The sequence below is a fragment of the Rothia kristinae NBRC 15354 genome, assembly GCF_001570865.1.
Classification (GTDB): Bacteria; Actinomycetota; Actinomycetes; order Actinomycetales; family Micrococcaceae; genus Rothia; species Rothia kristinae.
The window spans coordinates 1-115343 of the sequence record NZ_BCSM01000006.1 but is presented as its reverse complement, the minus strand read 5'-3'; the positions used below and the strand labels follow the sequence as shown (position 1 = coordinate 115343).

Below are 115343 nucleotides of genomic sequence, written 5' to 3'. Positions count from 1 at the left end.
GGGTGGATCGGCGTGTTCGTCACCGGCTCGGTGGTCAACAGCAACACCCTCTTCGCGGGCCTGCAGGCCGTGACCGCCGGGCAGATCGGGGTCAACCAGACCCTGCTGGTGGCCTCCAGCACCGCCGGCGGGCTGATGGCGAAGGTTGTCTCCCCGCAGTCCATCGCCATCGCCACCGCAGCGGTGGACCGCTCCGGGCAGGAGTCCCGCCTGATGCGCCTGGCCCTGCCCTACAGCCTCGGCCTGCTCGCCTACGCCTGCCTGTGGGTGCTGGCCCTGTCCCTGGTGCTCTAGTCCCCGGTGCTCCGGCCCGACGCCGTCGCCGGCCCATCCCTGTCGCCCCGTCGGCCCCGCGTCACACACGCGGGGCCGACGGGGCGGATCACTAGCCTGGGAACCATGCAGACCAGCACCACGACCACCGCCCGACTGCGCCGGGACCCCGTGACCGTCACCGTGACCGGGGCCGCCGGGCAGATCGGCTACGCCATCCTCTTCCGCATCGCCGCCGGTGAGATGCTCGGTCCGGATCAGCCGGTGCGCCTGAAGCTGCTGGAGATCCCCGCGGCCCTGCCCGCCGCCGAAGGCACCGCCATGGAGCTTGCGGACTGCGCCTTCGGCCTGCTGGACTCCGTGGAGATCACCGACGATCCCGAGGTCGCCTTCGACGGGGCGAACCTCGCCCTGCTCATCGGCTCCGCCCCGCGCCGACCCGGCATGGACCGCGGGGACCTGCTCTCCTTCAACGCCGCGATCTTCGCCGAGCAGGGTCGGGCCATCAACGCCGCCGCGGCCGAGGACGTGCGGGTGGCCGTCGTCGGCAACCCGGCCAACACCAACGCCCTGATCGCCGCCAGCCACGCCCCGGACGTGCCCCTGGGGCGCTTCACCGCCCTGTCCCGCCTGGACCACCTGCGGGCCGAGGCCCAGCTGGCCGAGGCCGCCGGGGCGCCCGTGCGGGACGTCTCCCGGGTGATCATCTGGGGCAACCACTCCGGAACCCAGGTCCCGGACCTGGACCACGCCCGCATCGGCGGACGCGGTGCCCGCGAGGTGCTCACCGAGCGGGGCCTGGGACAGGAGTGGATCACCGAGACCTTCATGCCCACCGTGGCCATGCGCGGACACGCGATCATCGCCGCGCGCGGCGGCTCGTCGGTGGCCTCCGCGGCCCACGCGACGCTGCGCCACGTGCGCGACTGGGTGCACGGCACCCCGGAGGGCACCTGGACCTCCATGTGCGTGCCCAGCGACGGCTCCTACGGCGTCGAGCCCGGGGTCATCTCCTCCGCCCCCGTCATCTGCTCCGCCGGCGGCTGGCGGGTCGTGCCGGACCTGGAGATGTCCGAGGACATCACCACCCGGCTGGAGGCCTCGGTGCGGGAGCTGCGCGCCGAGCGCCAGGCGGTGCAGGACCTCGGTCTGCTGGGTCCCCGCACCTGCTGAACCCGACGTCGGGCGGTCGCGTCGATCCGCGCCCGGACCCCGTCTGTCGGACGGGGGCGGGGCGTGCGGCCGGAATCACCCCTGATCGCTGCGCCACACCCCGCAGCCCTCGGCGGCCCGGCTGCCGCAGGATCCCGCGGTGCGCCCCCGGTCACCCAGGCTGGATCCCAGGAGGCGGTGCTACGGTCTGGCCCATCGGCGCGCCCGCGCCCGCAACCGCCTCCCGACGGGCGGCGCGATGCCACGGGAGCGCCGCGCATCATCCTCATCACGATCCCTCGAGGAGCAGCGTGGACATCGTCGACATCGCACGGTGGCAGTTCGGCATCACCACCGTGTACCACTTCATGATGGTCCCCCTGACCATCGGCCTCGGCACCGTCGTGGCCACCCTCAACATCGCCTGGGTGCGCACCCGCAGACCCGAGTACCTGAGGATGACCAAGTTCTGGGGCAAGCTCTTCCTCATCAACTTCATCATGGGTGTGGCCACCGGGCTGGTCCAGGAGTTCCAGTTCGGGATGGCCTGGTCCGAGTACTCCCGCTTCGTCGGCGACGTCTTCGGCGCGCCGCTGGCCATGGAGTCCCTGCTGGCCTTCTTCGTCGAATCCACGTTCCTGGGCCTGTGGATCTTCGGCTGGGATCGGCTGAAGCCCTGGGTGCACGCCGCGTGCCTGTGCTGCGCGGTGGTCGCCTCCCTGCTGTCCGCGTACTTCATCATCGTCGCCAACTCCTGGATGCAGCACCCGGTGGGCTACGAGATCGTCGACGGGCGCCCGGTGCTCGACGACATCGCCGCGGTGCTGACCAACAACACCGCGATCGTCGCGATCATCCACACCCTGTTCGGCTCGATCGCGGTGGCCGGATCCTTCCTGCTGGGCATCGCCTGGTACAAGCTGTGGCAGCGCCGCCGGGCCGGCATCGACACCGTGGATGCGCAGGGCCGGGTGGTCGTGGGCGAGGAGCCCACCGGCGCCCGGGACCGCACCGACTACCGGGTCTGGTGGCGCTCCCTGCGCATCGGCTGCCTGATCGGCATCGTCGGCTTCCTCGGCACCGCCTTCTCCGGGCACGTGCAGGCCCAGCTGATGATCCACCAGCAGCCGCTGAAGATGGCCTCCGCCGAGGCCGCCTGCCACGACGGCACCGCGTTCTCCGTGTTCACCTTCTCCAACCCCGGGGCGCGGGACTGCAACAACGTGCACACCGTCATCGAGATCCCCGGGCTGCTGTCCTTCCTCGCCCACAACAACTTCCACACCGACGTCGCCGGGATCAACACCCTGGTGCCCCAGTACGAGAAGGAGTACGGCACCAACCTCGCCCAGGACGCCAAGTACGGGGACCGGGCCGGGCAGGAGATCAACTACGTCCCGCTGATGATCGTCACCTACTGGGGCTTCCGGATCATGATCACCTTCGGCGGCCTGGCCGCGCTGGCCTGCGCCCTGGCCTGGTGGCTGACCCGCAAGGGCACCGTGCCGGAATCCCGGTGGCTGATGCGCCTGGCCGTGTTCGGGATCCTCGCGCCCTTCGGCGCCAACGTCACCGGGTGGGTGTTCACGGAGATGGGCCGCCAGCCCTTCGTCGTCGCCCCCAACCCGGATCTGCCGGCCAGCCAGCGCATCCACATGTTCACCGAGGCCGCCGTCTCCCCGACGATCACCCCCGGCGAGCTGCTGACCTCCCTGATCTGCCTGTGCCTGGTCTACCTGGTGCTGATGATCGTGGAGGTCTGGCTGCTGGCCAAGTACGTGCGCACCGGCGTCGTGGCGGCCATGCCGGAGCTGGTGCGGGACCCCGAGCACGATGACGACGACGCGGACGCGCCTGCCGGCCGACGCTCCGACGACGTCCTGGCCTTCGCCTACTAGGAGCACCCGATGATCGAGACCCTCGCGAACGAACCCGCGCTGAACACCGCCTGGTTCCTGGTGATCGGCCTGTTCTGGACCGGCTACCTGGTGCTGGACGGCTTCGACCTCGGCGTCGGGATGCTCATGGGCCGCATCTTCGCCCGGGACGAGAAGGAGCGGCGGCTGCTGCTGAACACCATCGGACCGGTCTGGGACGGCAACGAGGTCTGGCTGGTCACCGCCGGTGCCGCGACCTTCGCCGCCTTCCCGTTCTGGTACGGCGCCCTGTTCTCCGCCCTGTACCTGCCGCTGACCCTGCTGCTGCTGGCGCTGATCCTGCGGGCCGTGTCCATCGAATACCGGGGCAAGGGCTCCTCCGCCCGGTGGGCGCGCACCTGGAACGGGATCCTGGCGGTCTCCTCCGGGGCGATCGCCTTCCTCATCGGCGCGGCCCTGGCCCTGACCACCACCGGCCTGCCGCTGGATGCGAACGGGGACCGGATCGGCGGGGCCTTCGCGTGGCTGACCTGGCCCGCGGTGCTCGGCGGCCTCGGCTTCCTCGGCTTCGCCCTGGTCCACGGGCTGGCGTTCCTGGCCCTGAAGACCTCCGGGCCGGTGCAGGAGCGGGCCCAGCGGGCCCTGGTGCGCCTGCTGCCGGTGGGCCTGCTGCCCCTGGCCGGGTGGGTCCTGCTGGTGCAGGTGCGCGACGGCGTCGGCCCGACTTGGGCGCTGACCGGACTGGCCGTGCTCGGGGCCGTGCTGTCCTGGGCCTTCGCCCGCGCCGGGCGCGACGGGGCGAGCTTCGCCGGCAGCGCCGTGTTCCTCATCGCCGGGGCGGCGGCCGTCTTCCTGGCCGTGTTCCCCGTGGTGCTGCCCACGACCCTGGCCGGAGGAGCGGATCTGACCGTGACCAGCGCCGCCTCCTCCCAGTACACCCTGAAGATCATGACCATCGTGGGCTGCTTCGGCCTGCCCGTGCTGTTCCTGTACCAGGGCTGGTCCTACTGGGTGTTCCGCAAGCGCCTGCGCACCGAGCACATCCCGGACGCCCACGACGTGCGGGAGCTGGCCGAGCACCCGACCCGCACCGCCTGAGCCGCTGATGAGCCCGGCCCGCCCCGGCGTCGACCCCGGCGCCGATCCCCACCTCGCCACCGAGGCCGCCCCCGGTGCGCCCTCCGAGACCGAGTCCCGGGGTGGGTCGTCCGCGCGGCCCCCGCTGGGGCCGAACGCTCGCAGGGCCCTGCCCGCACTGGGGCTCCTGCAGGCGATGCGCGCGGTCGGCACGGTGCTGTTCAGCCTGGGCCTGGCCGTGCTGCTGACCGGACTGGCCCAGGCGGGGCTGGCCGGCCTGTCGGATCCCGGCGCCGCCGGGCCCCTGCCCGAGTACATCGGCACACAGGTCCTGCGCGATGACGCCCTGCTGCCCGGGCTCGGCGGGTCCTGGACGCCCGGCGGATTCCCCGCGCAGCGTCTGAGCGCGGCCCTGGCGATCGCGGTCGGCGGCCTGGCGCTGCGGGCGGCGGGTGACTGGCTGCTGGGTGTTGCCGCCCGGCGCGCGGCCCGCGGCGCCCAGACCGAGCTGCGCGAGCGGCTGCTGCGCCGCGAGCTGCTCGGCGGGCACCTCGGCGCGGGCGGGGCGGCCGTGCTGATCACCCGGGGACTGGACGCCCTGGACGACTACTACACCCGGTCCGTGACCGCCCTGGTGGCCACCGGCGTCGTCCCCGTGATCCTGCTGGGCGTGGTGGCGCTGGTCGATCCGATCAGCGCGCTCGTGCTGGTGCTGACCCTGCCGCTGGTGCCGGTGTTCATGGTGCTGATCGGCAAGACCACCCAGCGGGACACCCGCACCGCCCAGGCCGGGCTGCTGCGGCTGTCCTCGCACCTGGCGGAGCTGGCCCGGGGCCTGCCCGTGCTGGTGGGGCTGAACCGGGATCGGGCGCAGCGGCGCGCTCTGGCCGAGCTGGGGGAGCGTTACCGGCGCACCACCATGACCACCCTGCGCTCGGCCTTCCTCTCCTCCCTGGCCCTGGAGCTGATCACCACGCTGTCCGTGGCGGTGGTGGCCGTGACCATCGGGGTGCGCCTGGTCAACGGGAGCCTGGGGCTGGACACCGGGCTGCTGGTGCTGCTGCTGGCCCCCGAATGCTTCCAGCCCCTGCGCGACGTCGGCACCGCCTACCACCAGTCCCAGGACGGGGTCGCGGCCCTGCGTCGGGCCGAGGAGATCCTCCGGGAGGACCCTGCGGCGACCGGGCAGGAGGAGCCGGGGGACGCGGCCGATGCTGCGCCGGGGGACGCGCCGGGCGCAGCGGCGGGTCGCCCGGTCCTGGCCGTCGAGGGGCTGAGCGTGACCTACCCCGGGCGCACCGAGCCCGCCGTGCACGACGTCGAGATGACCGCCCGGTCCGGGGAGATCACCGCGCTGGTGGGTCCCTCCGGGGCGGGCAAGACCACCCTGCTGCGCGCGGCCGCCGGGCTGCTGCCCGCGGGGTCCGCGGTGACCGGATCGGTGCGGGTGTGCGGCCCGGTGGCGTGGGCCGGGCAGGATCCCCGCTTCCTGGCCGAGACCGCCGCGGCGGAGACGGCCCTGTACGCCGAGCCGTCTCGGGCCGGGCAGTGGCTCGCGGCCGGCGAGGGCATCGGATCCCTGCCGGGGGAGAAGGACCGGGACCGGGGAGCCCTGGCGGTGCCCGGGGTGCGGGCGGCCCTGGAGCGGCTGGGCCTGCTGGGCCTGGCCCGGGTGGCCCCGGCGGCGCTGAGTGCGGGCCAGCAGCGGCGGCTGGCCCTGGCCCGCGCCCTGGCGCCCCTCCTGGCTCGCCGCGCGGACCCCGCCTCTGGCGCCCACGGGGTGAGTATCGATGGGCCAGGAGCCGACGGAACGGGAACCGAGGGGCCGGTGATCGACGCGCCCGGTGCTTCCGGGCCGGACGCCCACGGGCTGGTGCTGGTGGACGAGCCCACGGCCCACCTGGACCCGGCGGCCGCCGCGCGGGTGCTGGACAGCCTGCGGGCCCTGGCCGCCGCGGGGGCCGCCGTCGTGGTGGTCACCCACAGCCCGCGGGTGCGCGCCGTGGCCGATCGGGTCCTGCGCGTGGACGCCCGGGGCGCGCTCGGCCCGGACCCGGCCCCGGAACCCGCACCCGACGCGGCGGACCCGGCCAGGCAGGGGAGGACCGACGAGGAGCGAGCCCCGCGGGAGGCCGGGGCGCCGGACGCCGTCGCGGGGCCTGCCACCGCGGGTCCCACCGCCGCGGCCGACGGCTCCCGGCCCCGGGTGCGCGAGGTGCTGGGGATCCTGCGCCGGGTCACCGGCCTGCGCGCCCGCGCCCTGCTCGGGGCCCTGACCCTGAACACCCTGGCCGTCCTGGCCGGGGCCGCCCTGACCGCGCTGTCCGGGTGGCTGATCGTGCGCGCGGCCCAGCAGCCGGGGCTGATGTACCTGCTCGTGGCCATCACCGGGGTGCGCTTCTTCGGCCTGGCCCGGGCCGGGTTCCGCTACGCCGAGCGGCTGCGCACCCACGATCTCGCCCTGCGCGCGGCCGATGCGCTGCGGCTGCGCACCTGGAGCGCGACCGGCGCCACCGCCCTGGGCCTGCGCTCCCTGCTGCGCGGCCGGGAGTTCCTGCGTCGGCTGATCGCCGACGTCGAGGACCTGCGCGATGCCCTGCCCCGGGTGCTGCTGCCCGCCGCGACCGCCGTGCCCGTCCTGGCGGTGGCCGTCATCGCCACCCCGGTGTGTCTCCCGTCGGCCGCGTGGCTGATGGCCGGAGCCTGCGTCCTGGGGCTGATCGTGATCCCCGGCCTGGCCCTGCGGGCCGACGCCGCGGGGGAGGGGACCCAGCGGGAGGTGCGGGCCCGCGCCCTGGGCCTGGCCGCCGGGGTCCTGGAGAACCGGGAGGATCTGCGCGGCAACGGCGTGGTCGAGCCCGTACTCGCGGTGTTCCGGTCCGCCGACGCCGCCGCGCACGCGGCGGCCCGCCGGGCGGCCTGGGCGACGGGCCTCGGTTCCGGCGGGCAGGTGCTGGTGTGGTGGGGCACCGCCCTGGGCACGGCGGCCCTGGCCTGGCCGGCCGTCTCCTCCGGTGCGGTCTCCGCACCGGTGGCGGCGATCCCCGTGCTGCTGGCCACCGCCCTGGTGGAGCCGATGACGGCGGCCACCGAGGCGATCCGCGCGTGGCCCGCCTTCGCCCGACTGACCCGGCGGGTCGGCTCCCAGGCGCAGGAGGGCACCCCGTCGGAGGTCGGAGATCGGACGGAAGACGCCGTCCGGGCCGGTGCGCAGGACCGCGCCCCCGCCGCACCCCAGGGGAGGGACCGTGCCGAGCGGGATGACGTCGAGCCGGCGGGCCTGGTGCTGCGGGAGGTCGCCGCGCGCTGGCCCGGGATGGACCGGCCGGCGGTGCGCGGGCTCACCGGAACCGCGGCCCGGGGACGCTGGTGGGGCATCACCGGGCCCTCCGGCTCCGGGAAGTCCACCGCGCTGGCGGTGCTGCTGGGCTTCCTGCCCCGCGAGTCCGGCAGCATCCGGGCGCTGGACCCCGCGGTCTCCGCCCCCGCCGATCCCGCCTCCTCCGCGGCGGGGCCCGAGCTCGGTCCGTCCCGGCTGCGCGGGCTGGCCGCCTGGTGCCCGCAGGACGCCTACGTCTTCGACTCGACCGTGCGCGGGAACCTGTCCCTGGCCCGGGACCGGGAGCACGCGCCCACCGACGATCAGCTGTTCGCCGCCCTGGAGCGGGCCGGTCTCGCGCAGGACGTCGCGGCCCTGCTGCAGGGCCTGGACACCCGGGTGGGCCCGGCCGGCGGCCTGCTGTCCGGGGGTCAGCGCCAGCGCCTGGCCGTGGCCCGTGCGCTGCTGACCGAGGCGCCCCTGCTGTACCTGGATGAGCCCACCGCCCACCTGGACGAACCCACCGCGCGCGCCATGATGGCCCGGCTGGCCGCGGGTCTGAGCCCCGGCCCGGGGGAGAACGACGCGACGGCGCCCGGCGTCATCGTCATCTCCCACCGCCCGGCGGACCTGGCACACTGCCGCAGCGTCCTGCGCCTGGCTCCGGGCACGGCCGACGCCCGGGAGCCGCACCCGGTGCCCGGCGAGGCGTCCTGAGGCCGCTGCGCTGGCCGCCCGCCGCCCGCGGGCCCGGCCTACGACGTCGGGCTCTGCCGCTGCCCGGCGTCGAGGCCGTCCAGGGAGGGGCCGACGGCGACGATGCCGCGCTCCAGCGGCACCCCGGACCCGTCCCTGGCACCGTGCTCGGTGGGCAGGGACCGGGCCACCCCGGACTTGGACACGGCCCGCACCGGGCCGGGCCCGGCGAAGGCCAGCGCCAGTCGGGACTCCCCGCGCAGGAAGCGATGCGCCCGCACCCCGCCGGTGGCCCGGCCTTTGGCGGGGAACTCCTCGAAGGCCGTGACCTTCGCGGAGCCGGCGCCGGTGCCGGGCAGGGAGTCGTCCTGGGCGGCGATGGTGACGACCTCGGCCCGCTGACCGGGGCGCACCACCCCGAAGGCCAGCACGGCGTCGTCCTCGGCCAGCTTGATCCCGGCCACCCCGGAGCCGGTGCGGCCCTGCGGGCGCACCTTGGAGGCGTCGAAGGTCAGCAGCTTCGCCGCCCGGGTGATGAACACCAGGTGGTCGTCATCGGCGGCCGCGGCGCACCCGAGGACCTCGTCGCGGCCCTTCAGGGTGATGACCTCCCAGTCGTCCCGGTTCAGCGGGTAGTCGGGATTCACCCGCTTGACCACCCCGTCCCGGGTGCCCAGGGCGATGACCTCGGAGGTCGGCACCAGGCCCACCACCCGCTCCCCGCGGGCCAGGGTCAGGAACTCCGCCACCGGCACCCCGGTGCCCAGGTTCGGCGCCTGCCCGCTCAGCTGCAGCACCGGCAGGTCCATCACGTTCACCCGCAGCATCCGGCCGGCACTGGTCACCGCCCCGACCTCCCCGCGTGCGGTCGCGGGGATGCAGGAGACCAGCGCGTCGTGCTTGATCCGCTGGCCCGGATCCGCCAGCCGCTCCCGGCCGCCGGGGGCCCCGGGGGTGCGTCCGAGCAGACCCGAGGCGGACAGCGCGACCCAGCACGGGTCGTCCGCGGTCTCCAGGGCCAGGCCCAGGCCCTTCCCGGTCTTCTTCGCCCCGGCCGGGGTCGCCGCCTTCGCCAGCTGCGCCAGATCGTCCGTCTCGGTGAGCACCGTGCGCCGGTCCGTGCCGTACTTCTCGGCCACCTCGCCCAGCTCCGCGGAGACCACCGAGCGCAGCGTCGCATCCGAACCGAGGATCTCCTCCAGCTCGGCGATGCGCGCGCGCAGCTCCTCCTGCTCCCGCTCCAGCTCGATCCGGGAGAACTTGGTCAGCTGCCGCAGCCGCAGCTCCAGGATGTGCTCGGCCTGCACCTGGGTCAGATCGAAGACCTGCATGAGCCGCGTGCGGGCCTCGGCGGTCTCCTCGGCGGCGCGGATGATCTGGATGACCTCGTCGATGTCCACGATGGCCAGCAGCAGGCCCTCCACCAGGTGCAGCCGGTCCTTCGAGCGGCCCAGCCGGTGCTCGGTGCGCCGGCGCACGACGTCGATCCGGTGGTCCACGTACACCCGCAGCAGCTCCAGCAGGCCCAGGGTCTGCGGCTGCCCGTCCACCAGCGCGACGTTGTTGATGCCGAAGGAGTCCTCCAGCGGGGTGTGCTTGTACAGGCTCAGCAGCACCGCGTGCGGGTTGAACCCGTTCTTCAGCTCCACGACCAGGCGGGTGCCGTGCTTGCGGTCCGTGAGGTCCACGACGTCGGAGATCCCGGACAGCTTCTTGGCCTGCACCCCGTCCTTGATCTTCTCGATGATCTTCTCCGGGCCCACCATGTACGGCAGCTCGGTGATCACCAGGCCCTGCTTGCGGGCGGTGACCTGCTCGATGCTGACCTTCGCGCGGGTCTTGAAGGAGCCGCGCCCGGAGGCGTAGGCGTCGCGGATCCCGGACAGCCCGACGATCGTTCCTCCGGTGGGCAGGTCCGGGCCCGGGATGAAGGCCATGACGTCCTCGAGGGTGGCCTGCGGGTGGGTGATCAGGTGCTGGGCTCCGGTGATCACCTCGCGCAGGTTGTGCGGGGCCATGTTGGTGGCCATGCCCACCGCGATCCCGGAGGAGCCGTTGACCAGCAGGTTCGGGAAGGCCGAGGGCAGCACCCCGGGCTGGGTGAACTGGTTGTCGTAGTTGGGCACGAAGTCCACGACGTCCTCGTCCAGGTCCCCGGTCATCGCCAGGGCCGCGGGGGCCATCCGCGCCTCCGTGTAGCGGGCCGCGGCCGGGCCGTCGTCCACCGAGCCGAAGTTCCCGTGCCCGTCCACCAGCGGCAGGCGCATCGCGAAGGGCTGGGCCAGGCGCACCATCGCGTCGTAGATCGCCGCGTCCCCGTGCGGGTGCAGCTTGCCCATGACCTCGCCGACCACGCGGGCGGACTTCACGTGCCCCTTGTCCGGGCGCAGGCCCATCTGGGTCATCATGTACAGGATCCGCCGCTGCACGGGCTTGAGCCCGTCCCGGGCATCGGGCAGGGCGCGGGAGTAGATCACCGAGTAGGAGTACTCCAGGAAGCTGGTCTCCATCTCCGCGGAGACGTCCACGTCGACGATGTTCTCCACGACGTCGACCGGGAACTCCTCCTGCATGCTCGAGCTCTTGCGGCGAGGGGCCATCGGTGATCCTTTGCGCTTCGGGGGTGGGCGGGGACGGTGCCGCACCAGTCTAGGTCACGCCCCACCCGGGCGGACCCGGGGCGACGCCGCGTCGTCACGCCCACCCGGAAGTGTGATGTGCCGGACTAGGATGGGGTCATGGCCGAGTCCGAGCAGCCCCCGTACCCCGCCCACTGGGAGGCCGACGTCGTCCTGCGCGACGGAGCCACCGCCCACCTGCGCCCCGTCCTGCCCACCGATCGGGACGCCCTGGAGCGGATGTACGCCGGGCAGTCCGAGCAGACCATCTACCTGCGCTTCTTCACCTACAAGTCGGCGCTGACCGCCAAGGAGCTGACCCGCTTCACCACCGTGGACCACACGGACCGGGTGGCCTTCGTGCTGATGCTCGGGGAGGAGATGATCGGCATCGGCCGCTTCGACCGCACCGGGGATCCCGCCGAGGCCGAGGTCGCCTTCTTCATCTCCGACGCCCACCACGGGCGCGGCATCGGCTCGATCCTGCTGGAGCACCTGGCCGCGGCCGGCCGGGAGCGGGGCATCCGCAGGTTCACCGCCGAGGTGCTGCCGGAGAACCGGAAGATGCTCAGCGTCTTCTCCGAGGCCGGCTACGAGCTGTCCCGCGGCTTCGACGACGGCGTGGTCATGGTCCACTTCGACATCGACCCCACCGAGCGCTCCCGCGCCGTCATGGAATCCCGGGAGCACCGCGCCGAGGCGAAGTCGGTGGCCCGGCTGCTCACCCCCCGGTCCATCGCGGTGATCGGGGCCAGCCGGGACTGGACCAGCCCCGGCCACGAGGTCCTGGTGAACATCGTGGAGGGTGGGTACACCGGCTCCGTCTACGCCGTGAACCCCGAGGCTCTGGAGGTCGCCGGGATGATGGCCCACCCCAGCATCGCCGAGGTCCCGGAGACCGTGGACGTGGCGATCATCGCGGTGCCCATCGACCGGGTCGCGCAGGTGGTGCGCGAGTGCGGGCGGGCCGGGGTGCGCGGGGTCCTGGTGATCACCAGCGGATACGCCGACGACGGCGCCCGCGGCCGGGCCCGCCAGCGGGAGCTGGTGCGCATCGCCCGGGACCACGGGATGCGCGTGATCGGCCCGGCGTCGATGGGCATGGTCAACACCGACCCCGAGATCCGCCTGAACGCGACCTTCGGCGAGCACGCCCCCGGTGGGGGCGCGCTGGGGCTGTTCAGCCAGTCCGCGGCCATCGGCGTGATGATGTACACCTCGGCGTTCCGCCGCAGCATCGGCGTCTCCTCCGCCTTCTCCGCCGGCAACCGCGCGGACGTCTCCGGCAACGACCTGATGCAGTACTGGGAGGACGACCCGCGCACCCGGGCCGTGTGCCTGTACCTGGAGTCCATCGGCAACCCCCGCAAATTCTCCCGGATCGCCCGGCGCCTGGCCCGCACCAAACCCGTCATCGTCGCCAAATCCGAGGTCACCGGGCGCCAGCTGCCCCCGGGACACACCGGGCGCACCAGCTCCGCCCCGCCGGAGGCGCTCAACGCGATGATGCGCCAGGCCGGGGTGATCCGCGCGGACACCTCCGAGCACCTGATGGACATCGCCCAGATCCTCGTCTCCCAGCCTCTGCCGCGCGGGCGCGGGGTCGCGGTGGTCTCCAACGCCTTCGCGCTGAGCCGGGTCATCGAGGACGCCTGCACGGCCCACGGGGTGGAGGTCCGCCGCCGCGAGGACGCCCTGGACACCTCCGGGCTGGAGACCGACCCGCGCGAGATCATCCGCGAGGCCCTGCTCGCGGCCCTGCGCGCCCCCGACGTCGACGCCGCCATCGTCACGCTGCTGCCCACGCCCCTGGCCGATCCCGACGAGATCGCCGCGGTGCTGATGGACTGCGCGGCCCAGACCGGCACCCCCGTGCTCGCCGCGTTCGTCGGGGTGCTGGACTCCTCGGCCTCGCGCCGCGGCATCTTCCCGTGCCCCCGCACCCTCGAGGAGTCCGCCGCGGGGCAGGAGGAGCCTCGGGAGCTGCCGGGGCTGCCCTGCTTCGAATCCCCGGGGGCCGCGGTCGGCGCGCTCGCGGCGATCATGGACTACGTCGACTGGCGGGAGAAGGAGGAGGCCTTCCTGGCCGAGGTGGACGGCACCGACGCCAAGGCGGTGCGGCGGCTGCTGCGCGAGGAGGCCCCGAGGATCCCGGGGGAGGGGCTGCTGGAGCTGGATCAGCAGCGCACCCGGCAGCTGCTCGGGGCCTACGGCATCGAGGTGCTGGAATCGGTGCCCTTCACCACCGAGGAGGAGGCGGTGCGGGCCGCCGAGCGCCTGGGCTACCCGGTGGTGCTGAAGACCACCGACGCGACCCTGCGCCACCGCCTGGACCTGGGCGGGGTGCGCCTGGGCATCGAGGACGAGGCCGCGCTGCGCCGGGACATCGCCCTGATGCGCCGGACCCTGCGCCCCTACGGGGAGGTCGGCCTGGAGGTCCAGGCGATGGGAACGCCCGGGCAGAACTGCGTCATCCGCGCCACCGAGGATCCCCTGCTCGGGCCCGTCGTCTCCTTCGGGATGGCCGGGGACGCGGTGAACCTGCTGGAGGACTGGGCCCACCGCGTCCCGCCCCTGACCCAGCGGGACGTGCGGCTGATGGTGCGGGCGCCGCGGGCCAGCCGCAAGCTGTTCGGCTACGAGGGGCTGCCGGTGGTCGCGGTGTCCCTGCTGGAGGAGCTGCTGGCCCGGGTGGCGCAGCTGAAGGACGCCCACCCGCAGATCGCGCGCCTGGAGCTGAATCCCGTCATGCTCTCCGCCGACGACCTCACGGTGCTGGGCGCCCGGGTGGATCTGGGCAACCCCCAGCGGCGCACGGACTCCGCCCGGCGCACCATGACCCGGTGATCCACAGGGCCTCCCGGGGCGGGCCGGGCGGGACGTAGAATGTCCGGACGGCGGGGTGCCGCGCACGGCGCGCGCCCCGCGCAGAGGATCAGCGGCACCAGGAAAGCGAGTCGATGGCAGAGTCGGGATATCAGGGACGGAAGCTGGAAGAGGACATCATCAACGCGGGCTTCTACCCGCAGCTGGTCATGGACGTGGTCACGGATGCCCTGGACGGGGCCGTGCCCACCTCGCACCTGGTGCAGGTGGAGACCCACTTCGATCAGACGGAGGTCCACCGGCACGTGACCGTCCTGGCCCTGGCCGGCGAGGTCGTGCAGGTGACCCACGTGGATGACCAGGCGCTGGACGAGGACGGCCAGGACGTGGTCGCCCACGTGTCCACGGAGACCGTCCCGATCCGCAACCTCACTTCCGTGACGCTGTCCTTCGCCTACCGCCAGCCCCAGGAGTACACCCCCCGCACCCCCGCCTCGGAGGTCACGCTGATGATGTCCTGGACCGGATCCCAGCGCATCGACGTGCAGCCGGCCGACTGCGCGGATCCCGCCTGCGAGGCCGACCACGGCTACACCGGGGTGGCCCCCCGGGAGGACGTCGTGCTGCGGATCTCCGCGGAGGCGGACGGCCCACAGGCGGTGGAGGACGCCAAGGAGTTCGCCCGGGCCCTGCGCCGGGCCAACACCGCCCTGTCCGGGACCTCCCACCTGTGAGCCCGAGCCCGCTGCGGGACCTGCTCGGGCGCGAGATGCCGCCCGCCCCGGCCTACGGCACCGGCGCCGTCGCCGACGCGCTGGCCTCCGCGGCCGCCCTGCACCGCCCCGTGCAGGCGCTTCCCGAGGATCACCGGCCCGCCGGGATCGGGGACCGGCTCGGCCTGTCCGCCGCGCTGGAACGGGCCGGGCGGCCCCCGGGCTCCTACCGCAACGTGTGCCTGGTCCTGGTGGACGGGCTCGGCGCCGAGCAGCTGGAGCGGCACCTGGGCTACGCCCCGACCCTGCGCCGGGCGGCCCGCCTGGCGGATCTGGACGCGGCCTTCCCCTCCACCACCGCGGCGTCCCTGGCCACTCTGGGCACCGGGCAGCCCCCGGGACGGACCGGGATGGTCGGCTACGACGTCGTGGACCCGTCCCGGCGCGTCGTGGTCAACCAGCTCTCCGGATGGGATCCGCAGGTGCTGCCCGAGGACTGGCAGCCGCTGCCGACGATCTTCCAGCAGCTGGAGGGCCTGACCGACGTCGTGACCGTCTCCCAGCGCGCCTACGCCGGGTCGGCCCTGACCCGGGCGGCCCTGCGCGGCGGGGACTTCGTAGCCGCCGGCTCCACCGTGGCCCGCGTGGCGAAGGCCGCCCAGCGGCTGCAGAGCCCGGAGCCCACCCTCATGTACCTGTACTGGCCGGAGCTGGATCAGGCCGGGCACCGGTACGGCGTGGATTCCCCCGCCTGGCGCGAGGCCCTGGAGGAGCTGGACTCCGGGCTGCGGCGGCTGCGCTCGCGGGCGGGGGAGGAGACCCTCATCCTGCTCACCGCGGATCACGGGATGGTCGACGTCGCCGCCGAGCACCGCATCTCCTACGACGAGCACCCGGAGCTGGTCGCCGGGGTGGAGCTGACCGCCGGCGAGCCGCGCCTGGTCCAGCTGCACCTGGCCGACCCCGAGGACGAGACCGCGCGGGGGCGCCTGATCGCGGCGTGGGGGCAGCGCTTCGGGGACCGGGCCTGGATCCTGGACCGGGAGGACCTGGTGCGCGCGGGCTGCTTCGGCGACCTGCGCGAGGGGGTCCGCGGACGCATCGGGGATCTGCTGATCGCCGCCTCCGGGGAGCTGGCCCTGTACGACCTGCGCCGGGTCTCCCCGCTGGCCAAGGGCATGGTGGGTCAGCACGGCTCCTGGACCGACGCCGAGCGGAAGGTTCCGCTGCTGGCCCTGTGAGCCGCAGCGGGGCGGGCCGGTGCCCGCTCCGAGGGTCGCCCAGAGCGGGCGCAGGGGATCGTCGGAGGATCGCCGGGGCGATGCCCCGCCTCAGGCGCGCACGGCGCGCTGCAGGTCGGCGAACATGCGGGCGTTGAGGTCGAAGCCGGCGACGGCTTCCTCGACCAGCGCGGCACGCTGGTCCTCGCTGAGCTGCGCCCGGTCCAGCAGGGTGCGGTAGCCGTCCTTGAACACCTTGGGCTTGGGCAGGTCCGGGAAGCGGTACATGCTCAGCGCCTCGGCGGGAAGTCCGTAGTGCCGGGCCATCAGCGCCGACACCGCCTGCCCGCCGGAGAGGTCCCCGAGGTAGCGCAGATAGTGGTGGGCCAGGAACCGCTCCGGGCTGGTGCGGGTGGTCCGGATGCGCGCGACGTACTCGGCGGTGCTGGGCAGGGCCGCGAAGAGAGGATCTCCGTCGACGTCGAGCGGGCGGCCCACCAAGTCGGCGAGCACCGCCAGATCCGCCTCGATCGCGGACAGCCGATCCAGCCCGGGAAGGACGAACGGGTCCGTCAGCGGCTGGGGGTCCTCGCGGAAGGAGCGGGCGACCTCCTCGAGTGCCGCGTAGATGTGGCGGTACTGCGCCAGCAGCCGGAGGTAGGCGCTCGCATCCAGGGTGCCGCCCATGAGGTCGGTCATGAAGGTCGAGTGCTCGGCGGAGGAGCGCCGCTCGGCGGTCCAGCGGCGCAGGCGCGCGGAGAAGGTCTCCTCCTGCGCGGCGTCGGTGCGGGAGCGGTGGGCGGTGGTGACGGACATCGGGGCCTCCGGGCACTCGGTCGGGTGAACAGGGTTGGTGACAGGGTGTCGTCAACATGTCTTGATGACAGTCTGTCACCGAAACATGACTCGATCAGAGGGTGCCCTTGAATTCTGCTGAGCCACACCTTAGTTTAGGCTGTGCCGGCCCTCGTCCGTTGCACAGCCGCGCCTGCACAGGAACCGGACCCTCCCCGTCACTCGACCCGAAGGCATCATGAACAACTCCAGCACCTCCCGCCGCGTCGGCACCGTCGCCGCCGCGGCCGTCATCGGACTGGCGGGCCTCGCGAGCCTGCCCGCCGTCGCCGATGCGAGCCCGGTCCCCGCCCAGGCCCAGGTCCAGCCCGCCGCCCAGACCCAGCAGGACACCCTGACCCAGGCCACCATGGACTAAGGCGTCAAGGAGTCCTTCCGTCGCTACATCAAGGGCCCCATCGCCCGCGGGGAGATCGCCGTCTCCGGCGGGCTGACTCAGAACGCCGACGGCACCTACCACTGGAGCGAGGGCACCGGAACCTGGAACGGCACCTCCGGGGAGGTCGCCCTGCCGGGCACCGTCACCTTCACCGGGCACAAGGGCATCCTCGAGACCACCCTGAGCAACCTGCGACTGCGCATCGACGGGACCAAGGGCACGCTGATCGCCGACGCCCAGGCGCGGCCGTTCATCGACACCACCACCAAGGGCGAGCTGGAGGACTACCGGAACCTGGAGCTGGCCGACGTCGATCTCAAGGGCCTCACCGGCGCCGACGGCCAGCTCCGCCTCAAGGACGCGAAGGTCACACTCAAGGACTCCGGGCGCGCCGTGTTCGGGCAGACCTTCTACGACGCGGGCCAGGAGCTGGATTCCCTGAGCTTCACCGCCGACTACGCCGCCGCTCAGGAGCCTTCGGCCCAGCCCAGCGAGCAGCCGCAGCCCACCCGCACGTCCACGCCCGCGCCGAGCTCGAGCCCGAAGCCCAGCACCGCGGCCCCGCGGTCCACCGCCGAGTCGTCCGAGACTCCCGCCGCCCAGCCCACACGGGATTCCGGCCAGGGCACCGCCCAGGAGGGGAAGAAGACCGAGACCACCAAGCGCACGGTGGACTCCGGGTCCATGTCCTGGGGCGTCAAGGAGTCGTTCCGCAAGCACATCAAGAGCCCCATCGCCCGTGCCTCCTGGACCGTGTCCGGAGTTCAGGATCGCAACGGGATCTTCACGTACGACAACGCCAGCGGCTACTACGATCCGGCCACCCGCACCGGCCAGATCGACTACCCCGGCACGCTGCACTTCACCGGGCACAAGGGGCTGCTGGACCTGACCATCGCCAACGCCCGCCTGCAGATCCGCGACGGCCAGGGCACCCTCGTCGCGGACGTCGACTCCCGCGAGCTCAACGACGACTACAAGACTCCCGGGAAGATGATCTCCTACAAGAGCGTCGCCCTGGCGCAGGTGGATCTCAGCGGGGCCACCCTGACCGGCGACGTCATCTCCGCGCAGGACGCGCGCACCACCCCCACCAGCAAGGGCGCGGATGCCTTCGCGGGCTTCTACGAGGCCGGCCAGGAACTGGACCCCCTGAGCTTCACCGCGCGCCTGGGCGCCGCCGTGCAGAACCCGGATGAGGCCACCCTGGACGAGGCCGACACCTCCGCCGGTTCCGGCAAGACCGCCTCCGCCTCCACGGACGATGCCGCACAGACCGGGAGCTCCAACGGCAGCGGGACCGGGTCCGGCTCCGGGGCCCAGAGCGGGACGAGCGCCGGTGGTGCCGGGGCCGTCTCCACGGATCCCGGGCAGGCCGAGCTGCAGTGCGTGCCGGTGACCGTCACGGAGACGGCGACGCCGGCGGCCGCCTCCGGCGCGTCCTCGGCCCAGGGCACCGTCTCCGCGGCCACCATGGACTGGGGACTGAAGACCTCCTTCCGCAACTACATCTCCGGTGGCATCGCCAAGGGCAAGTGGGACCTGACCGACGTCAGCTACGCGAACGGGAAGTACTCCTGGTCCGGAGGCACCGGGACCTTCAAGGACGGCTCCGGCTCCCTGAAGTTCCCCGGCACCCTGCACTTCACCGGGCACAAGGGCATCCTGGACACCAAGCTCTCCGACTTCCACCTGGAGATCGACGGCAGCCACGGCAAGCTCTACGCGACCATCTCCTCCAATGACATGGAGGGCAAGAACAAGGACTACGGCGACGTCGTGTTCGCCAACGTGGACCTGTCCGGGATCCAGGCCGACGGAGGCTCCGTGTCCGTCAGCGACGCGAAGACCACCCTCACCCAGACCGGTGCCGATGCTTTCGCCAACTTCTACGAGGCCGGCCAGGAGCTGGATCCGCTGAGCTTCTCCGCGTCCCTCACCGGGGATGCCGCCGCGCCGGCCGCGGACGCCTCCCCCCCAGGTGACCACCCGTGTGGAGTACCAGGGCCCCGGTTGCGAGAACCTGGCTGAGACCGGCGCCCAGCGTCCGCAGCAGCAGCTGGCCGCGGTCGGCCTGGCGGTGCTGGCCGTCGGCGCGGCCGCCCTGGTCATCGCCCGGCGTCGCGTGAACGGGCGGCAGCGCTGATGCGCCCCGCACCGAGCACCCGCCCGGGGGCCGCCGACCCCCGGGCCCTGCGGGGACCGGCCAGGGTCATCACGGCCCTGCTGCTCAGCCTGCTCCTGCTGCTCACCGCCTGCGGTGACCAGGGCGGCGCGGCGGGCTCCTCCGCCAGCGGCGGGGGCGGGGCCGACTCCGAGCAGTACGCCGCGTCTCTCGAGAAGGCCGCCACCGCGCTGAAGCAGAACGCCGTGGATGACCCGAAGTCCATCACCGGCCCCACCGAGGCGGCCTCGGTTCCGGACGTGGAGCCCATCTCCGATCCCAGCCAGCCGAAGCTGCCCGTGACCGTCAAGGACCATCAGGGCACCGAGGTCACCGTCACGGACACCTCACGGATCCTCGCCCTGGACCTGTACGGCACCCTCGCCCAGACCGTCGAGGCCCTGGGCCAGGGAGACAAGCTGGCCGGACGGGTCACCTCATCCACCGAGGAGTCCCTGAAGGATCTGCCGCTGGTGACGGAGAACGGTCACGATCTGAATGCCGAGGCCATCATGAAGACGGCCCCGACGGTCGTGCTGATGGACACCACCAACGGGCCCACCGAGATCACCGAGCAGCTGCGCTCGGCGGGGATCACCGTGGTGCACTTCTCCCCGGACCGGCGCATGGACCTGATCGACGGGCAGATCCAGAAGGTCGCCGACGCCCTGGGGGTTCCGGAGGACGGCAAGCGCCTGGGGGAGCGGATGCAGAAGGATCTGGACCACGCGATCCAGACGATCCGCGACGTCGCCCCCGGTGAGGACGGGAAGAAGCTGTCCATGGCCTTCCTGTACGTGCGCGGCAACGCCGGGGTGTTCTTCATCCTGGGCAAGGGCAGCGGGGCGGATGACCTGATCACCTCCCTGTCCGGGATCGACGCCGCCACCGAGAAGGGAGTGGAGGACATCGTGCCCGCCACCTCCGAGGCTCTGGTCAAGCTCAACCCGGATCTGATCCTGGCGATGAGCAAGGGCATCGAATCCACCGGGGGCATCGACGGGTTCCTGGCTCGTCCGGGCGTCGGGGAGACCACGGCCGGGAAGAACCGGCGCGTCGTGTCCATGGCCGACGGACAGATCCTGTCCTTCGGGCCGAACACCCCGGCGGTGCTGCTCTCCCTGGCCCAGGCCGTCTACGCCCCGGACGCGGTGTCCGGGGACGGGGCCTCCTCCTGATGCCGCAGAGGGGCCGCGCCGGGCGCATCGGGGGGACCCGCGTCGCGCTCGGCGTCGTCCTGGCGGTGCTCTGCCTGCTCTCCGCGGGTCTCGGCCAGTACGAGATCCCGGCCAGGGACGTCCTGAGTTCGGTGACCCGGCGCCTCGGGTGGTCCCCGGTCCAGCCCTCCCTGCAGCTGGCGGATGCGACCCTGTGGAACATCCGCTTCCCCCGCATCGTCCTGGGCGTGCTGGTCGGGGCGGCCCTGGGCTGCGCCGGGGCTGTCATGCAGGCGGTGTTCGGCAACCCGCTGGCCGAACCCGGTGTCATCGGCATCTCCGCGGGGGCCGCCGTGGGGGCGTGCCTGGCCATCGTGCTGGGCCTGAGCATCCTCGGGATCTTCACCGTGCCGCTGCTGGCCTTCGTCGGGGCCATGGTCACCACGGTCGTGGTCTACGTCCTGTCCCGCAGCGATGGCCGGGCCGGGGTGATCACCATGATCCTCACGGGCATCGCGGTGACCGCCGTGGCCAATGCCGCGATCGCCTTCCTCGTGTTCGTCGCCAGCCCCACGGATCGGGACCAGATCGTGTTCTGGCAGATGGGCTCCCTCAACGGCTCCACCTGGAAGGCCGTCCTCTCCGCCGGGCCCATCATCCTCCTGGGCCTGCTCACCAGCCTGGTCATCGCGGGGAGGCTGAACCTGCTGGCCCTGGGGGAGCGGGCCGCCCGGCATACCGGCGTCGACGTCGAGCGCCTGCGCATCGCCGCCATCACCAGTGCGGCCCTGCTCACGGGGGCGGCCGTGGCCTACGCCGGGATCATCGCCTTCGTCGGGCTGATCGTCCCGCACGTCCTGCGCCTGGTGCTGGGTCCCTCCAACCGCGCGCTGCTGCCGGCCTCGATGCTCGGCGGCGCCTTGCTCATCGCCGCCTCGGATCTGGCGGCGCGCACGCTGGTGCCCTTCGCGGACCTGCCCATCGGGATCTTCACGGCCCTGGTCGGCGGCCCGACCTTCTTCGTGCTGCTGCGGCGCACCCTGCGCAAGGGGGTGAGCCTGTGAGCCTGCTGCGAGCCGAGGGCATCGGCCACGGCTTCGGGGAACGGGCCGTGCTCGAGGACGTCACCGTGGAGGTCGAGGCCGGGGAGGTGCTGGCCCTGATCGGACCCAACGGCGCCGGCAAGTCCACCCTGCTGTCCGTGCTCGCCGGGGACCTCACCCCGGGCCGCGGCACGGTGCGGGTGGGCGAGAGGGCCCCGAGCGGCTGGAGCCCCATGGAGCTGGCCCGACGGCGCAGCGTCCTGCTGCAGAACTCCCAGGTCGCGTTCTCCTACCCCGTGGAGGAGATCGTGGCCATGGGGCGGACCCCGTGGAAGGGGACTCCGCTCGCCGAGGAGGACGACCGGGCCTGCGCCGAGGCGCTGGAGACGACCCGCACCCGGCGGCTGCGCCATCGGGACGTGACCACGCTGTCCGGCGGGGAGAACGGCCGAGTCCAGCTGGCGCGCGTGCTCGCTCAGCGCACCCCGCCGATCCTCCTGGATGAGCCCACCGCGGCCCTGGACATCCTGCACCAGGAGGAGACGCTGCGCACCTGCCGGGAGCTGGCCGCAGCCGGAGCCGGCGTCGTCGTGGTCCTGCATGACCTGGACGTCGCCGCGGCCTATGCGGACCGGATCATCCTGCTGGAGCGGGGTCGGATCGTCGCGCAGGGGACACCGGAGCAGGTGTGCACGAGTCAGCGGCTCACCGAGGTCTACGGCTGGGACATCGAGGTGCTGCGCCACCCCGTCTCCGGGCGCCTGCTCGTGCTGCCCCGCCGCTGATCAGGCACCCCCGCTCCACCGTCCGCGGCAGACCTACCCGCCGGAGCCGCCCGCGGTGCCCGCCTCCTGCCCCGACTGCGCGTTCTCATCCTGCGCGCCCTGATCCTGTCCACCCTGCCCGCGGGTGTCCTGGGTGGGCTGCTGCCCGCCGGGGTTGGTCGGGGCCGGGGCCTGGGTGCTCGGGGCGGGCGCCTGGGTCGTGGGCTCGGGCGCCGGGGCGGATGTCGGCTCCTGCGTGGGCTCCTGGGTCGGCTCCGGTGTTGTAGGCTCCTCGGTCGGCTCCGGGCTCGGCGCGGCGCTGGTGGTCGGCGCCTGCGTGGGCTCCTGGGTCGGCTGCGGCGCCACCGAGATCTCCCCCTGCTGCGGAGGCTCGATGACCGTGGGCTGCGGGGCCGGGCTGGTCTCCTGCCGGGTCGGCTGCGCGCTGCTGGGGGAGGGTGAGCTCGAGGTGGTGCGCGGCGCCGAGGAGGTCGGGGCGGGGGCTGGCTGGTCCCCGCGCTGCTGGTAGAGGTAGGTCGCCCCGGCGCCGATGCCGAGACCGATCACGGCCAGACCGGCCAGGGCCGCGATCCGCCCGGCCCGCCCGCGCCGAGCCGGGGCCGGCCCCGCATCCTGATCCGGGGCTTCCGGCGCCGACTGCTCGGGAACCGAGGCGGTCTCCCGGGCGGCCGTGACGGGTGCGACCCCATCGAGCCCCGGCGTCGCCCCGGTCCTGGGGGAATCCGTCGCGGATGCCGCGGTCTGCTGCCGGCGTCGGCGCGCCCAGCGGCGCCGCTGAGCGGTGGCCTCCGGATCGTCGGGCAGCTGCGGGCCGAACAGCTCATCGTTCAGACTCACCATCGGCTCGGTGGGCTGACCCGTCGCGGTCTGTGCGGTCGCATCGTCCACGTACTCGTAGCCCGGTGCCAGCGCCTCGCGCTCCTCCTGCGCGGCGACCTGCTCGGTCGCCTCCGTCTGCGGAGCCGACTCCTCGGCGCCCGCGGCCTCCCGGGCGGCGGAGTCCTCGGATCCGCCGTGCGGGGCCGCGGGGTCCTGTGCGCTGTCGCGACGACGCCGTTTCTTGGCCATGAAGTCACTGTCCCATATCAGGTGCGGTGGTGGTCGATGCCGATCCCGTCCGGCGGGCGGCCCGGGAGCGTGCGGGGGTGTGGATCAGTGCCGACCGCCGAAGACGATGTCGTCCCAGCTGGGCACGGAGGGACGCCGGCCGGAGCCCCGCTGAGCCCCGGCGCCGGGGTGCCGGCCGTGGTCGGCGTCTTCGTCGGCCCGAGGATCGGTCTCCTCCGGGGCGGAGGCATCCTCGCCCATCCGCTCGGCGAGGCTCTGCACGCGGGCGTCGGAGGAGGGATCGGTTCCGGCCGCCCGGCCGCGACGCCGCTGCAGCTCCTCCAGCAGCTCGTCCTGGGCGTCCTGCGCGGGCTCCGGCACCGTGCGCAGCTCCGCACGCTCGGCCGGGTCGGTCTCGGCCGTCGCGGATTCCGACGGGGCGGGATCCTGCCCGGCCGGGGCGGACTCGTCCGCCTCCGGGGCCTCCGGATCCTGCGCCTGATCGTCCAGCTCCTGCGGGCCGGGGGAGGGCTGGCCCGCCGCCTCCTGCCCTCCGGTCTCGCGGCCCAGGAGGAACTCGGCGACGGCGTTGGCCGCGGTCACGGTCTGGTTGGCGGGGTTGTAGACGAAGCGAGCCGGGAACTCCGCGCCGTCGGGCAGCTGCCCCAGGGCCGCGGGGGAGTAGTCCACGGACACCGAGACGTTCCACTGCCCGTCCTCGCGCTGCCAGGAGTTCCACTGGGCGTCGCCCTCGGCGAAGCCCCAGTCCTCCCGCACGGCCACGATCTGCTCGTGCAGGCTCGGACGGGTCGAGACGGCGGTGCGCTCGGCGTGCAGCGGGGTCACCGCCACGGCCTTGGCCTCGGCGACGATGTGGGAGCGCTCGGCGAGGATCGGCCATTCGTAGCGGCGCACCCGCTCCGGCTTCCACCCGGACTCGGCCACGATCTCATCCACGCTGGCCCCCTGGCGGAACCGGGTCTGGATGTCCCGGGGCCCGAAGACCCCGTTGCCGGACAGCCCCCGGGCCGGATGGGCGCGACGGGCCTTGACCACGGCGTTGCGCAGGTCGGAGTCGAGGGGCGCGCTGAAGCGCTGCTCGCCATCCGGGGTCTCCAGGATGAGGTGCTGCCCGTCATCGTGCACCCCTACGAATCGCAACTGCTGCATCGGCTCTCCTTCGACATCGTGACCGTCCGCCGGTCCCGCCGCCCCGGCGCCGGGCTCGGCGATGACGGCTCCCGCGAGGGTATCACTGACCAGAGTACCCGTTCGCTCCGCGCGGATTCGGGCAGGTGCGGGGCCTGTTTCCGCCCCTGACGACGCCGTGCGCGCGCCACGGCTGGACACGGTGTGTCCGATGGTGTTCAATCGTCGCGTTACCGGCGCCGCACCGTCCCCTGCACCGCGAATCCGAGGGGCAGCATCGCGTGCCGAACGGACCGCACATCCGTCACGACCGGCTCTCATCGAGGAGAGCGGGTCCCCCGACATCGAAAGGGTGACTCACCCAATGGCCACCGATTACGACGCCCCCCGCAAGCAGGACGAAGAGACCAGCGCCGACTCCATCGAGGAGCTGAAGTCCCACCGCGGAGATCAGCAGTCCAACGTCGTCGACGAGGACGAGAACGCCGCCGCGGAGAGCTTCGAGCTGCCCGGGGCGGATCTGTCCCACGAGGAGCTCTCCGTCGTCGTGCTGCCCGCCCAGCAGGACGAGTTCACCTGCGCCTCCTGCTTCCTGGTCCGCCACCGCTCGCAGATCGCCCGCGAGGAGGACGGCCTGTACTACTGTGTGGAGTGCGAGGGCTGAGGCTCGCGCCTCCCCAGACCGGCGAGGGCCCGGCGGATCCGCCATGATCCGCCGGGCTCTCGCCCGTTCCGGCTGCGTCGGCGGCGCCGCCGGACCCGAAGGCCGCCGTTCGCGCGGGCAGTCTCAGCGGCGCCACCCGGGGTTGTCCTCCGGGGAGGCGGCCGGCTCGGTGTACTCCAGGGCGTGCTCGTCCTGCTCGTCCGGATCCCCGCCCAGGGCCCGCACCAGGTCCTCCGGGTGCCGGGCGTTGGCCAGCCAGTAGGGGGTGGGGTCCGCGGGATCCTCGATGCGGATGCGCACCACGGGGGAGACCCACGGGCGGAAGCACATGTAGGCCCGTCCGTCCGCGGCCGGCCCCGCCGCGATCCGAGCGGCGTCCCCGCGGAATGCCTCGGCCCGCCCGACGTAGCGCCGTTCGATGTGGGCCCGGCCCACCTGCAGGGAGTCCTGGGTGACCTCCAGGACCGGGGAGGTGGCCGTGAGGATCACCCCGAGCAGGCCCGCCAGGACGACGGCCACGGCGGTGCCGATCGGGATGCTGATGGGGGCCCCGATGAGGAACACGGCCAGGCCGAAGACCACCACCAGGATCCAGGTTCCCACCGAGGGAACCAGCTTCTCCCGGAACAGCACCTCCCCGGGAGCCGTCACGGCCGGGGAAGAGGCGGGGGCGTCATCGTGCGGGGTGGGCAGGGATGCTGACATGCCTCCAGGATCTCACGAACCCGACCCCCGCACGCCCCGCGGCCCGGGGGCCGGGCGGTGCGGCAGGGTCCCGCCCCGCCGGTTCCCCGTCCGGTGAACTACAGTGGCCTACGGGCCCCCGACGCCGTCCGCGTGCCGCGGCGCGAGCGGCAGACGGGAGGCTGGCGCCCCGGCCACACGCCGTCTTTTCGCATCCCGTCCACCGAGGAAGTGCTCCCGAGACCATGAGCCCGACCACCGAGATCCCGCTGCAGCTGCTGGACCCCGAGCTGGACCCGCCGAGCTACGCCCACCCCGGAGACGCCGGCGCGGACCTGCGCAGCCGGGTGGACCTCGTGATCGAACCGGGCCACCGGGCCGCCGTGCCCACCGGCGTCGCCCTGGCCCTGCCCCGCGGCCTGGTGGGGCTGGTGCACCCGCGCTCCGGACTGGCCCTGAAGCACGGCGTCACCGTGCTCAATGCCCCCGGCACGGTGGACTCGGGATACCGGGGAGAGATCGTGGTGACCCTGCTGAACACCGACCGCAGCGAGCCCTTCGCGATCCGCCGCGGGGACCGCATCGCGCAGCTGGTGGTGCAGCGCCACGAGACCGCCGCGTTCACGCTCGTGCCGACGCTGGCCGCCGAGGACGAACCCGCCGCCCGCGGCGCCGGCGGCTTCGGCTCCAGCGGGACCCGCTGACGACACCACCGACGCGACCCGGCACCGGGTCGGCACACGACCAAGACGACGAGGAGAGGCTGAGGCAGCATGCTGGGATTCGGCAGGAAGAAGAAGGACCAGGCCGAGCAGGAGCCGGCGGTCGACGAGCAGAAGGACGCCGCGCGGAAGGATGACGCACGGAAGGACCCCGCGGCGTCGCAGGCCGAGGTCAGCGACGCCGCGGGGGAGGCCCAGGCCCCTTCCGAGACCGAGGAGCGGACCTCCCAGCGGGCCCAGACCGGGCCCTTCGACCTCGCCGAGGTCGACGCGGCGGACCTGGAGGGGTTCATCGACCTGGGCGGGCTGCGCATCCGCCGCGAACCCGGGGTGAACCTGCGCCTGGACGTGGATCAGAAGTCCCAGCGGGTCGTGGCCGTGACGCTGGAGGAGGGTCAGGCCAGCGTGCAGGTCCAGGCCTTCGCCGCGCCGAAGTCCCGCGGGCTGTGGCCCCAGATCCGCACCGAGCTGGCCGAGTCCGTGCGCTCCCAGCAGGGCATGGTGGACATCACCGAAGGGCCCTTCGGGCGCCAGGTGCTGGCCAAGATCCCGGCCAGCCTGCCGGACGGGCAGCGGGGCCTGCGCGTGGCCCGCTTCGTCGGGGTGGACGGGCCGCGCTGGTTCCTGCGCGGGGTGTTCACCGGGGACGCGGCCGTGCAGGAGCAGGCCGCCGCCCGCATGGAGGAGCTGTTCCGCGGCATCGTCGTGGTGCGCGGGCGCGAGCCGATGGCCCCGCGGGACCTGCTGCCCCTGGAGGTCCCCGCCGAGGCCGTGCGTCGCACCGAGCCCCAGGAGGAGCCGGACCTGCAGGTCCCGCAGCGCGGTCCCGAGGTCACCCAGATTGGCTGAGGTGCCGACCCCTCCCCGGCCCGAGCGGCGCGGCGGCACCGCCGAGTACCTGCCGGTGCACGGGTCCATGTCCCACCAGCCGGGGATGAGGCCGCGGGTGCGGGTGCTCGTGGAGGGGCGGATCAGCGAGGTGCGCCTCCAGCCGATCGGGGCCCTGCCGCGCTACGAGGCCGAGGTGGAGATCCGCCAGTCCCTGCGCACCGTGGTCAGCGCCCAGACCAAGGCGGCCCGCGGCTCCTTCGCCGCGCCGACCTCCGCGATCGCGATGGACACCCCGGAGCTCTCCGACGCCCCCGGTCCGCTGGCCCCGGGGGCCCGGGTCCGCCTGATCTGGCACGGCCAGCGCAGCGTCCCCGGGCTCGACGCCGGGACGCGGCTGCGCTGCTCCGGGATGCTCGCCCGGGATGCGGTCGGCCCGGTCATCTACAATCCCCGCTACGAGATCGTCTCCCGGCACACCCCGTGACCGGCGTCGACCGACCCGCCCAGGAAAGGACCCCGGACCCGTGACCCAGGACCCCGGACAGCGTTCGCCCCAGCACCCCGAGTCCGACGGGGCCTCACCGGACTCCCTCGGGCGCACCCTGGCCGCCTCCTACGGCGCCTCCGGAACCTTCCGCCGGGACGAGCAGGGCCGCATCGACCTGCTGCACGCCGTCGGCGGGTGGCGGGGGATCGCGGAGTCCGTGCTGCCCAGCCTGGTCTTCCTCGTCGTCTACCTTTTCACCCAGCACCTGGGCCACGCCCTGTGGGTGGCCGTGGCCGCGGCCCTCGCGGCCGCCCTGCTGCGCCTGGCCCAGCGCGGCAGCCTCCTGCAGTCCCTGGCCGGGGCCGCGGGAGTGCTGGTGTGCGCCGGATTCGCTCGCTTCACCGGCCAGGCCGCGGACTACTTCGTGCCCGGCTTCTGGATCAACGGCCTCTATCTGCTCGGCGCCCTCGTCTCGATGGTCGCCCGCTGGCCCGTGATCGGGCTGTTCTACGGTTTCCTGCGCGGGGAGGGCACGGCCTGGCGCTCCCGGCCCGAGCGGCTGCGGGCCTACCAGTGGGCCACGGTGGTCTTCGCGGGGATGCTGGCCCTGCGCCTGGCGGTGCAGCTGCCCCTGTACGCGGCTGATCTGGTGGGGCCGCTCGGGGCCGCCCGGATCGTCATGGGCACCCCGTTCTACCTGCTCGTGCTGTGGCTGGGGTGGCTGATCTCCCGCCCGGCTACAGCTCCTGACCGTGGGCCGTCTGATCGCGGTCCGGAACCTGCCTGACCCCCTGATCCTCGGTCCTGGCCTCGCCCGCGGCGCGGTTGAAGGTCAGCTGCAGCTCCCGCTCCCCGTGGGCGGTGGTGATGAAGAACAGCTCGTCATCGCCCTCCAGGACGTCGTCGTCGCTGGGGGTGATCGGGATCCCGTCGCGCAGGATCGCCACCAGGGTGGTCTGCTCGGGCCACTCGATCGCGCCGACCTCCGTGCCGATGAACCCGTGCCCGTGGGGCACGGTGTACTCGATGAGGGTGGCCCCGCCGGCCTGCAGGTTCAGCAGCCGCACGACGCCGCCGACCTCCACGGCCTCCTCGACCAGCGCCGTCATCAGCCGCGGGGTGGACACGGCCACGTCCACTCCCCAGGCGTCGTCGAACAGCCACTCGTTCTTGGGGTTGTTGACCCGGGCGATGGTGCGCGGCACCCCGAACTCGGAGCGGGCCAGCAGGGAGACGACGAGGTTGGACTTGTCATCTCCGGTGGTCGCGACGATCACGTCCGCGGACTGCGGGGCGGCCGCGCGCAGCACGGACAGCTCGCAGGCGTCCCCGATCAGCCACGAGGCGCCCTGCAGGTTGGAGCGCCCGATGGCCTCGGGCTTCTCGTCCACGAGGGTCACCTCGTGGCCGTGGGTCAGCAGCTCCCGGGCGATCGAGGATCCCACGGATCCCGCGCCCACGATCAGCACCTGCACCGCTAGCTCCTTCCCTCCCCCCGCCGGCGCAACGCCCGGCGGGGCCGATCGTCCTCCCGGTACTCCTGCTCCTCCGGATCCTGCGGCGGATTCGCGAAGACCTTCGCGACCTCGTCCACCTCCTGGGTGCGCAGCATCGCGTGCACGACGTCGCCCTGCTGGTAGCTGGTGTCGGGGCCGGGCAGCTGGCCCTCGCCGAAGCGGGTGATGAACGCGATGCGCACCTCCGCTGCGGCCTCGATGCGCTCCAGCGGCAGGCCCGCCCAGGCCGGGTGCAGCTTCAGCTCGGCCAGCACCAGCCGCCCGGAGGCCTCCCGGTAGTCCCCGGTGACGTCCTGCTCGGGCAGGATCCGGCGCAGCACCTGGTCCGTGGACCAGCGCACCGCGGCGACCGTGGGGATGCCCAGGCGCTGGTAGAACTCCGCGCGATTCGGGTCGTTGATCCGGGCGACCACGTGCTGGACCTTGAAGGTCTCCCGGGCCACCCGGGAGGCCAGGATGTTGGAGTTGTCCCCGGAGGAGACGGCGGCGAAGGCGTAGGCCTGCTCGATGCCGGCCCGGCGCAGCGTGTCCCGGTCGAAGCCGATGCCGGTGATCTGGCGGCCCTGGAAGTCCGCGCGCAGGCGCCGGAAGGCCGCCTCGTCCCGGTCGATCACGGACACGGTGTGCCCGGCGGTCTCCAGGGAGTGGGCGAGCATCACGCCCACGCGCCCGGCACCCATGATGACGAAGTGCGGCACGGCGGGATCAGTCCTTCCGGGGCGGTACGGGGGCGGTGAGCGGTCGGGTCCGAGCTCCACAGTAGTGCATCCGTCCCCTCCCGGCGCACCCCGAGGCGGTGGGGTAGCGTGGGCCTGTGCGAACCCCGGGCTCCCGTCTGCGCGACGCGGTCCTCGGCGCTCCCCAGGAGACCGAGCGGCTGCGTCGGCTCTCCCTGCCTCGGCGCCAGGCCATGCCCGTGTTCGGCGCCGACGGCGTCTCCTCCCTGGCCTACTCCCCGGACGAGGTCGTCATGGTCCTGGCCCTGGCGGGCACGGCCGCGCTGAGCCTGGCCCCGTGGGTGGGGCTGCTCATCGCGGTGACCCTGCTGCTGGTGATCGGCACCTACCGGTACAACCTGCGTGAGGTCGCCCGCTCCGGCGGGGACTTCCAGGTGGTCTCGGATCGGCTGGGACCCCGAGCGGGCACCGCGGCGGGGGTCAGCCTGCTGTTCGACTTCGTGCTGACCGCGGCCGTCTCCGCCGCGGCGGCCTCCTCCTACCTGGTGACCCTGCTGCCCTCGCTGGCCGGGCACCGGGTGGGGATCTGCCTGGTCATCATCGCCGTGCTCACCGCGGTGCGCCTGCGCGGGATCGGCCTGATCGGGCGGCTGAACCCCGTGCCCGCCTACCTGTTCGTCCTGCTGGTGGCGGTGCTGGTGGCCGTCGGGCTGGCCCAGGACGCCGCGGGCACCCTCGGACCCGCCCCGAGCGCGGACTACGGCATCCAGCCGGGCCGCCAGGTGGAATCCGTGGTCACCGGCGCCGGGCTGGCACTGCTGGTGCTGCGGGCCTTCTCCTCGGGCGCGGTGGGCCTGACCGGCGTGGAATCGGTGTCCAACTCCGCCCGGTTCTTCCGCCGCCCCCGGGCACGCGGCGCCTCCCAGACCCTCCTGGCCATGGGGCTGGTCTCCGCGGTCTTCCTGGTCGCGGTGCTGCACCTGGTCCGGGCCACCGGCGCCGTCGTCGTCATGGACCCGCGCCAGCTGGTCATCGACGGGGCGACGGCCCCGGCGGACCTGCACCAGATGCCCCTGCTGGCCCAGGTCTCCCGGGCGGTCTTCGGCGACGGGCTGCTGGGGGCGCTGGTGCCCATCGCCACGGTCCTGGTGCTGCTGGTGGCCCCGGCGGCGGCCTACTCGGGCTTCCCGGTGCTGGCCTCCGCGATGGCACGGCGCGGCTACCTGCCCGTGCACCTGAACGCCCGGCTCAACCGCGCCGTCTACGCCAACGCCGTGCTGCTGCTCGGGGTCGCGGCCTGCCTCGTGGTCCTGGCCTTCGGCGCCCAGGTCAACGACCTCATCCAGCTGTACGTGCTGGGCGTGCTGTTCTCGATGTCCCTGACCCAGGCGGCCGTGATCCGCACCCGGCACCGCAGCATCCGCCTGGTCCTGGACCGGCTGCCCCGCAAGCGGCTGATCCGCGACCAGCTGGTCACCTGCGTGGGCTTCGCCGCGACCGTGCTCGGGCTGCTGATCGTGCTGGTGACCAAGCTCGTGCAGGGCGCCTGGGTCACGGTCCTGGTCGTGCTCGTGGGAACCTGGCTGTGTCTGCGGATCAAGAGCCATTACGAGCGAGTCGATGAGGAGCTGGCCGTGCGCGAGAACAACCCCCTGAAGGCCCTACCCTCCCGGGTGCACGCGATGGTCGTCATCCCGCGGCTGCGTCTGCCCGCGCTGCGGGCCCTGGCCTACGCCAGGGCCTCCCGGCCCTCCAGCATCGAGGCGCTGGTGCTGAACATCGACGAGACCCGCACCCACCGCATCCGAGCCCTGTGGGACCGCTACGAGGTGCCCGTGCCCCTGACGATCCTCGCCGCGCCCTTCCGGGACCCGGTGGCCCCCGTGGTGCGCCACGTGCGCCGCTTCCTGAAGCGCTCCCCGCGCGACGTCGTCGTGGTCTACATCCCGGACTACGTGGTGGAGCACTGGTGGCAGGTCCTGCTGCACCACCGGCTCTCCCGGCGGCTGGTGCGGGCCCTGCGCCGCGAGCCCGGGGTGATCACCGCGGTGGTGCCCTGGCGGCTGGGCCGCGAGGACGGGCAGGACGTGCCCGATCCGACGCAGACCCCGCGGGTCGTGGACGGGCAGGCCCCGGGCGAACCGGCGGCCTCGGAGACGACGCAGACGGCGGAAGGACAGCGATGAGGATCGGCGACGAGTTCGCGGTGCGCCTGACCGGCATGGCCCACGGCGGGGCGGCGCTGGGTCGGCACGAGAACCGCGTGGTGTTCGTGCGCCACGGGATCCCCGGCGAATCCGTGCTGGTGGAGGTCACCGGCCTGGGCCCGAAGGGCCGCTACGCCGAGGCCAGGCTGCTCGAGGTCCTGGAGGCCTCCCCGGACCGGCGCGAGCACCCGTGGCCCGCCGCCGATGCCCTGCGCACCCTGCACCCGGTCGGCGGCATGGAGTACGGGCACATCCGCCCCGAGCGCCAGCGCCTGCTGAAGGCCGACGTGCTGCGCGAGCAGCTGGTGCGCCTGGGCGGGATGGATCCCGCGGCCCCCCTGCTGGAGCAGCTGACGGTCGTCGATCCCGCGGCGCTAGCGGACCCGGCCGTGCTGGCCGCCGCGGGGAGCTCGGACCGGCAGGGGCACTCCGACCCGGAGCCCTACGGGGCTCACGGCGGCTGGCGCACCCGGGTGCACTTCGCCGTGGACGACGAGGGCCGCCCCGGGATGCACCCCTACCACGAGGAGCGGGTCATCCCGGTGGAGCGCTTCCCCCTGGCGGTGCGGGAGATCCAGGAGCTGGGCCTGGGCGCGGGGCGCTTCCCCGGGGTCTCCCGGATCGACGTCGCCGCCCCCTCGGCGGGTGCGGGCTCGGCTAGCCGGCCGCTGATCCTGTTCACGGCCGCCCCGGACACGCAGGATCTGGCGCCGCTGGGCCGGGAGCTGGATGTGGCCCTGGATGCCTGCCCGGCCGACGTCGAGGTCTCCGCGGTCCTGCAGCCGGCGCGCATCCCCGGACGCCGCGGCCCCCGGCCCCAGCCGATCGTGCTGCGCGGGGATGACCACGTGGTGGAGACCCTCCCCGTGCCGAGCCCGGACCGGCCCGATGCCCCCGCCCCGCTGCGCTTCCGCGTGGGTGCGGGCGGGTTCTGGCAGAACCACCGGCTGGCCCCGGCCGCCCTGACCGAGACCGTCCGGCAGCTGGCCGACGTCCGCCCGGCGGACACCGTGTGGGACCTGTACGGCGGGGCCGGGCTGTTCGCGGCGCTGGCCGCGGACCAGGTGGGTGCGGGCGGCACGGTGTGGTCCGTGGAGGGCTCCCCGGTCACCTCCGGGGACGCCCGGCACAATCTGGCAGGACAGGGTCCGGCCCGCACCGAGGGCTCGCGGGGGGCGAAGGTCATCGCCCAGCGCGCCGCGGTGGAGCGGGCCCTGACCGGCAGGCCCCGCACCGGGACCCCCGACGTCGTCGTGCTGGATCCTCCGCGGGACGGGGCCGGGCGCGCCGTGATGCGGCGGCTGGCCGCCTGCGGGGCGCGGCGCATCGTGTACGTGGCCTGCGACCCGGCGGCCCTGGGCCGGGACGCCGGCTTCCTGCGCGCGGACGGCTGGGAGCCCACGGCGGTGCGGGGACTGGATCTGTACCCCGAGACCCACCATCTGGAGGCCGTCGCCGTCTTCCAGCCGGGCCCGGACCGCTCCCGCTGAGCGCGAGCTGAACGGTGGGCCGCGTCAGGGGAGGGGCCGCGCCGTGCCCTGCCGCCGGACGCACCCCGACGGAGTGGCCTCGGCTACGTCCCGATGCTGGGGTGGCGGGGGTGAGCGGGTAGACTGCACGGCGAAGGCTTAGCGTCACTGTGTCTCCAAAGGTCTGCATCACACACCGGAAGAAGGCGAAGGCGCCCCACTCACGGGCACGCGACCGCTGGGATCCCACCGGACGAGGACGGCAGCTGGGCCTGGACCATGAAGCGGCGAGAGGAGTGCCACGCAATGAGCACCGTGGACAGCTTCGGTTCCAAGGACGTCCTGGACGTCGACGGCACCGAGTACGAGATCTACCGGCTGGACAAGGTCGAGGGTTCCCAGAACCTGCCCTACAGCCTCAAGGTTCTGCTGGAGAACCTGCTGCGCACCGAGGACGGTGCCAACATCACCGAGGACCACATCCGGGCGCTGGCCTCCTGGGACCCCACCGCGGAGCCCGACACCGAGATCCAGTTCACCCCCGCGCGGGTGATCATGCAGGACTTCACCGGCGTGCCCTGCATCGTGGACCTGGCGACCATGCGCGAGGCCGTCAAGGAGCTGGGCGGGGATCCGAACAAGATCAACCCGCTGGCCCCGGCCGAGCTGGTCATCGACCACTCCGTGCAGATCGACTCCTTCGGCAACAAGGACGCGATCGAGCGCAACATGGACATCGAGTACCAGCGCAACGGCGAGCGGTACAAGTTCCTGCGCTGGGGTCAGACGGCCTTCGAGGACTTCAAGGTCGTGCCCCCGGGCATGGGCATCGTGCACCAGGTCAACATCGAGTACCTGGCCCGCACCATCATGGCCCGTGAGGTCGACGGCGTCCTGCGCGCCTACCCGGACACCCTGGTCGGCACCGACTCCCACACCACCATGGTCAACGGCCTGGGCGTGCTGGGCTGGGGCGTGGGCGGCATCGAGGCGGAGGCCGCTATGCTCGGCCAGCCCGTGTCCATGCTGATCCCGAAGGTCGTGGGCTTCAAGCTCACCGGCAAGATCCCGGCCGGCTCCACCGCGACCGACGTCGTGCTGACCATCACCCAGATGCTGCGCGAGCAGGGCGTGGTCGGCAAGTTCGTGGAGTTCTACGGCGAGGGCGTCTCCGAGGTGCCCCTGGCCAACCGCGCGACCATCGGCAACATGAGCCCCGAGTTCGGCTCCACCGCCGCGATGTTCCCGATCGACGAGGTCACCCTGGACTACCTGCGCCTGACCGGGCGCTCGGAGGAGCAGGTGGCCCTGGTGGAGAAGTACACCAAGGAGCAGGGCCTGTGGCACGACCCCTCCCAGGAGGTCGCCTACTCGGAGTACCTGGAGCTGGACCTGTCCACCGTGGTCCCGTCCATCGCCGGCCCGAAGCGCCCGCAGGACCGCATCGAGCTGACCAAGGCCAAGGAGCAGTTCCGCTCGGACCTGACCAACTACGTGCACGAGGACGTCTCCGAGCAGGAGAAGGAGTCCTTCCCCGCCTCGGACGCCCCGAGCCACTCCGCGACCGAGGAGCAGGAGGAGCAGGAGCGCCCGCGCGCGACCGTCTCGGCCGCCGCCGGGGCGGAGGGTCGCGCCTCGGATCCCATCGAGGTCTCGATGCCGGATGGCCGCGAGTTCGAGATGGACCACGGCGCGGTGGCGATCGCCTCGATCACCTCCTGCACCAACACCTCCAACCCGTCCGTGATGATGGCCGCCGGTGTGCTGGCCCGCAACGCCGCGGCCAAGGGTCTGACCTCCAAGCCGTGGGTCAAGACCTCGATCGCCCCGGGCTCCAAGGTGGTCACGGACTACTACGAGAAGGCCGGGCTGCTGCCGGACCTGGAGAAGGTCGGGTTCTACGTGGTCGGCTACGGCTGCACCACCTGCATCGGCAACTCCGGGCCCCTGGAGGACGAGGTCTCCCAGGCGGTGAACGAGAAGGACCTCTCGGTCACCTCGGTGCTCTCCGGCAACCGGAACTTCGAGGGCCGGATCAACCCGGACGTGAAGATGAACTACCTGGCGTCCCCGCCGCTGGTCATCGCCTACGCCCTGGCCGGGTCCATGGACTTCGACTTCGAGAACGACCCCCTGGGCCAGGACCCGGACGGCAACGACGTGTTCCTCAAGGACATCTGGCCGGACCCGACCGAGGTGCAGAAGATCATCGACGACTCCGTGTCCACGGAGGCGTACACCACCGAGTACGGCACGATCTTCGACGGCGACGAGCGCTGGCAGTCCCTGGACACCCCCACCGGAGACACCTTCGAGTGGGATGAGGAGTCCACCTACGTGCGCAAGCCCCCGTACTTCGAGGGCATGGCCATGGACCCGGAGCCGGTGGAGGACATCCACGGCGCCCGGGTGCTGCTCAAGCTCGGGGATTCGGTGACCACGGACCACATCTCCCCGGCGGGCTCCTTCAAGACGGACACCCCCGCGGGGCAGTACCTGACCTCCCACGGGGTGCAGCGCAAGGACTTCAACTCCTACGGATCCCGGCGCGGCAACCACGAGGTCATGATCCGGGGCACCTTCGCCAACATCCGCATCAAGAACCAGCTGCTGGACGGCGTGGAGGGCGGGTTCACCCGCGACTTCACCCGCGACGGCGAGCAGGCCGCGGTCTACGACGCCGCGCAGCACTACGCGGAGGAGAACACCCCGCTGGTGGTGCTCGGTGGCAAGGAGTATGGCACCGGGTCCTCCCGCGACTGGGCGGCCAAGGGCACCCGGCTGCTGGGGGTGCGCGCGGTGATCACCGAGTCCTTCGAGCGCATCCACCGCTCCAACCTGATCGGCATGGGCGTGCTGCCGCTGCAGTTCCCGGCCGGGGAGTCCCACGAGTCCCTGGGCCTGGACGGCACGGAGACCTTCTCCATCACGGGAGTCACCGAGCTGAACGAGGGCCGCACCCCCAAGACGGTGCACGTGACCGCCGAGCACCCGGAGGGCAAGACCACCGAGTTCGACGCCGTCGTGCGCATCGACACCCCGGGGGAGCGGGAGTACTACCGCAACGGCGGGATCCTGCAGTACGTGCTGCGCAACCTGGTGCGCCAGCAGTAGGGCCCGTTCCACCGACGACGGCAGGCCTCCGGCCCGGATCGATCCGGGCGGGAGGCCTGCCGTCGTCTCCGTCCCCTGTGCGCGGGGGGGTCAGCTGCTGACGATGATCCGCCCGTTCTTGACCTGCGCGGTGAACTCGGGCAGCGGCTTCTGGGCGGGCCCGGCCTGCACGGAGCCGTCTTCGATGGAGAACACGGAGTGGTGGCACGGGCAGGTCAGCTGGGCGCCGTCGGCGTTCACGGTGCAGCCCTGGTGCGGGCACACGGTGGAGAACGCCTTGAACTCGCCCTTGCTCGGCTGGGTCAGCAGCACGGTCGTGCCGTCCTTCGCCTTCTGCACGGACCCGCCCTCCGGGACCTCGTCGGTGCCGGCGAGGTCCAGGGGCTCGGCGATGGTCTCCGCATCCGTCGCGGAGTCCTTGCCGTCACCGCAGGCGGCCAGCAGCGCGGCGGCCCCGGCCGCGGCCCCGGCACCGGCCAGGGCCCGACGCCGCGTGGTCGTGCGGACTCCTCCGTCGGATCCGCAGGCGGGGGCTGAATCGGTGTGGCCGCAGGCGCAGCCGGGGGCGGCCTCCGCGCGGGCGGCGTTCTCGGCGGCGTCCTCGGGGCGGGGGCGGGGGTTCTCGGCGGGCATGGCAGGGGCCTTCCTCATCGTCGCTGGGTCATCGCGGTCGCTGTGTGTGCGGCGCGGCGCCCCGGGGACGGTGCGGAAGGCCCCGTGCGGAATCCTCGCGGGAGCCGGTGCCTCAGATCCGGTCGAAGGCGCCCACCCGGTCCAGGTAGCGGGTGATGCCGCCGTTGAAGAAGGGCCAGTTGGCGCCGAGGATCATGGCCAGGTCGATGTCCGCCCGATCCGGGACCACGCCTTCCTCCAGCATACGAGTGATCTCCCGGGCCAGGGCTTCTTCGGCGTCCGTGCGGATCGTCTCAGCGTCCTTCCCCTCGCCCTCGGCCTCGATCAGCTCCTGGGCCTGCGGGGTCAGCCCGCCGGAGCGGTCCGCGATGGGCCGGATCTTCGCCTCGGCGAGCCGGCGGAAGTTGCCCGAGACGTGGAAGCGCTCACCCTGGTAGGTGCGCAGGGACTCCAGCAGGTGCACCCCGATGGGCAGGCCGACCAGGTCGATCAGGGTGAAGGCGTCCATGGGCAGGCCCAGGGACCGCAGGGCCTCGGAGATCCGCTGCGCCGGGGCGCCTTCGTCCAGGTCCCGGCCCACCTCGGAGAGCACCACGCCCAGGATGCGGTTGACGATGAACCCGGAGGAGTCCCGGGCGCCCACGGCCACCTTGCCCAGGCGCTGGGCCAGGTCGAAGGCGGTGGCCACGGCCTGATCGTCGGTGTGCTCGGTGCGCACGATCTCCACCAGCGGCATCACGGCCACCGGGTTGAAGAAGTGGAAGCCGATGACCCGCTCCGGGTGCGCCAGGTCCTCGACCATCTCCGAGACCAGCAGGGAGGAGGTGTTGGTGGCCAGGATGCAGTCCTCGCCCACGCTGCGCTCCAGGTTCGCGAAGACCTCCTTCTTCACGGAGGTCTCCTCGAACACGGCCTCAATCACCAGGTCGCAGTCGGCGTAATCGGACGTGTCCACCGTGCCGGAGACCAGCTCGCCCAGCTGCCCGGCCTGCTCCTCGCTGAGCCGGCCCTTGGCCACGAGCTTGTCCAGCTCCCCGCGGATGGTCTCCAGGCCGTGATCCACCCGGGAGCGCTCCACATCGGAGATCATCACCGGAACCTGCAGGCGGGTCAGGAACAGCAGGGCCAGCTGCGAGGCCATCAGCCCCGCGCCGACGACGCCGACCCGGCCGATCCGCCGCGGCTCGGTGCTCGGGGGCACCATCGAGGGGTGCTTGGCCCGGTGGGTGACCAGATCCAGCATCGCGTACAGGGCCGAGGGCAGCTGATCCCCGGCCACCAGCTCGCCCATCGCCTCGATCTGCGCGGCCCGGGAGTCCGCGCGGGTCTGCTGGGGCCCGGCCGCGAACAGCTCCAGGGCGGTGTTCGCCGCATCCGAGGCGCCGGCGGTCTTGCGGGCCACCACCTGGCGGGCCCGGGTCACGGCCTGCTCCCAGCGTTCGCGCAGCGCGGGGTCATCCTGCGCGCCGGTGTCCGCGGCGAACAGGGCGGCGTCGGGATCGACGGCCTCCGGGCGGTGCACCTCGGTGCGCCCGGTCACCACCTCGCCGAACCAGGCCAGGGCCTCGGGGCGGGCGGCATCGTCGTCGGCGCCGGCCTCGGTCAGGGCGTCGAGGATCCCGGCCTCGCGGGCCTGCTCCGATGTCAGGGTGCGGTTGCTGTTCAGCGGGTTCTCGAAGATCACGGTCACCGCCTGCTCCGGGCCGATCAGGCGGGGCAGATCGAAGATCCCGGCCCAGCCGGGGAACAGGCCCAGGCGGATCTCGGGCAGGCCGATGTTGCGGGTTCCGGGATGCCCGATCCGGTAGTCCGCGGCCAGGGCCAGCTCCAGGCCGCCGCCCAGGGCGGTGCCGGTGACCCGGGCGAGGGTCGGCACGGGCAGCTCGCGGATCGCCTCGACGAACTCGTGGCCCATGGACCCGATCATCTCCAGGGGTGCGTCGGTTCCGCGCAGATCGCGCACCAGGGACAGGTCCACACCGGCGGCGAAGGTCGGGGCGGTGCCCTCGATCATGACGGCCTGCACCCGGCCCTCCTCGGCCAGCTCCCGGACCTCGCTGACCGCCTCCAGCAGGGCGTCGATGGATCGCGGCCCGAGGGTCTCCGGGCGCTTGTCGGCGTCGTTGTGCAGGGTCAGGACGGCGACCTTGCCGTCCGTTCCGGGCAGATCCAGGATCTCCCGGCGCACCTGGGTGACGACCTCGTCGCCGCAGTGCTCGGTCAGGGGGGTGTGGTCCGTGGTGGGGGTGGTGGACACGGGGCATCCTCTCGTTGTGTCGGATTCCCCACCAGCCTAGCTGTAAGACGCGTCACGAGGTAATCGGCACGGGCGGTATCGCATGACGCCGCGGATGGGCCCCGCGGAGGCCGATCCGCCTTAGGCCGGGGTGTCCGCCCAGACCTCGGCCAGCGGCGCCGCGCACAGCTGGATCTGCCACGGCCGGGCCCCCAGCTGCTCGAGCTGCGCCCCCAGCTGGCCGGGATCCTCCTGGGCGTGGTCCCAGCACAGCCGCCGCAGGTGATCCGGGGTCAGCAGGTTCTCCACCGGGGTGCCGGTCTGCTCGGCCAGCTCCGCCAGGCGGGCACGGGAGGCGGTGAGCAGGGCGAGGGAGCGGGGCCGCTTGGGCTCCCAGGCCTTGATCGGCGGCGGGGTGTCCGAGGGCACCGTCATCGGCACCGGGTCCGGATCCTGGGCGGCCTCCCGGATCGCGCTCACCCAGCGCACGGCTTCGCGCTTGATCAGCTTGGTGTGGAAGCCGGGGATCTGCACCAGCGCGGGCACCGAGCGTGGCATGGCCTTGGCCCCCGCGATCAGCACCGAATCCTTCATCAGGCGCTTGGGGGCGATGTCCTTGGCCTCGGCCAGCTTCTCCCGCTCCGTCCACAGGTTGCGCAGGGCGGTGAGCTGACGGCGGGTGCGCAGCTGACGCAGCCCCTTGGTCCGGCGCCACGGATCCTTCGCCGGGGCCGGGTGGGCGGCCTGCTCGATCTCGTGGGCGAACTCCTGGCGGGCCCACTCCAGCTTGCCCTGGGTATCAAGCTGCGCGATGACGGCCTCGCGCAGATCCGCCAGCAGCTCCACATCCAGGGCGGCGTAGACCAGCCAGGACTCCGGCAGGGGGCGGGTGGACCAATCCGCGGCCGAGTGCTCCTTGGCCAGGTGGTAGCCCAGCAGATCCTCCGTCATCGCCCCCAGCCCCACATGCGCGTAACCGAGCAGGCGCCCGGCCAGCTCCGTGTCGAACAGCGCATCCGGGGCCATCCCGACCTGGCGCAGACTCGGCAGATCCTGGGTCGCGGCGTGGATGATCCACTCGACCCCGCGCAGGGCCTCCTGCAGCGGGAGGAGATCCGGGAAGGCCTCCGGATCCACGAGCAGGATGGGGGAGTCCCCGCGCTTGAGCTGGACGAGGAAGGGGCGCTGACCGTAGCGGATGCCGGAAGCCCGCTCCGTGTCGATGGCCACCGGACCGGTGGCCTCCGTCAGCATCCGGGCGGCGCGGGCCAGCCCCTCGGGGGTGTCGATGACCCGCGGCACCCCGTCGTGCGGGCTGTCGAGGGGAACCACCTCCGGGATGCTCAGGGTGGGATCCAGACCCAGCTGCCCGGGATCGGGGGTCGCGGGGGAGGAGGCGGAGGGGACGGAGGCGGTGGCTTCGCTCATGACCATCCCAGTGTAGGTGCCCCCGCGCGCCAGCGCGTGGGGATCAGGCCTGCTCCGGGGTGAAGTCCAGGCTCACCGAGTTCATGCAGTAGCGCAGATCCGTCGGCGTGCCCAGACCCTCGCCCTCGAAGACGTGACCCAGGTGAGAATCGCAGGCCGCGCAGCGCACCTCGATCCGCTCCATCCCCAGGGAGGAGTCCCGGATGTAGCGGACCCGGTCCTCGGCCAGGGGCGCGAAGAAGGAGGGCCAGCCGCAGCGGGCGTCGAACTTGGTCTGGGCGGAGAACAGCTGCGCCCCGCAGGCCCGGCACGAATAGGTTCCGGGCGAGAACTCGTCCCAGTAGCGGCCCGTGAAGGGACGTTCGGTGCCGGCCTCGCGCAGCACAGCGTACTCCTCGGGGGAGAGGATCTCCCGCCAGTCCGCCTCCGTGCGCCGCCCGGGATCACCCAGCGGCCCGGGGGCCCGACGGTCGAAGGGGCTGTTCTGCTGGTTCTGCTGCTCAGTCATCCACATGTCCTGTGCCCCAGTACAGGTGCAGCACGGGCACCCCCAGGGTCTTCTCCGCGGTGTTGGACCAGCCGATGTTGAACGTGTCCTGCACCGGGTGCGGATCCGTGATGATCAGCGCCTGGGTGGCGCCATCCCGGATCTCCTCGGCCATGGCCTCCACCGGGTCGCCCGTGCTGGTGCGTCCCGAGGCGGTCAGTCCCGCGCCGCGCAGCACCTCGAGGGAGGTATCCAGGATCTCCTGGGCCTCGGCCTCCAGGGTCTGCGGGCCCTTCTCCGAGGAGGAGAACACGTCCGCGGCCTCACTGAACTGCAACAGCGTGAGACGGTCCAGGAATTCCATCCACTGCGGCTGGCGCAGCTGGGCCGGGACCAGCAGGCGCACCGTCGGGGCGGGGCGTCCCGGATCCGCGTCCCCGCGCGGGTCGGCCGCCGCGCCGCCCGCGATGCGGATGTTCTCGATCTCCTGCTCGCCGAGGGTCTTCTCGGTCACCACCAGTACTGTGCTCATGGGCACAGCCTACCGATCTGCCCGCGGGATCGGCGATGATGGGGGAGTCCGCGCCCGCGTCCCCGGCGGGCGGGAGAGGAGAGCCATGACGAGCACCGCGTCGACCCCGCACACCGGCCTGCGCCGAGCCCTGGGCTCCCGGTCCTGGCGGGCCGGCCTGCGCACCGGCCTGATCGCCGGGGGCGCCCTGACGGGTCTCGGCGCCACCGCCGCGGCCGGCATCGCCGGCTACTACGCCCGCATGGCCGTGACCCCGCCGACTCCGACCAGCAGCGAGGTGCTGCCGATCCTCGGCGTCGGCTTCGACACCCCCGACCCGGAGGAGGGCAGAACACCCACCAGCGTCACGCTGCCGGCGAACGCGGAGACCCTGGTCCCCGGGCGGTACCAGATCTCCTTCGACGGCGGGCGTTCGCAGGCCCGTCTCGGGGAGATCCTCTCCTACTCGCCCAAGCTGGGCACGGTGGTGCGGGCCGTGGAGCACGTGGAGTCGGGGGATCTCGGGGCGGCGAAGAAGGTCCGCTGGTCCGGGGCCATCTGGCGGGATCCGGCCGACGCCGGGTACCCGTTCGAGGAGGTGACCCTGGACCTGCCGGTCGGGGAGGCCCCGGCCTGGCTGGTCCCCGCCCCCGCCGGCTCCTCCGGGCAGACCTGGGCGATCATGGTGCACGGGCGCGGGGCCAGCCGTCAGGAGACCCTGCGTGCTCTGGCCACCACCCAGCGGCTGGGCCTGACCAGCCTGCACGTGACCTACCGCAACGACTCCGACGCCCCGGCCTCCGCCGACGGCCGCTACGGCCTGGGCTTCACGGAGTGGCAGGACGTGCAGGTGGCCGTCGAATACGCCCTGGTCCACGGGGCCCGGGACCTCGTGCTGTTCGGCTGGTCCATGGGCGGGGCGATCGCGCTGCAGACCGCGGACAAGTCCCCGGACGCCGAGCGGATCCGGGCGCTGGTCCTGGACGGGCCGGTGGTGGACTGGTTCGAGCTGATCCGCTTCCACACCCGGCAGTACCGCCTGCCCCTGCGCCTGGGCCAGCTGGTGGCCGATCTGCTCAGCGCCCAGCGGGCCACCCTCATGACGGGGCTGGACCACCCCATCCGGCTGACGGATCTGGACTGGATCACCCGCAGCGCCGAGCTGCGCGTGCCGACGCTGATCCTGCACTCCGTGGACGACGAGTATGTGCCGGCTTCGGCGTCGATGGAGCTGGCCGAGCGCAGCCCGCGGGTCACGCTCGTGCCGTTCCAGAAGGCCCGGCACACCAAGGAGTGGAACGTGGACCCGGCCCGCTGGGAGGCCGCCGTCCTGGAGTGGCTGCCGGCCCAGCTGGGGTGAGGGGCGCGGCTCAGCCCTGGGCGATGGGCGCGTAGCGCCCGCCGGTGACCGCCAGCAGGTCCGCCGGGGCCAGCTCAACGTCGAAGCCGCGCTTGCCCCCGGAGACCAGCACGGTCTCGAAGGCCTGGGCCCCTGAGTCCAGCAGCACCGTGACCGGGGTCTTCTGGCCCAGCGGCGAGATCCCGCCGACCACGTATCCGCTGCGCTTCTGCGCCACCGCCGGATCCGCCATGCTCGCGGACTTCCAGCCCATCGCCGCTGCGGCCGCCTTCATGTCCAGCTTCCCCGCCACGGGCACCACCCCGAGGGCGAACTGGCCGTCGTGGGTGATCATCAGGGTCTTGTACACCTGGCCCGGGTCCCGGCCCAGCTTGGCCGCGGCCTCCGCGCCGAAGCCCGCGCCCTCCTCGTGCTCGTAGGGCAGCTCGGTGAACGCCACCCCCGCCTCGGTCAGGGCGCGCACCGCCGCCGTCGCCCCGTGCTGTTGCTTCTTCTTGGCCATGGGAACCGCTGCCTTTCTCCCGGAATCGGGGACGATGCTCTGGATGCGCAGTGCCGGGCCCGGACCGATCCCGCGGGAACGGGTCCGGTCCGGACGCCGTCGGCACCACTGTAGGCACGGGCAGGGGATAGACTCGGCGTGGCGATCCGCACACCCGCGGCGCGCCCGCCCCTATCCGCAGCCATCCCCCGTCCCCCGAGGAGTCCGGTGCCTGAGACCGTCCACCTGACCGACCGCCGCCCCCGCGTCTCCGCCGAGCAGCTTCTGGAGGGCTTCCGGCCCTCCGAGCGCTTCGGCGAGGTCTCCTTCGACACCTACATCCCGGACCCCGACCAGCCCTCGCAGGCCGCCGCGGTCCAGGCCCTGCGCGACTTCGCCCGCGGCGTCGCCCGCGGCGTCGGCCGCGGCGTCGGCCGCGGCGGCGGTGGGGGCGGGGGGCTGTTCGGGAAGCTGTTCAGGCGCGGCGGCAAGGGTGCGGCCGGCAAGGCCGGGATCTACCTGGACGGCGGCTTCGGCGTCGGCAAGACCCACCTGCTGGCCTCCCTGTTCCACGCCGTGCCGGGGCCCGCGGCCTTCGGCACCTTCGTGGAGTACACCAACCTGGTGGGGGCCCTGACCTTCCGCAAGACCGTCGAGGCGCTCAGCGGCTACACCCTGGTGTGCATCGACGAGTTCGAGCTGGACGACCCCGGGGACACCGTCCTGATGTCCCGGCTGATGCGGGAGCTGTCCGACGCCGGGGTGAAGCTGGCCGCGACCTCCAACACCCTGCCCGGATCCCTCGGGGAGGGCCGCTTCGCCGCCGCGGACTTCCAGCGGGAGATCCAGGTGCTGGCGGACCAGTTCGAGGTCATCCGCATCGACGGCGAGGACTACCGGCACCGCGGCCTGCCCGAAGCGCCCCAGCCGGTGGAGGCAGCCGGGTTCGACGACGCCGTCGCCGCGGCCTTCGAGCCGGAGCAGACGGTGGCCGTGGACGACTTCTCCGCCCTGATCGAGCACCTGTCCCAGGTCCATCCCAGCCGCTACCGGCAGATGATCGACGGGCTGGATGGGATCGCCTGGCGCGGGGTGCAGACCATCACGGCCCAGGCGGTGGCCCTGCGCTTCGTGGTCCTGGCCGATCGCCTCTACGACAAGGACCTGCCGATCGTCTCCTCCGGGGTGCCCTTCGACCGGGTCTTCACCGAGGAGATGATGGCCGGGGGCTACCAGAAGAAGTACTACCGGGCGGTCTCCCGCCTCACGGCGCTGGCCCGCGAGGGCGGCACCCCCGGGACCGCTTGAGCGGCTCGGGTCGGATCCGTGGCCTGGCTGGTGCTGCCCGCCGTGCTGGTGGGCACCGTGCTGCAGCGCATCTGCGGCACCGGGGTGGGCCTGCTGGTCGCCCCGTGTTCGCGCTGCTGCTGGGCGGGGCGGACGGGGTGCTGCTGACGAACATGACCACCTTCGTCTCCGCGACGATGCTGACCGTGGCGATGCGCCGGGAGGCGGACTGGGCCACCTGGGCCCGCCTGTTTGCGTGGTCCCTGGTGGGCACGGTGCCCGGGGCGCTGCTGGTCCGAGCCCTGCCGGCCGCCGTGCTCCAGGTGGTGGTCGGCGGGGTCGTGCTGCTGGCGATGGCGGTGATCCTCACCTCGGCGGCCCCGCGCAGGAGGCGCGGCCCCGGGGCGGGGGTCGCCGCTGGAATCGCGGCGGGGCTGCTCAACGTCACCGCCGGGGTGGCGGCCCCCGCCGTCGTGCTGTTCGCGCGGATCACCGGCTGGGATCAGCGGGCCTACGCCGCGACCACGCAGCCGCTGTTCATGAGCCTGGCCGTGACTTCCGTGGGGGCGAAGCTGCTCCTCGGGGCGGCCCACCCGGCGCATCTGCCCTCCGCGTGGCTGTTCCTCGGGATCGCCGCGGCCGTCCTGGTCGGGCTGCCGCTGGGCGCCCGGCTGGGCAGGGTCATCGCGGCGTCGGCGGCGCGCACGCTGTCCCTGCTGCTGGCCGGGGCCGGTGCCGTGCTGGCCGTGGTCCGGGGCGTGGCGGGCCTGATCTGAGGCGGACGCCGGAGCAGCACGGGCAACTCGTGAGGGGTGGCCACGCGAGGAGTGCGCCGGGGGAGGCCAGCGGGCGCGGAGACGGAGAAAGCCCCGGATCCTGGAGGGGATCCGGGGCTTTCTCCTTGAAACGTGCGCGATACTGGGATCGAACCAGTGACCTCTTCCGTGTCAGGGAAGCGCGCTACCGCTGCGCCAATCGCGCGAGAAGCATGAACAGCGTCATGATCTGCGAGGTGAGGACGGGATTCGAACCCGCGTACACGGCTTTGCAGGCCGCTGCCTAACCACTCGACCACCTCACCATCGTCCGGTCGGGGACTTAGGGGTCCGTGCTCCACGCGAAGCGGAGCGGTATCCGAGCGGTTGACGAGACTTGAACTCGCGACATCCACCTTGGCAAGGTGGTGCTCTACCAACTGAGCTACAACCGCATGTCTGCCTGCCGCTCACATTCGTGCGGCTCGCCGTCCTCCGGGGGAGTCCGTCGCGCTGACAGGTGAATACTCTACACACCCGGCGCGGAGATGCAAAATCGAGGCCCCGGCGCCGGTCGAACCTCGCGTCCGCCCCGGAATTCCGCGGATCGCGCCGCCTCGACGGGCCGCGGTCAGGGGCTCTGACCGCCGACGCCTCACTGTGGGATACGCCACGTGAAGAAGGGGATCTCCGGATTTGCGGGCCCTCGACCCGGTGTGTATAGTTCTGGGAGTGCCGAGCGCGATTGGCGCAGTGGTAGCGCGCTTCGTTCACACCGAAGAGGTCGCTGGTTCGAACCCAGCATCGCGCACGAACAGGCTCCCCGCCGGAGCCGCGAAGGCCCCCGCCGGAACCGATTCCGGCGGGGGCCTTTTCCGTTCACGCTGCCCGGCGTCGCGCCCGGTGCGTGCCGCGCCATCCGGCGGCGACCCTTCCGTCCCCTGCCCAGGAGCACCCCTTCCATGACCCAGCCCCGGCTCGCCACGCAGACCGAGCACGGTCGCATGTACGCCCGCGCGGACGGCGGCGAGCCCGAGGTCCCCTCGATCACCACGGTCATCGGCCAGCAGGCCACGGACCTGGGCGGCTGGCACGGGTACATGGCGGCCAAGGCCGTGCTGGAGGATGACCGGGCACTGCGCGCCGGGCGCTCGGCGGGGCTGCGCCACGCCGTCATCCGCGACGCCGCCCTGGCCGCCGAGCGCTACCGGGACCAGGCCGCCGCCCGCGGGGATCGCGTGCACGCCTACTGCGAGGCCGTCGCCCTGCGGGCCATGGGCCGGGAGCATGATGTCGACGGCGCCCGGGAGGCGCTGATGCTGCATCAGGAGACCGCCTGGGCTGATCGCTTCGACGAATGGTGGGAGGCCTACCGCCCGGAGCCGCTGGCCCCGGAGATCACCGTGTGGAACCGGACCGTCGGCTACGCCGGGACCCTGGATCTGGTCGCCCGGATCGGCGGGCGGGTGTGCATCATCGATTACAAGACCAAGGGCACCGACCGCAAGGGCCGCGTCAAGCCCCTGGACGAGAAGGTCATCATGCAGCTGGTGGCCGGGGTCAAGGCCGAGGAGTCCCTGGTGGATCCCGCCGCCGGCACCTGGGAGCCGTGGGCCTACGGCGACGCGCCGGTGCTGCTGGGGGTGGCCCTGGGGGAGACCGAGGTCCGGGCCCAGCAGGCCAACCCGGAGCTGCTGCGCCACCACTGGCGCTCCTTCTGCGCGCTGTGCCGCGTGTGGCAGCACCACCACGAGCTCGCCCAACTGACCCGCGAGGCCGCCCTGCCGCCGCTGATGGCCGTCGTGCCCCCGCCGCGCCGGGAGCCCGCCGCGACGCCGTCACCCGAGACCGCCGATCCCACGACCACCAGGAGGGCCTCATGACCATCCTCCCCGTGCGCACCATCGGAGATCCCGTGCTGCGCACCGCCTGCCGCCCCGTCGGGACCCCCGACGCCGAGCTGGCCAAGCTCATCGAGGACATGCTCGAGACCATGTTCGACGTCGGAGGGGTCGGCCTGGCCGCCCCGCAGGTCGGCGTGGAGCTGCGCCTGTTCGTCTGGGGCCTGGAAGGTGTCGACGGGCCCGTCGGACACGTGCTGAACCCCGTCCTGGAGGTCTCCGAGGACCCCCAGGAGGGCGGGGAGGGCTGCCTGTCCGTGCCGGGGCTGTCCGCCGAGACCCCGCGGGCCCGCTGGGCGCGGGTCACCGGCACCGACGTGCACGGGCGACCCGTGGACGTGGCCGGGGAGGGACTGCTGGCCCGGTGCCTGCAGCACGAGACCGACCACCTGGACGGCACCCTGTACGTGGATCGGGTGCGAGGGGAGGACCGCCGCCGGATCATGCGCCAGCTGCGGGACCGGGACTTCGGGAACCGCTCCCAGGCGGTCACCGGCCAGCGCTCCGGCCGGGTCTCCTCCGCCTTCGGGGCCGGGGCCTCCGTCGCACCCGGCGCCTCCTTCGGGGGTGGCCGCTGATGCGCGTGCTCTACGCCGGAACCCCGGCCACTGCCGTCGCCCCCCTGGAGGCCCTGCTGGCCGATGCCACCGGGCGGATCGAGGTCGTGGGGGTGCTCACCCGGGAGGATGCCCCGGTGGGGCGCAAGCGCGTGCTCACCCCATCCCCGGTGGCCGCCCGCGCCGAGGAGCTGGGCCTGCCGGTGATCCGGGCCAACCGCTACGACGACGCCGCGCACGCCGCGGTGACCGCCCTGGCCCCCGAGGCCGCGGCCGTGGTCGCCTACGGGGCGATCCTGCCTGAGCGCGCCCTGGAGGCCGTGCCGAAGGGGTGGATCAACCTGCACTACTCGGACCTGCCGCGCTGGCGCGGGGCCGCCCCGGTGCAGCGGGCCCTGATGGCCGGGGAGCGGGAGCTGACCGCCTGCACCTTCCGGATCGAGCGGGGCCTGGACACCGGTCCCGTCTACCACCGCCTCACCGAGCCGGTGGGCCCGGAGGACGACGCCGGGACCATGCTCGAGCGGCTCTCCGCGGCGGGCGGGCCGCTGCTGGCGCGCACCCTCGGGGAGATCGCCGAGGGCACCGACCGCCTCACCCCGCAGGAGGGGGAGCCCATCACCGCGGCCAAGCTCACCGCCGAGCAGGCCCGCATCGACTGGCAGGCCCCGGCCGAGCAGGTGGCCGCCCTGGTGCGCGGCACCACCCCGGAGCCCGGGGCGTGGACCACGCTGGAGGGACAGCGGGTCAAGGTCGCGGGACTCGTGCCTGTCGGCGCCTCGTCGGGGCACCGCCCCGGCACCGTGCGCCTGGAGGGCCGGGACGTGCTGGTCAGCGCCGGGGACGGGGATCTGCGGCTGGGCAGGATCCAGCCCGCGGGCAGGAAGATGATGGCCGCGCCCGACTGGGCGCGCGGATCCGCACGGCTGGATGAGGGGAGCGTGGAGTTCGCATGAGTGCACAGCAGGGCCGCGGACGCGGCGGGAACGCGGGCTCCGGGCCCGGACGCGGTGGGCAGGCCCGCCCGGGGGAGCGGCGCAACGCCAAGGGGCGCCAGCGCCACCGCGGGGCAGGCCCGCAGCGGGACTTCTCCCGCACCGCCCCCAGCCAGCGGCGTCGCACCGGGGACCCGGCGCGCCTGGTCGCCTTCGAGACCCTGCAGGCCGTGCAGACCGAGGACGCCTACGCCAACCTCGTGCTGCCCCGGGCCATCCGGCGCCACCGCTTGGATCAGCGCGACGCCGCCTGGGCCACGGAGCTGACCTACGGCACCCTGCGCGAGCAGGGGCTCTACGATGCGATCCTCTCCCGGTGCGTGGACCGGCCCCTGGCGCGCCTGGACGCGAAGGTGCTGACCGTGCTGCGCCTGGGCGCCCACCAGCTGCTGGGCATGCGCACCGCCGCCCACGCCGCGATCAACGAGACCGTGGGTCTGACCCGCGCCGTCGTCGGGGCGGGCCCGGCCGGGATGGTCAACGCCGCGCTGCGCCGGGTCAGCGAGAGGACCCGGGAGCAGTGGCTCACCGAGCTGACCGCGGATCTCACGGATGAGACCCGCCGGCTGGCCCTGGAGCGGTCCCACCCGGTGTGGATCGTGCGGGCCCTGCGCCAGGCCCTGGCCGCCCACGGCCGGGTGCCCACCGAGATCGAGCAGCTGCTGGCCGCGGACAACGCGGCCCCCGTGGTGCACCTGGTGGCCCTGCCCGGGCTGGGGTCCCTGGAGGAGGCCGAGCGCAGCGGCGCCGAGGCGAGCACCCTGGTGCCGGGGGCCGCGACCTACCGGCACGGGGACATCGGCCGCCTGGAGACCGTGCGGGAGGGGACTGTGCGCGCCCAGGACGTCGGCTCCCAGCTGGTGGCCCGCGCCCTGGCCGCCGCACCCCTGGAGGGGGAGGACGGGCGCTGGCTGGACCTGTGCGCCGGTCCCGGCGGGAAGGCCGCGCTGCTGGGGGCCCTGGCCCAGCAGCGCGGCGCGGAGCTGGTGGCCAACGAGTCGGCCCCGCACCGGGCCGAGCTGGTGCGCACCTCCCTGCGGCCCCTGGACCCCGCCCGGTATGCGGTGCTGACCGGGGACGGGCGGCGGATCCGGGAGACCCTGGCCGATGCCGAGCAGCTGCCGGAGCAGACCTCCCTGGCCGTGGAGGCCTTCGGGGAGTCCGGGGAGATCTTCGACCGCGTGCTCGTGGACGCCCCGTGCACCGGCTTGGGGGCGCTGCGTCGTCGTCCCGAGGCGCGCTGGCGCAAGCAGCCCGCGGACGTGGCCGAGCTGCTGGAGCTGCAGACCCAGCTGGGCCGGGCCGCGATCGAGGTGACCCGCCCCGGCGGGGTCATCGCCTACGTGACCTGCTCCCCGCACGCCGCGGAGACGCAGAACGTGCTGGCGGACCTGCTGGAGACCGGGCAGGTGCAGCTGCTGGACACCGCGGCGATCACCCGCGACGCGGCCCTGCCGCACGCCCTGGACGGGGAGAAGGACCCGGGGCTCACGGCCCCGGACCTCGCCCCGGCCGAGGGTCAGGACCGGGCCTCCACGGTGCAGCTGTGGCCGCACGTGCACGGCACGGACGCGATGTTCCTGGCGCTGCTGCGCCGCATCTGATCAACGGCGGCTGCTGCGCCGCGTCTGATCGGGCGGTTGCTGCGCCGGAGCTGAGGCCGACCCGCCCGACCTGGAAGAATGGGCCGGGCATCGACGACCCGAGGAGCACCCGCCGTGACCCACCTGCGCATCCACCCCTCCATCCTCTCCGCGGACTTCGCCCGGCTGGGTGAGGAGCTGGCCGCGATCTCCACCGCCGACGCCGCGCACATCGACGTCATGGACAACCACTTCGTCCCGAACCTCACGTGGGGTCCGCCGGTGGTGCAGCGGCTGCGGGAGGTCTCCCCGGTGCCCTTCGACGCGCACCTGATGATCGAGGACGCGGACCGCTGGGCCCCGCGCTACGCGGAGATCGGCTGCGAGTCCGTGACCTTCCACGCCGAGGCCGCGATCGCCCCGATCAAGCTGGCCCGGCAGCTGCGTTCGAACGGGGCGCAGGCCGGGATGGCCCTGCGACCGGCCACGCCGGTGGAGCCGTACCTGGATCTGCTGGCCGGCGGGGAGCTGGACCTGCTGCTGGTGATGACCGTGGAGCCGGGCTTCGGCGGGCAGGCCTTCCTGGAGGTGACCCTGCCGAAGATCCGCCGGGCGGCGCAGGCCCTGCTCGGCTCGCAGGTTCCGGTGGCCCTGCAGGTGGACGGCGGGATCACGGAGGAGACCATCGCGCGGGCCGCCGAGGCCGGGGCGGACGTGTTCGTCGCCGGCTCCGCGGTCTACGGCGCGCAGGATCCGGCGGAGGCCATCGCAGCGCTCAGGCGATCCGCCGCCCGCTCATGACCTGCTCCAGGCTCAGCGGGGGATGCCCAGTGAGCCGTTCGACGTCGTCGGTGACCTCCGCGAGCTCACCCGCGGCGATCGCGGTGTAGGTGGAGATCCAGGCCTCCAGCTCCCACTCCGGGGCTCCGTATCCGGCGCGGGAGGCCCGGGCCTGCTCGAGGGTCTCATCCTGAAACCGGTAGTCCTCACCCGTGGCCTCGGACATGATCCGGGCCGCCTCGGTCATGGTCAGCGCCTCCGGGCCGGTGAGCGTGTAGGCGCGGTCCTCGTGGGCGCCCGGATCGGCGAGCACCGCGGCGGCGGCGTCGATGACGTCCGTGCGGGCCACCGCCGCGACCCGCCCGGTCCCGGCGGGCCCCCGGATCACCCGGTCCTGCCCGGCGAAGTCCTCGAACACATCCAGGTAGAAGTTGTCCCGCAGGAACGTGTGGCGCATGCCGGTGGCCCGGATCGCGGCCTCGGTGATCCCGTGGGTGCGGGCGAAGGTGAAGGTGGCCTCCGGGCCCGGGTGGGCGAAGGACAGGTAGACCAGGTGGCGCACCCCGGCGGCGGAGGCGGCCGCGACGGCGTCGATCTGCTGCTCGTCCCGGTGCGCGGCCTCGGTGATCGAGACCATGAACACGGTGTCCAGCCCGGTCATGGCCTCGCGCAGACCTGCCGGGTCGGCGAAGTCCCCGCGGGCGGCCTCCAGCAGACCCTCGGAGTCCTCCACCCGCTGCCGCACGGCCTCGGGGCGGCGCACCAGCAGGCGGTGGGGGATCCCGCGCTCCTGCAGCAGGCGGGAGACCCCGCCGCCGATCAGTCCCGTGGCCCCGGTGATGCCCACGCGCACCGGCTGGGCGTCGGGGTGCTCCTGGGAATCCTGGTGGTCGGCGGCGGCTTTGCGGGCGGACTCGGCGGGGTGATGGCTCATGGATGCTCCTCGGGATCGACGGTGAGGTGGCGGTCTCTTGGGTGCAACGGTGCGGTGCGACGGATTGTTTCCTCGGGTGTCCGCGGATGATGCCGCATCGTGGCCTGCGGCACGCCTTTCGGGAGGGTGTGGCATAGTGGGTGGCGCAATCGTGCTCCGGGGGTCGGTGAAACTCCGAACCGGCGGTAGAGTCCGCGAACCGGGACGGCCCTGAGATCAGGGGCCATCCCGACCGATCCGGTGGAATTCCGGAACCGACAGTCACAGTCTGGATGAAGGTGCACGAGCCCACCGCGACCCGTTGAACGGGGTGCGCGCGGGGTGTCGCCGTCGTCCCGTCCAGGGGCGTCCGCCGACGCACCCGGCGCAAGACCCGCCAGCTCGGCGCGCGTGTGTTCTCCCCGGGGCCTCCGCGGTCCTCGAGAAGGAGAGAACATGGACTTCCTGCGGTGGCTCTTCGACGCCCAGCTCACCATCGGCGGTGGGTTCATCCTGTGGCGCGAAGTGATCGGCAACCTCTTCGGCCTGGCCTCGGCCCTGGGCGGCATGCGCCGGAAGGTCTGGGCCTGGCCGGTGGGCATCATCGGCAACCTGCTGCTGTTCACGGTGTTCCTCGGCGCCGTGTTCGGCTCCCCGAATCCCGTGAACATCCTCGGCCAGGCCGGGCGCCAGGTCATGTTCATCATCGTCTCCGTCTATGGCTGGTGGCAGTGGCGGGCAGCCCGCGGGCAGGACGGCGCCGCCGTCACCCCGCGCTGGGCCAGCACCCGGGAGCGGGTGCTGCTGGTGGTCCTGCTCTTCGGCGGCACCGCCGCCCTGACCCCGGTGTTCCGGGCCCTGGGCTCCTACGAGCCGGTCTGGTCCGACGCCTGGATCTTCGTCGGCTCCCTGCTGGCCACCTGGGGCATGGCCCGCGGCTGGGTGGAGTTCTGGCTGATCTGGGTGGCCGTGGACGTGGTCGGGGTGCCCCTGCTGTTCTCCGCCGGGTACTACGCCTCCGGGCTGATGTACCTCTTCTACGGCTGCTTCACCCTCACCGGCTTCTTCGTCTGGTGGCGCACCCGACGTCGTGCAGACCGGGTGCGAGTTGAGACCCGCTTCCCGGACCCCACCGTGGAGGTGGCCGGCGGCGCAGCCGAGACCCCCGCCGAGTCCTCCACCGAGCGCCGATGAGCCCGGCACCGAACGCCCGTGCCGGGAGCGGGCGATCGTCCGGGTCGAGCGCGGAGGAGCGGCTGATGGGCCTCGCCCTGGCCGAGGCCGCCCGCGGACCTCGTGGGGCCAATCCGCTGGTCGGGGCGGTGCTCGCGGATCGGGACGGCACCGTGCTGGCTGTGGGCCACCACCGCGGGGCCGGCACCGCCCACGCCGAGCCGGACGCGCTGGCCGCGGCTCGGCGCGCCGGAACCGACCCGCGCGGGGCGACCCTGTGCGTGACGCTGGAGCCGTGCGATCACACCGGGCGCACCGGCCCGTGCACCGAGGCGATCCTCGCCGCCGGTGTCACCCGGGTGATCATCGGCGCCCCGGATCCCACCGGGGACGGCGCCGGGGGAGCGGCCCGCCTGTGTGCGGCCGGCGTCGAGGTGATCACCGGGGTGCTGCCCGAGCAGGCGCGGGAGCTGAACCACCGCTGGACCCGCGCCCGCGCCGAGGACCGTCCCTTCGTGACCGCCAAGACCGCGAGCACCGCCGACGGCTTCGTCGCCGCGGCCGATGGGACCAGCCGGTGGATCACCGGGCCCGAGGCCCGCGCCCACGCCCACCGGCTGCGCGCCCGGGTGGACGCGGTGCTGGTGGGCACCGGCACCGCCCTGGCCGATGACCCCCGGCTCACTGCCCGGGACGAGACGGGCGCGTCCCTGGCGCATCAGCCGCTGCGGGCGGTCATGGGACGCCGCACCCTGCCGGACACCGCCGCCCTCACCCGCGACGGCGGAGCCCTGCGCCTGGACACCCGCGACCCGGTCGAGGCCCTGCGGCGGCTGCGCGAGCGCGGCGTCGAGCACGTGCTGCTGGAAGGCGGGCCCACCCTGCTCACCGCCTTCCTCGCCGCGGACCTCGTGGACGAGCTGTGGTGGTACCGCGCGCCCCTGCTCCTCGGGGAAGGCGCCCCCGCCATCGGCCCGCTGGGCGTGGGCGGGCTGGGCGAGGCCCTGCGCTGGCGCACCGACCGCACCGGACCCGGCATCTCCGACGCCGCGCGCGGCGTCGAGATCCTCGGCCCCGACGTGCTCACCCGCTGCGAACCTCAGCCCCGGCCCGCGCCCTGACCACCCCTCACCCACCTGAGACCCCCACCCCTCGAGAACGGGCGCGCCGCCGACGACGCGCCGGAGAGGACCCCATGTTCACCGGAATCATCGACCATCTCGGCACCGTCGAGACCCTGGAGCGCACCGGCGACGCCGCCCGGCTGCGCCTCCGCGCCGGAGACCTCATCCGCGACCTGCCGCACGGCGGCTCCCTGGCCGTGGACGGCGTGTGCCTGACCGCCGTGCCCGACCCCGAAGCCGGCGAGGGCGTCTTCCTCGCCGACGTCATGGGCGAGACGCTGCAGCGCACCACCATCGGCCGCCTCGCCCCGGGAGATGCGGTCAACCTGGAACGCTGCCTGCCGGCCGGCGGGCGCTTCGACGGGCACATCGTGCAGGGCCACGTGGACGGCACCGGGAGCGTCATGGCGATCACCGAGCACCCCGCCTGGACCGTGCTGCGCATCGGCATCCCCGAGCGTCTGGCCCCGCAGCTGGCGGAGAAGGGCTCGATCGCCGTCGCCGGGGTCTCCCTGACCGTGACCCGCACCAGCCCCGCCGGCACCACCCCCGCCTGGTTCGAGGTCGGCCTGATCCCCGCGACCCGCACCGCCACGACCCTCGGGAGCGTGCGCATCGGGGATGCGGTGAACCTGGAGACCGACGCCGTGGCCAAGTACCTGCTGCGCTCGCGGGAGTTCGAGCGGGCGCTGCTGGGAGCCGACAGCGCCCCCGAGGACGACACCCCCGCGGCGGACGCACCGGACCGCCCCGTCGCCTCGGGGTCGGCCGCCGCACCGCACCGCGCCCCCGCGGCGATCGACCCCGACGCCGCCGCCGAGCCGGTGCGCCTGGACCGGGTCCAGGAGGCCCTGTCCGCCCTGCGCACCGGCGGGCTCGTCGTCGTGGTGGACGATGAGGACCGGGAGAACGAGGGCGACCTGATCGGGGCGGCCGCGACCCTGGATGCGGCGGGGCTGGGCTTCATGATCCGGCACACCTCCGGGGTGGTCTGCGCCCCGATGAGTACCGCGAGGGCCGACGCCCTGGGGCTGCCGCCGATGCTCGCGCGCAACGAAGACCCCAAGGGCACCGCCTACACTGTCACCTGCGACGCCGCCGCCGGGATCACCACCGGGATCAGCGCCGCGGACCGGACCCGCACCCTGCGGGTGCTCGCCGACCCCGCGAGCACCCCCGCGGACCTCACCCGCCCGGGGCACGTGCTGCCGCTGCGGGCCGTGGACGGCGGGGTCCGGGACCGTCCCGGGCATACCGAGGCCGCGGTGGAGCTGATGCGCCTGGCCGGGCTGCCCGAGGTCGCAGCGATCGCCGAGGTGGTGCACGAGGACGGCTCGATGCGCCGCAGCCCGGACCTGCGGGCCTTCGCCGATGAGCACGGACTGCCGATGATCTCCATCGAGCAGCTGATCGCCCACCTCGACGCCGCCCCGACCGCGCCTCCCGCGCCCGAGCCGGTGCTGGTGCCCACCGAGCACGGACTGTTCGCGGTGCGCGCCTGGCCCGGGGCGGGCGGGGTGGAGCACCTGTCCGCCACCGCCGTGCACCCGGACGGCACACCCCGCACTGGCCCGGGCGCCCCGCTGGTGCGCCTGCACTCGGAGTGCCTGACCGGGGACGTGCTGGGCTCGCTGCGCTGCGACTGCGGACCCCAGCTGCGCCAGGGGCTGGCGATGCTCGCCGCACGCGGCGGCACCCTGGTCTACCTGCGCGGGCATGAGGGCCGCGGCATCGGCCTGGGGGAGAAGCTGCGGGCCTACGCCCTGCAGGACGCGGGCCTGGACACCGTGGAGGCCAACCTGGCCCTGGGCCACCCGGCCGATGCCCGCACCTGGGAGGAGGCCGCCGCGATCCTGCGGGCCCTGGGCCTGCACACCGGGATCCGGCTGGTGACCAACAACCCCGCCAAGGCCGACGGGCTGCGCGCCGCCGGCATCCCGGTGCGCGAGCTGGTGCCGGATGAGATCCCCCCGCAGGAGCACAGCGCCCGCTACCTGCGCACCAAGAAGGAGCGCATGGGCCACCTGCTGGACCTGACCATGACGACCGAGAGGACACCCCGATGAGCGGACACGGAGCACCCCGACGCGACCCGAACACCCCGAGAGATCCCCGCGCGCGCACCCTGCGCGTCGGGATCGTCGCGGCCAGCTGGCACGAGGAGGTCATGGGCGGCCTGCTGGCCGGGGCCCGCCGCACCCTGGCCGAGGCCGGAGTCCCCGAGCCCACCGTGGTCCGGGTGCCCGGCTCCTTCGAGCTGTCGGTGGTCGCCGCCCGGCTGGCCCGCACCCACGACGCCGTCGTCGCCCTGGGGGTGGTCATCCGCGGCGGCACCCCGCACTTCGACTACGTCTGCTCCGCGGCCACGGACGGGCTGACCCGGGTGGCCCTGGAGACCGGAACCCCCGTGGGCTTCGGCCTGCTGACCTGCGATGACGAGGAGCAGGCCCGGGACCGGGCCGGGCTGGAGGGCTCCCGGGAGGACAAGGGCGCGGAGGCCGCCGACGCCGCGGTGCGCACCGCCCTGGTCCTGGCCGACCTGGACTGAGCCCGCCCGGATCCCTCGCAGCCCCTCCGGAGGGGTCCCGGCCCCGCCCGATGGGTGAGACGCTTCAGCCTGCGGCCCGCGCACCCGGTGCGCGGGCCGGTAGGCTGGGGGACCGTGAAGGATTTCGAGACGCTCTACGCCGAACTGGCCGAGAAGGCCGCCACCCGCCCCGAGGGCTCCCGCACCGTCGCCGAGCTGGACTCCGGGGTGCACGGCATCGGGAAGAAGATCGTCGAGGAGGCCGCCGAGGTGTGGCTGGCCGCCGAGTACCAGTCCGATGCGGAGCTGGCCGAGGAGGCCTCCCAGCTGATCTACCATCTGCAGGTCATGCTCATCGCGCGCGGGCTGAGCCCCGCCGACGTCTACCGCTACCTCTGATCCCGCCCCTCCCGGAAGGACACCCCACGGATGCTGCGCATCGCCGTGCCCAACAAGGGCTCCCTCTCCCAGGCCGCCCAGACCATGCTCACCGAAGCCGGGTACCTCCAGCGTCGGGACTCCCGCGAGCTGGTGCTCGCCGATGAGGCCAACGACGTCGAGTTCTTCTACCTGCGGCCCCGGGACATCGCCGTGTATGTCGGCTCCGGGACCCTGGACGTCGGGATCACCGGGCGGGACCTGCTGATGGACTCCCCGGGCGGGGCGGAGGAGACCCTGCCCCTGGACTTCGCCCGCTCCACCTTCCGCTTCGCCGGGCCCCGCGGGGCCTTCGCCAGCGTGGAGGACCTCGCGGGTCAGCGCATCGCGACCAGCTACCAGAAGCTGGTCACCGACCACCTCACGGCCCGCGGCATCGAGGCCGAGGTGGTGCGCCTGGACGGGGCCATCGAGTCCTCGATCCGGCTGGGCGTGGCCGATGCGATCGCCGACGTCGTGGAGACCGGCAACACCATGCGCGCGGCCGGACTGGAGCCCTTCGGCGATCCCGTGATGCGCTCCGAGGCCGTGCTGATCCGCCGCCCGGGCACCCCGGACACGGACGCCCTGCAGGTGCTCTCCCGGCGGCTGCGCGGGGTCCTGGTGGCCCGGCAGTACGTGCTGATGGACTACGACGTCGCCGAGGAGCACCTGCAGGCCGCCACCGCCCAGACCCCCGGGCTGGAGGCGCCCACCGTCTCCCCGCTGCAGCGGGAGGGCTGGTACGCGGTGCGGGCCATGGTGCCCAAGAACATGACCAACCGGATCATGGACGGGCTCTACGAGGTCGGGGCGCGGGCCATCCTCGTCTCCCCGATCGCCGCGGCCCGGCTTTGACCGGACGCCGCACCGCACACACCGGAACAGGAGGAGGAAGCCGATGGGGCTGGCCGTGCGTGTGATCCCCTGCCTGGACGTGGACGCCGGGCGGGTGGTCAAGGGAGTGAACTTCGAGGGCCTGGTGGACGCCGGGGACCCCGTGGAGCTGGCCGCCCGCTACCACCGGGCCGGGGCCGATGAGCTGACCTTCCTGGATGTGACCGCCTCCTCCGGGAACCGGGAGACCACCTGGGAGGTCGTCGGACGCACCGCCGAGCAGGTGTTCATCCCGCTGACCGTCGGCGGGGGAGTCCGGGGCGTGGCGGACGTGGATCGGCTGCTGCGGGCCGGGGCGGATAAGTGCTCCGTGAACTCCGCGGCCGTGCGCGAACCCGAGATCATCGATGAGATCGCCCGCCGCTTCGGCAATCAGGTGCTGGTGCTCTCGGCGGACGCCAAGCGCACCGGGAACACGGCCTCGGGCTTCGAGATCACCACCCACGGCGGGCGGCGCCTGACCGGCATCGACGCGGTGGACTGGGCCCGGGAGGGTGCCTCCCGCGGGGCCGGGGAGATCCTGCTGAACTCGATGGACGCCGACGGCACCCGGGACGGCTTCGACCTGGAGATGATCCGCGCGGTGCGCGCCGTCGTGGACGTGCCGCTGATCGCCTCCGGCGGAGCCGGCAAGCCCGCGGACTTCCCGCCGGCCGTGGACGCCGGGGCCGACGCGGTACTGGCGGCCTCGGTGTTCCACTTCGGCCCGGAGAACGCGATCGCCGAGGTCAAGGACGCCCTGCGGGCCGCGGGGCACGAGGTCCGCTGATCCCCACCCCGCCGGGATCAGCTCAGCTCGACGTCGGCCTTGCGGCCGAACAGGTGCAGCAGCAGCTCCAGGGGCCGGCCGGTGACCGTCACGGGCTCCTTCTCCGGGGCGCGCACCACCGCCTGCACCGCCCGACCCGGCAGGGACTCGCGCGCCGGGCGGCGCAGCACGCGCTCGCCGAACACCGGCTCGCCGTCGGCGTCCGTGCCGACCAGGCGCAGCCCGCCCGGGTGGCGCAGGGCCGAGATCAGGCCGACTCCGCCGAGCTTCCCCCAGATCAGCTCCTGCTCGTCGGAACGGAACGGGGTCAGGGCGGCCAGCTCGGCCCGCCCCGCCTCCTGCCCGCGCACCACATCCTCGCGGTGCACCAGGTACTCGATGGTGTTCATCCCCGCATCCACCCGCCCGATCGCCCGCGCCGGGGTGCGCGCCTCCGCGAAGCGGCGCAGCCCCTGCGCGTACTCCTCCGGAGAAGCCAGACGCTGTCCGAGCCGTCGGGTCAGCCGCTCGGTGCGCGAAGCCAGCGGCGGCAGCACGATTCCGGCCGCGACATCCGGGCGGGTCTCGCGCAGCAGCAGGTGGGCCAGCAGGTCGCTGGTCCGCCAGCCCTCGCACAGGGTGGGTCGATCCGGCCCGGCGGCCTCGAGCACGGCGGCGAGGTTGGTGCGCACGTCGGTGATCATCGTCATCTCCCCATGGTAGGCCCGGGCCCTGCACCGGTCAGCCCCACGCCGAAACCCGCGCCACGGTGGGCGGGGGAGCGGGGCGGGTACAGTGGCCGGGTGATGAACACCCCCGAGACCCTCGCTCAGCAGCCCGCGCAGGACACCGCGCCGGAGCCTGACCTGGACCCCACGATCCGCGAGCGGCTGAAGCTGGACCCACAGGGCCTGGTGGCCGCGATCATCCAGCAGCACGACACCGGCGAGGTCCTCATGCTCGCCTGGATGGACCCCGAGGCCCTGCGCCGCACCCTGACCACCGGGCGGGTCACCTTCTGGTCCCGCTCCCGCCAGTCCTACTGGCGCAAGGGGGACACCTCGGGGCACTGCCAGTACGTCCGCTCCGTGGCCCTGGACTGCGACGGCGACGCTCTGCTGGTGCGCGTGGAGCAGATCGGCGCCGCCTGCCACACCGGCACCCGCACCTGCTTCGACGCCGACCCGCTGCCCGCCGTCGTCGGCGACCCGCAGCAGACCCCCGCCGAGCCCGCGCCGGAGCAGCCCGCACCCGCAGAGCCCGCGGCACCCGCCGCCGACCGTCAGCCGCCGAAGGAGGACCGGCCATGACCCGCACCCCCGAGATCCGACCCACCCGCGAGGAGTTCCGGGAGCTGGCCCGCACCCGCCGGGTCATCCCCGTGCGCGCCACCGTGGTCGCCGACGCGATGACCCCCATCGGCCTGTACCGGGCCCTGGTGGCCCGGGACGGCGAGCCCGGACCCGGCACCTTCCTCCTGGAATCCGCGAACGAATCCGCCTCCTGGTCCCGCTGGTCCTTCGTCGGCGTGCGCTCCCGCGCCACCCTGACCGCCAAGGACGGGGCCGCGCACTGGCAGGGCACCGCCCCCGCCGGCGCCCCGCAGGGCGGAGACCCGGTCGAGGCCATCCGGGAGACCCTGCGCATCCTGCACACCGAGCCCTTCGAGGACGTGCCGCCGCTGACCTCCGGGCTGGTCGGCTACCTCGGCTGGGATGCGGTGCGCCACTGGGAGCACCTGCCGCACCCGCCGGCCGATGATCTGCGCCTGCCGGAGTTCGCCCTGAATCTCGTCTCGGACCTCGCCGTGCACGACCACCGGGACGGCACCGTGACCCTGGTGGCCAACGCCGTGAACTGGGACGGCACGGACGCCCGCGTGGACGGGGCCTACGACGACGCCGTCGCCCGCGTGCACGCGATGCTCGCCGACCTCTCCCGGCCCCTGCCGCAGACCACCGTCTCCGTGCCGCCGGATGCCGCCGCACCCGAGCGGGGCCTGGCCGAGGACGTCGAGGAGAGCTGGGAGCGCCAGCAGTTCCTCAACGCGATCGTGCAGGCCAAGCACGACATCCGGGACGGGGAGATCTTCCAGGTGGTCCTCTCCCGCCGCTTCGAGGCCCCGTGCGAGGCCTCCCCGCTGGAGGTCTACCGGACGCTGCGCCGCACCAACCCCTCCCCGTACATGTACCTGTACACCTTCGCCGGGCAGGACGAGGCCGCCGAGCCCTTCCACATCGTCGGCTCCTCCCCGGAGGCGCTGGTCACGGTTCACGGCCGCACCGCCACCACCCACCCCATCGCCGGGTCCCGCCCCCGGGGTGCCGACCGCACCGAGGATCTGGCGCTGGCCGAGGAGCTGCTGGCCGACGAGAAGGAGCGCTCCGAGCACCTCATGCTCGTGGATCTGGCCCGCAACGACCTCTCCCGCATCGCCCGGCCCGGCACGGTGGCGGTCACCCAGTTCATGGACATCGAGCGGTTCAGCCACATCATGCACATCTCCTCCACCGTGGAGGCGCAGATGGCGGAGGAGGCCACGGCCTACGATGTGCTGCGCGCGACCTTCCCGGCTGGCACCCTCTCCGGGGCGCCCAAACCCCGGGCCCTGCAGATCATCGACGAGTACGAACCGCACCGGCGCGGGGTCTACGGCGGGGTGGTCGGCTACTTCGACTTCGCCGGGAACATGGACATGGCCATCGCCATCCGCACCGCGGTGCTGCGCAAGGGCCGCGCCTGGGTGCAGGCCGGGGCCGGGATCGTCGCCGACTCCGTGCTGGAATCCGAGGCCGCGGAGACCGTCGCGAAATCCGCCGCCCCGCTGCGGGCGGTGCTCGCGGCCCGGGACCTCACGCCCCTGGACGCCGACGCCGACGGGGCGGGCCCCAAGGCCGACGCGGTCGATAGCGCCCGGGACGGGGCGGCCTCGTGAGCGCAGCACGGACCCCGGCCCCCACGATCGAGGGGGAGGAGGACTCCCGGACCCCCCGGACCCGCGGGGCGGGCCGCCTAATCCTGCTCAACCTCCTGGTCCCGGCCCTGGCCTTCGCGGCGACCCTGCCGACCTGGGTCACCGCCCAGGTGGACACCGTGCTGGCCCAGCGCCAGGACATCAACGTGCCCGGCACCACCGCGGCCCCCGCGGTCTCCGCACTCGCCCTGGTCGCGCTGGCCGGGGTGCTCACGGTGCGCATCGCCGGGCCCGTGCTGCGCACGGTGATCTGCGCCGTCATCGCCTTGGCCGGGATCGGCACGGCGCTCGCGGCGCTGAGCGTGCCCCTGGACCCGGAGGGCGCCGCCCGCTCCAGCGTCGGGCAGCGCACCGGCGCGGTCGGAGCGGGCGGGGATTACACGGTGCACCCCTGGCCGTGGGTGTGCCTGGTCTTCGCCGTGGGCATCGTCGTCATGGCCGTGGTCCTGTGGCGGGCCTCCCGCTCCTGGCGCGGGGCCGGGCGCCGCTTCGAACGCCCGGAGCAGCGGGCCGCGGCGACCCGGGAGACGGCGCCGGCGCCCGAGCAGGCCCCGCACGCGCGGGACATCGACGCCTGGGATCGGCTCAGCCGCGGCGAGGATCCCACCGCCTGAACCGGCATGCACTAGACTGAGTCGGAGCATACGCATCGCACCCTGGGTGCAGAAGGAGCACTTCCCGTGACCTATGACAACCCCGACGTTCTGGTCTCCGAGCCGGTGGAGGGCCACGGCAGCACCGTGGCCGCCTGGTTCCTGGTCATCGTCACCACGATCGGGCTGATCGTGGCCACCGTCGCCTTCGACACCTTCCACCTGGTGGGCATGTGCGTGGGCTTCGGCATCATGATCGTGGGCCTGGGCGGCTCCGCCGTGCTCAAGGCCCTGGGCTACGGCAAGGACGGCAAGCACACCCTCGCCCGGGCCCGCTCCGCCGAGGACTAGCCCCATCGTCTTCCCACCGCAGCGCCCCCTGACCCCGCGCCACCACGGCGCCCGGGGCTCCAGAGGGGCGCTGTCGGCTTAACGGCTTCCCCACCGTTCCCCGCACCCGATCCGAAAGCGACGCACCACCCCCATGACAGTCCTGGACGAGATCATCGCCGGAGTCCGCGAGGACCTGGAGGCCCGCCGGGCCGAGATCAGCCTCGAGGAGCTGGCCAAGAAGGTCGCCTCCGTCTCCCCGACCCGCGACGCCCTGGCCGCCCTGCGCGGCGCCGGCGTCGCCACCGTCGAGATCATCGCGGAGGTCAAGCGGGCCAGCCCCTCCAAGGGGGCCCTGGCCGAGATCCCGGAGCCGGCTCGTCTGGCCCACGAGTACGAGGCCGGCGGGGCTGCGGCGATCTCGGTGCTCACCGAGTCCCGCCGTTTCCAGGGTCGCCTGGCGGACCTGGACGCGGTGCGCGCGGAGGTCTCCATCCCGCTGCTGCGCAAGGACTTCGTCATCGACCCGTACATGATCTGGGAGGCTCGCGCCCACGGCGCGGACCTGGTGCTGCTGATCGCGGCGATCCTGGATGACGAACAGCTGCGCGAGTACCTGGAGCTGACCCACCGGCTGGGCATGAACGCGATCGTGGAGGCCCACACCGAGGAGGAGGTGGACCGGGCCGTGGCCACCGGGGCGAAGATCATCGGGATCAACACCCGCAACCTCAAGACCCTGGAGACCGACCCTGCGCACTTCGCGACCCTGGCGGATCGGATCCCCGAGGGGCGCCTGATCGTCGCCGAATCCGGGGTGACCGGCCCCGAGGTGGTCGCCGACTACGCCGCGGCCGGGGCCGACGTCGTGCTGGTGGGGGAGGCGCTGGTGCGCACCGAGGACCCGCGCGAGGCCGTCTCCGAGTTCCGCAACCACGGACGCCGGGCCCGCGCGGCCCGGCTGGAGAGCATCGAGGAGGAGCGGGCATGAGCGAGCAGCCGCGCGACGGCGCCAGCACGGCAACCCCCCAGGACCCCGGAGCCCGGGACGCCGGGGATGCCGGGCTGGCCGAGGCCTTCCTCGCCGGGGACCGCCCCGACGGCTCCGCGGGCGCGCACTCCCTGCGCGATGCCCCGGGGCCGTACTTCGGGCGCTACGGCGGCCGGTGGATGGCCGAATCGCTGATCCGGGCGATGGACGAGCTGGAGGAGACCTTCGAGAAGGCCAAGGCGGATCCGGCCTTCGCCGAGGAGTTCCAGCGACTCTCCCGCGAGTACTCCAACCGCCCCTCCCTGCTCACCGAGGCCGCACGCCTCAGCGAACGGGCCGGCGCCCGGATATTCCTCAAGCGCGAGGACCTGAACCACACCGGCTCCCACAAGATCAACAACGTCATGGGTCAGGCCCTGCTGGCCCGGCGCATGGGCAAGACCCGCCTCATCGCGGAGACCGGCGCCGGCCAGCACGGCGTGGCCACGGCGACCGCAGCGGCGTACTTCGGCATGGAGTGCGTGATCTACATGGGCGAGGAGGACACCCGGCGCCAGGCCCTGAACGTGGCGCGCATGCAGCTGCTCGGGGCCCGGGTGGTCGCGGTGCAGACCGGCTCGCGCACCCTGAAGGACGCGATCAACGAGGCCCTGCGGGACTGGGTGGCCCATGTGGACACGACCCACTACCTGCTGGGCACCGCCGCCGGCGCCCACCCGTTCCCGGCCATGGTCCGGTACTTCCACGACGCGATCGGCACCGAGGCCCGCGCCCAGGTGCGCGAGGCCACCGGCGCCCTGCCCGACGCCGTCGCGGCCTGCGTGGGCGGCGGCTCCAACGCGATCGGCATCTTCCACGCCTTCCTGGATGACCCCGTGGACCTGTACGGCTTCGAGGCCGGCGGAGACGGGGTGGAGACCGGTCGCCACGCCGCGACCATCACCCTGGGGCGCCCGGGGATGCTGCACGGGGCGATGACGTACCTGATGCAGGACGAGGACGGGCAGACCATCGAGTCCCACTCCATCTCCGCGGGCCTGGACTACCCGGGGGTGGGCCCGGAGCACGCGCACCTGGCCGACATCGGGCGGGTCTCCTACCAGCCGGTCACGGACACCGAGGCCATGGACGCCCTGCGCCTGCTGTGCTGCACCGAGGGCATCATCCCCGCGGTGGAATCCGCCCACGCCCTGGCCGGGGCGCTGCGGGTGATCGAGCAGTGGAAGGCCGAGGACCCGGAGGCGGCGCGGGAGAAGGTCATGGTCGTGTGCCTGTCCGGACGCGGGGACAAGGACATGGACACCGCGGTGCGCTGGTTCGGGCTGGGCGAGGCCGAGCCCAGCTCCCAGCTGCACGGGGCGGGCACGCAGACCCAGACCGACGCCGTGCACGCCGCGGACCCGCAGGCCGTCGAGCAGCTGCCCACCGACCAGCACGAGGACACCGCCGAAGGGATGCAGCGATGAGCACCGACCCGACCGCAGCCCGCCGCGCCGAGGCCGCACCGGAAGGGGCAGAGCAGGCCGCACCCCGCGGGATCCGGCTGCCCACCGAGTTCCCGCCGGCCCCCGAGCACTCCCGGCTGGCCGAGCGCCTGGCGGCCTGCCGCGAGCAGGGCCGACCCGCCCTCATCGGGTACCTGCCCGTGGGCTACCCCAGCACGGAGGAGTCCATCGCCGCGGCCATCGAGCTGGGCCGATCCGGGGCGGACATCATCGAACTCGGCGTGCCGTACTCGGACCCCGTCATGGACGGGCCCGTGATCCAGGAGGCCACCGCGATGGCCCTGGCCCGCGGCTTCCGGGTGGACGAGCTGTTCCGCGCGGTCCGGGAGATCACCGCGGCCACGGACGCCGTCGTCGTGGTGATGACCTACATCAACCCGGTGCTGCGCCGCGGCGTGGACCGCTTCGCCCGGGAGCTGACCGAGGCCGGGGGAGCGGGGATCATCACCCCGGACCTGGTCCCGGAGGAGGCCGAGCAGTGGTTCGCGGCCAGTGCCGCGCACGGGCTGGACCGGATCTTCCTGGCCGCTCCCTCTTCCACCGCCCAGCGCCTGGAGATGATCTCCCGGGCCTCCAGCGGCTTCGTCTACGCTGTCTCGGTGATGGGCGTGACCGGGGCCAGGGAGAAGGTCTCCGACGCCGCCGAGAAGCTCGTGGCGGACCTGCGCGCCGCCGGGGCGCCCGCGGTGTGCGTGGGCCTGGGCGTCTCGCGTCGGGAGCACGTCGAGCAGATCGGGGCCTACGCCGACGGCGTCATCGTCGGCACCGCCCTGGTGCGGGCCCTGGGCGAGGGTGGCCCCGAGGCCGTCGGGGCGCTGACCCGGCAGCTGGCCGGGCGCGAGCCCTCCGGGGACGACGCGGCCGAGCCCGCCCCCAGCACCGCTCCGCGGGATCCGCGGGTCCCGTCCGGGGAGTCCCGCCTGTGAGCCCGCTCGCCGTGCTGGCGGCCATCCCGTCGCCGTCCTGGAGCGCCTTCCACCTCGGCCCGCTGACGATCCACGCCTACGCGCTGTGCATCCTGCTGGGCATCGTCGTGTGCCTGTGGCTGACCTCCCGGCGCTGGGCCGCGGCAGGGGAGGACCCGGACACCCTCTGGGACATCGCCTACGTCGCGATCCCCCTCGGGCTGGTCGGGGCCCGGCTGTACCACGTGCTGATCACCGCGCCCGAGGACTACTTCGGGCCCGGCCGGAACCCGTGGGATGCCCTGAAGATCTGGGAGGGCGGCATCGGCATCATGGGGGCGATCTCCTGCGGGGCGCTGGGCGCCTGGATCGCCTGCCGGCGCCTGGGGCTGTCCCTGACCAAGTTCGCCGACGCCGCGGCCCCCGGGATCCTGCTGGCCCAGGGCATCGGCCGCTGGGGCAACTGGTTCAACCAGGAGCTGTTCGGCAAGCCGACGACCCTGCCGTGGGGCCTGGAGATCGACCCCACCAGCTACAACTTCCCGCACCAGTACCCGCCGGGCACCCTGTTCCACCCGACGTTCCTCTACGAATCCCTCTGGGACGTGCTCGGGGCGCTGCTGCTGCTGTGGATCTCCCGCCGCGGGCTGCTGAAGCTGGGCCAGACCTTCTGGGCCTACGTGGCCTACTACGGCTTCGGTCGGCTGATGATCGAGCTGTTCCTGCGCATCGACCACTCCCAGGAGCTGCTGGGGCTGCGCATCCACGTGTGGACCGCCGGGCTGCTGGTGGTCCTCGGGCTGATCATGCTGGGGGTGTTCGGGCGCCGTCCCCGGGACTCGGAGGAGCGTCCGGATGCTGGAACGCAGGGTCACACTTTGGAGAACGCCGGGGACCCGCGGTAGTTTTGCATCACATCACCTGAGGAGAATCGGTCGTCCAGTGCGCCCCACCGGCGCCGCACGGCCCACTCGACCCTCCCCGCCGCCGCATCCGGCCGGACGGGATACGAGCGGACGAGCCTCGTCCACGCTGCAACGACGCGGCCACCGTGGAGACACTGGTTCGGAAGAGATCGCGCCGGCGCGTCCGCGCGGGCCCGGTTCCCCCAGGGCCCGCCGCCTCCTCGCCCGAGGATCTCACCTCGAGGGTCCGGGTCGGCGCACCCGACTCCACGGTGGCCCCGACCGGGAGGAGTCCGCGACCATGCCCGACGTCGACCAGACCGGTGAGCGCGCCCGCTCGCCCTTCGAGACCTTCTCCGCCGCGCCCCGGGACACCGGGCTGTACCACCCCGACCAGGAGAAGGACGCCTGCGGGCTGGCGATGATCGCCACCCTCAGCGGGGAGGGCTCCCACGAGATCGTCGACCAGGCCCTGATCGCCCTGCGCGCCCTGGAGCACCGGGGCGCGGTGGGCGCGGACGAGGGCACCGGCGACGGCGCGGGGATCCTCCTGCAGATCCCGGACGCCTTCTTCCGGGCGGAGGCCGACTTCGCCCTGCCCCCGCTGGGGGAGTACGCGGTGGGCACCGCCTACCTGCCCACCGACGGCATCGGCGCCGAAGAGCACCTGCAGGCCCTGACCGAGCTGGCCGAGGCCGAGGGGCTGCGGGTGCTGGGCACCCGGGTGGTGCCCATCGTGGAGTCCGTGGTGGGCAAGAGCTCCCGCGCCGTGATGCCGCACTTCGTGCAGATCTTCGTCGCCGAGGGCGGCGGCCAGGAGGCCTTCACCGGGCACATCCCCGTGGTGGGTCTGGACGAGGACGCCCGCCGGCGCCAGCTGGACCAGAAGGCCTTCCGGGTGCGCAAGCGCGCCCAGCACAAGCTCGGGGTGTACTTCTCCTCCTTCTCCAGCCGCACCATCACCTACAAGGGCATGCTCACCACCGCCCAGCTGGAGCCGTTCTACCCGGACCTGTCCGATCCGCGGTTCACCACCCGCCTGGCGATCGTGCACTCCCGGTTCTCCACCAACACCTTCCCCTCCTGGCCGCTGGCCCAGCCCTTCCGCACCATCGCGCACAACGGCGAGATCAACACCGTCAAGGGCAACCGCAACTGGATGCGGGCCCGGCAGTCCCAGCTGAAGTCCCCGCTGCTCGGGCGCAACCCGGAGGAGCTGTTCCCGATCTGCTCCGTCGGGGCCTCGGACTCGCAGTCCTTCGACGAGGTCGCCGAGCTGCTGATGCTCTCCGGGCGCTCGCTGCCGGAGGCGATCATGATGATGATCCCCGAGGCTTGGGAGAACCACGAGACCATGGACGAGGACCGGCGGGCCTTCTACCGGTACCACTCCACGCTGATGGAGCCGTGGGACGGCCCCGCCGCGGTGACCTTCACCGACGGCGCCCTGGTCGGCTCGGTGCTGGACCGCAACGGGCTGCGCCCGGGCCGGTACTGGGTCACCGAGGACGGTCTGGTGGTCTTCGCCTCGGAGGTCGGCGTCGTCGAGCTCGGGGATCGGAAGGTGGTGCGCAAGGGCCGAGTGTCCCCGGGGACCATGTTCCTCGTGGACACCGAGGCCGGGCGGATCGTCCCGGATGAGGAGATCAAGGCGGAGGTGGCCGCGCGCAACCCCTGGAAGCAGTGGTGCGAGCAGAACATCACCACCCTGGAGTCCCTGCCCCAGCGGGAGCACCAGCAGTCCTCCCCGCGCTCGATCCTGCTGCGCCAGCAGACCTTCGGGTACACCCACGAGGAGCTGAACAAGATCCTCAAGCCGATGGCCCGCACCGGGGCGGAGCCGATCTACGCGATGGGCACCGACACCCCGATCGCCGCTCTGGCCGAGCGGCCCCGGCTGCTGTTCGACTACTTCGTGCAGTCCTTCGCCCAGGTCACCAACCCCCCGCTGGACTCGATCCGCGAGCAGCTGGTCACCTCCCTGGGCACCAGCATCGGCCCGGACGGCAACCTGCTGCGCAACGGCTACGTCCCGACCCACCACCTGGAGCTGCCGTTCCCGGTGCTGGACAACGATGAGCTGGACAAGATCGTGCACCTGGAGGACGAGGACGGGATGTCCACGGCCCTGAAGGTGCGCGGGCTCTACGACCCGGCCGGCGGTGCCGCCGCCCTGCGCGCCCGGATCACCGAGATCTGCGAGAAGGTCTCCGCGGCGATCCACCGCGGGGTGCAGTACATCGTGCTGTCCGACCGCAGCTCCTCGGCCACCTGGGCCCCCATCCCGTCGCTGCTGCTCACCGCGGCGGTGCACCACCACCTGCTGCGCTCGGCCACCCGCACCAAGGTGGGCCTGGTCGTGGAGGCCGGGGACGTGCGCGAGGTGCACCACGTGGCCTGCCTGATCGGCTACGGCGCCTCCGCGGTCAACCCGTACCTGGCCATGGAATCCGTGGAGCACCTGGTGCGCACCGGGGAGCTGACCGAGGTCAGCCCGCAGCAGGCGGTGCGCAACCTCATCACGGCCCTGGGCAAGGGGCTGCAGAAGATCATGTCCAAGATGGGCATCTCCACGGTCAGCTCCTACACCGGCGCGCAGACCTTCGAGGCCCTGGGGCTGTCCCAGTCCCTGATGGACGAGTACTTCACCGGCACCCACTCCCAGCTGGGCGGGGCCGGGCTGGAGGTCATCGCCGAGGAGACCCGGGCCCGCCATGCCCGCGCGTACCCCGCCGACGGCGTCTCCGTGCCCTTCCGCGCCCTGGAGACCGGCGGGGAGTACGACTGGCGCCGGGACGGCGCCCCGCACCTGTTCGACCCGCACACGGTGTTCCGGCTGCAGCACGCGACCCGCACCCGCCGCTACGACATCTTCAAGTCCTACACCCGCCGGGTGGATGACCAGTCCGAGCGGCTGATGACCCTGCGCGGGCTGATGGCCTTCCGCCCGGACCGCGAACCGGTGCCGCTGGAGGAGGTGGAGCCGGTCTCCTCGATCGTCAAGCGCTTCTCCACCGGGGCGATGTCCTACGGCTCGATCTCCCAGGAGGCCCACCAGACCCTGGCCATCGCGATGAACCGGCTGGGCGCGAAGTCCAACACCGGCGAGGGCGGGGAGGACCTGGAGCGGCTGCTGGACCCCGAGCGGCGCTCGGCCATCAAGCAGGTGGCCTCCGGGCGCTTCGGGGTGACCAGCCTGTACCTGACCCACGCCGACGACATCCAGATCAAGATGGCCCAGGGCGCCAAGCCCGGGGAGGGCGGGCAGCTGATGTCCGCGAAGGTCTACCCGTGGGTGGCCCGCACCCGGCACGCGACCCCCGGGGTCTCGCTGATCTCCCCGCCGCCGCACCACGACATCTACTCCATCGAGGACCTGGCGCAGCTGATCTACGACCTCAAGCGCGCCAACCCGAAGGCGCGGGTGCACGTGAAGCTCGTCTCCGAGATCGGGGTGGGCACGGTCGCGGCCGGGGTGACCAAGGCCAAGGCCGACGTCGTGCTGATCTCCGGGCACGACGGCGGCACGGGGGCCGCCCCGCTGAACTCCCTGAAGCACGCCGGGGCGCCGTGGGAGCTGGGCCTGGCCGAGGCGCAGCAGACCCTGATGCTCAACGGGCTGCGGGACCGGGTGGTCGTGCAGGCGGACGGGCAGATGAAGACCGGACGCGACGTCGTCATCGCGGCCCTGCTGGGGGCCGAGGAGTACGGCTTCGCGACCGCCCCGCTGGTGGTGGAGGGCTGCATCATGATGCGCAAGTGCCACCTGGACACCTGCCCCGTGGGGGTGGCCACCCAGAACCCGGTGCTGCGCGAGCGCTTCACCGGCAAGGCCGAGCACGTGGTGAACTTCTTCGAGTTCATCGCCGAGGAGGTCCGCGAGCACCTGGCGAGCCTGGGATTCCGCAGCCTCCAGGAGGCCATCGGACACGCGGAGGTGCTGGACACCGAGCGGGCCGTGGCCCACTGGAAGGCCGAGGGGCTGGACCTGACCAACGTGCTGCGCTCCACCGCGGTGGAGTACGGCGGGCAGGGGGTGCGCAACCTGCGCGGGCAGGACCACGAACTGGACAAGCACCTGGACGCCGAGCTGATCCGCCTGGCCGCCCCCGCCCTTCAGCAGCGCACGCCCGTGTCCCTGGAGCACACCGTGATCAACACGGACCGCGCCGTCGGCACGATGCTCGGCAACGCGGTGACCGCGACCTTCGGCCCGGAGTTCCTGGACCCGGACACCATCACCGTGAACCTGTCCGGGCAGGCCGGGCAGTCCCTGGGCGCGTTCCTGCCGCAGGGCATCACCCTGCGCCTGGCGGGGGAGTCCAACGACTACGTCGGCAAGGGCCTGTCCGGCGGGCGGATCATCGTCCGACCCCACCGGCAGGAGGGCTACCTGCCGCAGGAGAACGTGATCGCCGGCAACGTCATCGGCTACGGCGCCACCAGCGGGGAGCTGTTCCTCTCCGGGCAGGTGGGCGAGCGGTTCCTGGTGCGCAACTCCGGGGCCACCGCGGTCGCCGAGGGCATCGGGGACCACGGCTGCGAGTACATGACCGGCGGCACCGCGGTGATCATCGGACCCACCGGGCGCAACTTCGGCGCCGGGATGTCCGGGGGCACCGCCTACGTGCTGGACCTGGACCCGGTGGACGTCAACAGGGCCGCCCGGGAATCCGGGGAGCTGACCTTATCCGGACTGGACGAGCAGGATGAGCAGGTGGTCACCGCGCTGCTGGAGAAGCACTGGGCGGAGACCGGCTCCCCGGCCGCCCGCGCCCTGCTCGACGACGTCCCGGCCAGCCTGGCCCGATTCACCCGTGTGCTGCCGCGCGACTTCGCGGCCGTGCGGAGCATCCGCGAGCGCGCCGAGGAGAACGGCGCGGATCCGGACGGGGACGCCGTCTGGCAGGAGATCCTGGAGGTGACCGCCCGTGGCTGACCCCCGCGGCTTCCTGAAGCACACCCAGCGTCAGGACCGGCCCAAGCGCCCGGTCCCGGTGCGCATCCGGGACTGGAAGGAGGTGCAGGTCGAGCAGGACTCGGCCGTGCTCAAGGAGCAGGCCTCCCGCTGCATGGACTGCGGCGTGCCCTTCTGCCACCAGGGCTGCCCGCTGGGCAACCTCATCCCGGAGTGGAACGACCTCACCTGGCGGGGGCTGACCCGCGAGGCCGTGGACCGGATGCACGCGACCAACAACTTCCCGGAGTTCACCGGGCGGGTCTGCCCGGCCCCCTGCGAGGCCTCCTGCGTGCTGGGGATCAACCAGCCGCCGGTGACCATCAAGCAGGTGGAATACAGCATCGGGGAGTCCGCGTTCGAGGAGCACGTGATCACCCCGCAGGTGCCGGAGCGGCTCGTGGACCGCACGGTCGCCGTCGTCGGCTCCGGGCCGGCGGGGCTGGCCGCCGCCCAGCAGCTGACCCAGGCCGGGTTCACCGTCGCGGTGTACGAGCGGGAGGACCGCATCGGCGGCCTGCTGCGCTACGGCATCCCGGACTTCAAGCTGGAGAAGGAGGTCATCGAGCGGCGCCTGCGGGTCATGGAGGCCGAGGGCACCCGGTTCCGGCCCGGCGTGGAGATCGGCCGGGACATCACCTGGGATCAGCTGCGCCGCCGCTACGACGCCGTGGTGGTGGCCACCGGGGCGACCAAGCCGCGGGATCTGCCGATCCCGGGGCGGGAGCTTTCCGGGGTGCACTTCGCGATGGACTACCTGGTGGCCTCCAACCGGGCGCAGGCAGGCGACGAGGTGCCCGAGGCGATCGACGCGGCCGGCAAGCACGTGGTGGTCCTGGGCGGCGGGGACACCGGTGCCGACTGCATCGGCACCGCCCACCGGCAGGGCGCGGCCTCGGTGACGACCCTGGCGATCGGGCGCAAGCCCCCGGAGGAGCGGGCCGAGCACGAGCCGTGGCCGATGTTCCCGAACCTCTTCGAGGTGGCCAGCTCCCACGAGGAGGGCGGGCGCCGGAACTACCTGGCCTCCACGGTGGAGTTCGTGGGCGAGGACGGGAAGCTGACCGGGATCCGGGTGGCCGAGACCGAGTACCGCGAGGACGGCAAGCGGGTGCCCAAGGCGGGCACCGAGCACGTGATCCCCGCGGACCTGGTGTTCCTGGCCCTGGGCTTCACCGGCCAGGATTCCGAGGCGATCACCGAGCAGCTGGGGGCGCCGCTGGATTCGCGCACCAACGTGGCCCGGGATGAGCGGTACATGACCGCGGTGGACGGGGTGTTCTCCTGCGGCGACGCCGGGCGCGGCCAGTCCCTGGTGGTGTGGGCCATCGCCGAGGGGCGGGCCTGCGCGGCGGCGGTGGAGCGGCACCTGCTGGGTGCGACGGCGCTGCCGGAGCCGGTGCGGCCCAGCGACCGGCCGATCGACCTGCTCTGAGCCGACGGCGCGGGGGGGGGGCTGGGCGCGGTGGGTCAGACGCGATGGGTCTGCCCCCGCCGCGTCGGGCCGCGCGGCGTCGCTCCGGCCGGGTCTCTCCGTCTGGGGCGCTCCGTCCGGGTCAGCCGCGCTGGGCCCGCACCGCGGCCACGAAGTCCGCGGTGCTGGCCCGGTCCGAGTAGTCCGCGGATCCGCCGTAGGAGTCGATCATCTGCTGATCGGAGACGGACTTGTCCGGCTTGGCCTTCAGGAAGGTGCGCACCCCCATCATCGCGGTGCGGTGGGTCCGGGACAGGCGCGAGTAGTCGATGCCGCCGCGGAAGTGTCCGGTGGGCACCGTGCCGCGGCGCGGGGCGTAGGCGGTGGGCAGGTTCTTGGCCAGCTGCCCGTCCAGCTTCTCGGCGGTCGCGGAGACGGTCCCGGAGAAGGAGACCGTGAAGAAGCCCAGGGCCCGCCCGTCCAGGTGGGGTGCCAGGCGCTCGGCCTCGGCGGCGTCGGTGAGCTTGCCGGCGTAGTCGCTGAAGCCCAGCACGACGGCGTCGGCCTCGGCGACGTCCTCCGGGGTGGCCGAGGCCAGGTCCAGGGCGGTGCCCTCGAGGTCCTCGGCGATCCACTGGGCGTAGGTGCGGGTGTAGCCGTAGCGGGAGCCGTACAGCACGAGGGCGCCGGACATGTTCTCCTCCTGGGGTCTCTCGGATCTTCCCTCAGCCTAACCCGCCGTGTGGGAATGTGTGGGATTGAACGCGGACACAGTGGGTTCACCCGGCGCCGATGACTGTTCATGTGGCTTTGCGAGAACTAGAGTGGAAGCCATGAGACGCGCAAAGATCGTATGCACCCTGGGTCCGGCACTGTCCTCCTACGACAAGCTCTCCGAGGCCATCTCGGCCGGATTGAACGTCGCTCGCCTGAACATGAGCCACGGCGACCACGATGTCCACACCGCCAACTTCAACAACGTCCGCCGAGCCTCGCAGGACCTCAACAAGAACGTCGCGATCCTCGCCGACATCCAGGGGCCCAAGATCCGCCTGGAGACCTTCGTCAACGGCTCCGAGATGCTCGAGCCCGGCGACATCTTCAAGATCACCGCCGAGGACGTGCCCGGCACCAAGGAGATCTGCGGGACCACCTACAAGGGCCTGCCCGGGGACGTGCGCCCCGGGGACCTGCTGCTGATCGACGACGGCAAGGTCCGCCTGGAGGCCACCGAGGTCTCCGCGACCACCGTGACCACCCGCGTCGTGATCGGCGGGAAGGTCTCCGACCACAAGGGCATCAACATCCCCAACGCCGCGGTCTCCGTCCCGGCGCTGACCGAGAAGGACGAGAAGGACCTGCGCTGGGCGCTGCGCACCGGCGTCGACATCATCGCCCTGTCCTTCGTCCGCTCCGGGGACGACATCCTCCGCGTGCACGAGATCATGGAGGAGGAGGGGCTGAAGCTGCCCGTCATCGCCAAGATCGAGAAGCCGCAGGCGGTGGACAACCTCCAGGACATCATCGACAAGTTCGACGGCATCATGGTCGCCCGCGGCGACCTCGGCGTGGAGTACCCGCTGGAGGAGGTGCCGCTGGTCCAGAAGCGCGCGATCGAGCTGGCCCGCCGCTGGGCCAAGCCCGTGATCGTGGCGACCCAGGTGCTGGAGTCCATGATCTCCAACCCGATGCCGACCCGCGCGGAGGCCTCCGACTGCGCCAACGCGATCCTGGACGGCGCGGACGCGGTCATGCTCTCCGGGGAGACCTCCGTGGGCCAGTACCCGATCATCACCATCCAGACGATGGCGCGGATCGTGGAGTCCACCGAGGCCCACGGCCTGGACCGCGTCCCGGCCCTGGGCTCCAGCCCCCGCACCCGCGGCGGCGCGGTGACCCTGGCCGCGGTGAACATCGCCCAGCAGCTGGACGTCAACTTCATCTGCACCTTCACCCAGTCCGGCGACTCCGCCCGGCGCCTGTGCCGCCTGCGTCCGTCCAGGCCGATCCTGGCCTTCACCCCGGACCCCAAGGTGGCCGCGTTCATGGCCCTGTTCTGGGGCGTGCAGGCCGTGGTGGATCAGAAGGCGCAGTCCACGGACGAGATGCTCGCCGAGGTGGATCGCTACCTGATCTCCAAGGGCATGGCCACCAAGGACGAGATGATCGTGATGACCGCCGGCTCCCCGATGGGCGTGGCCGGATCCACGAACATGGTCCGCGCCCACCGCGTGGGCGACCTGGACGACAACGGCGCTCCCGTGCCCGAGGAGCACGAGAAGCTGGGGCCGTACCGGGACTGATCCCGCGGTGATCCAGCGGTGACACCGGCCCGGGCGACGGGCTCGTGTACAGTGGGGGCGTCCTGCCGGGCAGCGATCCGGCGGACGCCCCCTTCCGCGCCCAAGTGGCGGAATCGGCAGACGCGCCGCACTCAAAATGCGGTGTCTTCGGACGTGTGGGTTCGAGTCCCACCTTGGGCACCACGGCCGCTCTGTACGGTCTCGTCGGCGGCTGGTCAGGCGCGCGGTCTTGCGGCTGAGGGCGAACTCGGCCCCGCGCTCCCGGCCGCCGACTAGGGTGGATGGTGACCGCTGTTCCCTCACCCAAGGAGCAAGAGATGACCGACCAGACCTCGATCACGGTGACCCGCACCATCGACGCCCCGGCGAAGGACCTCTTCGACGTGCTGTCCAACCCCGAGCGGCACCAGGAGCTGGACGGCTCCGGGTTCATCGTCTCCGACGACAAGACCGACCGCATCCAGAAGGTCGGCGACGTCTTCCGCATGAACATGCACGGGGACCACATGGGCGGGGACTACAAGACCGAGAACCACGTGACCGGCTTCGACGAGAACAAGCTGATCTCCTGGAAGACCGCCCCCGAGGGCACCGAGCCCCCCGGCTGGGAGTGGGTCTGGGAGCTGGAGTCCACCGGCTCCGACTCCACCGATGTGCGCCTGACCTACGACTGGTCCGCCGTGGACCCGCAGTTCGCCCGCGAGGTCGGCTTCCCGCTGGTCAGCGAGGAGCAGCTGGAGTCCTCCCTGGACAAGCTCGCCTCCGCCGTCGCCGGCGCCTGAGCCGCCTCGAAAGCGACGACGGCCCCCGAGCCGCCGTCGCACCCGACGCCGCCTCACCCTCTGCGCATGTCCCATCCCGCCGTCCGAGCGGGTGGGCGTAAAATGCGCAGAGGGTGAGGCGCTGTCCGTCCCGGGTACCTTCCCGAGACGCGTGCGCTCACCCCGCACCCTTTTTCCGTGACCGTCCGCATCACCCAAGGAGACCGCCGATGTCCGAGAACAGCTCCACTCCCCAGGACTCCGCGGAGACCATCGACGTCAGCGCCGCGGCCGAGCCCGCCGCGGCCGAGACCACCCGGGCCGACTCCAACCGGCCGGTGCGCCGCGTCGTCGTCGCCGAGGACGAGGCCCTGATCCGGCTGGACATCGTGGAGATCCTCTCCGCCCGGGGATTCGACGTCGTGGCCCAGGCCGACAACGGCGAGGACGCGGTCTCCCTGGCCCAGGAGCATCGCCCGGACGTGGTGCTCATGGACGTGAAGATGCCCAAGATGGACGGGATCAGCGCCGCGGAGCACATCGCCAAGGAGCGCATCGCCCCCGTGGTGCTGCTGACCGCGTTCAGCCAGAAGGAGCTCGTGGACCGGGCCACCGAGGCCGGGGCGATGGCCTACGTGGTCAAGCCGTTCACGGAGAACGACCTCATCCCCTCCATCGAGGTCGCGATCAGCCGGTACGATCAGATCAAGGCCCTCGAGCACGAGGTCACCGACCTCAAGGAGCAGTTCGAGACCCGCAAGCTCGTGGACCGGGCCAAGTCCCTGCTGATCACCAAGATGGGCCTGACCGAGCCGGAGGCCTTCCGCTGGATCCAGAAGACCTCCATGGACCGGCGCCTGTCCATGCGCGAGGTGGCCGAGACCATCATCGCCCAGGTCGCCTGAGCCCACGCACCGGGCGGGGTGACCCGCGCACAGCAGCCCCCGACGCCGCGATCCCGCGGCGTCGGGGGCTGTCCGCTTCCGCCGGAGGCCGCCCCGGAGGCGCCCGTCTCGTCAGCCCTTCCGGTCAACCAGCAGATTGGTGATCCGGGCGGTGGACAGGCGCCGGCCGTCGTCGTCGGTCATCACGATCTCGTGCACGCACAGGGTGCGGCCCAGGTGGATCGCCGTGCAGGTGCCGGTGACCCAGCCGCTGCTGGCCCCGCGCTGGTGCGTCGCGTTCACATCCAGCCCCACGGCCATCTTCTCCGGGCCGGCGAACACGTTGGCGGCCATCGACCCGAGGGTCTCCGCCAGCGCCACGTGCGCCCCGCCGTGCACCAGGCCGTAGGGCTGGGTGTTGCGCTCCACCGGGAAGCGGGCGACGGCGCGCTCGGCGGTGAGCTCCTCGAAGACGATGCCCATGTGCTCGGCCATCGTGCCGATGCCGTGCGCGGGCAGCGCCTCCTGCACCTCGGGCGGCACCCCCATCGCGGTGAGGCGATCGGCGGACTGGCGGGGGGAGTCTTCCATGGCGGGCTCGGCCTTTCGAGAGGGGATGCGGGCCCGGACGGGCCGCGACGGGTGTGCTTAGGATTGTAGGGTGACTTCCACCCAGCAGCCCCAGCCGTCCGACGCCGCCGCGACCGATCCCGCCGAGCAGCCCGCCGCCGAAGGCCTGGAGGAGGTCAGCCGCCTCCTGCTGGTGGACGGGCACTCCATGGCCTTCCGCGCCTTCTACGCCGTGCCCGAGGGGTCCTTCGTCACCACGGCCGGGCAGCACACCAACGCCGTGCACGGGTTCACCGCGATGCTGCTGACCATGATTCGGCAGCTGCGCCCCACCCACGTGGCCGTGGCCTTCGACCTGTCCGGGCCCACCTTCCGCTCCGAGGAGTACCCCGAGTACAAGGCCGGGCGGCAGAAGACCCCGGAGGAGTTCGCCGGGCAGATCGAGTACATCCAGCAGACCCTGGACACCCTGAACATCCCGTGGATCACCGTGGAGGGCTTCGAGGCCGACGACATCGTCGCCACCGGGGCGCACCTGGCCGAGAGCGCGGGGGCGGAGGTCGTCGTCGTCTCCGGGGACCGGGACGCCTTCCAGCTGATCTCCGAGCGCACCAGCGTGCTGTACCCCACCAAGGGGATCTCCGAGATCCCGCCGCGCACCGCCGCGGACATCGAGGAGAAGTACGGGGTCCCGCCCCGGCTGTACCGGCACGTGGCCGCCCTGGTGGGGGAGTCCGCGGACAACCTGCCGGGGGTGCCCAAGGTGGGGCCCAAGACGGCCGCCAAATGGCTGGGCCAGTACGGGGACCTGGAGGGGGTGCTGGCCCACGCCGAGGAGATCCGCGGCAAGGCCGGGGAGAACCTGCGGGCGCACCTGGAGGATGTGCGGCGCAACTTCCGCCTCAACGAGCTGAGGCGGGACCTGGACCTGCCGGTCAGCTTCGCCCAGATGGCCCGGCGGGAGCCGGATCTGGAACGCATGGACGCGCTGTTCGACGAGCTGGAGTTCCGCACCCTGCGCGACCGGGTCCGCCGGGACCTGTCCGCCGCCGAGCCCGAACCGCAGATCCAGATCCCGCAGCGGCAGGACCTGCCCGACGCCGCGGCCATTCAGGCCGCCTTCGGGCAGCCCGGCACCACGATCGCACTGACCCTGCAGGAGGACTACCGGCTGGGGCCAGTCCTGCAGATCGCGGACCCCGAGTCGGTGGGCACCGCGGTGCTGGAGGAGCTGGATGAGGCCGCGAGCAGCACCCTGCAGAGGCTGCTCACCGAGCGGGCCGCGGACCTGCTGGTCAGCGACCTCAAGGGGCTGGTGCGCCGGCTCGGGGAGCTGGGCTACCGGCTTGAGGACACCGGCCGGGACGTGGCCCTGGAGGCCTTCGTGCTGCGCCCGGGGGCCCGGGGCTACGACCCCGAGCAGCTGGGCGGGGAGTTCACCTCCTACTCCTTCGGCCCCAAGGTGAAGAAGCCCACCCAGGCCACCCTGCGCAAGGAGACCCCGGAGCAGCGTCGGCAGAAGGCGGTGCCGTGGCTGGACCGCTTCGCCGCGGCCGCGTGGCTGCTGCACGACGTCGCCCGGACCGTGCGGCAGCGGCTGGGCGAGCACCCATGGGCCCAGAGGATCCTCACCGAGCTGGAGATCCCGCTGGCCGAGATCCTGCTGCGCATGGAGCTGACCGGGGTGGCCGTGGAGCCGGCCCGGTTGGAGGCGCTGATCGAGGCGTACCAGGCCGAGATCGACACCGCCCAGCGCAACGCCGAGCAGGTGCTCGGCGGCCAGACGGTGAACCTCTCCTCGCCCAAGCAGCTGCAGACCGTGCTGTTCGAGACCCTGGGGCTGCCCACCACCCGGAAGATCTCCTCCGGGTACACCACGGACGCGACCTCCCTGCAGGAGCTCAGCCGCACCCTGGAGCCGGGCACCGCCGGGTACGACTTCATGGCCTGGCTGCTGCGCTACCGCGAGTACACCAAGCTGCGCCAGGCCGTAGAGGGGCTGCGCGACGCCTTATCCGCCCAGGACCGGGTGCACACCACCTTCGGGCAGACCACCGCGGCCACCGGTCGGCTCTCTTCGATCAACCCGAACCTGCAGAACATCCCCGTGCGCACGGCGGAGGGGCGCAAGATCCGGGCGGCCTTCGTCGTCGGCGAGGGGTACCAGGAGCTGCTGACCGCGGACTACTCCCAGATCGAGATGCGCATCATGGCGCACCTGTCCCAGGACGAGGGCCTGATCCAGGCCTACCGGGACGGGGAGGACCTGCACCGCTTCGTCGGCTCCCAGGTCTTCGGCGTCGCCCCGGCCGACGTCACCCCGGAGATGCGCGCCAAGGTCAAGGCGATGAGCTACGGCCTGGCCTACGGGCTGAGCTCCTACGGGCTGTCCAAGCAGCTGGAGATCTCCGTGGATGAGGCCCGCGGGCTGATGTCCAGCTACTTCCGCCGCTTCGGGGCGGTGCGCACCTACCTGCGCCACATCGTGGACGAGGCCCGCAAGACCGGGTACACCGAGACGATGTTCGGGCGCCGCCGCTACCTGCCGGAGCTGACCAGCACCAACCGCCAGACCCGGGACATGGCCGAGCGCGCCGCGCTGAACGCCCCGATCCAGGGCTCGGCCGCGGACATCATCAAGAAGGCCATGCTGGGGGTGGATCGACGCCTGCGCGAGGAGGGCCTGTCCACCCGGATGGTCCTGCAGGTCCACGACGAGCTGATCCTGGAGGTCGCCCCGGGCGAGCACGACGCCGCCGAGGCCATCCTGCGGGAGGAGATGTCCGGGGCCGCGAAGCTGCGGGTGCCCCTGGAGGTGCAGGTGGGCCGCGGGCCCTCCTGGAACGACGCCGCCCACTGACCCGCCGACCCCGGCCGCACTCTTCGCCGCACCCCCGGCCCCGCCGCAGCACCAGCACCGCGGCACCCGCCGCGGCGGCCCACGCCCCTCGCGCTCCCCGCGCATCCCGAGACCCAGGAGAACCCATGACGCTCACGCCCTTCGAGCTGACCCGCTTCCTCGACGAGGACGGCGAGCCCACCGCCCTGTACCGCGCCGCGACCCGGCGCATCGCCCTGGGCTTCTACGAGGACCCGGGGGACGCGAAGCTGCAGCGCTGGAACGCCGAGCACGAGCAGCAGATGCGGGCGGTGATCCGCGGCTTCACGGATGAGGACACCACCCTGGCCGGGCTGCCCAGCGCGCAGGGACCGCACCCGGTGGCCACGATCTTCGGCTTCCCCAACACCGTGGAGGTCGGCGCCGGGGCGGTCCCCGCGTGGATGATCACCGGGGTGGGGGTGGCCCCGACCCACCGGCGTCGGGGGATCCTGCGCCGGATGATGGAGCCGGAGCTGGCCCGGGCCCGGTCCGAGGGCTGCGGGATGGCCGCGCTGACCGTCTCCGAAGGCGAGATCTACGGTCGCTTCGGCTTCGGGCTGTCCACCCGCATGATCACCTACGAGCTGGACCTCACCGCGCGTCCGCGGCTGCTGCCCGGCGTCGTCGAGCGCTCCGGGGCCCGGCAGGGCCGCATCCACCAGGCCCAGGGCAAGGAGCTGGTGGAGTTCGGGCTGGCGCTGCGCGAGCCGATCGCCGGGTTCCGGGCCGGGCAGGCCGTGCGCCCGCGCGGGGTCGTGGAGAACGCGGTGGGCGCGGTGAACCTCTCCGAGGATCAGCTCAAGCCCGACGGCGCCCGGCAGGCCCTGGTCTTCGAGGGCCCGGACGGGGTGGAGGGCTACGCCGCCTTCAACCACCAGGGCTGGGGCTCCTCCTCTCCGGGGCCCAACCGGGTGGCGGTCAAGGACTTCCAGGCGGTGAGCACCCGGGCGCGGGTGGCCCTGTGGGAGCAGCTGCTCAGCCTGGACCTGGTGGACTTCCTGGAGTTCCGCGCGGCCCCCGGCAACGAGCTGGCCCGGGCCCTGTCCAACCCGCGGGCTGTTCGACAGATCCGGGAGACCGACGTGCTGTGGACGCGGATCCTGGACGTGGCCCGCGTCCTGGAGCACCGGGAGTACCTGGCCGACGGCGAGCTGGTGCTGCTGGTGGATGACCCGCTGGGACTGGTCACCGGCGCGTACCACCTGCGCATCCGCGACGGGCGGGCCGAGGTGGTGCCCGGGCGGGCCGTGTCCGAGGTCGACGCGGCCCGGGCCGAGGAGGGCGCCGAGGCGGCGGTTGGTGCCGGGGAGTCCGCGGGATCCGGCACTGCCGATGGCGCCGGGGCCTCGACCGAGCTGCCCGGGGCGCACCTGCTGGCCGCGCGGGACGAGCGGCGCACCGAGGCCGAGGACGAGTCGGAGCTGGCCCCGCAGGCCGCCCGGGTGCGCTTCCCCGTGCAGCTGCTGGCCTCCGCGGTGTTCCAGGGCTGCGAGCCCGAGGTGCGCTTCGGCCTGGTCACGGGCGAGGGCGCGGAGGAGGCGGCGCGGCTGTTCGCGATCCGCCGGGAGCCCTACTGCGACTTCATCTTCTGACCCCTTCGACGGTCTCGGCCGTCATGGTGTGGCGCGCGGGGCCCCGGCCATTGACCCGAGGCCCCGCGCGCCCATAGACTTGACGGGTACGCCCAGGCGTACGCCCTATCAGTAACCAAGCACATGTCCGTGCCGTGCGTCCTCGTCCTGCCCGTCAGGAAGGGGAGCCCCCGCCGGGAGGCGGGCCGCGGCGTCGGACCCGTTCGACCAACGATCCACATCGGAGCCCCTACTACATGACCACCAACACCCCCCAGGTTGCCATCAACGACATCGGAACCGAAGAGGACTTCCTCAAGGCCGTTGATGAGACCATCAAGTACTTCAACGACGGTGACCTCGTCTCCGGCGAAGTCGTCAAGGTCGACCGCGACGAAGTTCTGCTGGACATCGGGTACAAGACCGAGGGCGTGATCCCCTCCCGCGAGCTGTCCATCAAGCACGACATCGACCCGGACGAGGTCGTCGCCGTGGGTGATGAGGTCGAGGCTCTGGTCCTCACCAAGGAGGACAAGGAAGGCCGCCTGATCCTGTCCAAGAAGCGCGCGCAGTACGAGCGCGCCTGGGGCGACATCGAGAAGATCAAGGAAGACGACGGCGTCGTCGAGGGCACCGTCATCGAGGTCGTCAAGGGCGGGCTCATCCTGGACATCGGGCTGCGCGGCTTCCTGCCGGCCTCCCTGGTGGAGATGCGCCGCGTGCGCGACCTCGCCCCGTACATCGGGCAGAAGATCGAGGCCAAGATCATCGAGCTGGACAAGAACCGCAACAACGTGGTCCTGTCCCGTCGCGCCTGGCTCGAGCAGACCCAGTCCGAGGTCCGCTCCAACTTCCTGCACCAGCTGCAGAAGGGCCAGGTCCGCACCGGTGTGGTCTCCTCCATCGTCAACTTCGGCGCCTTCGTGGACCTGGGCGGGGTCGACGGCCTGGTGCACGTCTCCGAGCTGTCCTGGAAGCACATCGACCACCCCTCCGAGGTCGTCGAGGTCGGCCAGGAGGTGACCGTCGAGGTGCTCGAGGTGGACATGGACCGCGAGCGCGTGTCCCTGTCCCTGAAGGCCACCCAGGAAGACCCGTGGCAGACCTTCGCCCGCACCCACGCCCTGGGCCAGGTCGTGCCCGGCAAGGTCACCAAGCTGGTGCCCTTCGGCGCGTTCGTGCGCGTGGAGGACGGCATCGAGGGTCTGGTGCACATCTCCGAGCTGGCCGTGCGCCACGTGGACATGGCCGAGCAGGTCGTGTCCGTGGGCGAGGAGCTGTTCGTCAAGGTCATCGACATCGACCTGGATCGCCGCCGCATCTCCCTGTCCCTGAAGCAGGCCAACGAGGGTGTGGACCCGGACGGCACCGAGTTCGACCCGGCCCTGTACGGCATGGCCGCGGAATACGACGAGCAGGGCAACTACAAGTACCCCGAGGGCTTCGACCCGGAGACCAACGAGTGGCTCGAGGGCTACGAGGCCCAGCGCGCCGCCTGGGAGCAGGCGTACGCCAACGCCCAGGCTCGCTGGGAGGCCCACAAGGAGCAGGTCCGCAAGGCCCTCAACGAGGACGCCGATGCCGCCGCTTCCGCGGCCACCGGCGGTCGCGGCGGGTCCTCCGCGCAGACCTCCTACTCCTCCGAGGCCCCGGCGTCCGACGCCGGCACCCTGGCCTCCGACGAGGCCCTGGCTGCTCTGCGCGAGAAGCTCACCGGCGGCAACAACTGATCTCCTTGGCACTCGCCGCGCCGCCCGTCAGGGGCCCGCGGTGAGGCCGTGAGATGAGGCGAAGGCCCCGTCCCCGTGATGATTCACGGGGGCGGGGCCTTCTCGTGCTCGGGGAGGGCGGTCAGCCGTCGATCCAGGTGACGGTGCCCCAGGTGATGCGGGCTTGCCCGGAGCTCAGCGCGGCCAGGCGGGCGGCGGCCTCCTCCTGGGCGGCTGGGTCGTCCGGTACGGACAGGTGCAGGACGGCGTGATCCGGGGCGTATTCGGTGTCCTGCAGGGCGAAGCCGTGGGCGCGCAGCTCGTTCTCCAGCTGACCGGCGCGGGCGTGCTCCACCGGGACGGTGCCCAGGCGGCGTCGGGAGCGGGTCACCAGGTGGGCTTCATCCAGGGTCTGGGTGACGGCCTCGGTGTAGGCGCGCACGAGACCGCCGGCACCGAGCTTGATCCCACCGAACCATCGCACGGCGATCGCGCACACGTCCGTCAGATCCGCCCGCTCGGGGTCCAAGGGGTCGGGACGGTGGGACAGCAGGGCCTGCAGCATGGGGATGCCCGCGGTGCCGGCCGGCTCGCCGTCGTCGGAGGAGCGCTGCACGTCCCGGTCCGGCCCGAGGACGAAGGCGGAGCAGACGTGGCGGGCGTCGTGGTGACGGCGGCGGATCCGCTCGATGTGCGCCCGGGCTGCCTCCTCGGTCTCCACCCGGACCAGGTGCCCCAGGAACTCGCTGTGCTTGATCTCCAGCAGACTCTCCACCGGCTCGGTGTCGGCCAGGACGGTGCAGCGGCGCGCGCGAGTCTCGGCCTGCGGGGCGGCGTCAGTCGGTGCCGAGGTGCTGGCCTGATCGGCTGGTTCGGCGGGAGCGTCGGGGGAGGAGTCGGTCACCAGCCCAGTCTACGAACCCCGCGCCGCGGATCCGGTGCGGTGGCTTCGGCACCGGGCCTTCGACGTTGCCGTATGCGACGGTGTGCGTGGCAGCCCGGATTCGGTGCGGTGAACCCGTATCGGGGATCTCGAGGGTCGGCGGGCGGGCTCGCCGCCGGGGTTATCCACAGCCCGACCCCGAGAGGATGAGGTGTCTCACTAGACTGCGGAGCACCCGGCGCCCCAGGACCGGCGCTACTCCAAGGAGGCATCCCATGACCCAGCAGCCCCCGTTCGATCCGCACCACCCACCGGGCCAGATGCCGCCCGAGCAGCAGGCCCCCTACGGCCAGCAGCCTCCGCCGGAGGACCACGGCAGACCCGGAGCCTGGCGGGGGCCGACCCTGCGAGAGCAGTGGCACCGACTCACCCACCCGGCCGTGCTCGGTCAACGGGACCCGCTCCCACCCGGTGCGCCGCAGGGAGGGCCGGGCCTCGGCGCACCGCTGGCATCGGACCCCAGCGGAGCGGAGCGTCAGGTCTCCGTCGATCAGCTGGTGTGGCAGATGGAGGAGCGTCGTCGCGCCGCCCGGAGGAATCTGGGCCGCCGCACCAAGGGAGCGCTGGTGTGGTACCCGCTGCCGGAAGGCCCCGGGCACATCGTCCTGGCGGTCCTGCTGCTGCTGGTGGGGACGGGCGCGTCCCTCGTGTGTCTGCTCGGTCCCGGGTTGCTCGTGCTCTTCTGGGCGTTCATGGCGCTGGTGGCCCTGCTCTTCGGGGCGTCGCCGCATCAGGTGGGGCCCGCGCTCATGGAGGAGACGGGCCCGGCTCTGGTCTGGGCCATGGTGATCGTGGGGCTGGTGATGCTGGCGGGTCTGCTGGGAGCGGTGGCCAACGTCATCGTGAACGCGGCCCGGCCGCATCGAGACGCCGTGGTCTGGCCGGGGCAGGTGCTCAGCGCGGCCATCCCGGTGGTCCTGGCCGTGTGGTGGGTGTCGATGCTGCCGCCCACCATCCTCGGGTGACCCCGGTCGGGGCTCTGCGGTCGGTCCATCACCCCGGGCCATCGCCTCAGGCGCATCGCCTCGGGAGCGACGCCTCAGGTACGTCGCTCCGGGAATACTGCGTCGGGAGGGTCCCCTCAGGCGCGTCGCATCGGCGGCGCCGCGTCGTGAATGCCGCGCTGGGATAGCCGCCTCAAGCACGTCGCATCGGGAGGGCCTGCCTGCGAAGATGGCCTGGACAGGACATCGACGAAGGGAGGCGGACGGTGACGCTGCACATCGGACTGACCGGGGGCATCGGGGCGGGGAAGTCTACCGTGGCCGCGCGGCTGGCGCGGCTGGGCGCGGTGGTGATCGACGCGGACCGGATCTCCCGGGAGCTGATGACCCCCGGCTCACCCGTGCTGGAGCAGGTGGCGCAGGCCTTCGGCCGCGAGCTCCTGGATGAGCGCGGCGCCCTGGACCGCCCGGCCCTGGCCGAGCGGGTCTTCGGCGACGAGGACGCCCGGCAGCGGCTGAACGGCATCGTGCACCCGGCGGTGCGCGAGGAGGCCGCGCGTCAGCGGGAGGCTGCCGCCCAGCGCCCCGGATTCGCCGGGGTGATCGTGGAGGACATCCCGCTGCTGGTGGAGACGGGGCAGGCCGACCGCTTCGACGGCATCCTGGTGGTCACCGCGGAGGAACCGGAGCGGGTGCGCCGCCTGGTCGAGTCCCGGGGGATGGAGGAGCGGGACGCCCGCGCCCGGATCGCCGCGCAGGCCACCGACGCCGAGCGGGCCGCCGTCGCGACCTGGACCGTGGACAACTCCGGCACCCCGGAGCAGACCCGCACGCAGGTGGACCGGATCTGGGGGGACTGGCAGGAGAAGCTGGGTCGCGCCGACGGCTGAGCTCCTGATCACCCGTGTCACGGAGCCGACTCCGCACCCGGTGATCAGGTGCCTTATGATGTTCGGATGCTTCACTCGCTGCATCGACGCCTCGGTCTGAAGACCACCCCGGGGATCTTCTTCCCGGCCGCCGCGTTCATCCTCCTGTTCTCCGCGGCGACCATCGCCTTCCCCCAGACCATGATCGACGTGTTCGGTGCGGTCTCCGGGTGGATCCTGACGTACCTGGGCTGGTTCTACGTCCTGGGCACGGCCCTGTGCGCCCTGTTCCTCGTCTACGTCTGCGTCAGCCGCTTCGGCCGGATCAAGCTCGGCCCGGATGACTCCGAGCCGCAGCATTCCACCCTGGCCTGGTTCGGCATGACCTTCGCCGCCGGCGTCGGCGCGATCCTGATGTTCTGGGGTGCCGCGGAGCCGCTGACGCACTTCGCCCGCCCGCCCTACGACGGCGTCGAACCCGGCAGCCAGGAGGCCGCCCTGGACGCGCTGTCCATCGCGGACTTCCACATCGGCCTGGGCGTGTGGGTGCTGCTGACCGTGCCGGCGCTGGGCTTCGGGTACTTCACGTACAAGCGGCGCCTGCCCCCGCGCGTGTCCTCGTCCTTCCAGCCGCTGCTGGGCGACGGGATCCACGGCCCCTGGGGCAAGACCATCGACGTCATCTCCCTGATCGCCTCCGTGTTCGGCATCGCCGTGTCCGTGGGTCTGGGTGCGCTGCAGCTGAACTCCGGGGTGAGCATCATGTACGGGCTGCCGGTGGCGGGTTGGATGCAGGCGGTGATCATCGCGCTGATCACCGCGGTGGCCCTGACGTCGGTGCTCAACGGCATGGACAAGGGCGTGAAGCGGCTGTCCACCTTCAACATCATCCTGGCGATGGCGTTCCTGCTGTTCATCCTCATGGCCGGGTCCACCATGTTCGCGCTGCGCGGCGTCGTGGAGTCCGTGGGCAACTTCCTGTACATCCTGCCGAAGATGATGTTCTTCAACGACACCTTCGCCAACACCGGGTGGCTGGGGCAGTGGCCGGTGTTCTACTGGGCGTGGACCATCTGCTGGGCGCCGTTCGTCGGGCTGTTCCTGGCCAAGATCTCCCAGGGCCGCACCATCCGTCAGTTCGTGCTGGGCGTGGTGGTCCTGCCGACCGCCTTCACCATGGTGTGGGTCGGGATCTTCGGGATGAACGCCTTCGACATCGAGATGCACGGCGAGGGCGGCCTGGTGCACACCGTCGTGGCCGAGGGGGACATCCCCGGGGCCATGTTCCAGTTCCTCGGCAACTTCCCGTTCCTGCCGGTGGTCGCGGTGGTGGCGATCGTGCTGATCTTCATCTTCTTCGTCACCTCCATCGACTCCGCCTCGATCGTCATGGACTCCATGGCCAACGGGCACGAGGATGAGTCCCCGATCCGCCAGCGCGTGTTCTGGACCGTGTCCATCGGGCTGGTGGCCGCCTCCATCCTGCTGTTCGCCGGGGAGCTGGGGCTGGACGCCCTGCAGAACGTGGTGATCATCATCGGCCTGCCGGTGTTCATCCTGACCTTCGTGCAGGCGTGGATGATCGTGCGGGCCTTCAAGGAGGACGCCGGGGAGCTGCCGCCGCTGCGCACCCGGCAGTGGAAGCAGGTCCTGCCGGTGGAGGAGTACCGGCGCCGCGCCCAGGAGGACTTCACCAGCGTGCAGGAGTACTCCATCCACCCCGAGTACGACGAGACCACCGCCCCCGAGTACGAATCCCTGGTGCCGAACACCTACCAGGAGATCCGCCGCCAGCGCACCGAGGGCGGCGCGGATGAGGCCGCGGACCTCGCCGAGGGCACGGGCGCCGGGGAGGTCCCGGCCGACGATGTCGTGACCGGTGCCGAGCAGACGGTGGAGCCGCGCGAGCGCGGGTGAGGCAAGCCGGTCTGGAAGGGCCCCTTCTCCCGCCGCGATCCGTGTGATCGCGGTGGGGGAGGGGGCCCTTTCGCATGGGTGAGTTCACGTGAGGCCAATCCCAGCGCACTCAGGGACAAGCCTGCCGGCTATGGCAGGGAGCACAGTGGGGAGACGATCCGCCGTCCTCAGGAGAGCCCACCATGACCGCCATCACCGAGCACCCAGAACGGCAGGACCTGCCGCACACTCCGGGGCTTGCTCGCCGGCATCTGTCCACCACGGCACTGGTGTTCATGATCATCGCCGCCTCAGCCCCGCTGACGGTGCTCGCCGGGGGAGTGCCCACCAACTTCGCGGTCTCCGGACTGCTCGGAGTGCCCCTGGGATACCTGGCCCTGGGAGTCATCCTGGCTCTGTTCGCCGTCGGATACGGGGCGATGAGCTCGCACATCCAGAACGCCGGCGCCTTCTACGCCTATATCGGTGAAGGACTCGGACCCCGGCAGGGCATCGCCGCTGCCGTGTTGGCGCTGGTCTCGTACAACATGATGCAGATCGGGCTGTACGGGATGTTCGGCTTCGCGCTGAGCGCCTTCATCGCGACGATGAGGATCAGCCTGCCCTGGTGGCTCAGCGCCCTGCTCGGATGGGCCGTCGTCGCAGTTCTGGGTGTGCGCAGCGTGGACCTGTCCGCCAAGGTGCTCGGGGTGCTCGTGGCCCTGGAGTTCCTGGTGGTCATCGTGGTCTGCGTACTCTCCCTGGGTACCGCGCCGGAAGGGATCTCCGCGCAGACCCTCGAACCGGGTCAGTTCTTCGCCCACGGCATCGGGGTGCTGCTGGCCTTCGCGATCGCCGCCTTCATGGGCTTCGAGTCAGGAGCGATCTACTCCGAGGAAGCCAAAGACCCGCGGCGCACCGTGGCCCGCGCCACCTACATCGCCGTCGGTGTGATCGCTGTGTTCTACGCTTTCTCCGCCTGGGCCCTGGCCATGGGTGTGGGCCCGAGCATGATCCTCTCCCGCTCCGCAGAGGAAGGCCCGGACCTGGTGTTCCTGTGGCTTGCGCAGCACTCGGAACCGCTGTCCGTGCTGGCCAATCTGCTGTTCATCACCAGTCTGCTGGCTGCGCTGATCGCCTTCCACAACGCCGCGGCTCGATACTTCTTCGCCCTCGGTCGCTCGCGCGTCCTGCCGTCGCGCCTCGGAGCCTCCGGGCGCTCCGGCGCCCCGATCTGGGGATCACTGGCCCAGTCCTCACTCGCCATCATCGTCATCGCGGTCTTCGCAGTGGTGGGAACCGGATCTCCCCTGGGTGAGCTGTTCCCGGTGATCACTCTGTTCACCTGGTTGACCAACGCGGCGGCCTTCGGCCTGGTGTTCCTGCTGGCCGTGACTTCCGTGGCCGTCATCGCCTGGTTCCACCGCAACCCGGAGGGGCACGGTCCGTTGGCGAGGATCATCGCGCCCACCCTGGCCGCCCTCGGCCTGCTCACCGTCTTCGGGCTGATCCTCGCGAACTTCGACCTGATGATCGGCGCAGATGGTCCCACCCCGCTGGTGATCGTCATGCCGACGATCATCCTCAGCTCGGGCGTTCTCGGCTGGATCTGGGCGGAGATCCTGCGTCGGCGCAGACCGGAGGATTTCGCCGGTCTGCAGGATCTGGACCATCACACTCAGCCCGTCGACCTTCCCACCTCTCGCTGAGAGACAACCCCACCGAAGGAGTCATCAATGAGCACCGCACACGTCATCGTCGTCGGCGCCGGATTCTCCGGGCTGATCGCAGCCCGCGAGCTGCAGACCGCCGGGTTCGACGTCGAGATCCTCGAAGCCCGCGATCGCATCGGGGGACGGGCCTGGACCCAGGAGAGGATGGGCCACACGCTGGAGCTCGGCGCCACGTGGGTGCATTGGATGCAACCGCACGTCTGGGCCGAGATCACCCGGTACGGACAGACCATCTATCCCAGCCCGATCACCGATCGCGCCTACTGGATCACCGGAGGCCAGGTGCGCGAAGGCACCGAAGCTGACATCGACACGAAGATCACCCGGCCGATGTCCGCGATCTTCGACGACGCCCGAGCCTTCTTCCCCAACCCCTACGACCCCCTGTACGTGCTCTCCGAGGACTACACCGGCCTACCCGAGCTTCCCGAGGCCTTCCGCGCGGCGGACCAACGCGGACCCCTGGACGTGCTGCGGGAGGGAGACTTCACCCAGGAGGAGATTGACCTGTGCGAGGCCTACTGGTCCGCCGGATACATCGGAGATCCCAACAACGGGTCATCGCTGATGGCCAACCAGTGGATCGCCCTCTCGGATCACAGCCTGCCGCTGCTGGATGCGCAGACTCTCCGGTACAAGCTGACCCACGGGATGCGGGGCATCTACGAGAGCATCGCCGCGGACCTGCGCTGTTCGATCCGACTGAGCACGGAGGTGGTCTCGGTCCGCCACGACACGACCGGGGCCCGGGTGGGTCTGGCGGACGGGGAGGTCCTGGAGGCCGACGCCGTCGTGATGACGGTGCCCGTCGGGGCGCTGGCCGGGATCCGCTTCGAACCGGCCCTGCCGGAGGGCATGCGCCGCACCATCGAGACCGGGTGGAACTCCACCGGCTTCAAGGCGTGGGTCAAGGTGGAGGGCCACCACAACATCTTCGGCTACGCGCCCCAGCCGCACACGGCCGCGATGCTGCGCAGCGAGTACTTCCTGGACGACGGCAGCACCATCTGCGTGGTCTTCGGGTCCGACCACACACGGGTGGACCTGGAGGACCCTGCCACGGGTCAGGCCATCCTCGACCAGTGGCGACCGGACCTGCGCGTGCTGGACTGCACCGGACACGACTGGGTCGCCGACCGCTGGTCCGGTCAGGCCTGGGCCACCCTGCGGAAGGGCCAGTTCACCGACGGCTGGCACCACTTCCGGGAGACCGGGACCCGCCTGCGCTTCTCCGGAGCGGACTGGGCCAGGGGCTGGCGCGGCGTCGTGGTGGATGGGGCCATCGAGATGGGGTTGGAGACCGCGCACCGGCTGATCCGTGAGCTGAGCTGAGTCCGGACCCCGCCATCTGCTATCCGTTCAGGAAGAGGATTCAGGCGCGGCGAGGACGCGGGTTCGATACGCGCTCGGTGTCTCCCCGAACTGTGCGCGGAAAGCCTTGGACAGATGCGAGGCATCCGGGATGCCGCAGCGGGAGCCGATGGCCGAGACCGATTCGGTGCGAGCCAGCGGATCCCCCAGGGCCTGACGGATTGCCTCCAGACGACGCTCGCGGATGTACGCCGCCACCGTGTGGTCCTCCGCGGCGAAGCGCGCGTGCAGCTGCCGCACGGAGACGTACAGGTGCGTCGCGATGGCCTGTGGTCCCAGATCCTCCTCCGCCAGGTGGTCCTCGATGTACGCCACCGCCTGCTGGAAGAGGGGATTCTCCGGGACGCTGCTCGTCTCTGAGGAGAGCACGGTGACCAGCATGTCCAGGGCGGAGCGGACCAGGTTCATCGCGTGCGCTCCGGAGAGCACGTCCAGGTTGTGCGCCAGCTGCTCGAACAGCGGCACCGCGACCCGCCCCAGACCCTCCGAGCGGCTGACGCGGGTCGCGGTGATCTCACCGATGAGGTCCGGGGCGATGTGTACGAAGGACTGCGGGAACTGGATGACCAGGCTGTGCTGCTCTCCGCGCTCGTACTCCAGCAGATAGGGCCGCTGTGTGACGTACAGGGCGAGGTCCCCTGGGCCGATGCGACATGCCCGGTCATCCTGGGTGAGCACGGCTGTGCCGGACAGCTGCAGGCTGAGTTTGCAGGCTGGGCGCGCGTGTGGATCGATGAGGTCCCGGGCGCGCTCCACCCGGTGGGGTCCTGTGGCCATCTCGAACAGGTGCACGTCTCCGAGGGCGACCTCGCGCAGCGCGGCGCGGAACGTCTGCTCATCCGCGGTGATGCGCAGCGGGGCGAAGGATCGCGAGATTAGGGCTCGCCACTGCGCCAGATCATGCAGGACCACGGGGCCTCCTTCCGGGGCGGTCGAGGGGTGCGCGCTGTGCCAAGTCCCGTGCACGAGAGAGCAAGGCAGGGTTCGTCCCCGCTGGAATAGTGCTGTGCACCACACTAGCCAATCGTCGTCGAGTCCTCGGGAGTCCCTATGAGCACCGTTCCCACCACCTACACTGAGCTGCTGAGCGCCGTCGATGCCGGAGCCCGGGCTCCGCGCGCCGTGCCTGTGCATGATCCGGCCACGGAGGAATTGATCGGATACGCGCCCCAGCTGGATGAGGATGACCTGGATCGCGTCGTGGCGACGGCCCGTCAGGCGCAGCGGGAATGGTCCGCTCGTTCTGAGGCTGATCGGTGTGAGCTGCTGGTGGCGGCAGCGGAGGCGATCGAGCGGGCGACCGAGCCGCTGGCGGAACTGCTCTCCCGCGAGCAGGGCAAGCCGCTGAACGGGCCCAACGCCCGCTTCGAGGTCGGGGGTTGCTCCGCCTGGACGCGGGCGACGGCCGGTTTCGAGCTGGGGGAGGAGGTCGTGGTCGACGATGGCCAGACCCGTGCGACGCTGACCTACCGTCCCATCGGCGTCGTGGGGGCGATCAGCCCGTGGAACTGGCCGATGATGATCTCCATCTGGCAGATCGCTCCCTCCCTGCGGATGGGCAACACCGTCGTGATCAAGCCCTCCGAACACACCCCGCTGTCCGTGCTGGCCCTGGTGTACGTGCTGAATTCGGTGCTGCCAGAGGGCGTGCTGCAGGTGGTCCCGGGTGGGCCGCAGCTGGGGGCGGCGATCTCCCGGCACGAGGGGATCGACAAGATCATGTTCACCGGCTCCACCGCGACGGGCCGCAAGATCGTGGAGGCCTCCGCGCCCACACTGAAGCGACTGACCATGGAGCTGGGCGGCAATGATGCCGGCATCGTCCTGGAGGACGCGGACCCGGAGGCCATCGCCGAGGGCCTGTTCTGGGGCGCGTTCATCAACACGGGGCAGACCTGTGCGGCCCTGAAGCGTCTGTACGTGCCGGATGCCCTGTACGAACCGGTGTGCCGGGCCCTCACGGAATTCGCCCGGTCCCAGCCGATGGGGATCGGCCTGGAGGAGCAGAACGTCCTGGGCCCGCTGCAGAACAGCGCGCAGTACGACGTCGTGGACCGGTTGGTGCGTGCGGCCGTGGAGGACGGCGCCCGCGTGTTGCTGGGTGGGAACCCGGATGCCGAACGGCCCGGATTCTTCTACCCGACCACCCTGGTGGCCGATATCGATCCGGAGAATCCGCTGGTGGTGCAGGAGCAGTTCGGTCCGGCCCTGCCGATCATCCGGTACTCGGACCTGGAGTGGGCAATCGAGCAGGCCAACGCCCTGGACGTGGGCCTGGGTGCCTCGGTGTGGTCCTCCGATCCCGCCCGTGCCCGGGAAGTCGCGGCCCGCATCGAGGCCGGCACCGTGTGGATCAACGGGCACGGCGGGATCGACCCGCGGATCCCCTTCGGCGGGATCAAGAGCTCCGGCTTCGGCGTGGAGTTCGGCGTCGAGGGTCTGAAGCACGTGGCTGTTCCCCAGGTCATCAACGGCTGAGGCCGCCCGACCACTCGCGTGGTCGCGTCGAAGCGCCGCTGGGTGACCGCGGCATCACAGGAGAGAGGACAGGTCGATGGAGACCGAGTACCTGATCATCGGCGCGGGCAGCGCCGGCAACGTCCTGACCCGTCGTCTGCTCGACGCAGGTCACACCGTCACCCTCGTGGAAGCCGGTGCGCAGGACACCAATCCGGACATCGCCCACTTCCGGGACCTGGGACGGATCTGGCACAGCGCACAGGACTGGGACTTCCAGACCGCGCCCCAGTCGGGCGCCAACGGGAGGCGGCTGCACCTGCCGCGCGGGAAGGTCATGGGCGGTTCCCACGCCCTGAACGCCGGAATCTGGGTGCGCGGCGCTCGCCAGGACTACGACGCCTGGGCCTATTCCGGATGCCCCGGGTGGGGATGGGAGGACGTCCTGCCGTATTTCCGGAAGATCGAGACCTTCGACGGTGGGGCGAGCGAGACCCGTGGAGGAGAGGGACTGCTGGACGTGCGAGGGGACTTCGAGCGCAATCCGATCCAGGAGGCGATGGTCGTAGCGGCCCAGCAAGCCGGATTCCCGCTGAACCCCGACTACAACAGCGGGGATCCCGAGGGGGTGTCTCGGATGCAGCTGACCATCAGGGACGGCAAGCGGTTCAACACCTGGCATGCCTACCTGCGTCCGGTGGTGGAACAGGATGGGCTGGTCCTTATTACCGGGACCGTGGTACGCCGGTTGATCCTCGACGGCGGGCGCGCCGTCGGGGTGGAGCTGGAGCAGGACGGCGAGATCCGCGAGCTGCGGGCCGAGCGGGTGGTGCTGTGTGCCGGGGCGATCGGCAGCCCGGAGATCCTGCTTCGCTCCGGCATCGGGCCGCGTGAGCACCTCGAGGAGATCGGCGTGACGGTGCTCGCAGACCTGCCGGGGGTCGGCGCGAACCTGCACGACCACCTGCTGGTGCCCGTGATCTTCTCCACCGATGAAGAGCATCCCGTGCCGGAAGCCACCGATGCTCCGGCGGAGGTCCACCTGTTCGCCAAGAGCACCCCGGATCAGGCCGTGCCGGATACGCAGCCGATCTTCTTCTCGGTGCCGATGTACTCGGAGGGGTACGGGGCAGGAGAGATGCCCGGACCGGAGAAGGGTTTCACCCTGATGGCTGGGCTCGTCCGACCGCAGAGTCGGGGCCGCCTGCGGCTGAGGGGACCGGACCCGGCGGACCCCGCGATCATCGACCTGGATGCCCTGGGAGTGAGGGCCGACGTCGAGGCGCTCATGGCCTCGGTGCGCCACTGCCAGGCCATCGGGGCGCAGACCGCGCTCGCCGAGGAGTGGGGTGCTCGGGAGGTGTGGCCCGGGGAGAACATTCCAGCGGATCGGTTGGAGGAGTACGTGCGGGACTCCGTGGTGACGTACCACCACCAGGTGGGCACCTGCGCGATGGGAACCCACCGGAACGCGGTGGTGGATCCTCGGAGTATGGCCGTGCACGGGGTGCGGAACCTGCACGTCGCGGACGCCTCGGTGATGCCGACGGTGCCCACCGGCAACACCAATGCCCCGACCATCATGATGGCGGAGAAGGCGGCCGACCTGTTGCTGGGCCGCTGAGGGAGGGCCCCTTCTCCCGTTGCGATCCGCGCGATCGTGGTGGGGGAGGGGGCCTTTCGTGTGGGTTCGCGTGGGGCTCGGCCGGGAGCGGACGGCGTCGAACACCTGTGCGATCCGGCGTAGGCTGGGCGCATGAGTCTTGCGCAGGAGATCCATCGCGTCGTCGCGCCCTTCGAGGTCGTCTCCGAGTACCAGCCGGCCGGGGACCAGCCGAAGGCCATCGAACAGCTGACCGAGCGGGTGGAAGGTGGGGAGAAGGACATCGTCCTGCTCGGCGCCACCGGCACCGGAAAATCCGCCACTGCGGCGTGGCTGATCGAATCCGTGCAGCGGCCCACCCTGGTGCTGGTGCAGAACAAGACGCTGGCCGCGCAGCTGGCCAACGAGCTGCGGGAGCTGCTGCCCCACAACGCCGTCGAATACTTCGTCTCCTATTACGACTACTACCAGCCGGAGGCGTACGTCCCGCAGACGGATACGTTCATCGAGAAGGACTCCTCGATCAACGAGGAGGTGGAGCGGCTGCGCCACTCCGCGACCAACGCGCTGCTGACCCGGCGCGACGTCGTCGTGGTCTCCACCGTCTCCTGCATCTACGGCCTGGGTACGCCCGAGGAATACGTGCGGCAGATGGTGACCCTGCGGCAGGGGGAGGAGATCGACCGGGATACCCTGCTGCGGCAGTTCGTGAACATGCAGTACGCCCGCAATGACGTGGACTTCCACCGCGGGACCTTCCGGGTGCGCGGGGATACCGTGGAGATCATCCCGATGTACGAGGAGCACGCGATCCGCATCGAGTTCTTCGGGGATGAGATCGAATCCATCCACACCCTGCACCCACTGACCGGAGAGGTGATCCGGGAGGAGACGGAGATGTACGTGTTCCCCGCCAGCCACTATGTGGCCGGTGCGGAGCGCATGGCCAAAGCCATCGACGGCATCCAGCATGAGCTGACCGAGCGGCTCAAGGAGCTGGAGAGCCAGAACAAGCTGGTGGAGGCCCAGCGGCTGCGGATGCGCACCACCTACGACATCGAGATGATGGAGCAGATGGGGTTCACCAACGGGATCGAGAACTACTCCCGGCACATCGACGGGCGCGCGGCCGGCTCCGCCCCGCACTGCCTGCTGGATTACTTCCCGGATGACTTCCTGCTGATCATCGACGAGTCCCACGTGACGGTGCCGCAGATCGGCGGCATGTACGAGGGCGATATGTCCCGCAAGCGCACCCTGGTGGAGCACGGCTTCCGGCTGCCCTCGGCCCTGGATAACCGGCCGCTGAAGTGGGATGAGTTCCTGGAGCGGATCGGGCAGACCATCTACATGTCCGCCACGCCCGGCAAGTACGAGTTGTCCCAGGCGGACGGGTACGTGGAGCAGATCATCCGACCGACCGGCCTGGTGGACCCGCAGGTGACCGTCAAGCCGACCAAGCACCAGATCGACGACCTGCTGGAGGAGATCATCCTGCGGACCGACCGGGACGAGCGCGTGCTGGTCACGACCCTGACCAAGCGGATGGCCGAGGACCTCACCGACTACCTGGTGGAGCACGGGGTCAAGGTGCAGTATCTGCACTCGGATGTGGACACCCTGAAGCGGGTGGAGCTGCTGCGGTCCCTGCGGCTGGGGGAGTTCGACGTGCTGGTGGGCATCAACCTGCTGCGCGAGGGCCTGGACCTACCGGAGGTCTCCCTGGTGGCGATCCTGGATGCGGACAAGGAGGGCTTCCTGCGCTCGACGACGTCGCTGATCCAGACGATCGGGCGGGCTGCCCGCAACGTGTCCGGGGAGGTGATCATGTACGCGGACAAGATCACCGATTCGATGCGCACCGCGATCGACGAGACCAATCGACGCCGGGAGATCCAGGAGGCGTACAACCGGGAGCACGGGATCGACCCGCAGCCGCTGCGCAAGCGGATCGCGGATATCACGGACCAGCTGGCCCGGGAGGATGAGGACACCAAGGAGCTGCTGGCCATGCGGGCCGCGGCCAACAACCACACCGCCCCAGTCAAGGGGAAGAAGGCCGGGGCCGGTGGTGTTGGCTCGGCTGGGGCCGGGACCGGTGGGGGAGCGGGGAAGAAGGCCGCGATACACAGTGACTCGGACAATGTGGCGCTGGCCGCAGCTGCTAGGATCCGAGAAGACGGCTTGGCCGCAGCACCCGCGGAGGATCTTCTGGAGCTCATCGAGCAGATGAACGAGCAGATGCGGAACGCGGCGGCGGAGCTGAAGTTCGAGTTGGCCGCCCGCCTCCGGGACGAGGTGGCCGACCTGAAGAAGGAGCTGCGTGCCATGCGGGACGCGGGGCATGCGTAGGAGGAGAAAATTGAAGAAAGTAAATTTTAGAGAACTCTATTTTGGTGAAGCTGCGGCCGAAACCGAGTTTAGGAAGGATAGGGACAAATTTTTTCAAACTTTTTATGATTTCTTAGACATAAAGACGAAAATCAAGGAAAACAGGTTTTTCTTAATTAAAGGACCAAAGGGGTCTGGTAAAACCGCCATCTCTTACTACACCCAGATTATTCTAAAGAATATTTATGGTGATGAGAGTTTAGTCCATCGGGAAAAATCAATTGATGAACTAATGCCGAACATCGCTTCCATAAATAGTCTCGATAATGATAATACGATCTCTACAAAACTTGTAGGTGAGGGGACTCCGGGATATACCATATCAGCGTGGAAGCTTTATATAGCGTTACAGTTTGTTTCTATGATTTATGAAGATAAATCTCATCCACTTAATTCTGAAGGAAAATTTGTTCAATTTTGGAAAAAACTGCGAGAACTTGGCCTCGTGGAAACTGAAAAAAGGACTGCGGATTTTCCTACAGTACTCCGCAAGGTAAGGGAGCGATCCTCCGGTATATCTGCTAAATTTGTTGGCCATAGAAGTGGCTATATGGAATCGGAGTATATACCCATTAGCCAATTAGGTGAGAGTATTCTTTCAGAGATATTAACGAGCAATTATTCCAATACTCATTATCTACTTTCAATAGATGGTTTAGACCAAGTCATCACAAATAATAAGAGTTATTGGCGTTCAATAGCGGCGCTATTAATTGCTTCATATAAAATTTATCTTAAAATTATCGAAAATGAAGCACCCATACATCTTATAATAATGTGCCGGAGTGACATATTTCGCAATCTGGAATTGTCAGAAGTGGATAAAATTGGAGATTGCTCCATTACTTTGAATTGGGGGAATCACAGAGCCAAGTCAAATGAAAATCACCTGTGGGATTATCTTGCAAAGAAAGCCGGTATTTCCGCTAATGAGCTATTAAGGCTCTTTCCTGAGAGAATTCCCTTCGATTCGAAGAAGTTTCATGTGTCCGGGGCCTATGGGCTATCTAGTAGTGAATATATTCTAACTTCAACCAGGGGGACCCCCAGAGAAATGACAAAGCTTATGAATGCAATTCAAGACGAGACGCCTGACTATCAAGCAATAACCCCAGAAAGAGTTAGGAATGCAGTTGATAACTTCGGGATGACGTTCCTAATTGACATGATCAAAGCTGAAGCTGTGGGTATTTTAAGTGAAGAAGAGCGCGAATCTTTGGAAGATATAATATCGAATATTCCTCACGCTCTAAAGATCACCAAGGATGATATGGTCCAACTTGTTAGAATGGTCGAATTGCCCGAACAGTCTGCGCGTAGGATAGCGGAGTTCCTCTATTTATCGGGTGCAATCGGTAATCGAAGAAACCTTGAGGGTGATGATTCTTATACGCAATTTAATTATAGACGCGACACAAACAGATTCATCTGGAAGGGTCCATGGGTATTGACACGTGGATTAATGTATGGTTTTAATGTTCACCCGTAGATAAGGTCCTGTTTTAGTGAAAGCTTCTAATCCTGATAAAGGGTGTATTTCTAGTTTATTTTGTCCGGCTATTATGTTGCCGATAGTATTGGGGAGTTAATTAACTCGAAGTGCACAATTCCGAGGGTATTTGTGGTGAAAGCGTCACGCTCTGGCTGGCTCTCATTGCTGGTCCTTGGAAGCGTATCATCACAGGGAACAATAGCAAAAGGAAGAACTACAGGGGGAGGGGTGGGGCAGTGATTTTGCAGCGTTTGCAATACTTCCGCCAAAGACTCGTGCGTTCCTACATTCCCTGGGAGCATTACCTACGGGTAAATCGTTCATTTCCGACGGTGCATCTACGGCCGTGACAGGGAGATCTAACCAGGAAAGAAATCCCCGTCACCTCGGCCATCCGGATGCGCTGGCCGTTCAGGGCCACTTCCTGGGAAGTGGCCCCGTCTTCGGCTTACTACCTATGGCGGGCGTACCGAGCGCATGTGCGTCCAGCTCCGCTCCGCATCTGAGTTCCGTCTGTCTATCTCCAGGGTGCTTTGCCTCATCGGTGTCTTTCACTAGGGTGTGGCAGGCGTGCACTGTGGCATCCTCGCCACCGAACAGCCTCTTCCGCAGCTTGGCGATCCATGACGGGTGCTGGATATAGGGTTCCGGTGTGACGTTGCAGTAGATACTGGATGCGCTCGAAGTTGCGGCCGACGCAGATACCCGGGAGTTGCTCTACGACGACCCAGATCCACGTGTGGAAAAGATCGTGTGCTCCTGGCCGGGCGAGTTCGACATTTTTTGCGGGCTTTGGGGCTGAGGGTTGGCCGTCGACGAGGTATTCGTTTAGGTGGTGGGTGCTCACGCCCGCCTGCGGTAGCTTCCTTCGTATTTTCCGGGTCCTCCCGGCGGATAGTGAGTAGAGTCAAGACCTGTACATGCTCTGTGGCAGCTGAATATTCGGTTTCGGGGGTGACACTTGAATATTCAACTTTGGCGAACGTCGTCATCAACCGGGCGAGTTGAAAATTCAACCGGGCCGGGGAGGGTCCGGGGGGGGGAGACGGTCACTCCAGCAGCTGCGCCATCCGGTACTTCACCAGGGTCCGCAGGTAGAGGGAGGTGCGGGTGCGCAGCACGCCCGGGCACAGGCGGATCTCCTCGGAGACCCGGTACAGGTGCTCCTCATCCCGGGCCACCACCCGCACCAGCAGGTCCGTCTCCCCGGCCGGGGCCTGCACCTCCACCACCTCCGGGATCTGGGTCAGCCCCGCCACCGTGTCGTTGATCTGGCGCTGATCCAGCTCCACCGCCACGTGCGCGCTCACCCGATACCCCAGCGCCTCCGGCTCCACCCGCACGCTGGGGGCGCGCAGCGCCCCACCGGCCTGCATCCGCTCCAGATGCGCCTGCACCGTGCGCCGGGCCAGCCGCGTGCGTTCCGCGATCGCCACCACCGTGGCCCGCGGATGCTCCTCCAGCACCCGCAGGATCCGCAGATCCGTCCGATCCAGCGACGCCGGTGCGCCCGCCCCGCCCCGTGTGTCCTGAGGCACCAGAAACCCTCCCGTTGAACGATCTGCGCAGAAACAGTCACCATTACCCGCGCAGAGTGATCAGAATGAGCACCATTCTGGCACAGGGTTGCCCACTCTGCGGAGGGTCCCCACCATGGAGAGGTCCCATCCGCCGTCGTCGTCTCCGCCCCCGAGGTCCGCAGCCAGGAACCACATCAGGAACCCAGCCCGGACCCGGGAGCCGGGAGGCCGACGGCGCACCCACGACCGCGAAGGACCCATCCGCCCGATGTCCACCACCACCGCACCTGAGCGTGCCCAGCCGCCGCAGGGCTCCACCTCACCCGCGCCCGCCCGTCGCAACTCGCCCGGTCGAGTCATCTTCTCCAGCCTCATCGGCACCACCGTGGAGTACTACGACTTCTACATCTACGCCACGGCCGCCGTGCTGGTGTTCCCCTCGCTGTTCTTCCCGCACCAGTCCGGCATCACCGGTCTGCTCGCCTCCTTCGCCGTGTTCGGCGTCGCCTTCATCGCCCGACCACTGGGCTCCGTGATCTTCGGGCACCTCGGGGACCGGCTCGGCCGGAAGAACACCCTGGTGCTCGCGCTGCTGCTCATGGGCGGCGGCACCTTCCTCATCGGCTGCCTGCCCACCGCGCTGACCCCCGGCTGGGAGGTCGCCGCACCCACCATCCTCGTGCTGCTGCGCTTCGCCCAGGGCACCGCCCTGGCCGGGGAATGGTCCGGGGCCGTGCTGCTCGCCACGGAGAACACCCCCGCCGGCAAGCGCGCCCTGTACGGATCCGTCCCGCAGCAGGGCACCCCCGTCGGCTTCGTCCTCGCCAACGGCCTCTTCCTCCTCCTCACCTCCCAGCTCGCCCCCGAAGCCTTCGAATCCTGGGGCTGGCGCGTGCCCTTCTGGGCCTCCGCCGTCCTCGTGTTCGTGGGACTGTGGACCCGGATGAAGCTGCTCGAATCCGAGTCCTTCACCCGCGTGCAGCAGAGCGGGAAGGTCGCCAAGGTTCCCGCCCTCGAGGTGCTGCGCCGCTCCTGGAAGACCGTGACCGTCGGAACGATCGCCGCCGTGTCCAACTACGTCACCTTCTACTTCCTCACCACCTTCACCCTCACCTACGGCACCACCGCCGCCACCGAGGATGCCGCCCGGGCCGCCGCGGAGAAGACCGGCAAGGCCTTCGACGCCGCCTCCTTCGTCCCCGGGCTCGGCTTCAGCCGCTCGGAGTTCCTGCTGCTGATGATCGGCGCGGTCCTGCTGCTGGTCGTCGGCAACGTGGTGGGAGCGCTGCTCGCCGAGAGGTGGGGACGGCGCAAGGCCATAATCGGCTTCCACGTGATCGTCGCCGCCTACGGGCTGGCCGTGCCGGGGCTGCTGCGCGGCTCCGATAGCCAGGTGTTCTTCGCCCTGGCCCTCGGGTTCTTCGTCTTCGGGCTGATCTTCGGGCCCCTGGGCGCCCTGCTCTCCGAGCTGTTCCCCGCCAACACCCGGTACACCGGCAGCGCGCTGTCCTACAACATCGCCTCGATCCTCGGGGCGGCCGTCGCCCCGTTCATCTTTATCTGGCTGTGGGGCATCACCGGGGACATCCGCCTGGTGGGCCTGTACGTGGCCGGTGCCGCGGTGCTGTCCATCATCGCGCTGCTGTTCGTCCAGGAGCACACCTCCACCCAGGACCTGGCCGAGCGGATCCACGACTGAGCCGGACCGGATCAGCCTGCACGACATGACGGAAGGCCCCGCGCCCCATCGAGCGGAAGCTCGAACGGAGGCGCGGGGCCTTCTCGCGTCTCGGGCCGGCCGGAGCCGGGGGAGTGCGGGGCCTCAGTGGTCCCCGGAGACCTCCACATCCGTGCCGTGCTCCACCGGGCGGACCCAGCCGTAGATCGCGGCGGCCAGGGAGAACAAGGCGGTGAAGCCCAGGAAGATCTGGCCCCACAGCACGAAGTCCGGGTTGTCGGTGGGCATGGCCCACAGGAACAGGGCGACCCCGACGCAGAACACGGCGATCAGGATGAAGCCGGTGACGTGGGCGGGCTGCTTCTGGCGCTGCTCGGACAAGAGGGGTACCTCCGGGAAGGATCGGCGGGACGGGTGCTCAGTCACCAGGGTACGGCATCCCCGGGGCCCGCGGTGAGGTAGCATATCCCCTCGAGCAAGGGAGTATCCCCACCACCCCGCAGACGTCAGCACGTCGGGCACCGTCGCCCGGCCGGATGCGGGGGCCGCCCCGCCGTCGTCGGGCCCCAGCGCACCAGCGCGGAGCCGACACAGCACGGCAGGGACGGCGGGAGAGACTTGTGCGGCTTGCCGCACCCACCTCACCCACCCCTGAAAGCCCGAGGAGGCTTCGTGGAGATCTCCGCGCTGCAGTGGACCATCACCATCTGCGTCATCCTGGCCCTGCTGGCCTACGACTTCATCTTCCACGTGCGCAAGGCGCACGAACCCACCATCAAGGAAGCGGCCATCTGGTCCGCCGTGTACGTCGGCATCGCCCTGCTGTTCGGCATCCTCATCTTCTGGATGGACGGCGCCCAGTACGGGGCCGAGTACTACAGCGGCTACATCACGGAGAAGGCCCTGTCCGTGGACAACCTCTTCGTCTTCCTCATCATCATGGCCTCGTTCAAGGTGCCGCGGGCGGACCAGCAGAAGGTCCTCCTGTTCGGCATCATCTTCGCCCTGATCATGCGCACCGTGTTCATCTTCGTCGGTGCCGCGGCCATCAACCGGTGGTCCTGGGTCTTCTACCTCTTCGGCCTGATCCTCATCTACACCGCCGGCAACCTCGTCAAGGACGAGGTCACGGACAAGGACGAGGAGAACGAGGCGGACAACATCGTCATCCGCCTGGCCAAGCGGTTCATGCACACCTCCGATGAGTATGACGGCGACAAGCTGTTCACGCACATCGACGGCAAGAAGGTCATGACCCCGATGCTGCTGGTCATGGTCGCCATCGGCGGCACCGACCTGCTGTTCGCCCTGGACTCCATCCCCGCGATCTTCGGGCTCACCCAGGACCCGTACATCGTGTTCACCGCGACCGCCTTCTCCCTCATGGGCCTGCGCCAGCTGTACTTCCTCATCGACGGGCTGCTGGACCGACTCATCTACCTCTCCTGGGGCCTGTCCGCGATCCTCGCGTTCATCGGCGTCAAGCTCATCCTGCACGCCCTGCACGAGAACACGCTGCCGTTCGTCAACGACGGCGAGCCCGTGCACGTCGTGGAGGTCTCCACGGGGCTGTCCCTGATCGTGATCATCGGGGTGCTCACCGTGACCGTGCTGGCCTCCCTGTTCACCCCCAAGGGGCAGGCGGTGCGCGCGATCAACGGCGCCCGGGAGGCCGCCGAGGCTTACCTGAACCTGCCCGACGACGCCCCCGACGCCGAGCGCATCCGGCTCAGCGCCAAGCTGGAGAAGCACCGGCGCAAGCTACCCGGCATCAAGCAGAAGCACCGGGACGAGCTGATCGAGTCCGAGACCCGATACCGGGACCTGCTCGAACGCGCTCGCGGGGAGCACGAGGCCTCCTCCGCCTCCTGACCCCGCCTTCCCTCCGATCCGCGGCCCCGTCCGCGCCGCCCCTGACCCGGGTGGTGCGGGCGGGGCCGCTTCGATCTGTCAGTCGCCCCTCCTAGCGTTTCGAACACATCTTCGAAACGAGGGGGTTCCATGGTTACGGCACGGGTCAGGACGACGACGGCGGGCCAGCCGCTGCGCGTGGAGATCGACGGTGCGCGGTACCGGGTCGCGGCGGACCCGGTGCAGTGGTTCGAGCGCCGGGCGTGGTGGGAGGAGGTCACCCGTGCCCCGAAGGACCGATGCCCGCACCTGGTGGACCGGGAGCTATGGCAGGTGCAGGTGGCCCCGGAGGCGGGGTCGGGCTCCGGGCGACGCCGCGCCGGGGCGGCGGCGTCCTCCCAGGTGGCGGCGGAGGACCTGCGTACGATCTCCCTGGAAAGGGACCGCAACACGGGGACGTGGATCCTCCTGGGTCGGTACTCTTGACCAGGACATCCATCACCGATGCTGGGGAGAACATGAAACTGGGACGCGCTTACGTGGAGAGCCTCTTCGAACAGCACACGGGCATCTACACGTGGGTGGAGATCGAGGGGCAGCGGTACTACCTCCGCGAGCTCGGCACCGCCTCCGTGGTGGACACCGACTTCTTCCACAGCGGCCTGGTCCGCGAGCAGATCAACTACTTCTCCGGGGTGGGTCAGACCGAGCTGACCCACCCCCGCAAGATCATCCCCACCATGCCCATCAAGCCGGGCAAGATCCTGTGCATCGGGCTGAACTACCACGACCACGCCGCCGAGGTGGGTGTGCAGATCCCCGAGCACCCCACCGTGTTCACCAAGTTCCGCAACGCCCTGGTGGGCCCGGCCGACCCCATCGCCCTGCCCCCGGAATCCCAGAAGGTGGACTACGAGGCGGAGCTGGCCGTGGTCATCGGCAAGAACGTGCGCCGGGCGGACGAGGCCCAGGCCCTGGAGGCCATCGCCGGGTACACCATCCTCAACGACGTCTCCGTGCGGGACTGGCAGGGCCGCACCTCCGAGTGGTTCCAGGGCAAGAACTGGGACAACTGCACCCCGGTGGGCCCGTACGTGGTCTCCCGAGACGAGGTGGATCCGGTCGCGGGCCTGCGCATCGAGTGCCTGATCGACGGGGAGACGGTCCAGTCCGGGACCACCGCGGACATGATCTTCACCCCCGCCCAGCTGGTCTCCTACATCTCCACCTTCATGTCCCTGGAACCCGGGGACGTCATCGCCTGCGGCACCCCCGCTGGGGTCGGCATGTCCAAGACGCCGCGCCGCTGGCTGCGCCCCGGCGAGGAGGTCACCACCCGCATCGAGGGCATCGGGGAGATCACCAACATCTGCCGTCCCGAAGCCGAGACCGAGGACCACTTCCAGGACAAGGCGTGGTGGGGTCCGGTGCTCTCCGAACGGGAGGCCGAGGCCGCCACGGGCTGCTGGACCGAGGACGACTGAGCAGAGACGACGGGGTGGGGGTCCGGTGCTGAAGCTCTGCGTCAACGGCGCCAGAACACCTGCGGAGCATCCGCTGCTCAGCGCGGATCCCGCGGACCTGCTCGACGACGCCGTGGAGGCAGCGGCCTTGGGTGCGGGTCCCGTGCATCTGCACCCTAAAGACCGGGCCGGACGGGACAGTCTGCGTGCTGAAGATGTGGCGCGGTGGGTCGGTGCCTTCCGTCGAGCCCTCCCACGCATCCGGATCGGCGTGACCACCGGCGCCTGGGCTGAGACCGAGCCTGCTGCGCGGATCGAGCGCATCCGGTCCTGGACCGCGCTGCCGGACTTCGCCTCGGTGAACTGGCATGAAGACGGCGCCGAGGAGTTGGCGTCTGCTCTCCTCGCGCGGGGGATCGCCGTGGAGGCTGGTCTGTGGGACGCCGGGGCCGCCCGGGCATGGGTGGACTCGCCCCTGAGGCGGCGCTGCCTCCGTCCACTGCTGGAGGTCCAGGACCTCCCGGCTCCCCGCGCTACAGCAGAGGCGCACGAGATGCTGCAGGTGGTGCGCGAGAGCGCACCGGAGTCCGTCCCCCTCCTGCACGGGGAGGAGCGCAGCGCCTGGCCCGTGCTGCGCATCGCCCGGGAACAGCACCTGGATACCCGGATCGGCCTGGAGGACACGCTGGTGCTGCCGGACGGAACCTCCGCCGCGGGAAACTCCCAGCTGGTCGCCTCCGTGCTGCGCATCTCGGCAGCGGGCGCGCCGTCGGCAACCTCCGATTGACTTAAGATTCGAACACCTGTTCGATAACGGGTGTGACGTTCCCGCACCTGGTCTCCTACAGCGCCTACAGCGCGCACTACGGCGTGTGCACGCCGGAGGAGATCGTCGCGGCCGCCGCCGCCCACGGAGCCACCCACGTAGGGCTGACCGACCGGAACGGGCTCTACGGCGCCGTCAAACACGTCCGGGCCTGCCTGGACCACGGCATCGCCCCCATCCTCGGGGTGGACCTCGCGCTCGCGGACCCGGCCCGCCAGCGCCTGATCGGGCGGATCGTGATCCTGGCCGAAGGCCACGACGGCGGAGGAGGCTACGGGGACCTGTGCGCCCTGATCTCCCGCGCCCACGGCGAGCACCGGGCCGCGCCCCTCGGCGACTCGCCCCACCCGGGGGAGGCGGTGGGCAGCGTCGGACGTGGCGGCCTCCCGCCCCTGCGCGCCCGGCCCCACCTGAGCCTGGCGGACCTCGCCGAAGCCGCGGCCGCCGGGCACGGCCGGTTCGTCGTGCTGCTCGGCCCGGACTCCGACGTCGGGCGCCTGGCCGCCGCCCGCCGATACCGCCGGGCCCGGGCGGCCCTGGCCGCCTGGCGCGCCGCGCTGGGGCCCACCGGGTGCGGGTGCACCTGGTGGATCGGCTCACCCACCCCGGCGCCCCCTACGGCCTGTCCCACGCCGCCCGCCTGGCGGACCTGGCCGCCGAGGCAGGGGTGCCGGCGGTGCTCAGCAACGCCGCCCGCTACGCCACCGAGGACCAGGCCGTCACCGCGGACGTGCTCGACGCCGCCCGCGGACTCACCCCGCTGGGCGAAGCCCACCACCAGCCCAACGGGCAGGGCTGGCTGAAGGATCCGGCTGCCATGCACCGCATCGCCGGGCGCATCGCCGCGGCGGCCACCGGCCCGGTGAGCGTGGCCGGGCTGCTCGGGGCCACCGCCGAAACCGCCCAGCGCTGCGCCCTGAGTCCCGCCGCGGACCTCGGCTACGGCACCCCCACCGTCCCGGAGGCGCACCTGACCGGCACCCGGGACACCCCCATGCGGGAGCTGCGGGCCCGATGCGAGGCGGCCCTGCACCGGATCTACGGGGCGGAAGCGCAGCGCACCGTGCGCGGGCCCGGCATCGCCACGACCCACTGGGAGAGCCCCCGGGGGCGCATGGAACGGGAGCTGGCCGTCATCGAGACCCTGGGATTCAGCTCCTACTTCCTCACCGTCGCCCATGTCTCCCGGCTCATCGGGGGGCTGGGCATCCGCCACGCCGCCCGCGGCTCCGGGGTCTCCTCCCTGGTCAACCACCTGCTCGGGATCTCCGTGGTGGACCCCCTGGAGTACGGGCTGGTCTTCGAGCGGTTCCTGTCCACCGAGCGCTCGACCCTGCCGGACATCGACATCGACGTCGAATCCGCCCGCCGCCACGAGATCTACCGGGCCGTGTTCGAGCACTACGGGTCCCAGCGGGTCACCCTCATGTCCATGCACAACGGGTACCGGGCCCGCGGGGCGGTGCGCGACGCCGCCCGCGCCCTGGGCCTGGAGCAGGCCACCACGGACCGGATCGCCCGGGCCATCTGGCGCATCCCCGCCGGGCGGCTGCGCGAGCAGCTGGCCCACCAGCCCGAGCTGGTCGGGCTGCGGGACGAGGCCGCGCGCAACCCGCGGGTGGACCTGCTCATCGACCTCGTCGAGCGTCTGGACCGTCTGCCGAGGCACCTGTCCATGCACCCGTGCGGGGTGATCCTCTCCAACGCCTCCCTGCTGCGGCGCACCCCGGTGCAGCCCTCCGGCATCGGCCTGCCCATGAGCCAGTACGACAAGCACGACATGGACCCGATGGGCCTGCTCAAGCTGGACATCCTGGGGGTGCGGATGCAGTCCGCGATGGCCCACACCCTCGAGGAGATCGAGCACACGCTGGGCCACCGCCCGGACCTGGAGGCCATCGACACCCGGGATGAGGCCACCTTCGAGCTGATCCGCTCCACCCAGACCCTGGGCTGCTTCCAGATCGAATCCCCGGGGCAGCGGGAGCTGATCGGGAAGATGCAGCCGCGGGAGGTCGGGGACCTGATCATCGACATCTCCCTGTTCCGCCCGGGGCCCATGCACTCGGACATGGTCCGGCCCTACCTGGAATCCCGCCACGGTTTCGCCGCGCCCTCCCTGATCCACCCGGATCTCGCCCCGTATCTGCGGGAGACCGGCGGGGTGATGGTCTTCCACGAGCAGATCATCAACATCGTGGATCGGATGACCGGGTGCGGGCTGGCCGCCGCGGATGAGCGCCGTCGCACCCTTGGCGGCCCGCGGGAGCCGGAGACCGAGGCGTTCTTCCGGAAGGCCGCCGCGGCCCGCGGGTACCCCGGGCCCGTGATCGACCGGGTGTGGGAGGCCCTGGCGGCCTTCGGCTCCTTCGGCTTCTGCAAGGCCCACGGCGCGGCCTTCGCGATCCCCACCTACCAGTCCGCGTGGCTGAAGACCCACTACCCGGCGCACTTCATGGCCGGGGTCCTGCAGCACGACCCCGGCATGTACCCGCAGCGGCTGCTGCTGGCCGACGCCCGCCGGATGGGGGTGGGCATCCTGCCGGTGGACGTCAACCGCTCCGGGACCAGCTACCGGGTGGAGCACCGGGGGAGCGCCGAGCACGCGGAGCCGGGGCGGGCGCGGGACTGGGCGATCCGGCTGCCCCTGACCCAGGTCTCCGCGCTGTCCGCCGCGGAGATCGACCGGATCATCGTCGGCGCGCCGTACACCTCCGCGGCGGATCTGCGGGCCCGGGTCCGCCCGCACCGGCCCTCCCTGGAGCGCCTGGCCGCGATCGGCGCCCTGGACCCGGCCGTGTTCGACGGCGTCGCCGCCCCGGGACAGTGGGCCGAGGGCCAGCGGGGCGAGGTGCGGCGGAGCGAGGACCTGCGGACGACGTCGGTGCGCGCGATCCCGCTGCAGCTGGCCCTGCCCCTGGGGGCGGCGGAGAACCCCCACCCGGCGCGGGAGAGCGCGGATCTGGCCGCGACCCTGCGCACCGAACTGGACGTGCTGAGCCTGGATGTCTCCGCGCACCTGATGGCCGGGTGGGCGGGCCGGCTGGCGGACTGGCCGCTGACCCGCGCGGCGGACCTGCTGAGCCTGCGCAACAGGACCGAGGTGTGGGTGGCCGGGGTGCGGGTCTCCACGATGACCCCGCCCATGAAGTCCGGTAAGCGGGTGGTCTTCGTCTCCGTGGACGACGGCACCGGCTGCGTGGACGCCGCCTTCTTCGATGACGCCCAGGCCCTGTCCGGACCCGAGCTGTTCGGCACCCCCATGCTCCTGATCCGCGGCACCACCCGGCGCACCGGGCCCCGCGGCATCTCCGTGACCGCCCACCAGGCCTGGGACCTGCGCCAGCTCATGGACGGGACCGCGCCCCTGCCCTTCGCCCCGGCGCGCACCCGCCCCCTGGCCGCCGGCTGAGCCGGCAGACGGATCGGGGCCGGGGACTCACTGCCCGTAGTGATAGCGGCACGCGGCGATGAGCACCTGGCGGTCGGTGAGTTGATACACCAGTCGGTGTTCCGCAGTGATCCGGCGGGACCAGTATCCGGCGAAGTCATGACGAAGCGGCTCCGGTTTGCCGATGCCCTCATTCCCGTGGCGTTGGATGTCCCGGATCAGCGTGTTGATCCGACGCAGCACGGCGCGATCCTGACGCTGCCACCACAGGTAGTCCTCCCAGGCGTCAGGGTCCCAGGTCAGCAGCAGGTCAGGCATCGGGGTCCACGAGCTCGTGGCGCTCGCCCTCTCCTGCCTCCAAACGCTGCATCGCATCCAGCAGCCGACGGGCGTTGGAGGGGGAGCGCAGCAGGTGCGCCGTCTCCTTCAGCGACTCATACTCCGCCAGGGAGAGGATCACCACCGGGTCGTGACCGCTGCGGGTGATCACCACCTCCTCCCGGTCCTGCACCACGCCGTCCAGCACCTCGGCATAGCGCGCCCGGGACTCCGTATACGTCATCGTCTTCACTGCCGCCCCTCTCCCCGCGGTATCTGTACAGAAAAGAGTACAGACGGGCAGGGACGATGGGAAGAGACTGGCCCCCAGGAGCATCGCCCTACAATGGATCTCCGGGTGGCGCGCATCGCAGCCCGCCGCCGCACGCCTCACACACCCCGCAGCACCCGACCGGGGCCTCCGCACCGACCCCGGCCCCGCGCCGCACCACCGAAGGGATCACCGTGGATCCGGTCCAGACACTCTCCCTCGCGCTGCTCGCCCTCGCCCTCATCCTGGCGATCTGGCGGCGCATCAACATCGGCCTGCTCGCCCTGGCCGCGACCTTCGTCCTCGCCCTGACCGCCCACCTCACCGCCGAGGACGTCTACGAGGCCTTCCCCGGCTCGATCTTCGTGCTGCTGGTCGGGGTCTCCCTGCTGTTCGGGCACCTCGAGCGCTCCGGGGCCCTGACCTGGTTCGTGGACCGGGTCTACCGCCTCATCGGGGAGCGCACCCACCTGATCCCCTGGGCCGGATTCCTCATCGGCGCCGTCCTGTCCTCCCTCGGCGCCTTCGCCACCGCACCCATCACCCTGCTCGTGCCGACCATCGCGCACCTGTCCCGCCGCTTCCCCCGCTCCTTCCTCATCAGCGAGCTCGCCGTGGTCATCGGCGCCAACTCCGCCGGACTCTCCCCGCTGAACCCCGCCGGCGCCGTCATCCGCAAGGTCGCCGACCAGCACCACATCAGCTACCAGCCCTGGCTGATCTGGGCCCTGAGCCTGGCCATGGCCGCCGCCGTCGTCCTCGTCCTGCAGATCGGCCTGGCCCGCTTCCGCGGCCCCGCCGCCGGGCAGAACCCCCAGGACATCGCCGCCGACGCCCAGCCCTACACCCGGCCCCTGGTCATCGTCGACGAGGACGCCGCCCGCGGGCTGCGCCCCGCCTACGCCATTACCGCCGCCGCCTCCCTGCTGGTCTTCGTCCTGTTCGTCGTCTTCGCCAAGACCGACGTCGGACTCACCGCCGTCGCCCTGGTCATCGTGCTCCAGCTGCTCTTCCGGCCCGAGGAGAAGAAGCTGCTGCGCTCCGTGCCCTGGCCCTCCGTGCTGCTGCTGTGCGGTCTGCTGACCTACCTCGGCGCCCTGCAGAGCATCGGCACCATGGACACCATCCAGGCCGGCCTGGAATCCACCGGCAGCCAGGTGCTCCTGGTGTTCCTGCTCGCCTACATGACCGCCGCCCTGTGCAACATCGAATCCTCGACCCTCGGGGTCCTCGGCCTGGTCATGCCCCTGGTCTTCTCCGCCTTCGGGGAGAACCCCGCCCTGACCTGGGTGCTCGCCGCCGTCGCCGCCCCAGCGACCCTCACCGTGATGAACCCCATCCACGTCGCCGGGACCCTGATCATCTCCTACACCGACGAACGCGACCAGCAGGCCCTGTTCCGCCGCCTGCTCGCCCTGTCCTTGGGCATCACCTGCGTGGCCCCCGGCCTCGCCGCGATCGTCCCGGCCCTGCTCATCTGATCCCCCCGCCCTCTCCCCGGGGACCAGGCACGCCCCGGCCAGGAGCGCAGACGGTAGAATGGCCACGGTGCTCGCCCATCCGAGGCCGGCCCGCACCCGAACCAGCACGCCCCCGGTACCGGCGTGCCACCGAACAAGGAGTGAACGCCCATGGCCGCACCGGCCGAGACCCTGCACCTCTACGTCGACGGCGAAGCCCAGCAGGCGACCCCCGGGACCACCGCGGCCGAGCTGTTCGCCGATGAGCAGGACATCGTCGTCGCCCGCATCAACGGCACCCTCAAGGACCTGTCCACCGAGCTGGCCGAAGGCGACGACGTCGTGCCCGTGCGCATCCACGAGCCCGAGGGCCTGGAGGTCCTGCGCCACTCCGCCGCCCACGTCATGGCCCAGGCCGTCCAGCAGCTGCGCCCCGATGCCAAGCTCGGCATCGGCCCCTACATCACCGACGGCTTCTACTTCGACTTCGACGTCGCCGAGCCCTTCACCCCCGAGGACCTGAAGAAGCTCGAGAAGTCCATGATGAAGATCGTCAAGTCCGGGCAGACCTTCCGCCGCCGCGTCGTCACCCACGACGAGGCGCTCGCGGAGATGGCCGAGGAGCCGTACAAGATCGAGCTGCTGGGCCTGTCCCAGGGGCCCGGCTCCGGGGCCGACGCCGCCGAGGGCGCCTCCGTGGAGGTCGGCGAAGGTGAGATCACCATCTACGACAACGTGGACCGCAAGGGCGAAACCGTCTGGAAAGACCTGTGCCGCGGACCCCACCTGCCCAACACCAAGCTCATCGCCAACGGCTACGCCCTGACCCGCACCGGCGGGGCCTACTGGCGCGGGTCGGAGAAGAACCCGATGCTGCAGCGCATCTACGGCACCGCCTGGCCCACCAAGGAGCAGCTGCAGGAGTACAAGGACCGCCTGGCCGAGGCCGAGCGGCGCGACCACCGCCGCCTGGGGGAGGAGCTGGACCTGTTCTCCTTCCCCAAGACCATCGGCCCCGGCCTGCCCGTGTTCCACCCCAAGGGCGGCATCATCCTGCGGGAGATGGAGAACTACGTGCGGGAGCGGCACATCGCCGAGGGCTTCCAGTACGTGAAGACCCCGCACATCTCAAAGGAGGATCTGTTCTACACCTCCGGACACCTGCCGTACTACGCCGACGGCATGTTCCCGCCCATGGAGGAGGAGTCGGTGAAGTACCGGCTCAAGGCCATGAACTGCCCCATGCACAATGAGATCTTCCGCTCCCGCGGCCGCTCCTACCGCGAGCTGCCCCTGCGGTTCTTCGAATTCGGCACCGTGTACCGGGACGAGAAGTCCGGGGTGCTGCAGGGCCTGACCCGCGTGCGGATGATCACCCAGGACGACTCCCACAGCTACGTGACCAAGGAGCAGGCCCCGGGCGAGGTGCGCCACCTGCTGAACTTCATGCTCTCCCTGCTGCGCGACTTCGGCATGAGCGACTTCTACCTGGAGCTGTCCACCCGGGACACCGAAGGGGAGAAGAAGGACAAGTTCATCGGCACCGACGAGCAGTGGGAGGAGGCCACCGCCATCCTGCAGCAGGTGGCCGAGGAGACCGGGCTGGACCTGGTCCCGGATCCGGGCGGGGCCGCGTTCTACGGGCCCAAGATCTCCGTGCAGGCCAAGGACGCCATCGGGCGCACCTGGCAGATGTCCACCGTGCAGTACGACTTCAATCAGCCGGCCCGCTTCGGCCTGGAATACCAGGCCGCCGACGGCACCCGGCAGGAGCCGGTGATGATCCACTCCGCGAAGTTCGGCTCCCTGGAGCGGTTCTTCGGCGTGCTCACCGAGCACTACGCGGGGGCCTTCCCGGCCTGGCTGGCGCCGGTGCAGGTCATCGGGATCCCCGTGGCCGAAGCCTTCAACGACTACCTGGCCGAGATCGCCGCGAAGCTGCGCGCCGAGGGCATCCGCGTGGAGGTGGACGAGAGCACGGACCGCTTCCCCAAGAAGATCCGCAACGCCGCCAAGGAGAAGGCGCCGTTCGTGCTGATCGCCGGGGGAGAGGACGCCGAACACGGTGCGGTCTCCTTCCGCTTCCGCGACGGCTCCC

Annotated in this window: 93 protein-coding genes, 5 tRNA genes, 3 pseudogenes and 1 riboswitch (1 of these 102 running past the window's edge); of the genes and pseudogenes, 75 read left to right on the top strand and 26 right to left on the bottom strand. The window is 71.4% G+C overall.

What is annotated here, in order from left to right; genetic code table 11:
- The 5 genes from KKR01S_RS05405 to cydC form a co-directional block, all read left to right on the top strand.
- On the top strand, positions 1-294 hold the 3' end of the coding sequence (locus tag KKR01S_RS05405; protein ID WP_061225487.1) for an L-lactate permease. The gene continues 1338 nt to the left of window position 1, outside the view; only the last 294 of its 1632 coding nucleotides appear in the window; its start codon lies off the left edge, out of view; it ends in the stop codon at positions 292-294.
- A gap of 105 nt (positions 295-399) precedes the next feature.
- Positions 400-1446: a malate dehydrogenase gene (locus KKR01S_RS05400; protein WP_217995733.1), complete on the top strand. Its 1047-nt coding sequence runs from the start codon at positions 400-402 to the stop codon at positions 1444-1446.
- A gap of 290 nt (positions 1447-1736) precedes the next feature.
- Positions 1737-3323 (top strand): cytochrome ubiquinol oxidase subunit I, encoded by a 1587-nt coding sequence (locus KKR01S_RS05395; protein ID WP_061225486.1) that lies wholly within the window; start codon positions 1737-1739, stop codon positions 3321-3323.
- A gap of 9 nt (positions 3324-3332) precedes the next feature.
- Positions 3333-4400: a cytochrome d ubiquinol oxidase subunit II gene (cydB, locus tag KKR01S_RS05390; RefSeq protein WP_058730672.1), complete on the top strand. Its 1068-nt coding sequence runs from the start codon at positions 3333-3335 to the stop codon at positions 4398-4400.
- Positions 4401-4407: 7 nt separating this feature from the next.
- Complete coding sequence (cydC, locus tag KKR01S_RS05385; RefSeq protein WP_061225485.1) at positions 4408-8415, top strand: thiol reductant ABC exporter subunit CydC; 4008 nt, start codon at positions 4408-4410, stop codon at positions 8413-8415.
- A gap of 38 nt (positions 8416-8453) precedes the next feature.
- Here the strand turns inward: cydC and KKR01S_RS05380 are convergent, their stop codons facing one another.
- A complete protein-coding gene (locus KKR01S_RS05380) occupies positions 8454-10994 on the bottom strand; it encodes a DNA gyrase/topoisomerase IV subunit A (protein ID WP_061225484.1) in 2541 nt (846 codons plus the stop codon).
- 138 nt (positions 10995-11132) lie between these two features.
- Here KKR01S_RS05380 and KKR01S_RS05375 point away from each other — a divergent pair, with 138 nt between their 5' ends.
- The 3 genes from KKR01S_RS05375 (at position 11133) to KKR01S_RS05365 (ending at position 15792) form a co-directional block, all read left to right on the top strand.
- Positions 11133-13859, top strand: coding sequence for a bifunctional acetate--CoA ligase family protein/GNAT family N-acetyltransferase (locus KKR01S_RS05375; RefSeq protein WP_061225483.1), 2727 nt, complete (start codon positions 11133-11135; stop codon positions 13857-13859).
- Positions 13860-13972: 113 nt separating this feature from the next.
- Complete coding sequence (locus KKR01S_RS05370; protein WP_058731494.1) at positions 13973-14572, top strand: DUF5998 family protein; 600 nt, start codon at positions 13973-13975, stop codon at positions 14570-14572.
- Positions 14569-15792 carry an alkaline phosphatase family protein gene (locus tag KKR01S_RS05365; protein ID WP_242650417.1) on the top strand — a complete coding sequence of 408 codons (1224 nt, stop codon included), beginning with the start codon at positions 14569-14571 and terminating at the stop codon, positions 15790-15792. The genes KKR01S_RS05370 and KKR01S_RS05365 overlap by 4 nt, the downstream gene beginning before the upstream one ends.
- Before the next feature lie 90 nt (positions 15793-15882).
- On the opposite strand, the gene KKR01S_RS05360 is transcribed toward KKR01S_RS05365, so the two are convergent.
- Entirely contained in the window at positions 15883-16587 is a 705-nt protein-coding gene (locus tag KKR01S_RS05360; protein ID WP_061225482.1) for a biliverdin-producing heme oxygenase, read from the bottom strand.
- Between the two features lie 217 nt (positions 16588-16804).
- On the opposite strand from KKR01S_RS05360, the gene KKR01S_RS05355 reads away from it, so the two are divergent.
- From KKR01S_RS05355 to KKR01S_RS05330, 7 genes and pseudogenes are all read left to right on the top strand, one after another.
- Positions 16805-16984 carry a hypothetical protein gene (locus KKR01S_RS05355; protein WP_058731496.1) on the top strand — a complete coding sequence of 60 codons (180 nt, stop codon included), beginning with the start codon at positions 16805-16807 and terminating at the stop codon, positions 16982-16984.
- A gap of 12 nt (positions 16985-16996) precedes the next feature.
- Positions 16997-17443 (top strand): annotated as a pseudogene (locus KKR01S_RS11480) (HtaA domain-containing protein); the annotation flags it as partial.
- A 246-nt stretch (positions 17444-17689) separates the two neighbouring features.
- Positions 17690-19036, top strand: coding sequence for an HtaA domain-containing protein (locus KKR01S_RS05345; RefSeq protein WP_280513756.1), 1347 nt, complete (start codon positions 17690-17692; stop codon positions 19034-19036).
- Positions 18999-19151, top strand: a complete 153-nt coding sequence (locus KKR01S_RS10810; protein ID WP_165596160.1) for an LPXTG cell wall anchor domain-containing protein — start codon at positions 18999-19001, stop codon at positions 19149-19151. The genes KKR01S_RS05345 and KKR01S_RS10810 overlap by 38 nt, the downstream gene beginning before the upstream one ends.
- On the top strand, positions 19151-20347 hold the full coding sequence (locus tag KKR01S_RS05340; protein ID WP_081101583.1) for a heme/hemin ABC transporter substrate-binding protein: 1197 nt from the start codon (positions 19151-19153) through the stop codon (positions 20345-20347). The genes KKR01S_RS10810 and KKR01S_RS05340 overlap by 1 nt, the downstream gene beginning before the upstream one ends.
- Positions 20347-21390, top strand: a complete 1044-nt coding sequence (locus KKR01S_RS05335) for a FecCD family ABC transporter permease (protein ID WP_061225479.1) — start codon at positions 20347-20349, stop codon at positions 21388-21390. Before KKR01S_RS05340 ends, KKR01S_RS05335 begins: the two co-directional genes overlap by 1 nt.
- Positions 21387-22154, top strand: a complete 768-nt coding sequence (locus KKR01S_RS05330; protein WP_369472971.1) for a heme ABC transporter ATP-binding protein — start codon at positions 21387-21389, stop codon at positions 22152-22154. Before KKR01S_RS05335 ends, KKR01S_RS05330 begins: the two co-directional genes overlap by 4 nt.
- Before the next feature lie 33 nt (positions 22155-22187).
- Here KKR01S_RS05330 and KKR01S_RS05325 read toward each other — a convergent pair whose 3' ends face one another.
- Positions 22188-23222, bottom strand: a complete 1035-nt coding sequence (locus KKR01S_RS05325) for a hypothetical protein (RefSeq protein WP_061225478.1) — start codon at positions 23220-23222, stop codon at positions 22188-22190.
- Between the two features lie 84 nt (positions 23223-23306).
- Entirely contained in the window at positions 23307-24371 is a 1065-nt protein-coding gene (gene sepH, locus KKR01S_RS05320; protein WP_165590124.1) for a septation protein SepH, read from the bottom strand.
- A 343-nt stretch (positions 24372-24714) separates the two neighbouring features.
- On the opposite strand from sepH, the gene KKR01S_RS05310 reads away from it, so the two are divergent.
- The gene (locus tag KKR01S_RS05310; RefSeq protein WP_058731643.1) at positions 24715-25014 is read left to right on the top strand and encodes a DUF4193 domain-containing protein; all 300 of its coding nucleotides are present in this window, start codon (positions 24715-24717) and stop codon (positions 25012-25014) included.
- A 123-nt stretch (positions 25015-25137) separates the two neighbouring features.
- On the opposite strand, the gene KKR01S_RS05305 is transcribed toward KKR01S_RS05310, so the two are convergent.
- Positions 25138-25719 carry a DUF3093 domain-containing protein gene (locus tag KKR01S_RS05305; RefSeq protein ID WP_081101582.1) on the bottom strand — a complete coding sequence of 194 codons (582 nt, stop codon included), beginning with the start codon at positions 25717-25719 and terminating at the stop codon, positions 25138-25140.
- Positions 25720-25943: 224 nt separating this feature from the next.
- On the opposite strand from KKR01S_RS05305, the gene dut reads away from it, so the two are divergent.
- The 4 genes from dut to KKR01S_RS05285 all read left to right on the top strand — a co-directional run bounded on the left by dut (position 25944) and on the right by KKR01S_RS05285 (position 28525).
- Positions 25944-26402 (top strand): dUTP diphosphatase, encoded by a 459-nt coding sequence (gene dut, locus KKR01S_RS05300; RefSeq protein WP_061225477.1) that lies wholly within the window; start codon positions 25944-25946, stop codon positions 26400-26402.
- Between the two features lie 69 nt (positions 26403-26471).
- A complete protein-coding gene (locus KKR01S_RS05295; RefSeq protein ID WP_081046255.1) occupies positions 26472-27269 on the top strand; it encodes a DUF3710 domain-containing protein in 798 nt (265 codons plus the stop codon).
- Between the two features lies 1 nt (position 27270).
- Entirely contained in the window at positions 27271-27735 is a 465-nt protein-coding gene (locus KKR01S_RS05290; protein WP_061225476.1) for a hypothetical protein, read from the top strand.
- A 40-nt stretch (positions 27736-27775) separates the two neighbouring features.
- Entirely contained in the window at positions 27776-28525 is a 750-nt protein-coding gene (locus tag KKR01S_RS05285; protein WP_064725256.1) for a DUF3159 domain-containing protein, read from the top strand.
- Here KKR01S_RS05285 and KKR01S_RS05280 read toward each other — a convergent pair.
- Together KKR01S_RS05280 and KKR01S_RS05275 are read right to left on the bottom strand one after the other, a co-directional pair.
- On the bottom strand, positions 28476-29213 hold the full coding sequence (locus KKR01S_RS05280) for a potassium channel family protein (protein ID WP_061225475.1): 738 nt from the start codon (positions 29211-29213) through the stop codon (positions 28476-28478). The two genes, KKR01S_RS05285 and KKR01S_RS05280, sit on opposite strands and share 50 nt — an antisense overlap.
- A 2-nt stretch (positions 29214-29215) precedes the next feature.
- Complete coding sequence (locus KKR01S_RS05275; RefSeq protein WP_058730299.1) at positions 29216-29953, bottom strand: potassium channel family protein; 738 nt, start codon at positions 29951-29953, stop codon at positions 29216-29218.
- A 116-nt stretch (positions 29954-30069) separates the two neighbouring features.
- Between KKR01S_RS05275 and KKR01S_RS05270 the strand changes: the two genes are divergently transcribed.
- The 3 genes from KKR01S_RS05270 to acnA all read left to right on the top strand — a co-directional run bounded on the left by KKR01S_RS05270 (position 30070) and on the right by acnA (position 36722).
- Positions 30070-32118, top strand: coding sequence for an APC family permease (locus KKR01S_RS05270; protein ID WP_061225474.1), 2049 nt, complete (start codon positions 30070-30072; stop codon positions 32116-32118).
- The gene (locus KKR01S_RS05265) at positions 32115-33629 is read left to right on the top strand and encodes a class I SAM-dependent RNA methyltransferase (protein ID WP_061225473.1); all 1515 of its coding nucleotides are present in this window, start codon (positions 32115-32117) and stop codon (positions 33627-33629) included. Before KKR01S_RS05270 ends, KKR01S_RS05265 begins: the two co-directional genes overlap by 4 nt.
- Positions 33630-33914: 285 nt before the next feature.
- Complete coding sequence (gene acnA, locus KKR01S_RS05260; RefSeq protein ID WP_058730302.1) at positions 33915-36722, top strand: aconitate hydratase AcnA; 2808 nt, start codon at positions 33915-33917, stop codon at positions 36720-36722.
- 90 nt (positions 36723-36812) lie between these two features.
- On the opposite strand, the gene KKR01S_RS05255 is transcribed toward acnA, so the two are convergent.
- The 5 genes from KKR01S_RS05255 to KKR01S_RS05235 form a co-directional block, all read right to left on the bottom strand.
- Positions 36813-37355, bottom strand: coding sequence for a Rieske (2Fe-2S) protein (locus tag KKR01S_RS05255; RefSeq protein ID WP_081101581.1), 543 nt, complete (start codon positions 37353-37355; stop codon positions 36813-36815).
- 112 nt (positions 37356-37467) lie between these two features.
- On the bottom strand, positions 37468-39612 hold the full coding sequence (locus tag KKR01S_RS05250; protein WP_058731815.1) for a 3-hydroxyacyl-CoA dehydrogenase NAD-binding domain-containing protein: 2145 nt from the start codon (positions 39610-39612) through the stop codon (positions 37468-37470).
- 120 nt (positions 39613-39732) lie between these two features.
- On the bottom strand, positions 39733-41019 hold the full coding sequence (locus tag KKR01S_RS05245; protein WP_099049727.1) for a ribonuclease D: 1287 nt from the start codon (positions 41017-41019) through the stop codon (positions 39733-39735).
- Between the two features lie 43 nt (positions 41020-41062).
- On the bottom strand, positions 41063-41527 hold the full coding sequence (msrB, locus tag KKR01S_RS05240) for a peptide-methionine (R)-S-oxide reductase MsrB (RefSeq protein WP_081101580.1): 465 nt from the start codon (positions 41525-41527) through the stop codon (positions 41063-41065).
- On the bottom strand, positions 41520-42038 hold the full coding sequence (locus KKR01S_RS05235) for a hypothetical protein (protein ID WP_100514587.1): 519 nt from the start codon (positions 42036-42038) through the stop codon (positions 41520-41522). The genes msrB and KKR01S_RS05235 overlap by 8 nt, the downstream gene beginning before the upstream one ends.
- A gap of 85 nt (positions 42039-42123) precedes the next feature.
- Between KKR01S_RS05235 and KKR01S_RS05230 the strand changes: the two genes are divergently transcribed.
- Positions 42124-43377: an alpha/beta hydrolase family protein gene (locus KKR01S_RS05230; RefSeq protein ID WP_061225471.1), complete on the top strand. Its 1254-nt coding sequence runs from the start codon at positions 42124-42126 to the stop codon at positions 43375-43377.
- Between the two features lie 10 nt (positions 43378-43387).
- Here KKR01S_RS05230 and ybaK read toward each other — a convergent pair whose 3' ends face one another.
- The gene (ybaK, locus tag KKR01S_RS05225) at positions 43388-43879 is read right to left on the bottom strand and encodes a Cys-tRNA(Pro) deacylase (protein WP_058731812.1); all 492 of its coding nucleotides are present in this window, start codon (positions 43877-43879) and stop codon (positions 43388-43390) included.
- Between the two features lie 207 nt (positions 43880-44086).
- Between ybaK and zapE the strand changes: the two genes are divergently transcribed.
- The 3 genes from zapE to KKR01S_RS05215 are packed head-to-tail and all read left to right on the top strand — an operon-like array spanning position 44087 to position 45921.
- Positions 44087-45166, top strand: a complete 1080-nt coding sequence (gene zapE / locus KKR01S_RS05220) for a cell division protein ZapE (protein ID WP_061225470.1) — start codon at positions 44087-44089, stop codon at positions 45164-45166.
- Positions 45167-45184: 18 nt separating this feature from the next.
- Positions 45185-45313 carry a hypothetical protein gene (locus KKR01S_RS11475; RefSeq protein ID WP_280513755.1) on the top strand — a complete coding sequence of 43 codons (129 nt, stop codon included), beginning with the start codon at positions 45185-45187 and terminating at the stop codon, positions 45311-45313.
- On the top strand, positions 45271-45921 hold the full coding sequence (locus tag KKR01S_RS05215) for a TSUP family transporter (RefSeq protein WP_061225469.1): 651 nt from the start codon (positions 45271-45273) through the stop codon (positions 45919-45921). The genes KKR01S_RS11475 and KKR01S_RS05215 overlap by 43 nt, the downstream gene beginning before the upstream one ends.
- A 133-nt stretch (positions 45922-46054) precedes the next feature.
- Here KKR01S_RS05215 and KKR01S_RS05210 read toward each other — a convergent pair.
- From KKR01S_RS05210 to KKR01S_RS05200, 3 genes are all read right to left on the bottom strand, one after another.
- Positions 46055-46126 (bottom strand) — tRNA-Val (locus KKR01S_RS05210).
- Positions 46127-46155: 29 nt separating this feature from the next.
- Positions 46156-46226 (bottom strand) — tRNA-Cys (locus KKR01S_RS05205).
- Positions 46227-46282: 56 nt separating this feature from the next.
- Positions 46283-46355 (bottom strand) — tRNA-Gly (locus KKR01S_RS05200).
- 284 nt (positions 46356-46639) lie between these two features.
- Between KKR01S_RS05200 and KKR01S_RS05195 the strand changes: the two genes are divergently transcribed.
- From KKR01S_RS05195 to rpe, 6 genes are all read left to right on the top strand, one after another.
- Positions 46640-46711 (top strand) — tRNA-Val (locus KKR01S_RS05195).
- Positions 46712-46862: 151 nt separating this feature from the next.
- Entirely contained in the window at positions 46863-47783 is a 921-nt protein-coding gene (locus KKR01S_RS05190; protein WP_061225468.1) for a PD-(D/E)XK nuclease family protein, read from the top strand.
- Positions 47780-48379, top strand: a complete 600-nt coding sequence (def, locus tag KKR01S_RS05185) for a peptide deformylase (protein ID WP_061225467.1) — start codon at positions 47780-47782, stop codon at positions 48377-48379. Before KKR01S_RS05190 ends, def begins: the two co-directional genes overlap by 4 nt.
- Positions 48379-49314 carry a methionyl-tRNA formyltransferase gene (gene fmt, locus KKR01S_RS05180; protein ID WP_061225466.1) on the top strand — a complete coding sequence of 312 codons (936 nt, stop codon included), beginning with the start codon at positions 48379-48381 and terminating at the stop codon, positions 49312-49314. Before def ends, fmt begins: the two co-directional genes overlap by 1 nt.
- Positions 49311-50957, top strand: a complete 1647-nt coding sequence (locus KKR01S_RS05175; RefSeq protein WP_058730311.1) for an RsmB/NOP family class I SAM-dependent RNA methyltransferase — start codon at positions 49311-49313, stop codon at positions 50955-50957. The genes fmt and KKR01S_RS05175 overlap by 4 nt, the downstream gene beginning before the upstream one ends.
- Before the next feature lie 78 nt (positions 50958-51035).
- Complete coding sequence (gene rpe, locus KKR01S_RS05170) at positions 51036-51737, top strand: ribulose-phosphate 3-epimerase (protein ID WP_058730310.1); 702 nt, start codon at positions 51036-51038, stop codon at positions 51735-51737.
- Here rpe and KKR01S_RS05165 read toward each other — a convergent pair.
- Entirely contained in the window at positions 51712-52650 is a 939-nt protein-coding gene (locus KKR01S_RS05165) for an SDR family oxidoreductase (RefSeq protein ID WP_081046117.1), read from the bottom strand. The genes rpe and KKR01S_RS05165 overlap by 26 nt on opposite strands.
- Positions 52651-52798: 148 nt before the next feature.
- Positions 52799-52937, top strand: a riboswitch (FMN riboswitch).
- 148 nt (positions 52938-53085) lie between these two features.
- Here KKR01S_RS05165 and pnuC point away from each other — a divergent pair.
- The 7 genes from pnuC (at position 53086) to hisF (ending at position 59536) form a co-directional block, all read left to right on the top strand.
- Positions 53086-53823 (top strand): nicotinamide riboside transporter PnuC, encoded by a 738-nt coding sequence (pnuC, locus tag KKR01S_RS05160; protein WP_058730309.1) that lies wholly within the window; start codon positions 53086-53088, stop codon positions 53821-53823.
- Entirely contained in the window at positions 53820-54923 is a 1104-nt protein-coding gene (ribD, locus tag KKR01S_RS05155) for a bifunctional diaminohydroxyphosphoribosylaminopyrimidine deaminase/5-amino-6-(5-phosphoribosylamino)uracil reductase RibD (protein WP_280513754.1), read from the top strand. Before pnuC ends, ribD begins: the two co-directional genes overlap by 4 nt.
- A gap of 74 nt (positions 54924-54997) precedes the next feature.
- Positions 54998-56992 (top strand): 3,4-dihydroxy-2-butanone-4-phosphate synthase, encoded by a 1995-nt coding sequence (gene ribB / locus KKR01S_RS11540; protein WP_081101578.1) that lies wholly within the window; start codon positions 54998-55000, stop codon positions 56990-56992.
- Positions 56989-57474: a 6,7-dimethyl-8-ribityllumazine synthase gene (gene ribH, locus KKR01S_RS05145; protein ID WP_058730307.1), complete on the top strand. Its 486-nt coding sequence runs from the start codon at positions 56989-56991 to the stop codon at positions 57472-57474. Before ribB ends, ribH begins: the two co-directional genes overlap by 4 nt.
- Positions 57475-57588: 114 nt before the next feature.
- Entirely contained in the window at positions 57589-57852 is a 264-nt protein-coding gene (locus KKR01S_RS05140; protein WP_058730306.1) for a phosphoribosyl-ATP diphosphatase, read from the top strand.
- Positions 57853-57882: 30 nt separating this feature from the next.
- Positions 57883-58728 (top strand): ATP phosphoribosyltransferase, encoded by an 846-nt coding sequence (hisG, locus tag KKR01S_RS05135; RefSeq protein ID WP_058730305.1) that lies wholly within the window; start codon positions 57883-57885, stop codon positions 58726-58728.
- Between the two features lie 43 nt (positions 58729-58771).
- The gene (gene hisF, locus KKR01S_RS05130) at positions 58772-59536 is read left to right on the top strand and encodes an imidazole glycerol phosphate synthase subunit HisF (protein WP_061225464.1); all 765 of its coding nucleotides are present in this window, start codon (positions 58772-58774) and stop codon (positions 59534-59536) included.
- 17 nt (positions 59537-59553) lie between these two features.
- Here hisF and KKR01S_RS05125 read toward each other — a convergent pair whose 3' ends face one another.
- Entirely contained in the window at positions 59554-60225 is a 672-nt protein-coding gene (locus tag KKR01S_RS05125; RefSeq protein WP_081046119.1) for a maleylpyruvate isomerase family mycothiol-dependent enzyme, read from the bottom strand.
- Between the two features lie 96 nt (positions 60226-60321).
- Between KKR01S_RS05125 and hisI the strand changes: the two are divergent.
- The 10 genes and pseudogenes from hisI to KKR01S_RS05075 form a co-directional block, all read left to right on the top strand.
- A pseudogene (gene hisI, locus KKR01S_RS05120) lies at positions 60322-60723 on the top strand (phosphoribosyl-AMP cyclohydrolase); the annotation flags it as partial.
- A 98-nt stretch (positions 60724-60821) separates the two neighbouring features.
- Positions 60822-62450, top strand: a complete 1629-nt coding sequence (locus KKR01S_RS05115; protein WP_061225463.1) for an anthranilate synthase component I — start codon at positions 60822-60824, stop codon at positions 62448-62450.
- Positions 62447-63103, top strand: a complete 657-nt coding sequence (locus KKR01S_RS05110; protein ID WP_061225462.1) for a Trp biosynthesis-associated membrane protein — start codon at positions 62447-62449, stop codon at positions 63101-63103. The genes KKR01S_RS05115 and KKR01S_RS05110 overlap by 4 nt, the downstream gene beginning before the upstream one ends.
- Before the next feature lie 66 nt (positions 63104-63169).
- Complete coding sequence (locus KKR01S_RS05105; protein WP_061225461.1) at positions 63170-63433, top strand: HGxxPAAW family protein; 264 nt, start codon at positions 63170-63172, stop codon at positions 63431-63433.
- Between the two features lie 133 nt (positions 63434-63566).
- Positions 63567-64403: an indole-3-glycerol phosphate synthase TrpC gene (gene trpC, locus KKR01S_RS05100; RefSeq protein WP_058731320.1), complete on the top strand. Its 837-nt coding sequence runs from the start codon at positions 63567-63569 to the stop codon at positions 64401-64403.
- Positions 64400-65869 carry a tryptophan synthase subunit beta gene (gene trpB / locus KKR01S_RS05095; RefSeq protein ID WP_081101576.1) on the top strand — a complete coding sequence of 490 codons (1470 nt, stop codon included), beginning with the start codon at positions 64400-64402 and terminating at the stop codon, positions 65867-65869. The genes trpC and trpB overlap by 4 nt, the downstream gene beginning before the upstream one ends.
- Positions 65866-66834 (top strand): tryptophan synthase subunit alpha, encoded by a 969-nt coding sequence (gene trpA / locus KKR01S_RS05090; protein ID WP_081046122.1) that lies wholly within the window; start codon positions 65866-65868, stop codon positions 66832-66834. The genes trpB and trpA overlap by 4 nt, the downstream gene beginning before the upstream one ends.
- Positions 66831-67718 (top strand): prolipoprotein diacylglyceryl transferase, encoded by an 888-nt coding sequence (gene lgt / locus KKR01S_RS05085; RefSeq protein ID WP_058731319.1) that lies wholly within the window; start codon positions 66831-66833, stop codon positions 67716-67718. Before trpA ends, lgt begins: the two co-directional genes overlap by 4 nt.
- Positions 67719-68019: 301 nt before the next feature.
- Positions 68020-72657, top strand: coding sequence for a glutamate synthase large subunit (gltB, locus tag KKR01S_RS05080; protein WP_061225460.1), 4638 nt, complete (start codon positions 68020-68022; stop codon positions 72655-72657).
- Positions 72650-74110 (top strand): glutamate synthase subunit beta, encoded by a 1461-nt coding sequence (locus KKR01S_RS05075; protein ID WP_061225459.1) that lies wholly within the window; start codon positions 72650-72652, stop codon positions 74108-74110. The genes gltB and KKR01S_RS05075 overlap by 8 nt, the downstream gene beginning before the upstream one ends.
- A gap of 121 nt (positions 74111-74231) precedes the next feature.
- On the opposite strand, the gene KKR01S_RS05070 is transcribed toward KKR01S_RS05075, so the two are convergent.
- Positions 74232-74783 carry a flavodoxin domain-containing protein gene (locus tag KKR01S_RS05070; protein ID WP_061225458.1) on the bottom strand — a complete coding sequence of 184 codons (552 nt, stop codon included), beginning with the start codon at positions 74781-74783 and terminating at the stop codon, positions 74232-74234.
- Positions 74784-74922: 139 nt separating this feature from the next.
- Between KKR01S_RS05070 and pyk the strand changes: the two genes are divergently transcribed.
- The 4 genes from pyk (at position 74923) to KKR01S_RS05050 (ending at position 78058) form a co-directional block, all read left to right on the top strand.
- Positions 74923-76392, top strand: coding sequence for a pyruvate kinase (gene pyk / locus KKR01S_RS05065; protein WP_061225457.1), 1470 nt, complete (start codon positions 74923-74925; stop codon positions 76390-76392).
- 98 nt (positions 76393-76490) lie between these two features.
- Positions 76491-76575: transfer RNA gene (locus KKR01S_RS05060), tRNA-Leu, on the top strand.
- A gap of 134 nt (positions 76576-76709) precedes the next feature.
- Positions 76710-77174 carry an SRPBCC family protein gene (locus KKR01S_RS05055; RefSeq protein ID WP_061225456.1) on the top strand — a complete coding sequence of 155 codons (465 nt, stop codon included), beginning with the start codon at positions 76710-76712 and terminating at the stop codon, positions 77172-77174.
- 209 nt (positions 77175-77383) lie between these two features.
- A complete protein-coding gene (locus tag KKR01S_RS05050) occupies positions 77384-78058 on the top strand; it encodes an ANTAR domain-containing response regulator (RefSeq protein WP_081101575.1) in 675 nt (224 codons plus the stop codon).
- Positions 78059-78169: 111 nt separating this feature from the next.
- Here KKR01S_RS05050 and KKR01S_RS05045 read toward each other — a convergent pair whose 3' ends face one another.
- Positions 78170-78628, bottom strand: a complete 459-nt coding sequence (locus KKR01S_RS05045) for a hotdog fold thioesterase (protein WP_061225455.1) — start codon at positions 78626-78628, stop codon at positions 78170-78172.
- 70 nt (positions 78629-78698) lie between these two features.
- Here KKR01S_RS05045 and polA point away from each other — a divergent pair, with 70 nt between their 5' ends.
- The 3 genes from polA to rpsA all read left to right on the top strand — a co-directional run bounded on the left by polA (position 78699) and on the right by rpsA (position 84789).
- Positions 78699-81467 (top strand): DNA polymerase I, encoded by a 2769-nt coding sequence (gene polA, locus KKR01S_RS05040; protein ID WP_081101574.1) that lies wholly within the window; start codon positions 78699-78701, stop codon positions 81465-81467.
- A gap of 125 nt (positions 81468-81592) precedes the next feature.
- The gene (locus KKR01S_RS05035) at positions 81593-83080 is read left to right on the top strand and encodes a GNAT family N-acetyltransferase (RefSeq protein WP_061225454.1); all 1488 of its coding nucleotides are present in this window, start codon (positions 81593-81595) and stop codon (positions 83078-83080) included.
- A 236-nt stretch (positions 83081-83316) separates the two neighbouring features.
- A complete protein-coding gene (gene rpsA, locus KKR01S_RS05030; RefSeq protein ID WP_061225453.1) occupies positions 83317-84789 on the top strand; it encodes a 30S ribosomal protein S1 in 1473 nt (490 codons plus the stop codon).
- A gap of 121 nt (positions 84790-84910) precedes the next feature.
- On the opposite strand, the gene KKR01S_RS05025 is transcribed toward rpsA, so the two are convergent.
- Positions 84911-85561, bottom strand: coding sequence for an IMPACT family protein (locus KKR01S_RS05025; RefSeq protein WP_061225496.1), 651 nt, complete (start codon positions 85559-85561; stop codon positions 84911-84913).
- A gap of 365 nt (positions 85562-85926) precedes the next feature.
- On the opposite strand from KKR01S_RS05025, the gene KKR01S_RS05020 reads away from it, so the two are divergent.
- From KKR01S_RS05020 to KKR01S_RS05000, 5 genes are all read left to right on the top strand, one after another.
- Entirely contained in the window at positions 85927-86676 is a 750-nt protein-coding gene (locus tag KKR01S_RS05020; protein ID WP_061225452.1) for a hypothetical protein, read from the top strand.
- Positions 86677-86921: 245 nt separating this feature from the next.
- The gene (gene coaE / locus KKR01S_RS05015) at positions 86922-87545 is read left to right on the top strand and encodes a dephospho-CoA kinase (protein WP_061225451.1); all 624 of its coding nucleotides are present in this window, start codon (positions 86922-86924) and stop codon (positions 87543-87545) included.
- A 66-nt stretch (positions 87546-87611) separates the two neighbouring features.
- Complete coding sequence (locus KKR01S_RS05010) at positions 87612-89441, top strand: BCCT family transporter (RefSeq protein WP_061225450.1); 1830 nt, start codon at positions 87612-87614, stop codon at positions 89439-89441.
- A 182-nt stretch (positions 89442-89623) separates the two neighbouring features.
- A complete protein-coding gene (locus tag KKR01S_RS05005) occupies positions 89624-91129 on the top strand; it encodes an APC family permease (protein WP_061225449.1) in 1506 nt (501 codons plus the stop codon).
- Between the two features lie 27 nt (positions 91130-91156).
- The gene (locus KKR01S_RS05000; RefSeq protein ID WP_061225448.1) at positions 91157-92485 is read left to right on the top strand and encodes an NAD(P)/FAD-dependent oxidoreductase; all 1329 of its coding nucleotides are present in this window, start codon (positions 91157-91159) and stop codon (positions 92483-92485) included.
- A gap of 27 nt (positions 92486-92512) precedes the next feature.
- Here the strand turns inward: KKR01S_RS05000 and KKR01S_RS04995 are convergent, their stop codons facing one another.
- Positions 92513-93436, bottom strand: a complete 924-nt coding sequence (locus KKR01S_RS04995) for an AraC-like ligand-binding domain-containing protein (protein ID WP_061225447.1) — start codon at positions 93434-93436, stop codon at positions 92513-92515.
- Positions 93437-93574: 138 nt separating this feature from the next.
- Between KKR01S_RS04995 and KKR01S_RS04990 the strand changes: the two genes are divergently transcribed.
- The 4 genes from KKR01S_RS04990 (at position 93575) to KKR01S_RS10800 (ending at position 100464) form a co-directional block, all read left to right on the top strand.
- A complete protein-coding gene (locus KKR01S_RS04990) occupies positions 93575-95002 on the top strand; it encodes an aldehyde dehydrogenase family protein (protein WP_061225446.1) in 1428 nt (475 codons plus the stop codon).
- 76 nt (positions 95003-95078) lie between these two features.
- On the top strand, positions 95079-96605 hold the full coding sequence (locus KKR01S_RS04985) for a GMC family oxidoreductase (RefSeq protein WP_061225445.1): 1527 nt from the start codon (positions 95079-95081) through the stop codon (positions 96603-96605).
- 132 nt (positions 96606-96737) lie between these two features.
- On the top strand, positions 96738-98936 hold the full coding sequence (uvrB, locus tag KKR01S_RS04980) for an excinuclease ABC subunit UvrB (RefSeq protein ID WP_061225444.1): 2199 nt from the start codon (positions 96738-96740) through the stop codon (positions 98934-98936).
- Between the two features lie 10 nt (positions 98937-98946).
- Entirely contained in the window at positions 98947-100464 is a 1518-nt protein-coding gene (locus KKR01S_RS10800; RefSeq protein WP_165596159.1) for a P-loop ATPase, Sll1717 family, read from the top strand.
- Between the two features lie 1052 nt (positions 100465-101516).
- On the opposite strand, the gene KKR01S_RS04975 is transcribed toward KKR01S_RS10800, so the two are convergent.
- The gene (locus tag KKR01S_RS04975; protein ID WP_081101571.1) at positions 101517-102005 is read right to left on the bottom strand and encodes an Lrp/AsnC family transcriptional regulator; all 489 of its coding nucleotides are present in this window, start codon (positions 102003-102005) and stop codon (positions 101517-101519) included.
- Positions 102006-102255: 250 nt separating this feature from the next.
- Here KKR01S_RS04975 and KKR01S_RS04970 point away from each other — a divergent pair, with 250 nt between their 5' ends.
- Positions 102256-103686 carry an MFS transporter gene (locus KKR01S_RS04970; RefSeq protein ID WP_061225443.1) on the top strand — a complete coding sequence of 477 codons (1431 nt, stop codon included), beginning with the start codon at positions 102256-102258 and terminating at the stop codon, positions 103684-103686.
- 123 nt (positions 103687-103809) lie between these two features.
- Here the strand turns inward: KKR01S_RS04970 and KKR01S_RS04965 are convergent, their stop codons facing one another.
- Complete coding sequence (locus tag KKR01S_RS04965) at positions 103810-104046, bottom strand: hypothetical protein (protein ID WP_061225442.1); 237 nt, start codon at positions 104044-104046, stop codon at positions 103810-103812.
- A 291-nt stretch (positions 104047-104337) separates the two neighbouring features.
- Between KKR01S_RS04965 and KKR01S_RS04960 the strand changes: the two genes are divergently transcribed.
- The 6 genes and pseudogenes from KKR01S_RS04960 to KKR01S_RS04940 all read left to right on the top strand — a co-directional run bounded on the left by KKR01S_RS04960 (position 104338) and on the right by KKR01S_RS04940 (position 111217).
- The gene (locus tag KKR01S_RS04960) at positions 104338-105537 is read left to right on the top strand and encodes a TerC family protein (RefSeq protein ID WP_061225441.1); all 1200 of its coding nucleotides are present in this window, start codon (positions 104338-104340) and stop codon (positions 105535-105537) included.
- Positions 105538-105666: 129 nt separating this feature from the next.
- Positions 105667-106002: a hypothetical protein gene (locus KKR01S_RS04955; RefSeq protein WP_061225440.1), complete on the top strand. Its 336-nt coding sequence runs from the start codon at positions 105667-105669 to the stop codon at positions 106000-106002.
- 32 nt (positions 106003-106034) lie between these two features.
- Positions 106035-107000, top strand: coding sequence for a fumarylacetoacetate hydrolase family protein (locus KKR01S_RS04950; protein WP_081101570.1), 966 nt, complete (start codon positions 106035-106037; stop codon positions 106998-107000).
- A 25-nt stretch (positions 107001-107025) separates the two neighbouring features.
- Complete coding sequence (locus tag KKR01S_RS04945) at positions 107026-107766, top strand: 3-keto-5-aminohexanoate cleavage protein (protein WP_061225438.1); 741 nt, start codon at positions 107026-107028, stop codon at positions 107764-107766.
- Positions 107767-107798: 32 nt separating this feature from the next.
- Positions 107799-108062 (top strand): annotated as a pseudogene (locus KKR01S_RS11590) (PHP domain-containing protein); the annotation flags it as partial.
- 329 nt (positions 108063-108391) lie between these two features.
- Entirely contained in the window at positions 108392-111217 is a 2826-nt protein-coding gene (locus KKR01S_RS04940) for a helix-hairpin-helix domain-containing protein (protein ID WP_217995732.1), read from the top strand.
- Between the two features lie 27 nt (positions 111218-111244).
- Here the strand turns inward: KKR01S_RS04940 and KKR01S_RS04935 are convergent, their stop codons facing one another.
- Both KKR01S_RS04935 and KKR01S_RS04930 read right to left on the bottom strand, forming a co-directional pair.
- Positions 111245-111505: a Txe/YoeB family addiction module toxin gene (locus KKR01S_RS04935; protein ID WP_061225494.1), complete on the bottom strand. Its 261-nt coding sequence runs from the start codon at positions 111503-111505 to the stop codon at positions 111245-111247.
- Position 111506: 1 nt separating this feature from the next.
- Entirely contained in the window at positions 111507-111767 is a 261-nt protein-coding gene (locus KKR01S_RS04930) for a type II toxin-antitoxin system Phd/YefM family antitoxin (RefSeq protein ID WP_058731839.1), read from the bottom strand.
- 212 nt (positions 111768-111979) lie between these two features.
- Here KKR01S_RS04930 and KKR01S_RS04925 point away from each other — a divergent pair, with 212 nt between their 5' ends.
- Together KKR01S_RS04925 and thrS are read left to right on the top strand one after the other, a co-directional pair.
- Positions 111980-113266: an SLC13 family permease gene (locus KKR01S_RS04925; RefSeq protein WP_061225436.1), complete on the top strand. Its 1287-nt coding sequence runs from the start codon at positions 111980-111982 to the stop codon at positions 113264-113266.
- Between the two features lie 150 nt (positions 113267-113416).
- The coding region (thrS, locus tag KKR01S_RS04920) for a threonine--tRNA ligase (protein ID WP_061225435.1) at positions 113417-115343 on the top strand (1927 nt) is incomplete at its 3' end.

Excerpts from the sequence above, each read along its gene's own strand:
- msrB (WP_081101580.1), bottom strand. The coding sequence starts at position 41,527 with ATGACTGAGCAGCAGAACCAGCAGAACAGCCCCTTCGACCGTCGGGCC.
- rpsA (WP_061225453.1), top strand. The coding sequence starts at position 83,317 with ATGACCACCAACACCCCCCAGGTTGCCATCAACGACATCGGAACCGAA.
- KKR01S_RS04970 (WP_061225443.1), top strand. The coding sequence starts at position 102,256 with ATGTCCACCACCACCGCACCTGAGCGTGCCCAGCCGCCGCAGGGCTCC.
- KKR01S_RS04955 (WP_061225440.1), top strand. The coding sequence starts at position 105,667 with ATGGTTACGGCACGGGTCAGGACGACGACGGCGGGCCAGCCGCTGCGC.
- hisF (WP_061225464.1), top strand. The coding sequence starts at position 58,772 with ATGGGGCTGGCCGTGCGTGTGATCCCCTGCCTGGACGTGGACGCCGGG.
- KKR01S_RS05255 (WP_081101581.1), bottom strand. The coding sequence starts at position 37,355 with ATGCCCGCCGAGAACCCCCGCCCCCGCCCCGAGGACGCCGCCGAGAAC.
- KKR01S_RS05000 (WP_061225448.1), top strand. The coding sequence starts at position 91,157 with ATGAGCACCGCACACGTCATCGTCGTCGGCGCCGGATTCTCCGGGCTG.
- KKR01S_RS05245 (WP_099049727.1), bottom strand. The coding sequence starts at position 41,019 with ATGAGCGAAGCCACCGCCTCCGTCCCCTCCGCCTCCTCCCCCGCGACC.
- gltB (WP_061225460.1), top strand. The coding sequence starts at position 68,020 with ATGCCCGACGTCGACCAGACCGGTGAGCGCGCCCGCTCGCCCTTCGAG.
- KKR01S_RS05345 (WP_280513756.1), top strand. The coding sequence starts at position 17,690 with ATGTCCTGGGGCGTCAAGGAGTCGTTCCGCAAGCACATCAAGAGCCCC.
- KKR01S_RS05020 (WP_061225452.1), top strand. The coding sequence starts at position 85,927 with ATGACCCAGCAGCCCCCGTTCGATCCGCACCACCCACCGGGCCAGATG.
- pnuC (WP_058730309.1), top strand. The coding sequence starts at position 53,086 with ATGGACTTCCTGCGGTGGCTCTTCGACGCCCAGCTCACCATCGGCGGT.
- def (WP_061225467.1), top strand. The coding sequence starts at position 47,780 with ATGACCATCCTCCCCGTGCGCACCATCGGAGATCCCGTGCTGCGCACC.
- KKR01S_RS05370 (WP_058731494.1), top strand. The coding sequence starts at position 13,973 with ATGGCAGAGTCGGGATATCAGGGACGGAAGCTGGAAGAGGACATCATC.
- trpC (WP_058731320.1), top strand. The coding sequence starts at position 63,567 with ATGACAGTCCTGGACGAGATCATCGCCGGAGTCCGCGAGGACCTGGAG.
- sepH (WP_165590124.1), bottom strand. The coding sequence starts at position 24,371 with ATGCAGCAGTTGCGATTCGTAGGGGTGCACGATGACGGGCAGCACCTC.
- KKR01S_RS04990 (WP_061225446.1), top strand. The coding sequence starts at position 93,575 with ATGAGCACCGTTCCCACCACCTACACTGAGCTGCTGAGCGCCGTCGAT.
- KKR01S_RS05045 (WP_061225455.1), bottom strand. The coding sequence starts at position 78,628 with ATGGAAGACTCCCCCCGCCAGTCCGCCGATCGCCTCACCGCGATGGGG.
- KKR01S_RS05165 (WP_081046117.1), bottom strand. The coding sequence starts at position 52,650 with ATGAGCCATCACCCCGCCGAGTCCGCCCGCAAAGCCGCCGCCGACCAC.
- ybaK (WP_058731812.1), bottom strand. The coding sequence starts at position 43,879 with ATGGCCAAGAAGAAGCAACAGCACGGGGCGACGGCGGCGGTGCGCGCC.
- uvrB (WP_061225444.1), top strand. The coding sequence starts at position 96,738 with ATGAGTCTTGCGCAGGAGATCCATCGCGTCGTCGCGCCCTTCGAGGTC.
- acnA (WP_058730302.1), top strand. The coding sequence starts at position 33,915 with ATGAGCACCGTGGACAGCTTCGGTTCCAAGGACGTCCTGGACGTCGAC.
- KKR01S_RS05010 (WP_061225450.1), top strand. The coding sequence starts at position 87,612 with ATGCTTCACTCGCTGCATCGACGCCTCGGTCTGAAGACCACCCCGGGG.
- KKR01S_RS05005 (WP_061225449.1), top strand. The coding sequence starts at position 89,624 with ATGACCGCCATCACCGAGCACCCAGAACGGCAGGACCTGCCGCACACT.
- KKR01S_RS05055 (WP_061225456.1), top strand. The coding sequence starts at position 76,710 with ATGACCGACCAGACCTCGATCACGGTGACCCGCACCATCGACGCCCCG.
- KKR01S_RS05295 (WP_081046255.1), top strand. The coding sequence starts at position 26,472 with ATGCTGGGATTCGGCAGGAAGAAGAAGGACCAGGCCGAGCAGGAGCCG.
- KKR01S_RS05070 (WP_061225458.1), bottom strand. The coding sequence starts at position 74,783 with ATGTCCGGCGCCCTCGTGCTGTACGGCTCCCGCTACGGCTACACCCGC.
- KKR01S_RS05335 (WP_061225479.1), top strand. The coding sequence starts at position 20,347 with ATGCCGCAGAGGGGCCGCGCCGGGCGCATCGGGGGGACCCGCGTCGCG.
- KKR01S_RS05340 (WP_081101583.1), top strand. The coding sequence starts at position 19,151 with ATGCGCCCCGCACCGAGCACCCGCCCGGGGGCCGCCGACCCCCGGGCC.
- KKR01S_RS05190 (WP_061225468.1), top strand. The coding sequence starts at position 46,863 with ATGACCCAGCCCCGGCTCGCCACGCAGACCGAGCACGGTCGCATGTAC.
- KKR01S_RS05380 (WP_061225484.1), bottom strand. The coding sequence starts at position 10,994 with ATGGCCCCTCGCCGCAAGAGCTCGAGCATGCAGGAGGAGTTCCCGGTC.
- dut (WP_061225477.1), top strand. The coding sequence starts at position 25,944 with ATGAGCCCGACCACCGAGATCCCGCTGCAGCTGCTGGACCCCGAGCTG.
- KKR01S_RS05355 (WP_058731496.1), top strand. The coding sequence starts at position 16,805 with ATGAACAACTCCAGCACCTCCCGCCGCGTCGGCACCGTCGCCGCCGCG.
- ribH (WP_058730307.1), top strand. The coding sequence starts at position 56,989 with ATGAGCGGACACGGAGCACCCCGACGCGACCCGAACACCCCGAGAGAT.
- KKR01S_RS04950 (WP_081101570.1), top strand. The coding sequence starts at position 106,035 with ATGAAACTGGGACGCGCTTACGTGGAGAGCCTCTTCGAACAGCACACG.
- KKR01S_RS04985 (WP_061225445.1), top strand. The coding sequence starts at position 95,079 with ATGGAGACCGAGTACCTGATCATCGGCGCGGGCAGCGCCGGCAACGTC.
- KKR01S_RS05325 (WP_061225478.1), bottom strand. The coding sequence starts at position 23,222 with ATGGCCAAGAAACGGCGTCGTCGCGACAGCGCACAGGACCCCGCGGCC.
- KKR01S_RS05115 (WP_061225463.1), top strand. The coding sequence starts at position 60,822 with ATGACCCGCACCCCCGAGATCCGACCCACCCGCGAGGAGTTCCGGGAG.
- KKR01S_RS05125 (WP_081046119.1), bottom strand. The coding sequence starts at position 60,225 with ATGACGATGATCACCGACGTGCGCACCAACCTCGCCGCCGTGCTCGAG.
- KKR01S_RS05310 (WP_058731643.1), top strand. The coding sequence starts at position 24,715 with ATGGCCACCGATTACGACGCCCCCCGCAAGCAGGACGAAGAGACCAGC.
- fmt (WP_061225466.1), top strand. The coding sequence starts at position 48,379 with ATGCGCGTGCTCTACGCCGGAACCCCGGCCACTGCCGTCGCCCCCCTG.
- pyk (WP_061225457.1), top strand. The coding sequence starts at position 74,923 with ATGAGACGCGCAAAGATCGTATGCACCCTGGGTCCGGCACTGTCCTCC.
- KKR01S_RS05235 (WP_100514587.1), bottom strand. The coding sequence starts at position 42,038 with ATGAGCACAGTACTGGTGGTGACCGAGAAGACCCTCGGCGAGCAGGAG.
- KKR01S_RS05360 (WP_061225482.1), bottom strand. The coding sequence starts at position 16,587 with ATGTCCGTCACCACCGCCCACCGCTCCCGCACCGACGCCGCGCAGGAG.
- ribD (WP_280513754.1), top strand. The coding sequence starts at position 53,820 with ATGAGCCCGGCACCGAACGCCCGTGCCGGGAGCGGGCGATCGTCCGGG.
- cydC (WP_061225485.1), top strand. The coding sequence starts at position 4,408 with ATGAGCCCGGCCCGCCCCGGCGTCGACCCCGGCGCCGATCCCCACCTC.
- KKR01S_RS05400 (WP_217995733.1), top strand. The coding sequence starts at position 400 with ATGCAGACCAGCACCACGACCACCGCCCGACTGCGCCGGGACCCCGTG.
- KKR01S_RS05375 (WP_061225483.1), top strand. The coding sequence starts at position 11,133 with ATGGCCGAGTCCGAGCAGCCCCCGTACCCCGCCCACTGGGAGGCCGAC.
- rpe (WP_058730310.1), top strand. The coding sequence starts at position 51,036 with ATGGGCCGGGCATCGACGACCCGAGGAGCACCCGCCGTGACCCACCTG.
- hisG (WP_058730305.1), top strand. The coding sequence starts at position 57,883 with ATGCTGCGCATCGCCGTGCCCAACAAGGGCTCCCTCTCCCAGGCCGCC.
- KKR01S_RS05050 (WP_081101575.1), top strand. The coding sequence starts at position 77,384 with ATGTCCGAGAACAGCTCCACTCCCCAGGACTCCGCGGAGACCATCGAC.
- KKR01S_RS05305 (WP_081101582.1), bottom strand. The coding sequence starts at position 25,719 with ATGTCAGCATCCCTGCCCACCCCGCACGATGACGCCCCCGCCTCTTCC.
- trpB (WP_081101576.1), top strand. The coding sequence starts at position 64,400 with ATGAGCGAGCAGCCGCGCGACGGCGCCAGCACGGCAACCCCCCAGGAC.
- KKR01S_RS05230 (WP_061225471.1), top strand. The coding sequence starts at position 42,124 with ATGACGAGCACCGCGTCGACCCCGCACACCGGCCTGCGCCGAGCCCTG.
- ribB (WP_081101578.1), top strand. The coding sequence starts at position 54,998 with ATGTTCACCGGAATCATCGACCATCTCGGCACCGTCGAGACCCTGGAG.
- trpA (WP_081046122.1), top strand. The coding sequence starts at position 65,866 with ATGAGCACCGACCCGACCGCAGCCCGCCGCGCCGAGGCCGCACCGGAA.
- KKR01S_RS05175 (WP_058730311.1), top strand. The coding sequence starts at position 49,311 with ATGAGTGCACAGCAGGGCCGCGGACGCGGCGGGAACGCGGGCTCCGGG.
- cydB (WP_058730672.1), top strand. The coding sequence starts at position 3,333 with ATGATCGAGACCCTCGCGAACGAACCCGCGCTGAACACCGCCTGGTTC.
- KKR01S_RS05035 (WP_061225454.1), top strand. The coding sequence starts at position 81,593 with ATGACGCTCACGCCCTTCGAGCTGACCCGCTTCCTCGACGAGGACGGC.
- KKR01S_RS05265 (WP_061225473.1), top strand. The coding sequence starts at position 32,115 with ATGAGGATCGGCGACGAGTTCGCGGTGCGCCTGACCGGCATGGCCCAC.